The following is a 113,256-nucleotide window of genomic DNA, read 5'->3' as shown; positions in this document are numbered from 1 at the left end:
GATCACGCTGCCACCGTTGGCTTCCCAATCCTGGCGGAACGCCTTGAGCACGCGATCGCCCCACTCGCCCTTGGGGACCAGTACCGCGGCGCGATGCAGGCCATCGGCGCGGGCGCGACGAGAGACTTCACGGGCTTCGTCCTCGGCAGCCAGGCCGAACTGGAACAGTTGCGCCGGGCCTTGTTCGCCTTCGCTGTAGTTCAGTGCGAGGGTGGTAATCGGCAGTTGCGAGCGTGTGGCCAGTTGCTTGACCAATGGTTTTTCCAGGGGGCCGACTACCAGTTGCACGCCTGCGGCCTGGGCTTTGCGGTAGAGGTCGTCCAGGGAGCTCAAGCGCGAGCTGTCGTAAAACTCAATGCTGGGCGGCTTTTGCCCTGCTTGCTGAGCCTGGTAGTGAGCGGCCATGAAGCCTTCACGCAGGGCCTTGGAAACCGAAGCCAAGGGACCATCTTGTGGCAGAAGCAGGGCGATTTTCGAAACGGGTTGGCTAGCCAGCTCTTTGAGCTGGGTCAGCGGTTGTGGCAGTTGAATGGCGGCAGGATGCTTTGGGTTCTGCGCGCGCCAGTTATCAATGGCCGACTGTTGCTGCTCTAGAGTGCCGGCGGTCTTGACTGCCAGGGCCAGGCTCAGCCAGCCGGCCAGGTCATCGTTGCCTGCAGCTTGCAGTTGGTCGGTGGGCAGGGCAGCAATCAGTGCCCAGATGGCCTCATGGTTTTTTGCCGCGGCATCATCTTTCAGTAGGGGGGCGATAAGAATTCGCTGCTTGGCGGCAGAGAGCGTTTGGCCGTCTGCTTCCAGGGCGCGAGCATAAACGTTGCCGGTGCGGATCTGCTGAGTTGCAGGTAGTTCGCTGAGATGTTGCAGGCTCTGATGGCTCAGCGCAGTCAGCGCAGCCTTCGGCTGATTGCGGATCATGGCCAGCTCTGCGGCCAGGGTGCTGGCGAAGATCTGCTGGGCAGGTTTGAGTTGATCCAGCGACACTTGCTGAAGGATTTGTCCGGCGCGTCCTGCGTTGCCCTGGCGATATGCCAGGTCTGCGGCGCTCAAGCGCAGCAGGGCTGCCTTGTCCGGGCTTTTGCTGGTGGCGGCCTGTTCGAGCAATTGCTCGATGCTGGCATCCGGTGTCCGTGGAAGTTCGCCAAGGCTGGAAGAGGGCGAGCTGGCGCAAGCCACCAAAAGGGTAGCCAGGCAGAGGGCAAGAAACAGCCGCAGGCAAGCGATCATGTAAGTGTTCCTGATACTCGATCAAATGAGCGTGGAATTGTACCCAAGCGCTGGCCGGGGCGCGATGTTGCTGGTGATAAACCGTCTATTTAGCTGGTGCAAATGTTGCGGTAGTGCCTAAAAGGCACCAAAGGGCTGGGTTGTTGAGTGATCGTCAGGCGTATTGATAGGGCTTCAACGCGTTACAATGGTGCTTTTTTCGATCTAGAGGTGTGCCCTTTGACTGCTCCAGGTGCTTTGAATACCGCTGCCGGCTCGCTTTATGTGGTGGCAACGCCCATCGGCAACCTGGACGACATCAGTGCCCGGGCCCTTAAGTTGTTGCGCGAAGTGTCTTTGATCGCTGCCGAGGATACTCGGCACTCTCAGCGCCTCATGCAGCACTTTGGTATTTCCACGCCATTGGCGGCTTGCCATGAGCATAACGAGCGTGATGAAGGCTCTCGTTTCATTACTCGTTTATTGGCGGGTGATGATGTCGCCTTGATTTCCGACGCCGGCACGCCGCTGATTTCCGACCCGGGTTATCACTTGGTACGGCAGGCTCGAGCTGCAGGCATCAATGTGGTTCCTGTGCCGGGGGCTTGTGCATTGATCGCGGCACTGTCGGCGGCAGGTTTGCCGTCGGATCGGTTTATCTTCGAGGGGTTTCTGCCGGCCAAGGCCGTTGGGCGGCGTGGGCGCCTGGAGTTGGTCAAGGAAGAACCCCGCACGTTGATTTTTTATGAGGCGCCGCATCGCATTCTTGAGTGTCTGCAAGACATGGAAGCGGTATTCGGTGGTGAGCGGCCGGCACTGTTGGCTCGAGAGCTGACCAAGACCTTTGAGACCCTCAAGGGGCTGCCTCTTTCCGAGTTGCGCCAGTTCGTAGAGGCTGACAGCAACCAGCAGCGTGGTGAGTGCGTAGTGCTGGTGGCGGGATGGACGGCACCGGAAAGTGATGAAGCGATCAGTAGTGAGTCGATGCGCATTCTTGATCTGTTGCTTAAGGAGATGCCTCTCAAAAGGGCGGCGGCGCTGGCAGCCGAGATCACGGGTGAGCGCAAGAATGTCCTGTATCAGGTAGCGCTGAATAAACAGAAAGAACAATAAATTGCGTGGCAGGGTGGCCAAAGGCTTTTAGCGCTTGTTCTTGGGGCGCTCTGCCGTTAACCTGCGCGGCGGAGAGTCGATTGGACAGTCGCTGCCCTCTATGAAAATTAGAGGGGGGAGGAAAGTCCGGGCTCCATAGGGCGGAGTGCCAGGTAATGCCTGGGGGGCGTGAGCCTACGGAAAGTGCCACAGAAAATAACCGCCTAAGCACTTCGGTGCCGGTAAGGGTGAAAAGGTGCGGTAAGAGCGCACCGCACGTCTGGTAACAGTTCGTGGCTAGGTAAACCCCACTCGGAGCAAGACCAAATAGGGTTCCAAGGCGTGGCCCGCGCTGGAACCGGGTAGGTTGCTAAAGATGTCCAGTGATGGCCATCGTAGAGGAATGACTGTCCTCGACAGAACCCGGCTTACAGATCGACTCTCCACCTTTTCCCTCCCTGCTTGAATCAATAGCAGAAGCGTTTCTGTAATACCGAAAAAATCTTACTCTTAATAAATTACTTTAACTTCATGCTGCAGCTTATTGAGCTGTTTGAAGTTGATGCTCTGGAATGCCCTCCGAATTCTCGTTATCTCTCCTCTTAGTCTCCTAAATCTCCGTTCTATAAGGCTTTTCCGTCGCTGCGCGCCTTGACGGTGGTGTGGGCGCATTCCTATAGTGTGCGCAAGTGGCAGAAAGTGGCATGAAGTGGGTTTTTTGAGCGTAAAACGCTAAAATTTGGAGAAACGCTGACGTGTTTCGCGGAGCTAACGCTATCAGTCTCGATGCGAAGGGCCGTCTCGCCATGCCGAGCCGGTATCGTGACGAGCTCGTTTCGCGAAGTTCCGGGCAATTAATCGTCACTATCGACGCTGTTGATCCTTGTTTGTGTGTTTACCCCCTCGATGAGTGGGAGCTGATAGAAACCAAACTGCGCGCATTGCCTTCGCTTCGCGAAGAAAACCGTCGTTTGCAGCGTTTGCTGATTGGTAATGCCGTCGATCTTGAACTCGATGGCAGTGGTCGTTTTCTGGTGCCACCGCGCCTGCGTGAATATGCCAAGTTGGATAAGCGCGCGATGCTGGTGGGCCAACTGAACAAGTTCCAATTGTGGGACGAGGATGCCTGGGATGCTGTTTCTGCGGCTGACCTGGCGGCTATTCAACAACCGGGCGCGATGCCTGATGAACTGCGTGATTTGATCCTGTGACTATTGATAGCGGCTTTAACCACATCACCGTGCTGCTTGACGAAGCCGTCGAGGCTCTCGCCGTGCGCCCTGATGGCTGCTATCTGGATGGCACCTTCGGCCGTGGCGGGCATAGCCGCTTGATTCTCAGCAAGCTCGGAACGGAGGGCCGGCTCCTCGGATTTGATAAGGACCCCCAAGCGATTGCCACCGGGCAAGCGCTAGCGGCCGAAGACGGCCGCTTTGTCGTTGTACAGCGCAGTTTTGCCGAGTTGGGTTCGGAGGTCGCGGAGCGCGGCCTGGCAGGCAAGGTCAGCGGTGTTCTGCTGGATCTTGGCGTGTCTTCTCCACAGCTGGACGATCCTGAGCGCGGCTTCAGCTTTCTCAATGATGGCCCTCTGGACATGCGCATGGACCCGACTCGTGGCATCAGCGCTGCGCAGTTCATTGCCACCGCGCCCGTCGAGGAAATTGCCCGTGTGTTCAAGGAGTACGGCGAAGAGCGCTTCTCCGGGCGCATGGCGCGGGCCGTGGTCGAGCGTCGTGAAATCCAGCCCTTCGAACGCACCGCCGATCTGGCCGAAGTGTTGAAAGTCGCCAATCCTGCCTGGGAGAAGGGCAAGAATCCTGCTACTCGGGCTTTCCAGGGATTGCGCATCCACGTTAACAACGAACTGGGCGATCTCGAGGCTGGCCTTGAAGCGGCGCTGGAGTCGCTGGAAGTGGGTGGTCGCCTGGTGGTGATCAGCTTCCACTCCCTGGAAGATCGCATCGTCAAATTGTTCATGCGACGCCTGGTGAAGGGCGAGTCCGACAATCTGCCGCGCAACCTGCCGGTACGTTTCGAAGCCTTCGTGCCGAAAATCAAGATTCATGGCAAAGCGCAGTTCGCCTCCGAGGCCGAGCTCAAAGCCAATCCCCGTTCCCGTAGTGCGGTCATGCGTGTTGCGGAGAAGCTTCGGTGAGCAAGCTCTTCGCCAAGCCTCTTCCAGGCGGAAGCTTTTTCATGCTTCTGCTATTCGTTGGCGTTTTGGTCTCCGCGATTGCGGTTACCTACAGCGCCCACTGGAATCGTCAATTACTCAATACGCTGTATGGCGAGTTGAGTGTGCGTGACAAGGCCCAGGCCGAATGGGGACGGTTGATTCTCGAGCAAAGCACCTGGACCGCTCATAGCCGGATCGAAGTGCTGGCCACCGAACAGCTGAAAATGCATATCCCTGGCGCGGCTGAAGTCCGCATGGTGGCGCCATGAAACTTGAAGGCGCTCTCTACCCCTGGCGTTTCCGTGTGGTGCTGGGTCTGCTGGCGATCATGGTGTCGGCGATTGGCTGGCGCATTATCGATCTGCAGGTGGTCGACCGTGACTTCCTCAAGGGGCAGGGCGATGCGCGCAGTGTCCGGCACATCCCTATTCCCGCTCACCGTGGCCTGATCACCGACCGCAATGGCGAGCCTCTGGCCGTGAGTACGCCAGTGACCACGCTTTGGGCCAATGCCAAGGAAATGCAGTTGGCCAAGGACCGCTGGCCAGCATTGGCCATGGCTCTTGGTCAGGACCCCAAGGCGCTGACTGAGCGTCTCGAAGCTCAGGCCAATAAAGAATTCATCTATCTGGTCCGGGGCCTGACTCCGGAGCAGGGCCAGGCGGTGCTCGATCTGAAGGTGCCGGGCGTCTATGGCATTGAGGAGTTCCGGCGCTTCTATCCGGCCGGCGAAGTGACCGCGCACATGGTTGGCTTTACCGACATTGACGACCGTGGCCGCGAAGGGGTCGAGCTGGCCTATGACGAATGGCTCGCCGGTGTTCCCGGCAAGCGCCAGGTGATCAAGGACCGGCGCGGCAGATTGATCAAGGATGTCCAAGTCACCAAGAACGCCAAGGCCGGCAAGCCCTTGGCGTTGTCGATTGACCTGCGCCTGCAGTACCTGGCCAACCGTGAGCTGCGCAATGCCATTGTCGAAAATGGCGCCAAGGCCGGCAGCCTGGTGATCATGGACGTGAAGACTGGCGAGATCCTGGCCATGGTCAACCAGCCGACCTACAACCCGAACAACCGCCGCAATTTGCAGCCGGCGATGATGCGTAACCGCGCGATGATCGACGTGTTCGAGCCTGGCTCGACCATGAAGGCGATCTCCATGAGTGCCGCTCTGGAAACCGGGCGCTGGAAGCCCAGCGATACTGTCGAGGTCTATCCGGGCACCCTGCAGTTGGGTAAATACACCATTCGTGACGTGTCGAAGACCGAAGGGCCGGTGCTTGATCTGACCGGCATCCTGATCAACTCCAGTAACGTCGGCATGAGCAAGATCGCCTTCGATATCGGTGGTGAAGCCATTTTTCGTCTGGCACAGAAGATTGGCCTGGGTCAGGACACCGGCCTGGGCTTCCCTGGCGAGCGAGTCGGCAACCTGCCGAACTACCGTGAATGGCGCAAGGCTGAAACCGCGACCCTGTCTTATGGCTACGGCCTCTCGGTGACCGCGATCCAGCTGGTCCACGCGTTTTCCGCGTTGGCCAACAACGGTCGGATCGCTCCACTGACGCTGATCAAATCCGACAAGACCCCGCAAACCGCCCAGGTGATTCCGGAAAACGTCGCCAAGACTATGCAGGGCATGCTGCAGCAGGTGATCGAGGCGCCCCGGGGCGTGTTCCGTGCCCAGGTTCCGGCCTATCACGTGGCTGGCAAGAGCGGTACCGCGCGCAAGACTTCGGTCGGCACCAAAGGCTATGCCGAGAATTCCTATCGTTCGCTGTTTGCCGGTTTCGGCCCGATGAGCGATCCGCGTTATGCCATCGTGGTGGTGATCGACGAGCCGAGCAAGGCCGGTTACTTCGGTGGCCTGGTATCGGCTCCGGTGTTCAGCAAAGTGATGTCCGGCACCCTGCGCCTGATGAACATCACTCCGGATAATCTGCCGGCCACGCAACAGGCCAATGCGGTGCCCGGTACCCCAGTACGAGCTAATGGAGGGCGCGGCTAATGTCTCTTAGCCTGAACAAGATATTCGCCCACGCTGGTCGCGATCTGCTGATCCGCGAGTTGACGCTGGACAGCCGCAATGTACGTGCCGGTGATTTGTTCCTGGCGGTACCCGGCGCCAAGTTTGACGGCCGTGCGCATATTGCCGACGCCTTGCAGCGCGGTGCTGCTGCAGTGGCCTATGAGGTGGAAGGCGCAACTGTATTGCCGCTGACTGATGTGCCGCTGATTCCAGTCAAGGGCCTGGCGGCGCAGCTGTCGGATATTGCCGGACGCTTTTATGGTGATCCAAGCCGCCAGCTGAATCTGCTGGGCGTGACCGGTACCAACGGCAAGACCAGCGTCACCCAGTTGGTGGCTCAGGCACTGGATCTGCTGGGCCAGCGTTGTGGTTTGGTGGGCACGCTGGGTACTGGCTTCTATGGCGCGCTGGAAAGTGGCTTGCACACCACGCCTAACCCTATCGCTGTGCAGGCGACCCTGGCTGACCTGAAAAACGCCGGCGCCAAGGCGGTGGCCATGGAAGTCTCGTCCCATGGTCTGGATCAGGGGCGCGTGGCGGCCCTGGCTTTCGATGTTGCGGTGCTGACCAATTTGTCCCGTGACCATCTGGATTACCACGGAACCATGCAAGCCTATGGCGCAGCCAAGGCGAAGCTCTTCAACTGGACCGACCTGCGTTGCCGGGTGATCAATCTCGATGATGAGTTCGGCCGGCAACTGGCAGCGGACAAGCACGAGTCACGGCTGATTACCTACAGTCTCGAGGATGCCTCTGCTTATCTGTATTGCCGTGAGGCGACCTTCGACGACGACGGCGTTCGCGCAACCCTGGTGACTCCGCAGGGCGAGCACCATCTGCGCAGCGCTCTGCTCGGACGCTTCAATCTGAGCAATGTGCTGGCTGCGGTCGGTGCTTTGTTGGGCCTGGAGTATGCACTGGACGAAATTCTCGCCGTGCTGCCCAAGCTCGAAGGTCCTGCCGGGCGCATGCAACGCCTGGGTGGTGGTACTCAGCCCCTGGTGGTCGTGGATTACGCCCACACTCCGGATGCCCTGGAAAAAGTATTGCTGGCCCTGCGCCCTCACGCCAAGGGGCGTCTGCTCTGCCTGTTCGGCTGCGGCGGTGACCGCGATCGTGGCAAGCGTCCGCTGATGGCCGAGGTGGTAGAGCGCCTGGCAGATGGTGTGCTGGTCACCGATGACAACCCACGCAGCGAAGACCCTGCGCAGATCTTCGACGACATCCGTGCTGGTTTCAGCGCGGTAGATAAGGTCGATTTTGTTGCCGGTCGTGGCCTCGCCATTGCTCGATTGATCGCCGCCGCATCGGCAGACGATGTGGTGGTTCTGGCGGGTAAGGGCCATGAGGATTATCAGGAGATCAATGGCCAGCGCCATGACTTCTCCGACCTTGCTGAAGCCGACAAGGCCTTGACCGCATGGGAGGTGGCACATGCTTAAAGCCTTGCTGCTCAGTGAAGTATCGGCCCCATTGGATGCCCGCTTGATCGCGGGCGACGTGCGTTTCAGTGGTGTCAGTATCGATAGCCGGGCGATTCAGGCGGGCCAGTTGTTCGTTGCCTTGACGGGCCCCCGTTTTGACGGCCATGACTACTTGAACGAAGTGGCAGGCAAAGGTGCCGTAGCCGCGTTGGTTGAACGTGAAGTTCCCGACAGCACCCTGCCTCAGTTGCTGGTCAAGGATACCCGTCTGGCCCTCGGCCAATTGGGCGCTCTGAATCGTGGCGCCTTTACCCAGCCGGTAGCTGCGGTGACGGGTTCCAGCGGCAAGACCACGGTCAAGGAGATGCTGGCCAGCATTCTGCGTACCCGTGGTCCAGTGCTGGCAACCCGGGGCAACCTGAACAATGATCTGGGCGCGCCGCTGACACTGCTGGAACTGGCCCCCGAACACACCGCTGCGGTGATCGAGCTGGGTGCGTCACGCATCGGCGAAATCGCCTACACCGTGGCCATGACTCGCCCCCATGTGGCGATCATCAATAATGCAGGTACCGCTCACGTCGGTGAGTTCGGCGGCCCGGAGAAAATCGTCGAAGCCAAGGGCGAGATTCTCGAGGGGCTCGATAGCGCCGGGATAGCGGTGCTCAATCTGGACGACAAGGCCTTCCCAATCTGGAAGACCCGAGCCGCCGGTCGCCAGGTGCTGAGCTTTGCCCTGGACAACAGCGCAGCAGATTTCCATGCCTCGGATATCGGTCGTGATGCCCGTGGTTGCCCGTCCTTCACATTGCACAGCCCAAAGGGCGTGGATAGGGTGCAACTGAACCTGCTTGGCACCCATAACGTGGCCAACGCCCTGGCTGCTGCTGCCGCAGCCCATGCCATGGGTGTCTCGCTGTTCGGCATCGTCACTGGCCTGAACGCTGTGCAGCCGGTCAAGGGCCGCACCGTTGCCCAACTGTCCAAGAACGGCATGCGGGTGATCGATGACACTTACAACGCAAACCCCACCTCAATGTGTGCCGCCGTTGATATACTCGCCGGCTTTTCCGGCCGCACCGTCCTGGTGCTCGGAGACATTGGCGAGTTGGGCGAGTGGGCGGAGCAGGGGCACCGCGAAGTAGGTGCATATGCCGCTGGCAAGGTTTCGGCCCTCTACGCCGTAGGCCCGATGATGGCTCATGCCGTTGCCGCATTCGGCGAACACGCGCGCCACTTCGCCAGCCAGGCTGATCTGATTGCCGCCCTGGACGTCGAGCAAGACCCAAATACCACCATTTTGATCAAGGGATCGCGCAGCGCGGTGATGGAAAACATCGTCGCGGCTTTGTGCGGCTCGAGCACGGAGAAACATTGATGCTGCTGCTGCTAGCGGAGTACCTGCAACAGTTCTACAAAGGCTTCGCGGTCTTTCAGTACCTGACCCTGCGCGGGATTCTCGGGGTACTGACTGCGCTGTCTTTGGCGCTGTGCCTGGGTCCGTGGATGATCCGTACTCTGCAAAACCGGCAGATCGGCCAGGCCGTGCGTAATGACGGTCCGCAGTCCCACCTGTCCAAGTCCGGTACGCCGACCATGGGCGGCGCGCTGATTCTTTCCGCCATCGGTATCAGCACGCTGCTCTGGGCCGACCTGCGCAACCACTATGTGTGGGTAGTGCTGGTGGTCACCCTGGCGTTTGGCGCCATCGGTTGGGTCGATGACTACCGCAAGGTGATCGAGAAGAACTCCCGTGGCTTGCCCAGCCGCTGGAAGTATTTCTGGCAGTCGGTGTTCGGCCTGGGCGCCGCGATCTTCCTTTACATGACCGCACAGAGTCCGGTGGAAACCACCCTGCTGATTCCGATGCTCAAGGACGTGAGTATTCCTCTGGGCATCGGTTTCGTGGTCCTGACCTACTTCGTCATCGTCGGTTCGAGTAACGCGGTCAACCTGACCGACGGCCTCGATGGCCTGGCGATCATGCCGACCGTGATGGTCGGCGGCGCGCTGGGGATCTTCTGCTACCTGTCGGGTAACGTGAAGTTCGCCGAATACCTGCTGATTCCTTACGTACCGGGGGCGGGCGAGCTGATCGTCTTCTGCGGTGCGCTGATCGGTGCCGGCCTGGGTTTCTTGTGGTTCAACACCTATCCGGCACAAGTCTTCATGGGCGACGTCGGCGCACTGGCGCTGGGCGCGGCCCTGGGCACCATTGCGGTGATCGTCCGTCAGGAAATCGTCCTGTTCATCATGGGCGGCGTGTTCGTGATGGAGACCCTGTCGGTGGTGATCCAGGTCGCTTCCTTCAAATTGACCGGTCGCCGTGTGTTCCGCATGGCACCGATCCACCACCACTTTGAACTCAAGGGCTGGCCCGAGCCTCGCGTGATTGTCCGCTTCTGGATCATCACCGTGATCCTCGTGTTGATCGGCCTTGCCACCCTGAAGCTGAGGTAGAACGAGTGTCTCTGATCGCTTCTGACCACTTCCGCATCGTTGTCGGCCTCGGCAAGAGCGGCATGTCCCTGGTTCGCTTCCTGGCGAACCGGGGCGTGGCTTTTGCGGTGGCCGATACGCGGGAGAGTCCACCTGAGCTGGCCACGTTGCGTCGTGACTACCCGCAGGTGGAGGTGCGTTGTGGCGAGCTGGACGTCGAGTTCCTGTGCCGTGCCGACGAGCTCTACGTGAGCCCCGGCCTGGCCCTGGCGACCCCGGCCCTGCAGGCCGCTGCTGCCCGTGGCGTGAAATTGTCCGGTGACATCGAGCTGTTCGCGCGTAACGCGAAGGCGCCGATTGTCGCCATCAGCGGTTCCAACGCGAAAAGCACCGTGACCACCCTGGTGGGCGAGATGGCCGCTGCGGCGGGCAAGCGGGTCGCCGTGGGCGGCAACCTGGGTACTCCGGCCCTGGATCTGCTCAGCGACGATGTCGAGCTGTACGTGATGGAACTGTCCAGCTTCCAGCTGGAAACCACCGACCAGCTGGGCGCTGAAGTGGCCACTGTGCTCAACATCAGCGAAGACCACATGGACCGTTACAGCGGTCTGCCGGCCTATCACCTGGCCAAGCACCGGATCTTCCGGGGCGCGCGGCAAGTGGTGGTCAATCGCCAGGATGCGCTGTCCCGGCCGTTGTTGAGCGAGAACCTGCCGTGCTGGACCTTTGGCCTGGGCAAGCCCGATTTCAAGGGCTTTGGCCTGCGGGAAGAGAATGGCGAGAAGTACCTGGCCTTCGAGTTCCAGAACCTGATGCCGGTGCGCGAACTGAAGATCCGTGGTGCCCATAACCAGTCCAACGCCCTGGCGGCATTGGCCCTGGGGCATGCAGTCGGCTTGCCGTTCGACGCGATGCTCTCGGCCCTGCGCACCTTCGCCGGCCTCGAGCACCGTTGCCAGTGGGTTCGCGACGTGGATGGCGTGGGCTATTACAACGATTCCAAAGCCACCAACGTCGGCGCCGCACTGGCTGCCATCGAAGGCCTGGGTGCGGACATCGCTGGCAAGATCGTGCTGATCGCCGGTGGCGACGGCAAGGGCGCCGAGTTCAAGGATCTGCGGGACCCGGTGGCGGCCAACTGCCGCGTGGTGGTCTTGATGGGCCGTGACTCCGACAAGATCGGTGAGGCCATCGGCGATGCCGTGCCGCTGATTCGTGCCGATTCGCTGGCCGACGCTGTGGCTCAATGCCGCGCAGCCGCGCAGCCTGGCGACGTGGTGTTGCTATCTCCCGCCTGCGCCAGTTTCGACATGTTCAAGAATTACGAAGACCGGGGTCACCAGTTCGTCCGCGTCGTGGAGGAACTGGCATGAATCTGAGAAACATCATCAAGCCATATCCGTCACCGCTCATCACTGGGCGTGGCATCGATCTTGATTTCCCGATGCTCGCCGGCTGCCTGACGCTGCTCGGCCTGGGGCTGGTCATGATTGCATCGGCCTCTACCGAAGTGGCAGCGGCGCAGTCGGGCAGTGCCCTGTATTACATGATTCGCCACCTTATCTACATCGTGTTGGGCCTGGGGGCCTGCATTGTCACCATGATGATTCCCATCGCCACCTGGCAGCGCCTGGGCTGGATGATGTTGATTGGTGCCTTCGGCTTGCTGGTGATGGTGATCATTCCGGGGATTGGCCGTGAAGTGAACGGTTCGATGCGCTGGATCGGTTTCAGCTTCTTTAACGTTCAGCCCTCCGAGATTGCCAAGGTGTTCGTGGTGATTTACCTCGCCGGCTACCTGGTGCGGCGGCAGAAGGAAGTGCGTGAAAGCTGGATGGGCTTCTTCAAGCCGTTCATCGTTCTGCTGCCAATGGCGGGCCTGCTGCTGATGGAGCCGGACTTCGGTGCCACCGTGGTGATGATGGGCGCCGCGGCGGCGATGCTGTTCCTCGGCGGTGTCGGGCTGTTCCGGTTTTCCCTGATGGTGCTCCTGGCGGTGGCGGCGGTTGTCTTGCTGATTCAGATGCAGCCCTATCGAATGGCCCGTCTGACCAACTTTGCCGACCCCTGGGCGGACCAGTTCGGTGCCGGTTACCAGCTGTCCCAAGCCTTGATCGCCTTCGGTCGTGGCGAGTGGCTGGGCGTGGGCCTGGGCAATAGTGTGCAGAAACAGTTCTATCTGCCGGAGGCTCACACCGACTTCGTGTTCTCGGTGCTGGCCGAAGAGCTGGGTGCCGTGGGCTCCTTGTGCACGGTGGCGCTGTTCGTATTCGTCTGTATACGCGGCATGTACATCGGCCTGTGGGCCGAGAAAGCCAAGCAGTATTTTGCCGCTTATGTGGCTTATGGCTTGTCGTTCCTGTGGATTGGTCAGTTCTTGATCAATATCGGGGTGAACGTCGGTCTGTTGCCGACCAAGGGGCTGACCCTGCCGTTCCTCAGTTATGGCGGTAGTTCGCTGGTGATCTGCTGCGCCTGCCTCGGATTGTTGCTGCGTATCGAATGGGAGAGCAGGACCCACCTGGGCAGTGAAGAGATGGAGTTCAGTGAGAGTGACTTTGCCGAGGAGCCTATCCATGGGCGCTAACGTGCTGATCATGGCGGGCGGCACCGGTGGCCACGTGTTCCCGGCGCTGGCTTGTGCCCGCGAGTTCCAGGCCCGTGGCTACAGCGTGCACTGGCTGGGTACTCCCCGTGGGATCGAGAACGAATTGGTACCGGCGGCTGGCCTGCCGCTGCACTTGATCAACGTCACCGGGCTGCGGGGCAAGGGCAAGCTGTCCCTGCTCAAGGCGCCGTTCGTCCTGATCAAGGCGGTGCTCCAGGCCCGGCGGATCATTCGGCAACTCAAGCCGGTGTGTGTGCTGGGTTTTGGTGGTTATGTGACCGGCCCTGGTGGTGTTGCCGCCAAGTTGTCGGGGGTGCCGGTGATCGTTCACGAGCAGAATGCTGTGGCCGGTACCGCCAATCGGCTGCTGGTGCCGTTGGCCGCCCGAGTCTGCGAAGCTTTCCCGGACACCTTCGGAGCTTCCGGCAGCCGCCGCACCACGGGCAATCCGGTGCGCGCCGAACTGTTCCTCGACACACCGCGCGAGGCCCTGGCCGGACGCAAGGCGCGTTTGCTGATCCTGGGCGGAAGCCTGGGGGCAGAGCCGTTGAACAAGTTATTGCCGGAAGCCCTGGCACAGGTCGCCCCCGAGCTGCGTCCGGAGGTGTTCCATCAGGCTGGTAAAAACCACGATGAAGTCACTGCAGAGCGCTATCGCGCCGCCGGCGTCGAGGCGCAAGTGCAGCCCTTTATCAAAGACATGGCTCAAGCCTACGGCTGGGCCGACCTGGTGGTCTGTCGCGCAGGCGCGTTGACCGTCAGCGAACTGGCTGCTGCCGGTCTGCCTTCGATGCTGGTGCCTTTGCCCCATGCGATCGACGATCACCAGACCCGCAATGCCGAATATTTGGCTCGTGAAGGTGCTGCCTTCCTGATGCCGCAAAGAACGACTGGTGCAGCGGACCTTGCCGCTCGCCTGACAGAGGTTTTGATGCAACCAGAACGACTCGACAAGATGGCCCAGGCTGCGCGCCGCCTGGCCAAACCCGATGCCACCCGCGATGTGGTGAATATCTGCCTGGAGGTGGCCCATGGTTGAGAATCAAAAAGCCATGCCGCAACCGGAAATGCGCCGTATCCGTCGTATCCATTTCGTCGGTATTGGCGGCGTGGGCATGTGCGGGATTGCCGAGGTGCTGCTGAACCTGGGTTACCAGGTCTCCGGTTCCGATCTCAAGGCGTCGCCGGTCACCGAGCGCCTGGAGTCGTTCGGTGCACAGATTTTTATCGGCCACCGCGCCGAGAACGCTGCGAACGCCGATGTACTGGTGGTTTCCAGCGCCGTGAACACCTCCAACCCGGAAGTCGCCACTGCCTTGGAACGGCGTATTCCGGTGGTGCCGCGAGCGGAAATGCTCGCCGAACTGATGCGCTACCGTCACGGCGTTGCCGTGGCTGGTACGCACGGCAAGACCACCACCACCAGCCTGCTGGCTTCGGTGTTCGCCGCGGGCGGTCTGGACCCGACCTTTGTCATCGGTGGTCGGCTCAATGCAGCGGGCACCAATGCCCAGCTGGGCACCAGCCGTTACCTGATTGCCGAAGCCGACGAAAGCGACGCCAGCTTCCTGCATCTGCAACCGCTGGTGGCCGTGGTCACCAACATCGACGCTGACCATATGGCGACCTACGACGGTGACTTCAACAAACTGAAGAAAACCTTCGTCGACTTCCTGCATAACCTGCCGTTCTACGGGCTGGCGGTGATGTGCCTGGACGATCCGGTGGTGCGCGATATCCTGCCGCAGGTCAAGCGTCCGACCGTGACCTACGGCTTCAGCGAAGAAGCCGACGTGCGTGCCATCAATGTACGCCAGCAAGGCATGCAGACCTTCTTCACCGTGCTGCGTCGTGACCGCGAGCCGCTGGACGTGTCGGTGAACATGCCGGGCAACCACAACGTGCTGAACTCCCTGGCGACCATCTGCATCGCCACCGACGAAGGCATCAGCGACGAAGCCATTGTCCAGGGGCTGTCGGGCTTCCAGGGTGTGGGCCGGCGCTTCCAGGTCTACGGCGAACTGCCGGTGGAAGGCGGCAACGTCATGCTGGTGGACGACTACGGGCACCACCCGACCGAGGTCGCGGCAGTGATCAAGGCCGTGCGTGGCGGTTGGCCGGAGCGCCGTCTGGTGATGGTCTACCAGCCGCACCGTTTCAGCCGTACCCGCGATCTGTACGACGACTTCGTGCAGGTGCTGGCCGATGCCAACGTGCTGCTGTTGATGGAGGTCTACCCGGCCGGTGAAGAGCCGATTCCGGGCGCTGACAGCCGCCAGTTGTGCCACAGCATTCGGCAACGGGGCCAGTTGGACCCGATCTACATCGAGCGAGGCGTCGACCTGGCACCGCTGGTCAAGCCACTGCTGCGTGCTGGTGACATCCTGCTGTGCCAAGGCGCCGGTGATATCGGTGGCCTGGCGCCAAAACTGCTCAACAGCCCGCTGTTCGCCGGTGCTGTGGCCGCTGGCAAGGGGGCGAAATGACGGCTGCCTACGCCAACCTGTTCTCCACCGTAAAGCCGAGCGATTTCGGTCGCGTTGCCGTGCTCTATGGCGGCAAGAGCGCCGAGCGCGAAGTGTCGCTGAAGTCCGGCAAGGCCGTGCTTGAAGCCTTGCAGAGTGGCGGCGTGAACGCCTTCGGCATTGATGTCGGTGACGACCTGCTGCAGCGCCTCTTGAGCGAGAAGATCGATCGTGCCTTCATCATTCTCCACGGCCGTGGCGGAGAAGACGGCAGCATGCAAGGCCTGCTGGAATGCCTGGGGATTCCCTACACCGGTAGCGGCATCCTCGCTTCGGCCCTGGCCATGGACAAGCTGCGCACCAAGCAGGTCTGGCACAGCCTGGGTATTCCGACGCCGCGTCACGCGGTCCTGAGTTCGGAAGCCGACTGTATTTCCGCGGTGGCGGAACTGGGCCTGCCTTTGATCGTCAAACCGGCTCATGAAGGCTCCAGTATCGGTATGGCCAAGGTGACTTCCGCGCCCGAATTGATCGAGGCATGGAAGGCGGCCAGTACCTACGATTCGCAAGTGTTGGTCGAGCAATGGATCCAGGGTCCGGAGTTCACCATCGCAACCCTGCGTGGCCAGGTGCTGCCACCGATCGCGTTGGGTACTCCCCACACGTTTTACGACTACGACGCCAAGTACCTGGCTTCCGATACCCAGTACCGGATTCCATGCGGCCTCGATAGCGCCAAGGAACAGGAACTCATGGACCTCACGGCGAAAGCCTGTGAGGCGCTCGGTATCGCCGGTTGGGCGCGTGCCGATGTGATGCAGGATGCCCAGGGGCAGTTCTGGTTCCTGGAAGTGAACACCGCTCCCGGGATGACCGACCACAGCCTGGTGCCGATGGCCGCTCGTGCGGCCGGTCTGGATTTCCAGCAGTTGGTATTGGCCATCCTGGCAGCCAGTCTTGAGGCGAGAGGTTAAGTCCATGCAAGGCGCGTCGCTTCGTCATCAGCAACCCGCACCCGGCCGCAAGCCGGTGCCGCGGGGTGCCAGCCGTATGGTGGCCAAAGAGCCGATGTCGGTGCGCCTGCCGAAAGCCAACTTTGGTTTTCTGAAAAGCCTGTTCTGGCCGGTGCTGCTGGTGGCGTTGGGCTTTGGCACCTATGAAGGTGCCCAGCGCTTGCTGCCATACGCTGACCGTCCAATCACCAAGATCGCGGTGCAGGGGGACTTGAGCTACATCAGCCAGCAGGCGGTGCAGCAGCGGATCGCGCCTTATGTCGCGGCGAGCTTCTTCACCATCGACCTGGCGAGCATGCGCACCGAGCTGGAAAAGATGCCCTGGATCGCCCACGCCGAAGTTCGTCGGGTGTGGCCGGACCAAGTGGTGATTCGCCTGGAAGAACAACTGCCAGTGGCCCGCTGGGGCGACGAGGCACTGTTGAACAACCAGGGCCAGGCCTTCACTCCGCGTGAACTGGCGAACTATGAACACTTGCCGCAGTTGTTCGGGCCGCAGCGGGCCCAGCAGCAAGTGATGCAGCAGTATCAGGTGTTGAGCCAGATGCTGCGGCCGCTGGGCTTTTCGATCGCCCGTCTGGAGCTGCGCGAGCGCGGCAGCTGGTTCCTGACCACCGGTGCCGGCAGTGCCGGTCCCGGTATCGAGTTGCTCCTGGGTCGCGATCATCTGGTGGAGAAGATGCGCCGCTTCATTGCCATTTATGAAAAAACGCTGAAAGAACAGATCACGAACATCGCGCGCATCGATCTGCGCTACGCCAACGGCCTGGCCGTGGGCTGGCGCGATCCGGCGGCACCCACGACGGCGCAACCTGCCGTCGCGAAGAATTAAGAAGAGGCAGGACCATGGCAAATGTGCAAAGCGGCAAAATGATCGTCGGCCTGGATATCGGCACCTCCAAGGTGGTGGCGCTGGTGGGCGAAGTCGCGGCCGATGGCTCGCTGGAAATCGTCGGCATCGGCACCCATCCTTCCCGCGGCCTGAAGAAGGGCGTGGTGGTGAACATCGAGTCCACCGTGCAGTCGATCCAGCGCGCGGTGGAAGAAGCGCAACTGATGGCGGGTTGCCGTATCCACTCGGCCTTCGTCGGTGTGGCGGGCAATCACATCCGCAGCCTGAACTCCCACGGCATCGTGGCGATCCGCGACCGTGAAGTCAGCTCGGCGGACCTGGAGCGGGTATTGGATGCGGCCCAGGCCGTGGCAATCCCGGCTGACCAGCGGGTCCTGCACACCCTGCCACAGGATTACGTGATCGATAACCAGGAAGGCGTGCGTGAGCCTTTGGGCATGTCGGGCGTGCGTCTGGAAGCCAAGGTGCACGTAGTGACCTGTGCGGTGAATGCCGCTCAGAACATCGAGAAGTGCGTGCGTCGCTGCGGCCTGGAAATCGACGACATCATCCTCGAGCAGCTGGCCTCGGCCTATTCGGTACTCACCGACGACGAGAAAGAGCTGGGCGTGTGCCTGGTGGACATCGGCGGCGGCACCACCGACATGGCGATCTTCACCGAAGGCGCGATCCGTCACACCGCGGTGATCCCGATTGCCGGCGACCAGGTGACCAACGACATCGCCATGGCCCTGCGCACGCCGACCCAGTATGCCGAAGAGATCAAGATCCGTTACGCCTGCGCCCTGGCCAAGCTGGCCGGTGCCGGCGAAACCATCAAGGTGCCGAGCGTTGGCGATCGTCCACCGCGCGAGCTGTCGCGCCAGGCCCTGGCCGAAGTGGTCGAGCCGCGTTACGACGAACTGTTCACCCTGATCCAGGCCGAGCTGCGTCGCAGCGGCTACGAAGACTTGATCCCGGCCGGCATCGTGCTCACCGGTGGTACTTCGAAGATGGAAGGCGCGGTGGAACTGGCCGAGGAGATTTTCCACATGCCGGTTCGTCTGGGCGTGCCCCACAGTGTCAAGGGCCTGTCCGACGTGGTGCGCAACCCGATCTATTCCACCGGCGTCGGCCTGCTGCTCTATGGACTGCAGAAACAGTCCGATGGCATCTCGTTCTCCGGCATTGGCAGCCGCGACAGCTACAGCAGCGACGAGCCCAAGGCCGCGTTGCTGGACCGCATCAAGAGCTGGGTCCAGGGCAACTTCTAAAGATTTACCGCAACACCGTTTCAAAGCAGTAGGCAGTAGGCGAAAAACTAGAGAAATGAAAGGAGAGGGAAAATGTTCGAACTCGTAGACAACATCCCGCAGAGTCCGGTAATCAAGGTTATCGGTGTTGGCGGTGGCGGCGGCAACGCGGTCAATCACATGGTCAAGAGCAACATCGAAGGCGTCGAGTTCATCTGCGCCAACACTGATGCTCAAGCGCTGAAAAACATCGGCGCGCGGACCATCCTGCAACTGGGTACCGGCGTGACCAAGGGCCTGGGCGCTGGCGCCAATCCGGAAGTCGGCCGTCAAGCCGCTCTGGAAGACCGCGAGCGTATCGCCGAAGTACTGGCGGGCACCAACATGGTGTTCATCACCACCGGCATGGGCGGCGGTACCGGTACCGGTGCGGCGCCGATCATCGCTGAAGTGGCCAAGGAAATGGGCATCCTCACCGTCGCGGTGGTGACCCGTCCGTTCCCGTTCGAAGGCCGCAAGCGCATGCAGATCGCCGATGAGGGCATCCGCGCGCTGAGCGAAAGCGTCGACTCGTTGATCACCATCCCCAACGAGAAGCTGCTGACCATCCTCGGCAAGGACGCCAGCCTGCTGTCGGCTTTCGCCAAGGCTGACGACGTGCTGGCCGGTGCCGTTCGCGGTATCTCCGACATCATCAAGCGTCCGGGCATGATCAACGTCGACTTTGCCGACGTACGTACCGTGATGAGCGAAATGGGCATGGCGATGATGGGCACTGGCTGCGCCAGCGGTCCGAACCGTGCGCGTGAGGCCACTGAAGCGGCGATCCGCAACCCGTTGTTGGAAGACGTGAACCTGGAAGGTGCGCGCGGCATCCTGGTGAACATCACCGCCGGTCCTGACCTGTCCCTGGGTGAGTACTCCGACGTGGGTAGCATCATCGAAGCCTTCGCTTCCGAACACGCCATGGTCAAGGTCGGTACCGTTATCGATCCGGACATGCGTGACGAGCTGCATGTAACCGTAGTGGCCACCGGTCTGGGCGCGAAAATCGAGAAACCTGTAAAGGTCATCGACAACACCGTTCAGACTTCCATGTCCGCTCAGTCGCAAGCGCCAGCCCCTGCTCGTCAGGAACTGCCGTCGGTGAACTACCGTGACCTGGACCGTCCGACCGTCATGCGCAATCAGGCGCAGTCGAACGCGGCGACCGCGGCGAAGCTGAATCCGCAAGATGATCTGGATTACCTGGACATCCCGGCATTCCTGCGTCGTCAGGCCGATTGATGGAATGTATCAGGGGTATTAGGGTGATTGGTGTTCAGCAAAGGCATGGTCTGCTATTATCGCCAGCCTTTGTTGATACCAGTTCGCAATTTGCGCTGAAGCGGCCCAAGCCATGATTAAACAACGCACCCTGAAGAATATTATCCGTGCCACAGGTGTAGGCCTGCATTCCGGGGAGAAGGTTTACCTGACCCTCAAGCCTGCGCCTGTCGACACCGGCATTGTGTTTTGTCGTGCCGACCTGGACCCTGTGGTGCAGATTCCTGCTCGCGCGGAAAATGTTGGCGAAACCACGATGTCGACCACGTTGGTCAACGGTGACGTCAAAGTGGACACGGTGGAGCACTTGCTCTCGGCCATGGCTGGCCTGGGCATCGATAACGCCTACGTCGAGCTCTCCGCGTCCGAAGTCCCGATCATGGATGGTAGCGCCGGACCCTTCGTATTCCTGATTCAATCTGCTGGCCTCGAAGAACAGGACGCAGCTAAAAAGTTCATCCGCATCCTTCGTGAAGTGACCGTGGAAGACGGCGACAAGCGCGCCACTTTCGTGCCTTTCGATGGTTTTAAAGTGAGCTTCGAGATCGATTTCGATCACCCGGTTTTCCGTGACCGCACCCAGAGTGCAAGCGTGGACTTCTCCAGCACTTCGTTTGTAAAAGAAGTCAGCCGCGCCCGTACCTTTGGTTTCATGAGTGATATCGAGTACCTGCGCAAGCACAACCTCGCACTCGGCGGCAGCGTGGAAAACGCCATTGTGGTCGATTCGGATGGCGTACTGAACGAAGACGGTCTTCGCTACGAAGACGAATTCGTCAAGCACAAGATCCTGGATGCAATTGGTGACCTCTACCTGCTAGGCAACAGCCTGATAGGCGAGTTCAAGGGCTTCAAGTCGGGCCACGCACTGAACAACCAGCTACTGCGCAAGTTGATTGAGCAGAAAGATGCCTGGGAAGTCGTGACCTTCGAAGATGCCAGCACTGCACCGATCTCTTACATGCGTCCGGTCGCGGCCGTGTAATTACTCTCTCTTTCCTTTTGTTTTTGAAGGCCATCCCCCCGGATGGCCTTTTTTTATGCCCGAATGTTCAGTTGCTGCGCCGTGACATGTTGGAAACCACTCGGTTGCGGCCGCTGTACTTGGCTTGATACAGGGCCTTGTCGGCGTCACTCACCCATTGGTCGAGGCTGATATCGGGATTGCCCGACCAGGTGTTGATGCCGATGCTCACCGTCAAGGGTGTGGCCTGTTCGCTGACAGGCGGCAAGGCGGCGATGCTGGCGCGGATTCGCTCGGCGAGTACGGCGGCGCCGGCGCTGTCGGTCTCCGGCAGTACTATCGCGAACTCTTCGCCTCCGTAGCGCGCCGCCAGATCTGCCGGGCGTCCCGCGCAAGTGCCAATGTTCTGCGCCACTGCACGCAATGCCTGGTCCCCCAGTGGATGGCCAAAGCGGTCGTTGAACGACTTGAAGTGGTCGACATCGACCATCAGCAGCGACAGGGGCTGGTTGGTGCGCCGGGCCCGGGCCCACTCATTGTTCATCACCTGATCCAGGGTACGACGGTTGGCCAGGCCGGTGAGGGCATCGACAGCTGCCAGGCGCGCCAGCTCCTGCTCGGCATCCTGTCGGCGCCGCAGTTCGCGACACAGTTGCCAGGTCAGCCAGAACAGGGCGATGCACAGCGCCCCAGTGGCGCCGCTGATCAGCAGCGCCGTGCGTTGCCAGGCAGCGAAGACTTCGTCGATGGACAGCGCCACAACCACGATCAGCGGCAGGTCGCCCACCTGGGAAAAGGTGTACAGCCGGTGCATCCGATCCACGCTGGACACGCTGCCGAAGCTGCCATTGCCTTCGCGCAGGATGCGCACGAAGTTGGGGCGGTTACTGAAACTCTTGCCAATCAGGTCGTCCGCCAGAGGCGGTTGTTGGGCTAGCAGAACCCCGTCATGGCTGATCAGGTTGATCGAGCCGTTGCGCCCGATATCCAGATTCTTGAACAGCTCATTGAAGTAGCTCAGGCGCATGGCCGCTTCGGCGACACCGATGAACTCGCCATTCTCGTTGCTGAGCCGACGACTGAAGCTGATCCGCCAGTCATGCTCGGCGGTGCGGGCACGGAACGGGGGGCTGATCATCATGCCTGGATCTGGATTGTCGATATGCGAGCGGAAGTACTCGCGGTCGGCGTAGTTGCCCGTGCGCGGCACGACCGAAGCCGAGTCGGCAAGTACCTCGCCGTGCTTGTCCAGCAACAGAATATCGCCCTTGTAGGGCGCTGCGGTGGCCCGGTCGAACAGCGCCAGATGGCGGATGGGCGCCGACACGTCCTTCAGGTCGACGCGTTGCGCCGCACTGATCAGCCCCTTGAGGGACAGGTCGTAGAGTTCGACGTTGCGCAACACATCCGCTTCGATCAGTTGCACGATGTTGTTCGCGGCACGGGTGGCAGCCTGTTCGGCAGCAGCGTGTTCACGGATCAACAGGTAGGTGACGATACTGAGAATGGCCACGACGATCAGCGAGCTGGCCAGGACCAACAGACGTTCCGGATTTGACGCGATTTTCCCTGTGCGGGGTGTCGCACGACTCACGCTCATGATTTTGATTTCTGCTACGTCGACATAGTTAAGTCTAGTGTGGACGTGGGCTACAGAAATCGGTCACGCCTTCGCGCCTGTATAAATCCCGAATAAAAAAAAGGCCAGCAAAACATGCTGGCCTTTTGCTCATATCGGCTTAGAACACGTTGATCGGATAGTCGACGATCACCCGGTACTCATCGGTGTCGTTGTCCAGTGCGCCGTAGCCGTTGCCGCCACGGTTGGTGGCCCATTGCAAGCGCACGGCCAGGTCCTTGGCGGTGCCGCCTTGCACCACGTACTTGAGGTCGAGGTCGCGCTCCCAGTGCTTGGCGTGCTTGCCGTCGGCGCTGTACCAGTTGGCATAGCCGCGGCTGGCCGGATCGACCTGGGTCAGGTCCAGCTCGCCCCGGGAGTAAGACAGTGCCGAGGTCAGGCCCGGCAGGCCGACGCCGGCGAAATCGTAGGCGTACTTGAGCTTCCAGGAGCGCTCGTTGGGACCGTTGAAGTCCGAGTACTGCTGGGAGTTGTCCAGGTAGATGCTGTCGCCCTGGGCGATGTAGTCGAATGGCGTGTTGCCGTTGACTCGCTGGTAGGCCGCAGTGACGCTGTGGCTGCCTACGCCCACGGTGAAGTGCAGGCTGTAGGTGTTGTTGTCGATGTTGCCCAGCAGCGCCTGGCCGGTGTCCTGGGTGTGATAGAAGTGCAGGCCCGGATTGAGGCTGACCAGATCGTTGAGCGAGTAGGTGTAGTCCAGGTCGTAGTAGTACTGGTTCCAGATGTCCTTGAGTTCGGAGGCGTAGAGGCTGCTGGTCAGCCCCGGAACACCGCTCCAGGCGACCCCGGCCCAATTCAGGTGCAGGCTTTCGTCACCTTTTTGCAAGGTGCCGTAGGAGGTGCCGATGCGCTTGTGGCCACTCTGGTTGTAAGGCTTGGTGAAACTGGCTTGGCCGCCTTCGATCAACCAGCCGTCGAAACTGTGGTTGGTCAGGCTGACGCCGCGAAAGGTCTGCGGCAGCATGCGGCTCATGCCCCCGGCGATCACCGGGTTGTTGAGAAACAGATCGCCTGCCTTGAGCTCGGTGTCGAAGGCTCGCATCTTCAAGGTGGCGCCAGCGGTGGAGAACGCTGCGGGCGCTTTTCCGTTGCCATCGCTGATGGGCAGGATGCTCGAACTGTCGGTGCCGCCACCGCCATCGAGCTTGAGGCCGAGCATGGCATTGGCATCCAGGCCGAAACCCACGGTGCCCTGGGTGTAGCCGGACTCGAAGACCCCCAGGAAACCCTGGCCCCATTCGATGTTGTCATCGGCTTGCTGATGCCGGTTGCGATTCATGTAGTAGTTGCGGGCGTTGAGCTTGAGGCTCGAGCCGGCGACGAAGCCCTGTTTGTCGCGCTCTTCGGCAGCCTGGCCCAAGGCGGGAATAGTTGCAGCGATTGCAATGAATAGTGGGCTGATTCTCAGCGTGGTCCTGAACAACGTGTAGCTCCTTTGGTGAATGAACATGATTTTTTATTGTGAATTCGGTTGTTTCTTGTTCTGTGCATGACGAATGTGCAGAGGGTTTCTCTACAGCAAAAAAAAGCCGCTGAAGTCAGCGGCTTTAAGACAACTTACTCCAGGGTTGAAAGCAGAGAAGTTGTCGAGGGAAACGAGTGGCTATCGCCGATCAACTGTCTTTGTGAGCGTCGGTCTTGCTGTGCTCAGCGGTGATCTTCTGGGCTTGCTGACTGTGTTGCTGCTGGGCGGCCTGGGCAATCTGTGCTTGTTCGAACGCGGCGGCGCGTGCGGCATTTCTCGCCACGAATCCCTGGGATTCTTCGGCCATGGCCATTGGCACCACGAACAGGGAAGACAAAACAAAGACGCTGGCCAAACCCATACTGTTGGACATTTCTGAAGACCTTCTTGCAGAGCAAGTTCAATTCGGTGCGACAAAAATATAACTATGGGGCTGCTGGAAAAAGAGCCGAACAGGATAAGGACTGTTACCAAAAACACAACAGTAGAGACTGGCCAGCAGGCGCCGGGTTGCCAGCGAAAGTGCCCCATAGTCCGCGCCGGATAGGTTGAGGCGTGCGTCGGCCAGTCGGCGTCTGCAGAATCCGAGAATCCCGAGTCACAGAGGCAGATAAAGGCCGAAGGTGTTGATCCCCCGATCGCTGCGCACAAAGACGTCGCCGCCATGCATCAGGGCGATGGCCTTGACGATGGCCAGCCCCAGGCCGTGGTTGGCGCCGCTGTTGCTGCGCGAGGCATCGACCCGGTAGAAGCGCTCGAACAAACGCGGCAGGTGTTCGCTGGCGATGCCTTGCCCCGGGTTGCTGACGGCGATCGTCACTTGCTGCTCCTGCACTTCAATTCGCACCTGGATCACTTCCCCCACCGCCGTGTGCTGCACGGCATTGTTCAGCAGATTGATCAGGGCCCGGCGCAGGTGGGCAATCTCGATCCGTACCTGGGCATCGCCCTGGACCTCGACCCTGACCTGGGCGTCTTCGAGGATAAAGTCCAGGTAGTCCAGGGTGGCGGCCACTTCCGTCGCCAGGGAGGTGCTGGTGAGCTTGGTGGCCTTGTTGCCCTGGTCGGCACTGGCCAGGAACAGCATGTCGTTGACGATGGAGCGCAGCCGTTCCAGTTCTTCAAGATTGGATTGCAGTACCTCGAAGTAATGCTCCGCCGAGCGGCCCCGAGTCAGGGCCACCTGGGTCTGGCCGATCAGGTTGGTCAGGGGCGAGCGCAGTTCATGGGCGACGTCGGCGTTGAACGACTCCAGGCGCGAATAGGCCTGTTCGACCCGTTCCAGGGTGGAGTTGAAGGAGCTGACGAACTGGCTCAGCTCCGGCGCCAGGGGCGAGAGCTGCAGGCGTCCGGAGAGCCGCGGCGGTGCCAGGCGCTGGGCCTCCTGGGACAGCTTGATCAGCGGCTTGAGGCCGATCCGCGCCACCCAGTAACCCAGGGCCGAGGCCAGCAGTACACCGACGATGGCCAGGCTGATCAGGGCTATCAGCAACTGCTGCTGGGTCTGGTGGAAGGTATCGGTGTCGATGGCAATCAGGAAGCGCAGGGCCGGGCGCTGTTCCTTGGCCGGCAATTGGCTGACCAGTACCTTCAGTGGATAGGGATGAGCGCTCAGGATCAGGTCGCGCATGCCCAGCGGACCTTGGGCGAATGCGCGGATCTGTGGGTCCGGGTTGCCGTACTCATAAGCGGGATCGCCGCTCACTGCCCAGAAACGGATGCGCTTGTCCTCCTCGCTGAGCAGCTTGAGCTTGGCGTTGATCTTGGCCCAGTGTTCAGGCGTGCCGTAACGGTTCAAGGCCGACTCCAGCACGCTGTAACGCGCGTCCAGCTCGGCTTCCGGCAGCAGGCCCAGGCCTTTGTCCACCTGTTGATAGAGGGCGCCACCAATCAGCAGGAAGATCAGCAGTGCCACCAGGGTGAACAGCCCGCTCAGGCGCAGGGCAATGGAGTTACTCGGCACTGCGGCTCTCCAGCACATAACCCATGCCGCGGATGGTGTGCAGCAGCTTGTGTTCGAAAGGACCGTCGAGTTTGGCCCGCAGGCGCTTGATTGCCACTTCGACGACGTTGGCGTCGCTGTCGAAGTTAATGTCCCAGACCATCTCGGCAATCGAGGTCTTGGACAGGATCTCGCCCTGGCGCCGGGCCAGCACGCTGAGCAGGGAGAACTCCTTGGCGGTCAGGTCCAGGCGCGTGCCGGCGCGGCTGGCCTTGCGGCTGATGAGATCGATCCACAGGTCGGCGATGCTGATCTGCACCGGTTCGTGACCACCGCTGCGGCGGGTCAGGGCCTGCAGGCGGGCCACCAGTTCAAGGAAGGAAAAGGGCTTGCCCAGGTAGTCGTCGGCGCCATCGCGCAGGCCGCGAATCCGGTCCTCCACGCGCTCCCGGGCGGTGAGCATGATCACCGGGGTCTGCTTGCGCGCACGCAGGGCTCGCAGCACGCCAAAGCCGTCCAGGCCGGGGAGCATCACATCCAGCACGATCACCGCATAGTCACTTTCCAGAGCCAGGTGCAGACCCTCGACGCCATCCCGGGCCAGGTCGACGGTATAGCCCTGTTCGGTCAACCCGCGATGCAGGTAGTCCGCAGTTTTTTCTTCGTCTTCGATAATCAGAACGCGCATGACCCGCCTCAGGTGTTGGTGGCCGGCGAAAGGGCCGGCTGGGGCCGGTGGAACAGCCGCTCGAGCCACAAGTATATGACCGGCGTAGTGAACAGCGTCAGGGCCTGGCTTACCAGCAAACCGCCGACCACGGCGATGCCCAGGGGCTGGCGCAGTTCGGCACCGGTGCCATAGCCGAGCATCAGCGGCAGGGCGCCGAGCAAGGCGGCAAGGGTGGTCATGATGATCGGCCGGAAGCGGGTGATACAGGCCTGGTAGATCGCTTCTTCAGGAGCCAGGCCACGGTTGCGCTGGGCCTCCAGGGCGAAGTCGATCATCAGGATGCCGTTTTTCTTGACGATGCCGATCAGCAGCACCAGGCCGATCAGCGCCATGATGGAAAAGTCCTGGCCGCAGAGCCAGAGCATCAACAAGGCGCCGAGGCCCGCTGAAGGCAGGGTGGAAATGATGGTCAGCGGATGCACGAAGCTTTCGTACAGCACCCCGAGAATGATGTAGACCGCCACCAGCGCGGCGAGGATCAGGTACGGCTGGCTGGCCAAGGAGCTTTGGAAGGCCTGGGCCGCGCCCTGGAAGTTGCCGCTGATGGCCGCCGGCATACCGATCTCGCTCTTGGCCTGGTCAAGCAGGATCACCGCATCCCCCAGGGCCACGCCGGGGGCCAGGTTGAACGACAGATTGGTCGCCGGAAACATGCCGTCGTGGGCGATCGACAGCGGCCCGATGCTGGGCGCGTCGAAGCGGGCCAGGGCCGACAGCGGGACCATTTCCCCGGTCAGCGGCGAGCGCAGGTAGAAGTAGTTCAGGCTCTCGGCCTTGCCCCGTTGCTGAGTGTCGAGTTCGAGGATCACGTTGTACTGGTTGATCTCGGTCTGGAACTCGTTGATCTGACGCTGGCCGAAGGCGTCGTACAGCGCTTCGTCGACATCGCTGGCGGTGAGGCCGAAGCGCGCGGCGGCGGTGCGATCGATGTTGATGTGGGTGATGCTGCCGCCCAGTTGCAGGTCGTTGGAAACATCGCGGAACGCCGGGGTGCCGCGCAGTTTTTCAGTCAGGCGTTGGGTCCAGGTACTCAGGGTCGGGCCGTCGTTGCTTTTGAGCACGTATTGATACTGGGCGCGGCTGGGGCCGGAACTGAGGTTGATGTCCTGGCCGGCCCGCAAGTAGAGGACGATGCCCGGCACCTGCATCAGTTGTGGGCGGATGCGGTCGATAAAGGCGCTGGCGGAGACATCCCGGTCGCCACGTTTTTTCAGCGAGATCCAGAAGCGGCCATTGGCGATGGTCTGGTTGCTGCCGGAGACGCCCACCGAATGGGAGAAGGCTTGCACTGCTGGGTCGGCAGCGACGATTTCCGCCAGAGCCTGATGTTTTTTCACCATGTCCGGGTAGGAGATGTCCGCCGCCGCCTCGGTAGTACCCAGCACGAAGCCGGTGTCCTGCACCGGGAAGAAGCCCTTGGGAATCAGAATGTAACCGGCGATGGCCATGCTCAAGGTCAGGCCGAAAATCCCCAGCATCAGTTGCTGATGGGCCAGGGCCTTGCGCAGGCCGCGTTCGTAGAAGGCCAGCAGGCGCTCGCCGAAACCCGGCTGGGCATGGGCCGGGTGCACCGGGGCACGCATGAACAGGGCGGCCAGGGTCGGGGCCAGGGTCAGCGAGACCACCACCGAAATCATGATGGTGGAGGTGGCGGTCAGGGCGAACTCCTTGAACAGCCGGCCGACCACGCCGCCCATGAACAGCAGGGGAATGAACGCCGCCACCAGGGAAAAGCTGATGGAGACAACGGTAAAGCCGATCTCTGCGGCGCCCTTGATCGCCGCCTCGCGCATGCCGTCGCCGGCCTCCAGATGGCGGTGGATGTTCTCCACCACCACGATGGCATCGTCCACCACAAAGCCCACGGCGATGACGATGGCCACCAGGGTCAGGTTGTTCAGGCTGAAGCCCATCACGTACATGAGGGCGAAACTGGCGGTCAGCGATACCCCCAGCACTGCGGAGACGATCAGGGTCGCCGACCACTGGCGCAGGAACAGCGCCATCACCGCCACCACCAGCAGCACGGCGATCAGCAGCGTGATCTCCACTTCATGCAGCGAGGCGCGGATGGTCTGGGTGCGATCCACCAGCACCTTGACCTGCACCGACGCCGGCAGCATCGCCTCAAGGCCCGGCAGCGCAGCCTGGATGCGGTCCACGGTGTCGACGATATTGGCCCCCGGTTGGCGCGAGATCACCAGATTGACCCCAGGCTGGTCGCCGGACCAGGCCTGGACGTAGGCGTTCTCCGAGCCGTTGACCACTCGCGCCACGTCCTGCAGGTGCACTGGTGCGCCGTCCTTGTAGGAAACGATCAACTGGCCGTATTCCTCGGGATGGAACAGCTGGTCGTTGGTGGACAGGGTGGAGATGCTCGATTCGCCATACAGCGCGCCCTTGGCCAGGTTGAGGCTGGTTTGCTGGATCGCCAGGCGGATGTCGGCCAGGGTCAGGCCGATGGCCGCCAGCTTGTCTGCTGAAGCCTGGACCCGGATCGCCGGGCGCTGCTGGCCGGTGATGTTGATCTGGCCAACACCGTCGATCTGGCTGATCTGCCGGGCCAGCAGGGTTTCCGCGTAGTCGCTGAGCTCGGTGCCGGGCATCTGCGTCGAGCTGATGCTGAGGATCAGCACCGGGCTGTCGGCGGGGTTGACCTTCCTCCAGGTGGGCAGGGTGGGCATGTCCTTGGGCAGTTTGCCGGCGGCGGTGTTGATGGCCGCCTGTACTTCCTGAGCGGCGGTGTCGATGCTCTTGTTCAAGGTGAATTGCAGGGTCAGCAGGGAGGAGCCCAGGGCGCTGCTGGAGGTCATCTGGGTCACGCCGGGGATGGCGCTGAACTGCACCTCAAGCGGCGTGGCTACCGAGGAGGCCATGGTGTCCGGACTGGCCCCGGGCAGGGTGGCGGAAACCTGGATGGTGGGAAACTCGGCCTCTGGCAGCGGCGCCACCGGCAGGCGCGCAAAGGCGATCAGCCCCAGCAGCACCAGCGCGAACGTCAGCAACACGGTGGCGACCGGATGGTCGATGCACCAGGCGGACATCGAGCCACGGCCCTTCATGGCTTGGGCTCCGAGGCCTGCACCAGGGGCGGCGGGTCGCTCAGTACCTGGACCTGGGAGCCGGGTTTGAGCCGCGACTGGCCGTCACTGACCAGCACGTCCCCGGCCTGGACGCCGGAGATGATGTTCAGCCCGCTGTCCTGATACAGCACCTGCACCGGCACGCTTTCCACGTGCTGGCCTTTGACCCTGAACACGAAGTGCTGATCCAGGCCGCGCTGGACCACGTTAGGCGGTACGGTGAGCGCGGCCTGGTCCAGCGCCGTCTGGATTTTCACCGTCACCAATTGTCCGGGCCAGAGCTTTTGCTGAGCGTTGTCGAACTCGGCCTTGACGCGAATGGTGCCGGTACCGGCATTGATCTGGTTGTCGATCAGCGTCAGGTGGCCGTTGCCCAGCAGGGCATCGGGGCTGTTGCTGTCGGCGCCCAGGTAGGCTTGGACCGCCGCCGGCTCCGGGGCGCGGATCAACTGCTGCAAGGTCGGCAGCAGTTGCTGGGGCAGGGAAAACTCCACGGCGATGGGGTCGATCTGGGTCACCGAAAACAGCCCCTGGGTGTCGGTCACGCGCAGGAAGTTGCCTTCATCCACGGTACGAATACCCACCCGGCCAGTGACGGGAGAGCGGATCTGGGTGTAGGAGAGTTGTACCTGGGTGGCGTCAATGGCGGCCTGGTTGCCCTGGGCCGTGGCATTGAGCTGATTGACCAGGGCCACCTGCTGGTCGTACGTCTGCTTCGAGACGCCGTCATCCACCGACAGCAGCTTGTAGCGCTTGAGATTGATCTGCGCCACCTGCAACTGGGCCTGATTCTGTGCCAGCTGGGCCCGGGCCTGATCCAGGTTGGCGCGGATCGAACGGTCATCGAGAGTGGCCAGCAGGTCACCTGCTTTCACCCACTGCCCTTCCTTGACCCGCAATCGGGTGAGGATGCCGTCCACCTGGGGACGGATGGTCACACTGTGCAGCGACTGCACCGAGCCAATGCCGCTGGTGTAGCGCGCTACGTCCTGCTGGACCACCTGTACCACCCGCACCGGTATCGCCGTGGGCGCGGCCAGCCTGGGGCTTGTGGGTTTGTTGAGGAACCAGATCGCAGCGGCGGCGATGGCCAGGAGAAGCGTTGCGGTCACGACGGTTTTCTTGGCAATGGGCATGGGGGGAGGGCGCCGGGCAGTGATGTCGGAAGGATGGCCATGATCTGTGCACAGTTATAGTCCGCTAACCCGGTCAGCAGGGTGACGGCCAGCTGTCAGCCCTGTCAGAAAAGTACCTGCCAGCCCTTGCGACGCAGGTCAAAGATCGCAGGCACACAGGTATACTGCCGGCCCCTGTAGCCCGTCCCTCGGCCCGGCTTTTCTTTCTCTCCTGGAGCTTCCATGACTTCCCCTGCACAACCTGCTGCGGATGACGCCCTGAGCGTTGATCCTGCGGCTGAGCCGGCCACCCCTGAAACCGAGGGCAAGGCTGCTATTCCGACGTTCAAGTTTCCCTTCAAACCGTCCGAATTCGCCGCGGCCAAAAACGTTCAGCAGCCCTGGTACAAGAACGGCGCCAGCAATGGCCACACCAAGACCCCCGGCGCAGCGCCTCCCGGTACCCGGCGCTCCATGGGCAAGCGTTGATATCGCCGACAATCGAAGATATTGCCTCGATTTGCGCTTTTTAATCGCAATGATGGCTAATTGCTTTAAACCTGAGCTGGATCAGTATTTGTGGCATCAGTGCGCTTAGAGTCAGCAGCCCTGCCGACTCCTCCTAACAATTACGAGCGCGCTTCCCATGAAGATCAACCTGCCGGTTACTGGGCGAAACGTGGACTTTGCCCCTGATGCGAACATCCTTTCGACCACCGATCTGACCAGCGCGATCACCTACGCCAATCCTGATTTCATCGAGATCAGCGGCTACACCCGCGAGGAACTGCTGGGTTCGCCGCACAACCTGCTGCGTCACCCGGACATGCCCTCCGCGGCCTTCGGCCATATGTGGCGCACCCTCAAGAACGGCCGCTCGTGGATGGGCATGGTCAAGAACCGCTGCAAGAACGGTGACCACTACTGGGTCAGCGCCTACGTCACGCCGGTGACCCGCGACGGTCAGGCGGTGGAGTACCAATCGGTGCGCACCAAGCCCAGTCCGCAACAGATTGACGCCGCGGAGCGGGCTTATGCCCGGCTCAGGGAGGGCGGGCGTTCAGGTTGGAGCATGCTGCCTGTCGTCAGCCTGCGCTTGCGCCTGTGGGCCGCTATCAGCGCCGGTTTTATCGGCAGTTTCGGGGTTTCAGCCTGGCTGCTGCCCGAGTCCTGGATGCTCCAGGGCACGGTGATGGCCATGGGCTGGTGCCTGAGTCTGGTGGCGGTCGGTCTGCAAATGCGCCCGCTGGATCGCCTCGCCGAGCGTGCCCGGCAGATCGGCGACAACCCACTGAGCCAGGGCATCTACACCGGTCGTGCCGACGAGTTCGGGCGTATCGAGTTCGCCTTGCAGATGCTCGAGGCCCAAGTGGGGGCGGTGGTGGGGCGGATCGGCGATGCGTCCCAGCGCCTGGCCGGGCACGCCGCAGAGCTGGTGGAACACCTGCACAGCAGCCACAACAGCACCCTGGAGCAGCAGGCGGAAACCGATCAGGTGGCGGCCGCCATTCACCAGATGGCCGCCAGCGTGGCCGAGGTCGCCACCCATGCCCAGCAGGCATCGGTGGCGGCGGATCAGGCGGAAAGCGAAACCCGTGAAGGTCATCAACTGGTGGGCGAAAGCCGCAGCGCGGTGCTACGCCTGGCCAGCGAGCTGGAGCGGGCCACCGAGGTCATCCATCAGTTGGAGGGCCACAGCACGGATATTTCCGGGGTGCTGGAGGTGATTCGCAGCATCGCCGAACAAACCAACCTGCTGGCCCTGAACGCTGCCATCGAGGCGGCGCGGGCCGGGGAGCAGGGGCGCGGCTTTGCCGTGGTGGCCGATGAGGTCCGTGGGCTGGCCCAGCGGACCCAGGATTCCACCAACGAAATCCAGCGCATGATCAGCACCCTGCAAAATGCGGCGCGCCATGCCGTGGAGGCCATGCAGCACAGCAGTGCCCATGTGGAAAGCAGCGTCGACCAGGCCCAGCGCGCCGCAGTGGCCCTGGACGGCATCAGCCAGCGGGTCAATCAGATCACCGAAATGAGCCTGCAGATTGCCGCGGCGGTGGAGGAGCAGAGCGCGGTGAGCGAGGACATCAACCGCAACATCATCGGTATTCGCAATGCCTGTGAAGTGACGGTCAGTGCCGGCCAGCTCAGTCATGTCAATTCAGGCGACGTGGCCGGGCTGGCGGGGGACCTGCGGCAACTGGCCCAGGAGTTCTGGCATAAGCGCGGATAGGCCGGTTCGCCGGCCAGCCTGATCCTGCGGGGTCAGGCGGCGCGCAGCGAGATGAAGGCGTAGTCCAGGGCCGCTTCGCTGACCACCAGGGCGCCGGCAGCCTGGACCTGGCCGGCGATGTCGTTTCCGGACAGGTGAAAGCGCCAGGGCTGGCTGGATGCCACGGGGGGCGCGGCCTGAACTTGATCGATGGCCTTGGCCAGGGCATTCATGTCGGGCAAGTAGGCGGTGAAGCCATCGCCCTTGAGGGCCGTGGTGCGAATGCCGAGCAGGGCGCAAATGGCATCCTTGGTGTGGATATCGTCGCGGTCGGCCTGGCGTGAGCGGCTGATCAGCTCGGCCAGTTCCCTATCCACCAGTGCTCCCCCCAGAATCAGTTGCGGTCCCTGTTCCCAGGATTCCGGCGGGCACTCCTTGGCCTGCGGGTTGAGGGGGATATGGGGATTGATCTCCATGGGGTAGATACGGCACACCAGGGGGCGACGCTCATAGATGCGGCAGAGCTGGTCTTCGTCAAGATTCCGGCAGGGGCCGACGTTGTAGGCGGCAAAGGTGATCGCCACGTAGGCCTCGGTACTGCCACTGGTGACCCGGCAGGAACGGCGCTCGGCGTGCTCGCGCTGTTGCGCCGGCAGCCCCAGGCCATTGCCGAGGAAGGCCTCCACCAGGACGATCACCTGACCGCCGTCGGCGGCCCAGGCCCGGGCTTCGGTGAGGGTCAGGGGCACATGGTGATCGTTGCAGCACTTGCCGCAACCAACGCAGGAAAACTGAGTATTCATGGAGCGAGTAAACCGTTCTGGGTCGACAGGGATAGCGCCATAAATGCTGTTATTGACGCGGCCAGGAGCCGTGTCGAAGCAAGTTGCACGCCAGCTGTCGGGTCTTGATCGCTGTCGCCTAGGGCAGGACTTCGCGACGCACGATATGCATGCCGGTGCTTTCATACAAGCGCCGCGCCCGCAGGTTGTCCTCCAGCACCCTGAGATCGACAAAGCCTTCCCGGCGTTCGGCGAACATCATGAAGGCTTGTAGCAGCAGGGCGCGGCCCAGTCCTTGACCACGGGCCCGAGGGTGCACCACCAGATCCTTGATATAGGCGCTGGTCCAGCACTGGGCCACCGCCACTACGCCCTGCGCATCCCGCACCACCAGGCACAGTTGAGGGTCGTACTCGGCATCGGTTTCGAAGGCCCGGCGCCAGTTTTCCAGGGGCGGCACCTGGCCACCGCCGTCCTGGTAGCCCAGGTGCAGCAGTTGATGCACGGCTTCGGCCAGTTCCGGGCTGTAGTGCTGCAGGGTGATGCCCGCCGGCCACTGTGGCGTGGCCTGGGGGACACTGAGGTCACGACGCAGCAGCAGGCAGTGGACCTCGCTCATGGCTCAGGCTGCCTGGCTGGCGATGGTCTTGGCGGCGTCGATCAGACAGCGGGTCAGTTCCGGCGAGGAGAATTTGGTGAGTACCGCATTGGCTCCGGCCAGGCGGGCTTTTTCACTGTTCATGGCACTGTCCAGCGAGGTGTGCAGCAACACATACAGATGAGCGAAGTCCGGGGTTTCCCGCAGGGTCCGGGTCAGGGCGTAGCCATCCATTTCCGACATCTCGATGTCCGAAACGATCAGGTTGATCTCGTTGGCCGTGCCTTGCAGTTCCAGCAGGCAGTCGATGGCCTCCTTGGCGCTGCGGGCGGTGTGACATTGCAGGCCGAGGTTGCGCAGGGTGTGCACCGATTGCTGCAGCGCTACCTGGCTGTCGTCCACCACCAGGATGCGCGCATTGCCCAGGGCATCGGCGTCTTCCATGCTCAGTTCGGTGGGCGCCATCTCGATCTGCGCCGGGGCGATGCCGTGGATCACTTTCTCGATATCCAGCACTTGCACCAGCGTGCCGTCCACCTGGGTCACGCCGGTGATGTAGGACTTGATACCGCCGGAACCAAAGGGCGGTGGGCGGATATCGGTGGTCAGGCAGTGGACGATCTTGCTCACCGCCTGCACGTGCAGGCCCTGTTTGGAACGGCTGACGTCGGTGACGATCAGGCAACCGCTGTCCGGGTCGGCCAGGGGGCGTTCGCCGATGGCCCGGCTGAGGTCGATCACCGACAGCGAGTTGCCGCGCAAGGTGGCGATGCCTTTCACATGGGGGTGGGACTCCGGCAGCTTGGTCAGCGGCGGGCAGGGAATGATTTCACTGACTTTAAGCAGGTTGATTGCCATCAGCTTGCCGCTGCGCAAGGTAAACAGCAGAAGCGAAAGCGAGTCTGCGCGGGCTTTGTTGGAGGACATAAAAACCTTCTCTGGAAAAAATTGGCTTGTGGCTCGACCCACGGACAACCCTTGATAACGGGTTATCGACGTATTCAGGACGGGCTTTAGCGGCGAGGCTGCTTTCCGTCGGCCGCTGCGCGGGTCCCTGGATTTACGCCGTGCCCTTTGCTGGCACGCCCGCTCCAGCGAGCAGGCCCTTGGCCTCTACCGCAGGCCCAGGCGCTTGGCCAGGCGGCTGAGGTTGGCCCTGTCCAAGCCTAGCTCACGGGCGGCACTGGCCCAGTTGTGCTGGTGCCGTTCAAGGCAGGCGTTGATCAGTTGGCGTTGATAGTGTTCGGTGGCCTGGCGCAAATCGCCGTTGGTGAGGGCCAGAGGCGCGCTTTCAAGGGCTTGCTCGGGCACGGCAGGCGCCTTTTCGCTGACCCGCGGCAGGTCCAGGTCCGTTGCATCCAGGCTGAGGATCTTCGGCCGTTCACGGCAGTTGCCCAAGGCCTTGAGGGCGCTGCGGCCGATCAAGTGCTCCAGTTCGCGGACGTTGCCCGGCCAGTTGTAGGCCAGCAGCGCCTGTTGCGCATCGGCGCTCAGGCGCAGGCTGCCCAGGCCCATGCGCGAGCGGTTCTGTTCCAGGAAGTAGCCGCTGAGCAGTAGCACGTCCCGGCCCCGGTCCCGCAGGGCCGGCACCCGCAGTGGATACACGCTGAGGCGATGGTAGAAGTCGGCGCGATAACGACCGTTGCGCACCTCTTCTGCCAGATCGCGGTTGGTGGCGGCGATCAGGCGTACGTCCACCTGATGTTCCTTGTCCGAGCCCAGGCGTTGCAATTGGCCGCTTTGCAGCACCCGCAGCAGCTTGGCTTGTACCGTCAGCGACAGTTCACCGACTTCATCGAGAAACAGGGTGCCGCCATTGGCCAGCTCGAATTTCCCCCGACGATCCTGGGTGGCCCCGGTAAAGGCGCCGCGCACATGGCCGAACAGCTCGCTCTCCACCAGGGTGTCGGGCAGGGCCGCGCAGTTGAGGCTGATGATCGGTTGCTCCGCCCGGGGCGAGGCCGCGTGAATGGCTTGGGCCACCAACTCCTTGCCAACGCCGGTTTCCCCGGTGATCAGCACGGTCAGGTCGCTGCCGCCCACCAGATTGATCTCTTCCAGCAAGCGCTTGTGGGCCTTGCTCTGGCCAATCATCTCGCGGTTCTGCCCGCTGGCCTGGCGGAAGACTTCGGCCCGTTGATGCTCGTTTTCGGCGCGCAGTGCCAGGCGCTCGATGCGTTCGGCAGCGCTGACCGTGGCGGCAGCCAGGCTGGCGAAGGCTTGCAGGGCGTCCAGCTCGATAGGCTCGAAGCGTTGCGGATCGAGGGCGTCGAGGGTCAGCAGGCCCCAGGGGCGTTCATCGACGAACAGCGGACAGCCCATGCAGTCATGGACTTCCAGGTGATCGTCGAGACCTTCCACCAGGCCGTCATAGGGATCGGGCAGTTCACTGTCGCTGGCAAAACGGGTCGGTCCCGGGCTGCTGAGCAGGGCGGCAAAGCGCGGGTGCTCGCTGACCTTGAAGCGCCGGCCCAGGGTATCGGTACTCAGGCCGTTGACCGCCAGCGGCACCAGCCATTCGCCATCCAGACGCAGCAACGCGGCGGCATCGCAGGGCAGCAGGGCTCGCAGGGCCTCCAGCAGGCGGCGATATCGTTCGCCCTCAGGCAGTTCCCGAGACAGGTCGGTCACCAGTGGCAGTAGGGTCGTGAGTAGGGATTTTGCAGTCATAAGGACTCCGCGTTGTCTTAATGACTATAAAGGTCGGCGTGTCTTTATGACTATTTATATTTTAAGTTATTGATTTATAAAGATTTAAATTCTGGCATGGAAACTGATTAGTTAAGGGCAACCTGCAAGCAGTCAAAAAGTCCAGGAGTTGTCCCTATGCTAAGCGTTCAAGATCGCGCCATCATCAAATCCACTGTGCCCCTGCTGGAAAGCGGTGGCGAAGCCCTGATTACCCATTTCTACCGGATGATGCTGTCCGAGTACCCCCAGGTGCGTCCGCTGTTCAACCAGGCCCACCAGGCCAGCGGTGATCAGCCCCGGGCCCTGGCCAATGGTGTACTGATGTATGCCCGGCATATCGACCAGTTGGACCAACTGGGGGACCTGGTGGCCAAGATCATCAACAAGCATGTGGCCCTGCAGATCCTGCCGGAGCATTACCCCATAGTTGGCGCCTGCCTGTTGCGGGCCATTTCCGAGGTGCTGGGCAGCGAGATCGCCACTCCCGAAGTGATCAATGCCTGGGGTGCGGCCTACAACCAGTTGGCTGATATCCTGATTGGTGCCGAGGCGGCCATCTACGACGAGAAGGCCCAGGCACCCGGCGGCTGGCGGGGCGCGCGGGAATTCACATTGGTGGATAAGGTCCAGGAGAGCGCGGAAATCACCTCCTTCTATTTCGAGCCATTGGACCGGGGGCCGATCCTCGCCGCCGAGCCTGGGCAGTACATTGGCTTGCAGCTCTTCATCGAGGGCGAGGAAGTACGGCGCAATTATTCCCTGTCGGCGCTTACCAGCCAGGGCCAGTACCGCATCAGCGTCAAGCGCGAGGCCGGAGGCGTGGCGTCCAACTACCTGCATGACCAGTGCCCGGTGGGCGCGCGCATCATGCTGTTTCCGCCGGCGGGTGAGTTCACCCTGGAGGCCAGCGACAAGCCCCTGGTGCTGATCAGTGGCGGGGTTGGTATCACCCCGACCCTGCCGATGCTGGAGGCCGCGTTGGCGACCGAGCGCCCGGTGCATTTCATCCACTGTGCACGCAATGGCCAGGTGCATGCGTTTCGCCATTGGGTCGACGAGTTGGCGCAACGTTATCCACAGCTCAAGCGTTTCTACTGCTACGCCGAAGACGACGGCATCAGCCCTGCAGCAGACAAACTAGGGCTGCTGACCCGGGAGCAGTTGGCCGACTGGTTGCCGGAGCAGCGTGATCTGGATGCCTATTTCCTCGGGCCCAAGGGCTTCATGGCGGCCATCAAGCGCCATCTCAAGGCCCTGGGCATTCCCGAGCAACAAAGTCGCTACGAGTTCTTCGGCCCGGCGGCGGCCCTGGAATAACCCTCGCGACTCCTGCACAAGCCAGCCCTGCAATGGGGCTGGCTTGTTAATCCTTGCTTAACCTGCCTGTCGTTAATTCCCCACGATGCTGGGATGGCGCTGCCATGCCGGCCCTTTCATTGTGCGTCCCCCAGGCCCGTAAACCTTGGGTATTGCCTGCGATGCAATGCATTCAAAGGTCATGATCAGCGTGTAGACTTCCGGGCACCCGATGGCAATCAGATCAACTTCGCAATTCAACCGTGGGCTGCCGTGAGCAGCACAGGTGGCCCGGTTGGACAGACAACAGAAAAAAGGAAAAGGGATGAGTGACGACAGACTGCGTTTGGGACGTGAACGGCGCTTCCTGGTGCTGCTGGGGGTTATCTGCCTGGCGTTGATCGGCGGTGCCCTGTACATGCAGGTGGTATTGGGCGAGGCGCCTTGCCCTCTGTGCATCTTGCAGCGCTACGCCTTGCTGCTGATTGCACTGTTCGCCTTCATTGGCGCGGCCCTGAGTTCGCGGCGTGGCATCACCATCATGGAGACGCTGGTGGTGATCAGTGCCATCGCCGGCGCGGGAGTGGCCGGGCACCATGTGTACACCCAGTTCTATCCAGCAGTGAGCTGTGGCATTGACGTGCTGCAGCCGATTGTCGACAGCCTGCCCTTGGCGACGATCTTTCCCCTGGGCTTTCAGGTAGACGGCTTCTGCTCCACGCCGTATCCGCCGATCCTTGGGCTGTCCCTGGCCCAGTGGGCACTGTTGGCGTTCGTGCTGACGGTGATCCTGGTGCCCCTGGGCGTGGTGCGCAATCGCAAGAAAACCTACTGATTCACCCGGAAAAGCCCCGGTCCCTCAACAGGGGCCGGGGCTTTTTCATGTCGTTCATCCAGCAGTTGAAAAGTCCGTGATTTGCGGCAAGTGAGGGTGCGGCAAAAGTGCGACATGTTGTCACACTGTCGCGGCCGCAGGCGGGCGGTCGGGGGCTGCCAACAGACTGCATTCCGGGCAACTGGTTCCATACAAGTCTGTCAGTTTATGTAAGCCGCGTTGTTGGGGAAAACCCATAGCCTGCTATCTATACAATTCTTCACAGACCCCGTTTTACAAGGGGTGAAGCCATATGAAAGGCGGCTTTCAGGGGTGGGTAGAGGTCCGGCGGCGGGGCTTTTTCAAGTCCTTTTTGGGGGTTTTTGTTGATAATGAAAATCGTTATGATTGCGATCCTTTGCAACAATCGTGAGCGATTGTTGCGCCCAGCGATAAAAATTATTTCGGGATAAGACATGGTTTATAAAACGCGACATATCTACAATCGCCCGCACTGAATTTCCGACGCTGCTCATCCCTGAGCACACGAGGACGGTCGAGGGGCGGATTGAGCGCTCCATGCGACTGCGGGTGTCGGCGCCTTCCAAACTTCCGCACCAAATGGAATTGGTCTGTAACAAGGCCTTTGACCACGAGATCGAATAAGAACCACTGCTAGCCCGGGATGTGTCGTTGAGCGTTTAACGCAACGGGCAGGCCCTTATTCCATTGAAGAAAAATGCCAACCCTTGGCAGGGTGAAGTGTTGGCGATCAAAACCCAACTGCATTGCGCAAGCTGCTTTAGAGGTCGTGAGATGAGTAAAAACAGGTACCCCAGATTACTAGGCTTATTGCCGCTGCTCGGCATGTTGATGCTGGGAGGCTGCAAATGGACCTTGCTCGATCCTAAGGGTCAGGTCGGTCTGGATGAACGAAACCTGATCATCACGGCAACCATCCTGATGCTGCTGGTGGTTGTGCCGGTCATCATCATGACCTTCGCCTTCGCCTGGAAATACCGCGCCTCGAACACGGACGCGACCTACGCGCCGAAGTGGTCCCACTCCACCAAGATCGAAATCGCCGTATGGCTGGTTCCGGTGCTGATCATCATTGCCCTGGGTTATGTCACCTACAAGTCGACCCACGCCCTGGACCCGTACCGTCCGCTGGAGTCCGACGTCAAGCCGGTGACCATCGAAGTGGTCGCCATGGACTGGAAGTGGCTGTTCATCTACCCCGAGCAAGGCATCGCCACCGTCAACAAGATCGTGTTCCCGGCCCATACCCCGGTGAACTTCCGCGTGACCTCCGACACCGTGATGAACTCGTTCTTCATCCCGGGCCTGGGCGGCCAGATCTACGCGATGGCGGGCATGACCACCAAGCTGCACCTGATTGCCAATCAGAACACCGAACTTGAAGGTATCTCCGCCAACTACAGCGGCGCGGGCTTTACCGGCATGAAATTCAAAGCGATCGCAACCAGTCAGGAAGATTTCGACGCCTGGGTAAACGAAGTCAAGAAGGCACCTAAACAGCTGGACACCGCTGAATACGAAGCCCTTTCCAAGGCGAGCCAGAACAATCCTGTAGAACTCTACTCCGCGTACGCGCCGAACCTGTTCCAGACCATCATCGACAAGTATGAAGGCATGAAACCGGGCCAGCCGCTCAAGCACGAGAAGAAAGAAAAGGAAGTGGCTGCAACCGAAGGGATGGACGTGAGTTCGCATTCAGCTGCCGGGGCAGAGGAGTAAACGATGTTTGGTAAATTAAGTCTGGAAGCGATTCCGTTCCACGAGCCGATTGTCATGGTGACCATTGCCATGATCGCGCTCGGCGGCGTGGCGCTGTTCGCGGCAATCACCTACTTCAAGAAGTGGACCTACCTGTGGACCGAGTGGCTGACGTCCGTCGACCACAAGAAAATCGGTGTGATGTACATCATCGTCGCCATGGTCATGCTGCTGCGTGGCTTCGCCGACGCCATCATGATGCGTACCCAGCTGGCCATGGCCACCGAGGGTTCGCCTGGCTACCTGCCACCTGAACACTATGACCAGATTTTCACCGCCCACGGTGTGATCATGATCATCTTCATGGCGATGCCATTCTTCACCGGCCTGATGAACCTGGTCGTGCCGCTGCAGATCGGCGCGCGTGACGTGGCCTATCCGTTCCTCAACTCCCTGAGCTTCTGGCTGCTGGTATCGGGTGTGGTGCTGATCAACCTGTCCCTGGGCGTTGGCGAATTCGCCAAGACCGGCTGGGTTGCCTATCCGCCGCTGTCGGGCCTGCAATACAGTCCGGGCGTGGGTGTCGACTACTACATCTGGGCGCTGCAGCTATCGGGTCTGGGGACAACGCTGACGGGGGTCAACTTCCTGGCCACCGTGCTGAAAATGCGTACCCCGGGCATGAAGATGATGGACATGCCGATCTTCACCTGGACCTGCACCTGGGCCAACGTGCTGATCGTGGCTTCGTTCCCGATCCTCACCGCTACCCTGGCACTGCTGACGCTTGACCGTTACATGGATTTCCACATTTTCACCAATGAACTTGGTGGCAATCCAATGATGTACGTGAACCTGTTCTGGGCCTGGGGTCACCCCGAGGTGTACATCCTGATCCTGCCAGCGTTCGGTATCTTCTCCGAAGTCATCTCGACCTTCTCGGGCAAGCGCCTGTTCGGCCACCACTCGATGATCTACGCGTCCGGCGCGATCTCGATCCTGGGCTTCATGGTCTGGCTGCACCACTTCTTCACCATGGGTTCGGGGGCCAGCGTCAACGCCTTCTTCGGCCTGGCAACCATGCTGATCTCGATCCCGACGGGGGTGAAGCTATTCAACTGGCTGTTCACCATCTACCACGGCCGTCTGCGCATCACCAGCCAGGTTCTGTGGACCCTGGGCTTCATGGTGACCTTCGCCATCGGCGGCATGACCGGCGTACTGCTGGCCATCCCGGGTGCGGACTTCGTCCTGCACAACAGCCTGTTCGTGATCGCTCACTTCCACAACGTGATCATCGGCGGCGCGGTATTCGGCTACATCGCCGGCTTCAGCTTCTACTTCCCGAAAGCCTTCGGCTTCAAGCTGCATGAAGGTTGGGGCAAGGCTGCCTTCTGGTTCTGGATCTCGGGCTTCTTCGTCGCCTTCATGCCGCTCTATGCACTGGGCTTCATGGGCATGACCCGTCGTCTGAACGCCACCACCAACCCTGAGTGGGTGCCATACCTGTACGTGGCCATGGTGGGTGCACTGATGATCGCTGTGGGTATCGCCTGCCAGCTGATCCAGCTGTACGTCAGCGTGCGTGACCGCAAGCAGAACATGTGTGTGTCCGGCGACCCATGGAACGCCCACACCCTGGAATGGTCGACCTCGTCGCCACCGCCGTTCTACAACTTCGCGGTACTGCCCAAAGCCGACGGCATCGACCCGTTCACCGAAGCCAAGGAAGACGGTACCGCCTACGCGAAGCCAAGCCGCTACCAGCCGATCCACATGCCCAACAACACCGCTACCGGTGTGGTCATGGGGGCCCTGCTGACCGTGTTCGGTTTCGCCATGATCTGGCACATCTGGTGGCTGGCCATCGCAAGCCTGGCCGGCACCGTGATCTATTTCGCGATCCACGCTGCCCGTGATGATCAAGGCTACATGGTGCCGGTCGAGACGATCGAACGCATCGAAGCCGAGCAGCACAAGCGTCTGGTATCGGAGAACAAGATCCCGGCTACCCGTGTTGAAACCTCGTTGGAACAGGCTTAATCCATGTCGAACTTAGTGACCAATGCTGGACACGCCCATGTCGATGACCATGGGCACGATGACCATCACCACGACTCGGGCGAGATGACCGTATTCGGTTTCTGGCTCTACCTGATGACCGACTGCATTCTGTTTGCGTCGATCTTCGCGGTATACGCGGTACTGGTTAACAACGTAGCGGGTGGCCCGTCGGGCCACGACATCTTCGAACTGCCTTACGTACTGGGCGAAACCGCTCTGCTGCTGTTCAGTTCGATCACCTACGGCTTCGCCATGCTGGCGTTCTTCCGGGGCAACAAGAAGCAGGTACTGGGCTGGCTGGGCATGACCTTCCTGTTCGGCCTGGGCTTCATCGGCATGGAGATCAACGAGTTCCACCTGCTGATCTCCGAAGGCTACGGCCCTAGCCGTTCCGGCTTCCTGTCCGGGTTCTTCACCCTGGTCGGCACCCACGGTCTGCACGTGACCAGCGGTCTGATCTGGATGGCGATCATGATGTACCAGGTGCAGAAAAACGGCCTGACGGCGACCAACAAGACCCGTCTGAGCTGCCTGAGCCTGTTCTGGCACTTCCTGGACGTGGTGTGGATCTGCGTATTCACCGTTGTTTACCTGATGGGGACTATGTAAATGGCCAACACACACTCCCACGACGAAGCCGGTCACGGCAGCGTCAAGTCCTACGCCATCGGCTTCATCCTGTCGGTCATCCTGACACTGATCCCGTTCGGCCTGGTGATGTACCCGTCGCTGCCTAAAGACGTGACCCTGTGGATCGTCCTGGCGTTCGCGGTCATCCAGGTGATCGTTCACCTGGTGTACTTCCTCCATCTGGACCGTTCCGCGGCGCAGCGTAACAACGTCATCGCGTTTATCTTCGCGGCGCTGGTCATTGTTCTGCTGGTTGGTCTGTCGTTGTGGATCATGTTCAGCATCCACACCGTCATGATGGCCAAGTGAGGTAAACCCGATGTCGCTCAAGCACTTTATCCAAATCACCAAACCGGGGATCATTTTCGGTAACGTGCTTTCTGTGGCAGGCGGGTTTTTCCTGGCCTCGAAAGGGCATGTCGATCTGGCCATTTTCCTGGCCGCCATGATCGGCACCTCGCTGGTGGTAGCGTCCGGTTGCGTGTTCAACAACTGCATCGACCGTGACATCGACCTGAAGATGGAGCGCACCAAGAACCGGGTGCTGGTCCAGGGCCTGATTTCCCTGGAAGCGGCCCTGGTCTATGCCTCCCTCCTCGGGGTCGCTGGCGTCGCCCTGCTGTACTACGTGGCCAATCCGTTGGCCGCGTTGTTCGCGGTAATCGGCTTTGTCATCTACGTCGGTCTCTACAGCCTGTACCTCAAGCGCAAGTCGGTTCACGGCACGCTGGTGGGCAGTCTGTCCGGGGCCATGCCGCCGGTGATCGGTTATGTGGCCGTGAGCAACAGCTTCGACATGGCCGCGCTGACCCTGCTGGTGATGTTCAGCCTGTGGCAGATGCCGCATTCCTACGCCATCGCGATCTTCCGCTTCAACGATTACCTGGCCGCATCGATTCCGGTGCTGCCGGTAAAACGTGGGATTCGCGTGGCCAAGAAGCACATCCTGCTCTACATCCTGGCGTTCCTGGTGGCGACCCTGATGCTGACCTTCAGCGGTTACGCCGGCATGAGCTACCTGGCGGTAGCGGCGGCGATGGGCATGTACTGGCTGTACATGGCCTGGACCGGCTACAAGGCGGTGGATGACACCGTGTGGGCGCGCAAGCTGTTCGTGTTCTCGATCTTCACCATCACCGCGCTGAGCGTGATGATGTCGGTGGATTTCAAGGCCCCGACCGAGCTGTTGCTGACCTACGCACACTAAGCTGTCCAGGCCACAGAAAAGCCCCGCCTTCGAGAGAAGCGCGGGGTTTTTTTTGGCCGCGTCGTTACATCATTTAAAGTTTTTCGGCCCAGTACGATCCCCGGGCTGGGTAAAATTACCGGTTCGTTGATTAAGCCTGAGTGGATGTCATGCAAAGCCGTATTGAAATGAACGACTCCAAGGCGCGCTACGGCGCGGTCAGTCGTGGGTTGCACTGGGCCATGGCGCTGGCCTTTGCCTGGATCTATTGCACGACCGCTGCCCATTACCTGCTGGAGGATTCGGCATTGGACAAGTTCCTCTGGCCGACCCACAAGCAAGTGGGGCTGCTATTGATGGGGCTGTTGCTGGTGCGGCTGCTCTGGAGCCTGCTGAACCGCCATCGTCGGCCGCCGAGCCTGAACCTGGCCGCGCGTCTGGGGCATGGGCTGCTGTATGCCGGCATGTTCGCCATCCCGTTTCTCGGCCTGCTGCGCCAGTACGGTTCCGGGCGAGCGTTTTCCGCCTTCGGGCTGCCGGTGATGAGCGGCTTCGAAGGGCCGAAGATCCAGTGGATGACCGACCTGGGCAACAGCTTCCACAGCCTGCTGGGCTGGAGCTTGCTGGTACTGATCGTGGGCCATGTAGCGGCGGTGATCCTGCATTGCGTCAAAGGCCAGGGGCATGTCCTGCGGCGCATGGCGGGTAGAAGCGCTTCGGCTTGATTTGTTGTCCCAGACAAAAAGCCCCGCACTTCCAGAGGAGTGCGGGGCTTTTTATTCAAGGGTCGTTAATGGGTCTTCAGGAGAAGGCCCTTACGCCATATTATTTTTCTTGACCGCAGGTCATGTATTTCTTGAATAGTGACCTTGCACCATAGGCTGGCAAGATATTGAAGAGCGCAAAGAATACTTTGATCGCGATTTGAAAGTAGATCATGTTGAGGATGTCGCTGTTCTTCATTAGTCCATAAAAGGCGATGTAGCAAAATAGAAAGCTATCGATGATCACCGCAAAAAAGGTACTCAAGAAGATTCGCAGGAACAGAAATCTGGAGTTTGTCAGTTCTTTTATCTTGCACAGCAAGTAGGAATTTATATTTTCAGAAATAAGAAATGAGATGGATGAAGCCACGAGTACTGATGAAACCTGAGTGACCACATCATTGTAAGGTGTATCGAGTCTCCAGCCGGGCAGTCCGGGGAGGAAGGTCGAACCATAGAGTAGGATGAAGACCGTGGAGGTGCTTGCGAATGCAAAAAAGATGGCCTTTCTTGCTAGTCGAAGTCCGAAGTTTTCGTTTAATAAATCAACGATTAAAAAGGTTAGGGAGTAAAGAAAGGTCCCGGGAGTGATAATGATATCCAGCGATTCCAAGTAGATAGGTTTTGTCGCAGCAATACTGGTGAAAATATAAAATGTAACGAGCAGCAGATTCAGGATGATATAAATCATCCATGAATTCTCATGGCGATCATTCAGGTCGTATGCTGTTAGCGTGTCTCCCTGTGAGTAGAGCTTTCGATACAGGTTTTTGATTTCCGCTTTGTTCAGGTTGTCCATTATTTCACTATTAAGTACCTCTCTTAACTTGATTTTGATGACCTTGCCTGTGGCGATAATCATGATTACGGCAAGTTTTTTGTTGTTGTCAAAGCCCAGAAGCTTGTATTTGCTATTTTCGATTTCAGCTTCATGGATCGACATTGAACCGCTCCTCAATGATATCGCCCACTAGAATCATGCGATCTGAGTCGGAACAAACATCATTCAAGATAAGCAGCTTTCCTGTCAGTTTGTCGTAAGCCAGTTTCTCTTTGTCGTCACTCGATGAGCCCTTTTGTACGATCAATAGATCGCCGGGTTCATTCATGCCGTTGATCTCGCTCTCCAGCAGCACCGCTATCAAGTTGTGGGAAGTGCCGAAGTAGTAAGTCAATGGATAGAGTATCGCCAACTCTCCAATTCGTTTGTCCATGTTGGCTATCAGCAGGCTCTCCTTGATGATCGGAACGGCCGCTGGGTTCATGTTCCCTTGAGGGGAGATGCTGCTCTCGATGATCTCCTTTTCTTCAAAGTCGACAGTCTCTATTTCTTCGTAGGAGACGCCGAAAAAGTCGGAGATTTTTCGAATGGTGGACTGCTGTACGTTGGTGACCTTGCCTTCCAGAATGTTGTAGATGGTCGTTCTGGTAAGGCCACTGGCATTGCACAAAGACAGTTGTGTCTCACCACGGCTTTTGATCAGGTACTTGATGTTGCTTTTTAAATGCTCGGTTCTTTCTCTCTTGTGCATCTGATACTCACCACTTCCTTTTGGCCGTAACCCATTGAATCTTCAACAGTGACAGAGCCGCATCAGGCATCCAGTCACCCGACGCCGAGGCGAGAACGGCTAGATTGCCGCCTCCATCCCGGGACATTTCGCTGTCGATTTACTGAGTGATCAAGCTCTCCGACAGGTGCTGGATCAGCGTCACTGAGGAAAAATTGTCGCATGCGCCGGCCATGACAATACAGTCCCGTAGGCTTGGCGTCATGGCGCTCGACAGTGAAGGTTCTCGGTAACGCAAGGCCGAGGCTGCCCTTCCTCGATAAGAAAAGCAGCATTTAATTTGGAAGATGTTTAATTCTTTGATTAATTTTGTTGCGCCTTATAGAGTCTGACGTCGAGGCTTGGATAAGCCCGATGCAGGCAAACGAACGTGATATCCAGGAAGCGTGCTGTCGTTCGTGGCGCGCAACATACAAGGAAGGGACACAGAAGAATGGCAGCTGACACTGAACCACTCAGGACCCAGGCCGACCTGCTGCGACGTGGCTTGGCCGATCTGCGCGCTGAAGACGCCGAGCTGGCAAGCATCCTGGACGCGGAAGTCACGCGCCAACACCGCACACTGTCTTTGGTTTCATCTTCCTGCGCGGCCGGCCCCCGGAGCTTGGCGGCATCAGCCTCGGCGCTGGTCAACGTCACGGTCGAGGGCGCTCCCGGCCGGCGTCATTATAGTGGGTGTGAGAACGTTGATCGGGTTGAGGCTCTGGCGATCCGACGCGCTCGGGAGCTGTTCTCTGCCCAATACGCCTGCGTGCAATCACACTCGGCCTCGAATGCCATTTATCAGGTGCTGACGGCGCTGGCCGAGCCGGGGGATACGATCCTGGGCATGGCCCTCGAACAGGGTGGGCACCTTGCACATGGCCGAGTGGAAGCCTTCACGGAGGCCAACTACAAGGCTGTTCGCTACGGCACCACATCCCAGGGGGATATCGATTACGCAGAAGTGCGCCAACTGGCGATGGCCCATCGTCCGCGGATCATCATTTGCGGGGCGACGGCCCATTCTCGGGTCGTGGACTTTCAGCGCTTTCGCGCCATTGCCGATGAGGCCGGTGCCATCGTGCTTGCCGATATTTCCCATATCGCCGGGCTGGTGGCCACAGGGCGCCATCCGAGCCCGATCGATGCCGCGCACGTCACAATCACCTGCACCCACAAGCAGCTCGCCGGCCCGCGTGGAGGTCTGATTCTTTCCGGTCGTGATGCAGACACCAAAGTGCCTGGACTGAGGTCGAGTTTTCGCCGGGTTCTCGAACAAGCGGTTTCCCCCGGTATGCAAGGCGCTCCTGCCGTCAACGTGATTGCCGCTAAGGCGGCCGCGCTGGGTTATGCGATGTCCCCGCCGTTTGATGCCTACATGGGGCGGATTCGCGCCACGGCGGATGAAATGGCCTGCGCGTTCATGGCGCGGGACTACGAGGTTGTGGGAGGAGGGACGGAAAATCACACGATCCTGCTGCGCTTGCGTGGCGGCATCAGCGGCTCCATCGCCGAATCGGCGCTGGAGAAGTGTGGAATCATCGTCAGCAAAAAACGCGGCCCGAGGGAAAACCGATCATCATTTGCCGCCAATGGCTTGTGTATCGGCACCGGCTCCATCGCCCAGCGCTACGTGGACGCCCAAGGGTGTCGCCAGATCGTCGACCTGGTGTGCCGAATACTCGATCAGGTGCAGCCCCACGGCGAGCAGAAATACACCCTGGAGCCCGTATTGCAGGAGCAGTTCCGGCAACAGACCGAAGCGTTGTGCGCGATGTACCCGATCCGTGAGTACGGGGATCGCTGAAAACAAAAAGCCCCGACTTCACACGCAAGTACGGGGCTTTTTCTCGGCGCTCAGGTCGGGCTGATGCCTTCGCGAGCAAGCTCGCTCCTACAGGGCCAGGTTACAGCTGTTGTTGCGCGCTGTAGCCTTCGAATGCGGTCTGTTGCTGGATCGCGGTGATGATGTTCTTGCGGGTCGCTTGCTGCTCGTTGCCGTTCTTGTCGAGGAACATTTCGCTTTCCAGCTCTGCCTCATCGCCTTCGCCGACAAAGCTGAAACCGAGGAATTCGAAGGCTTCACGGTCGACGTTGGCCTTGGAGCGCGGGCGCATCGGCAGGGTGACGCTGATGCCGTCCTTGCTGATGGCGAACACTTCCATTTCCTTCTTCGGCCGCGCCTTGCTCTTGCCACCGCTGGGGTTGCTGATGGCCTGGTGCGTCTGGTTCAGCACTTTCAGGGCCAGGCCGTAGACCAGTTCCTGGAAGTCCGGGTCGTCCTTGTAGCTGGAGAGAATCCGGCTGATGGGGAATTTCTTGCTCAGGTCTTCCAGGGCGGCCAGGTCGGCGGCCTCGGCGTCTTTGAGTTGCTTGAGCTGGCCCATGAGTTCATAGGCGGTGTCGTCGTCAAAGCGGTCGTGGGCCTGGCGAATCGCAGCACGCAGTTCGCGAATCTGGTCACTTTCTTTCGAGCTGTGGAAGGCGTCGAGCACCATCTCGCTGATGGTCTTGGCCTGGGACACGTGCTGGGAAAGATGAATGGCGTTTTCGTATTCGGCCTTGTTGGACAGGGCGATCACGGATTCTTCGGTGTTGGAATCAGGCATTGAACATCCACTACTTGGTTTAACAGGTTTGAGGCGCGAAAGGCCCGGGGGGCATTTTCGGGGGCGCCTAATCTATTGGACCCGGACACTATTGTCACGGACCAAGCGACGGCCCGGCAGCCGCGCCTCATCAGACCGGCCGCCTCGCCACAGATTCCCTGTCGTTCAAAGCACTTGTGTATCGCTGACCCCAGCCTCCAGTTCCTGACGCAGATCGCTGCCCCGGCGGGCGATGAACACCAACTGCGCGGCATGCTCGGTGGGCTGCCCTGTGGCCAGGGTGAACTGACTGCGGTTGCCCACATGCTGCAACCAGTAGGGTTGTTCATTGCCTTCCAGGCGCACCAGGCCCTTGAGGCGCAGCAGATCGGCGGGCAGGCGCGCCAGCCAGTCGCGCAAAGCCTTGGGCTGCAGCGGTCGCGAGCTTTTCCACACCCAGCTTTCGAACAATTCGTCGTGGGCCTGGGGCAGGGCCTTGAACAGCACTTCGGTGGAACGCACCGGCGGCGTCAGCAGCAACTCCGCCGGCAGCTCGGCTTGCACCGTATCGAACACCGGGGCGCGGTGGCCGAGGCTGGCGCGAATGCTCTGCAACTGCTCGGCGCTCACCAGGTCGGCCTTGTTCAGCAGCACCCAGTCGGCGCAGGCCACCTGGGCCCGGGACAGCCGGGCCATTTCCCCTTCCAGGTCCTGGTAGCCGCTGGCGTCCACCAGGGTGATCACCGCGTCCAGGTGCAGGCGGTTGCGCAATTGCGGGTAGCCGATGGTCTGCACGATACGCTGCGGGTCGGAGACGCCGCTGCACTCGATGACGATTCGCTCCAGGGCCGGGCGCAGCTTGGACAGGCTCACCAGTTGCGCCAGCAGGTCCTCTTGCACCGTGCAGCAGATGCAGCCGTTCTGCAGGCTGTACACCGCGTCGGTGACCTCGGCGATGATCGCCGCATCAATGTTCAGCTCGCCGAAATCATTAACGATCACCGCCAGCCGGCCGCTGTCGGCGCGCTGCACCATGCGGTTGAGCAGGGTGGTCTTGCCAGCGCCGAGAAAGCCTGCAACCACGGTGACCGGAATGCTCGGGGTGCTGTTCATTATTCCTTGCCCTCGATCACCGGCGGCAGGCCTTCCCACACTGCCTGCAACGGCGTGTCGCTGAAGATGCCCTGGCGGTCGTAGACCAGTTGTCCTTCGACGAAGGTCAGTTGCACCTGGGTGTGGTGGATGTAGTTGCGCGCGTCCTGGGCGAACAGGTTGCGGTCGAGGACGATCAGGTCCGCCGACTTGCCAGCCTCCAGGCTGCCGGTCAGGTGTTCCAGGCCCATGGCGTGGGCACCGTTGAGGGTCGCCACTTGCAGGGCCTGTTCCAGGCTGATGGGGTCGCCGAAGGTGTCGGGTTCCTGGTTCCATGGGTTCTGCCGGGTGACCATGGTTTCCAGGGCCAGCCACGGATCGATGGACGCCACCGGCCAGTCGGTGCCGAACACCGCGATGCCGCCGGCCGCCAGCACGCCCTTGAAGTCATAGATGCGCTTGAGGCGCTCCTGGCCGTAGCCGGAACGCGCACCGCTGGCGAATGGCGTCGGGTACCAGGCCGCCGGGGAGAACTCGGCAATCACGTCCAGGCTCTGGAAGCGCTTGAGGTTGCCTGGGTGCAGCAGGGTGCTGTGGGCACATTGGTGACGGATGCCGCTGTTGCCGTTGCGCCGCCGGGCTTCGGCCACGGCGTCGAGGAACACGTCGGAGGCACCGTCGCCGGTGCAGTGGGCGATCACTCGCAGGCCGCGTTTGTCCATGTCCACCACCATGTCGGTGATGTGTTCCGGGGTCAGGTTGAGCTTGCCGCGCCAGCTCGACTCTTCCGGCCAGGGGGTCAGCAGGTAGGACGACTTGGGCTCCACGGTGCCGTCGAAATGGAACTTCACCGCGTTGGCATTCAGGCGGGCGCTGCGATAGAAATGCCGCTCGCCGCTGAGCAGCTCCCAGCGCCGACGCACCGGGAAGATATCGTCCTGCCAGCTGATGGCCGCCTCCACCCGCAGGGTCAGCTCACCGGCATCGTCCAGTTCCTTGAGGGCTTGCAGGCGGTTCTCGCAGACGTGCACGTACTTGGTGGCGGTGACCCCGCGAGAGGTCTGGAAGTGCACGCCATCACGGTAGGCGCGGCGCAGTACCGACACCGGAGTCGGCGGCATGGCGGCGTGGATCAGGGCGTAGGCGCCGTCGATCAGCAGGCCATTGGGTTCGCCGGTCAGTTCATCGCGCTCCAGGTAGCCGTTGCGCGGGTCGCTGGTGTGGCGGTCGATACCGGCCAGTTCCAGGGCTTTGGAGTTGACCATCATGGTGCCCCACATGCGGTCCAGCAGGGCCACCGGACGGTCCGGCATGACGCTGTCGAGCCACTCGCGGCCCGGGGTCAGGCCGGCTTCGCGGAAGGTGTAGCGCACCCAGTACTGGCCGTAGATCCAACCGTCGCCTGGGTGACTGTCGGCATAGGCGTGGATCGCCGCGGCCAGTTGCTCGGGAGTCGGGTCTTCGATGCCCACGTCCAGGTCATCGGCGTAGCGCGGCGCCAGGGCCAGGTCCGGGTGGGTGTGCATGTCGTGCAGGCCGGGCATGCAGAAGGCCCCATCCAGATCGTGTTGACGGGTGTTGGGCCCGATCAGCGAAGCCAGGGAGGCGAGGCTGCCCACCGCGATCAGCTTGCCCTGGCGGATCGCTACGGCATCGGCCCAGGGCTGGGCCGGATCGAGGGTGTACATCCGGCCGTTGTGCAGCACCAGTTCGGCGTATTGATCGACGGCGCTATGGGTGGAGTTGAATTGGTCGGAAGCGGTCACGGGGTCAACCTCTCAAGCAGGGGGGCCCTTCAAAGGTGGGCAAAAAAGTGAGGCGTAGCAGTGTTCTTGTCAGCGTTACAAGGGCCGCAGGGGCGGCCCGAGTCATGCGTTCAGCGCGTGGCGTCCAGGGTTTCGACAAAGCCGGCGATGCGCTGGCAGGCGTCCTTGAGCACGTCGTCGGCGACGGTGAAGGAGATCCGCACGAAGCCCTCGGCACTGGCGCCGAAGGCCTGGGCGTCGAGCACCGAGACCCCGGTGGCGCGGAACAGCTGCCAGGCGAAATCCATGCTCGACAGCCCGGTACGACGCACGTCCACCAGCATGAACATCCCGGCCTCGGGCTCGCGGCAATCGAGCAGTTGCACCGGCTTGAGGCCGGCCACCACCAGATCGCGGCGCCGGCGATAGACCTCGCGAGCGCTGCCGATCACTTCTTCATCCAGCTCCAGGGCCTTGAGCGCGGCTTCCTGGATAAACCCGGGCAGGCCGTAGAGCATGCACAGCAGCAGGTTGTCCAGGTGCCCGACCAGGGCGGGCGGGGCGATCACCCAGCCCACGCGCCAGCCGGTCATGGCGTGGGTTTTCGACAGGCTGTTGAGGATCACCGTGCGTTCGGCCATGCCTGGCATTGAGGCGATGCTCAGGTGTTCGCGGTCATAGGTCAGTTGCCCGTAAACCTCGTCGGAGATCACCCACAGGTCATGCTTGCGCGCCACCTCGGCCACGGCTTCCAGCTCCTCGCGGCTGTAGACGTTGCCGGTGGGGTTGCACGGCGTGGCCAGGGCGATGCCCCGGGTCTTGTCGGTCAGCGCGGCTTCCAGCGCGGCGGCGGTCAGGCGGAAGCCGTTGGCCGCCGGCTGCTGGACGCAGGCGATCTGCGCCCCGGAGGCATGCACGCAGGCCTCGTAGGTCAGGTACATGGGCTCGGGCACCAGCACTTCGTCGCCACTGCCGAACAGGCACAGGCAGGTGGCGAACAGACCGTTCTGTGCACCGGCCACCAGGGCCACGTTATCGGCACTGACATCGATGCCCAGCAGGCGCCGCTGCTTGGCGGCAATCGCCTCGCGCAGGGCTGGGCGGCCGAGGACATGGGTGTAATGGGTGTCGCCTTGCTCCAGGGCGGCGCTGGCGGCGGCGCTGATGCGCGCATCGGTGGCGAAGTCCGGATCACCGACGCTGAGGACGATCACATCCTCGCCACGGCCCCGAGCCTCGATGGCTGCGTAGTGAATATCCCAGGCGCTGACGGATTCGCCGCTGATGCGCTGAACGAAAGGTGAGTAACGCATGTTGTTCTCCTCACGGGCTTGGTTGCCCGTGCAATCAATGGGTTCAGGCCTGACGCTGGGGGGCCCGGTTTCGTTCGGGGTTGCCCAGGCGTGCGCACAGATGCTCAATGGCGAAGGCCAGGATGATGTAGATCAGCGCCACCGCCAGCAGTGGCTCGTAGACCTTCAGGGTTTGGGCGCGCACCAGGTTGGCGGCGCCGAGCAAATCAGTGACCGCCACGGTGGACGCCAGCGCAGTGGCCTTGAGCAGCAGCACGCATTCGCCCACCAGGGTCGGGCGCACCAGCTCCAGGGCCCGGGGCAGCCACACCCGGCGCAGGGTCAGCCAGTAACCCATGCCATAGGCGCGGGCCGCTTCCAGTTCGCCCCGGGGCACCGCGCGCAAGCCGCCGCGCAGCACTTCACCGACATAGGCACCGACACTCAGGGTCAGGGCCAGGGCCACGTACCAGAAGCCTTCACGCAGGTAGGGCCAGAGAAAGCTGCCGCGAATCGGCGGGTAGGCGGCGAACAGGCTGCCGACCCCGTAATAGAGGATGTAGATCTGCACCAGCAGCGGCGTACCGCGGAACACGCTGATATAGAACTGCATCGGTGCGCGAATCAGAGGGTTGCGCGACGCCCGGCCCAGGCCCACCACCACCGCCAGGGCAAAGCCGCAGATTCCGCTCAGCAGCAGGAGCTTGAGGGTGATGCCCAGGCCGCGCAGCAGCTCTGTGGAAAAACCGTTGATCCAGGAAAAGTCCATCCGAGTCTCCTAGTGCTGGGGCAGCCAGCGGTTGGTGCGACGTTCGAGCACGCGGAACAGGCTGCCGGACACCAGGGTGATGACGAAGTAGAAAGCCGCGACCGCGAGGTAGAACACCAGGTAGTGCTTGGTGGAACCGGCCGCCTGTTTGCCTACTGAAAGCAGTTCGCTGTAACCGACGATGCTGATCAGCGCGCTGTCCTTGACCAGTACCAGCCACAGGTTCGACAGCCCGGCCATGGCGTAGGGCAGCATGCTCGGCAGCAGGATGCGCCGCACCAGCAGCCAGCGCTCGATGCCGTAGGCCCGCGCCGCTTCGATCTGGCCGTGGGGAATGGCCTGGATCGCGCCGCGGATGATCTCCGCCGAATAGGCGCCCTGGACAATCCCCAGCACCAGTACCGCCGCGATAAAGCCGTTGACCGTGACACTCGGACGGTCCATGGCGGCCATGGCCATGTTCAACAGGTCAGTGCCGGCGTAGTACAGCAACAGAATCAGCAGCAGCTCGGGCATGGCCCGGTACAGGGTGGTGTAGACGTTGGCCAGTTTCACCAGCCAGCGCGGGCCCTTGAGCTTGATCATCGCCACCAGCAGGCCGATGCCCAGGCCGAGGACGAAGGCCCCGGCGGAAATCTGCAGGGACACCAGCGCGCCCTGGGCCAGGGCGCCGAGCCAGCCGTCGGCGACGAACAGTTGGGAAAGGTCGGACAGAGAAATCATGACGTATCCAGTCAACGCCGGCGGCCCGCGCAAACGGGCGCGCCGGACGGCTTAGTTGGCAGAGATGTCGACGCTGAAGTAGCGGCTGCGGATCTTGTCGTAGGTGCCGTCGGCCTTGAGCGAGGCCAGGGCGGTGTTGATCCGCTGTTGCAGGGCGCTGTCACCCTTGCGCAGGCCGACGCCGATGCCGGAACCGAACAGCGGGTCTTTCGGCGCCAGGCCCTTGTCCGCGAGGCCGGCACCGGCCGCGGTCTTGAGGATCGGCTCGATGGTCAGGGCGTCGGCCAGCATCACGTCGATGCGCCCGCTCTGCAGGTCGGCGATCATGTCGTCCTGGGTGGTGTAGTAACGCAGGGTCGAGGTTTTGCCGTAGTAGGTCTTGGCGAAGGTGGCGTTGGAGGTCGAACCCTGCACGCCGATCAGCTTGCCCTTGAGGCCTTCGGGAGTGGTCGCAAGCTCCAGGCTCTGGTCGGCGACCCACATGGCCGGGGTCTGGTAGTAAGGCGCGGAGAAATCGATGACCTTCTCGCGCTCCTCGGTGATGCTCAGGGAATTGAGGATGGCGTCGATCTGGCTCGATTGGAGGGCCGGAATCAGCCCGTCCCAGGCCACTTCCTTGAGCGGGCACTGGGCCTGCATGCGCTCGCACAGGGCCTTGATCAGCTCCGGCTCGAAGCCGCTCCAGTTGCCGTTGCCGCTTTTCATCGAGAACGGCGGGTAGGGTTCCAGGGCGATGCCAAAGACGATCTTGTCGGCGGCCACGGCGTGGCTGGCCAATGCACTGAACAGGCAACCGGTGGCAAGCACCTTGAGCAGGTTTTTCATGGCTTTACCCTTTATCGAAGTTGTTGTTTTCAAGGATTGAAGCGGGACGTCAGACGCGGTTTTCCTGGGCCATGACGAATTGCCGGCAGCGTTCGCTGACCGGGTTGAGGAACACTTGCTGCGGCGGGCCTTCCTCTTCCACCAGCCCCTGGTGGAGGAACATCACCTTGCTCGACACATCCCGGGCAAAGGCCATCTCGTGGGTCACCAGGATCATGGTGCGGCCTTCCTCGGCGATGCCCTGGATGACCTTGAGCACTTCGCCCACCAGTTCCGGGTCCAGGGCCGAGGTCGGTTCGTCCATCAACAGCACCTGGGGGCGCATGGCCAGGGCCCGGGCGATGGCCACACGCTGCTGCTGGCCACCGGACAGAAAGGACGGGAAGGTGTCACGTTTGTTGGCCAGGCCGACTTTTTCCAGCAGGTGCTCGGCGTGGGCGATGGCATCCTTGCGATCTTCACCGAGGACATACACCGGCGCCTCGATAACGTTTTCCAGCACGGTGCGATGGGGCCACAGGTTGAAGCTCTGGAACACCATGCTCAGTTGGGTGCGCAGGCGTGCCACCTGGGCCGGGTCGGCGACCTGGGGGTTGCCGGCGCGATCGGTCTTGATGCGCACCTCTTCGCCATTGATGCGCAAGCTGCCGCTGCAGGGAATTTCCAACAGGTTGATGCAGCGCAGCAGGGTGCTTTTGCCCGAGCCGCTGGAGCCGATCAGCGAGACCACTTCACCTTCATTGGCGCGCAGGGCGATGCCCTTGAGCACGTGGTGATCGGCGTAGCTCTTGTGCAGATCATCGATCGCCACCACGGGATTGACGGAGTTGGGCTGCGATTGCAAGGGTCGACCCTCTTGTTATTGTGCGATGGCCGGGCAGTACCCGGCACAGGGTAGGGCTGGAGAATTAGCCATCGATGGCCTGGGGTCAATCGAGCTTTTTTAGCCGGACCCGGTAATTTTTTTCAGCAATGGACGGTTTTTCCGGCGACGGACAAGACTATTGCCGGACCACGTTTGCAGCTATGGTGCTGCCACTCGTTTTTTTTGCAGTCGAGGCCTGATCGGTATGCGTTATCCCTCCATGACCGCCCTGCGCGCGCTGGACGCGGTGGCCCGCCTGGGCAGTGTCGCCGAAGCCGCCAATGAGCTGAACCTGACCCCCAGTGCCATCAGCCACCAGATCAAGAGCCTGGAGCAGACCCTGGGGTTTGCGCTGACCGAGCGCCAGGGCCGCAGCATTCGCATCACCTATCAGGGCGAGCGCTACGCTCGGGACATTCACCTGCTTTTGGCCAATATCCTTGAGGCCGGACAGCGTTCCGATGGCCAGCAGGTCAGTGGCCGGCTGTGCATCAGCAGCCCGCCGGGGTTCGCCACCTACTGGCTGTGCACCCATATCGCCGAGTTCCAGGCGCTGTATCCCCAGGTGGAACTGCAGTTGGTGTCACCCCGCACTCCGGGCGACACCAGCGACAGCAGCGTCGATCTGTTCGTCGCCTACGGCATGGGTGACTGGCCCAACCAGCATGTACAGAAGATCGTCTCCCTGCGTTACTTCCCGGTGTGCAGCCCGAGCCTGGTGAATGCCATGGGCGGCCTGAAAACCCTCGACGGGCTCGATCACGCCTTGCTCCTGCACATGATCGACTACTCCGACTGGCGGGTCTGGCTGGCAGCGGCCGGGGCGCCGAATGTCGATGTGCGCCGGGGCATCATCTTCGCCGACGCGCACTTCGTGCAGTCGGCCTGCATCGCCGGCCAGGGCATCGCCATGGGCGACAACCTGATCAGCGGCGAGGCCCTGGCCCGGGGGCAACTGGTGCAGCCCTTCGGCACCGAGATCGAATCCAACCGCGGTTACTACCTGGTGGCCGATCTGCTCAAGGCCGAGCGTCCGGTGGTGCTGGCCTTCAGCGAATGGGTCAAATCCCAGTTGCAGGGCATCACTCGCTTGCACCCGGAGCCGCGCCGCAACGGCAAAGCGTGAATTTTATTGAGCAATCGTCGCGATTTTTTTCGATTGTTGCGCCTCGGGTGCAGCGACTAATGTCCCTCGACATCAGCCGGGCGCAGGGTGTCGTCCGGACGCATAAGAACAAGAGGAGTAGTCGATGACCACCTGCGCCCAGTCGCTGGTTCGTTTACTGGAAGGTTATGGCGTGGACACGGTGTTCGGGATTCCCGGCGTGCACACCGTCGAGCTGTATCGCGGCCTGCACGGCAGCCGCCTGCGCCATGTCAGCCCGCGGCATGAACAGGGCGCCGGGTTCATGGCCGACGGTTATGCCCGGGCCAGCGGCAAGCCCGGGGTGTGCTTCATCATCACCGGCCCCGGCATGACCAACATCCTCACCGCCATGGGCCAGGCCTACGCCGATTCGGTGCCGATGCTGGTGATCTCCACGGTCAACCGTCGCGAGCACCTGCGCCTGGGCCACGGCCATCTGCATGAACTGCCGGACCAGCGGGCGATGGTGGCCGGGGTCTGCGCCTTCAGTCACACCCTGCAGTCGCCTGCGGAACTGCCGGAGCTCCTGGCCCGGGCCTTTGCCGTGTTCAAGTGCGCGCGACCACGGCCGGTGCACATCGAGATTCCCCTGGATGTGCTGGACATGCCCGCCACCGACCTCAACCTGATGCCCCGCAGCCTGCCCGGTGCTCCGGCCCCGGCCGGAGCCTCGATCGAAGCGGCCGCGACCTTGCTCAACAGCGCCCACCGGCCGTTGATCCTGGCCGGCGGCGGCGCCCGGGGTTGCGCCGAGACGTTGCGCCAGTTGGCCGAACGCCTGCAAGCGCCGGTGGCCCTGACCACCAACGCCCGGGGCCTGTTGCCCTGCGCGCACCCGCTGTTGCTCGACGGCGTGCAGTCATCGGCCCATGGCCGGGCGCTGATCGACGAAGCCGACGTGGTGCTGGCCGTGGGCACTGAACTGGGGGAAACCGACTACGACTTCTTTGGCCTGGGCCCGCTGCGTTTCAAAGGCTCGTTGATCCGCCTGGACATCGACCCGATGCAGGTCATGGGCGTGCAGCGGGCCCATGTCGGCCTGGTGGGCGATGCCCTGGAAGGCTTGCAAGCCTTGCTTGGCAAAGTGCTGCAACCCAGCTCTCGCGGTCGTTGGGCCGTGGACAGCGTGCAGCGGGTCAACCAGGCCGAACGCACCGGCTGGACGCCCAAGCAACAAGGCCTGCAAGGCTTGCTCGACCTGCTGCGCGACACCCTGGGCAGCCCGATCCTGGTGGGCGACTCGACCCAACCGGTGTACCAGGGCGCCTGCGGCTACCAGGCACCGGCCCCGGCCAGTTGGTTCAACGCCGGCAGCGGTTACGGCACCCTGGGCTACGGCCTGCCGGCAGCCATGGGCGCCAAGCTGGCGCGGCCCGAGCGTCCGGTGGTGGCGCTGGTGGGGGACGGCGGCTTGCAGTTCGCCAGCAGCGAACTGATCGCCGCCAAGGAAGCGCAGATCGGGGTGATCCTGCTGGTGTGGAACAACCAGTGCTACGGCGAGATCCGCGACTACATGCAGGCCCGGGACATTGCGCCGCTGGGGGTGGACATCCTCACTCCGGACTTCCGGGCCATGGCCCAGAGCTTCCATGTGGCGCACCATCGCGCCGACACCCCGGCGCAGTTGCAGGAACTGCTGCAGAGCCTCAGGGATATCCGCCAGCCGGTGATGATCGAAGTCGACGCCGGCGCCTATCTGGCTCTGGACTGATCCGCAGGCCTGTTCTGCGAACGGGCTCTCCAAGAATGAGTCTTCAAGGGACAGGCCTTCAAGGGATAAGGTGGGTTACATTGACGTAGCCCGCCAGGACGCACCTTGTCACTTGAGGATTCATGGATGAACTGCATTTTCTGCCAGATTGTCGCCGGCACCCTGCCAGCGGCCGTGGTTTACCGCGATGAACACTGCATGGCCTTCATGGATGTGCATCCCCTGGGGGCGGGTCATGTCCTGCTGATTCCCCAGCCTCATGTGGAAAAGCTCGATCAATTACCCGGCTTCGTCCGTCAGCATCTGTATCAGGTGTTCGATGGATTGCTGGCCGCGCAGCGGCGTGCCGGCTACGGCGTCGAAGGCACCCACCTGCTGGTCAATGATGGTCGGGCCACCAACCAGCACATCCCCCATGCTCATCTGCACCTGATCCCGCGCAAGCGTGGCGATGCCCTGGGCTTTGCCGGGCGCCTGCTGCTGCATTTCAGCGGGTTGTTTGGGCGTCGCGCCAAACTCGAGGTCCTGCAGCAGCAGGCTGCCAGCATCGCCGAACAAGTGCGCGTGCCCTGGGTCAGCGAAACCCCGATGGGCGGTCGCTGATATGGATCGCCGCCGCGCCCTGGCGCTTGAATACGCGGAGCACCAATACCTGCGGGCCCGGGTTCAGGGCTTGGCGAACTTGGCAGGCAACCCCCATGGGGCCAACCTGCTGGGCGAGCCGGGGTGTGGCGCCTTCGTCGTCGCTGGCAATCCCAGTCCGATGATGAACCGGGTGCATGGCGACTGGGCGCAACAGGCCTGCCGCCTCGTCGAGCTGTTACAGACCTGCGCGGCCTGCGCCCCGGCGATCGCCTTGATCGCTGAGTCAGCCAAGGTGGCGGGCACCCTGGAACTGGAGGGGCAGCCATTGCAGCGCCTCAAGGGTTGGACCCACGGGCAGTTGTTCGCTTCGATCGACGAACTGGCGCCGCCGTCTTCCGCGCTGGATATCGAGCCGGTGACGGCCTTGAACCTTGAAAGGTTCTGCGCGCTGCACAGCGAAGGCTTCAATACCCCTGCGGCGGCGCGGCCGATCAACCAGGCGGCTTTCAGCGGCTTGCTCAACGATGGGCGCGGGCATTTGTACCTGCTGCGGGACCGGGGTGTTGCAGTGGCTGGCGCAGCGCTGTTCATCGCTGACAATGGCGTGGCCTACCTGGGCACTGCCGTTACCACCCGGGCCGCCCGGGGGCAGGGCCATCATCGGGCCCTGATCGGCCATCGCGTGCAACAGGCCGCCGCTCTTGGCGCCCGGAGTGTCGCGGCCACGGCCCTGGTGAACTCGCAAAGCCGGCGCAACTTGGAGCACTACGGCTTGCGCCTGTCCCACCTGCAAACCCTGTATCGGGCCGAGTCACAGGGCTAGTGGGGTGGCGTTGTCGGCGCCGGGTCGAAGCGGATCGAGTACAGAATCGCCCTCAGGGTGGCGAAGTCCTGAAAGAACCCGACGCTGTCAGCCACCACCTGACGCTGGCCGCTGTCGATCAGCGCCATCAGGCAGGTGCCGCCATAGGCGTGAAAGCCGGTGTCCCCATCGCTGATGCCGCAGGTCTGATAGGCCAGCAGGCCTTTCCAGCCGGGGCCTGAAATCTCTTGCACCGGGCTGGGTTCATCCCTTCCGGCGCTGCGCATCCACACGCCGTTTTCCTGATAGAAAAACAAACCTTCGGCGGCCTGTTCCAGGCTGCCCTGCTGCAGGCACAGGTGCAGGGTGTATTCCTCCTGGGGACGTTTTTTCGGGTGGTCCAGGGTGAGGCAGTTCTGCGCCTGGCCAAGCTTCCAGCCTTTGGGGTATTGCAGGCTGAAGCCCTGGGCCTTGAAGCGTGGTGAATCCATGGGCAATACCGGAACTCCGGCTTCCTCGCGCAAGGGTTCGTACAGGCTGGGATCGTCGCGACAGGCGGACAGCGGGCGGGCCTTGGCCTTGTGCAAGTGGTCGAGGCGATGAGTCTGTGGATCAGCGTTGGCGCTGACACAAGCACAGCCGTAGCCGTAATGATTGTTGGTCCGCACCCATTGCTGATCGTTGAAGGTGGGCCACTCGCCCTCCGCCTGATAACCGCCCTGGCTGGCAATTTCCCAGACACCGTCGCGGTCGGTCAGGGTGGCGTTGGCCGGGGTCGGGTTCTCGAACCAGCCGCATCGGCGTTCGACCTTGGCCGGAGCGGCGCTGGCGGGTAAGGCAAGCAGTGTCAGGAGTGTGCAGATCAGGGCACGCTGAAACATGGAGCATCCTTGTTCGGGGTTGAGAACCGCAGATTGTGCGCCGGCATTGGCGTTAGTAGAGACCGAGGTCCTTGTTCTTCAGTAGCGCCACTTGCGCACCAAGTCGTCGCCGTAACGCTGGCTGATCAGCGCTTCGGCACCGTCGTCGTCCTCGTACACCTCGGCCAGGCACAGCAGCATCAGCGCATCCAGGTACTCCTCGGGGGAGTCGAAGAAGCGTGTCAGCGCTACGCCGGTGTCGTGATCGAAGTAGTAGACCGCGCCGCTTTCCCGGTGGAAACAGAACAGGTTGCCGTTGCCCAGGTAGTCGCCAAAGGCAACCAGCTGGTGCGCCAGTGCCAGGTCCAGATCGCTCTCGGGGATATCGACAATGCCAGGGTAGGCCTCCAGCAGAGGCTGGATCGGGGTATGGCCGGGGCCTACGCTGCAAAGGATCTCCGCCAGGGACAGGACCCCCAGCTGCCGATGATAGTCGCGCAGCGAGGGCGGCAAGGCACAGCCCAGACGCTGCTCCAGGGCCACCAGCGCTTCCTCGCTGACGGGGGTTAATTCAGGCTCGTTGACGTGCCCTTCCCATAAAGCGCCATAGGCACCGATCGTGGCCAGGTACCACTTCAGCCGTGCGCCCTGATCGGACAGATCCGGCCAGGCCAGGGGAGGACAGCCGGCAGGGGGCCAGTCGGCCATAGCGTTGTGCTGTTCTGACATGAGGAGTCCTTAGATGAGAAGGAGGCAGGGGGGATTATGTGCTACGGCGCCGGCATTTCAGAATGATGCTTGAGGGGCTGGTTTGCTGAAAAGGTCGGCACGCAGTTTGGCTCGATGTTGCTTTGGCAGAGGTTGAGTGGCAGTGGGAGGCCTAGGACATCTGGCCTGACCCCACCTATCCCTGGAACCTACGCAACGATCTGTTCGCCGAGCATCATAAAGATCAACCAATCCAGATGACGGCGTTTTACCGTCCGGAGAAGAAGCTATAGAAGCGCTCTCTAATGGCATATAGTCGCGCAGAGGAATTTAACAGAAGTTTGACTCTTTCTTTTAAGGGAGCTTCTGGGATGAAACATATTATTTTGGAGAAGCCAAGGTAACGTAAAAGCTGTAAGAGGAAAGCAATAAGAAGTGCTCTCTGTTTTTGTGGTGGAAGCTTTGATTTGTAGTTTTCGTAAAAGTAGAATATGGCGCGCTGCCTGACCCACATTTGCTCATTTATTTGTGAGTAACTGACCCCGCGCTTATAGCTGTTATTTTCATGTATTCGATACAAAATTCCAACTGTTGGGGCGTGAGTTGCTTCTACCGAAGAGTAGCGTGCGTGGAGCATCATCCACACGTCTTCATTTGGCAAGAAACTCGGAATCGGAAAAGCCAGTTGAGCAAACGAGCGATTAAATGCCATGCAGCCACCTGACTCAAGACCGAGTGAAGGGTTCTTTGGTAGTGTCATTGCATTGTATTTTGAGTCGGCGGAGAAAGACTTGAGTTTGCAATATGAAATCTGGGGTTTATCTACTGCTTTTATTGGTTTAATCCGTTCATGAATGCTTTCTGCAATCAGTAGGTCGTCAGCAGCCAACAGGATAAAAACATCTCCAGAGGCATTCTCATAGGCTAGATTGAATGCTTGCGCTTTACCAACGCCCCCACTTTTTATAAGCGTTACAAAACTAAAAGCAAGGTTTTCTACAACATTACAGGTTTCATCATCTGAGCCGTCGTCGACAACAATAACCTCAAAGACAAGGTCGCTTATCTTTTCAATCGAACGAAGCGCTGCCTCAATGTGTAGTGCTTCATTTTTGGCAGGCATCAAAATACTTAGCATGTTGTATCAACCATTTAAGGGTTTTTTTGCGTTGATTGGAGTGAAGTGTTTAATGGCATCGTCATGTGAATATGGGGCCGTAATAAATATTTTTCATTTGATGGATGCCTGTGGAGGTGTTTTAGTGGCTTGATTCAACTTATTTTTAGGTGATAAGTCAGTGCAGGTTGTTTCCTGTCGCAGTTTTTCCATTGGCTTGGAAAAGTATCCAAAGTCAAGGGCTCGTTCTGTCAGGGGGGGTAACCATAATCTCAGGGCTTTGTTTGTAATGAGACTCTCTAAACATACAGGCCAATGTTTCTGGCCGCTATCGCGGTAATAGGGGTTGTTTCTAATGTTGCCTGGCTGGTGTGCCATAAACTTTAACCCCCGCAGGAACGTCGCGATTTACAAAACTCATGGCGCCGATAATCGCGCCGTCACCAATGCTGACACCCATCTGAATAATCGAATTTGGTCCGATGTAGACGCCATCGCCTATTTTCGTAGGCTTTCGGCTGGCTTCAACTTGTCCCAAGGATGTACTCCACTCCACAGTGTGGTGGGTGTATATCTGTACACCGCAGCTGACGGACACGTAGCTTCCGATCTCCAACCCGCCGGAGCCGTCCAGCACCACGTTGGGGCCAATCCAGGTGTTTTTTCCAACCTTTACATCACCCAGAATCAGCACGTTGTTGTAGCAGGATGTTCCTTCTCCAAATCCGTAGAACCTGGCCGTCTCCCAGCGATCCGAGAGGAGGTCGTTTATCGAGACATGTCTCTTGAACTTGGAAAATATATCGGAGCGTAATTGACTGAGCACTCTTTTTACTTGTTGCAAAAGTGCTTCGTCAGCCTTTGATGAAGCTCCCGGGTCTTTAGGCGAATCAGTTTTAATCGTCATCACTGTTCTCACTTTTTCAATCTCAAGACTTGGCTGCCATCCCCGGTTGGTTAACCGGGCGTTGGCCTGGATGCTTCAATCAGCGCAGTTCAAAATTATGTTGATACCACCGGGTGAAGTTGATCCAGCGCCAGACTTGCCAGGAGAAAGGAGCTTTCCCTGAAATGATTTTCTCAAATTCCTCTAGGATTTGTGGCTGGTTCAGGAATGGCAGTCCGAGATCAATCTTCAGCCAGCCCCGTATCTGCTCGGCCAGCTGTACCAGCCACACCTGTTCGGGAGTAGAAAAACCGATCTTGTCCCTTCTGTCCAAGATGGCGTCTGGCACTATTCCACGCATCGCTGCCCGGAAGACGGACTTGGTCTCTCCTGATTGCGAGATCAGATAGTTTTCTGGCAAGGAGAGCAGGAAGTCTGCCATGTCGGAGGTCAGGAAAGGCACCCGACTCTCGATGGAAAAACGCATCGAATTACGATCGCCATGGCGCAACAGTGACTGTAGCCCGCGGTGGGTCAGTGAGAATGCCAGCTCGGAGGCCAGTTTGCGTCCGGGAAGATCGTAGGGTGATCTCTGTTGTGGATAACCGATGTGCACACCGGCGTCACGCAGCATCTGTGTGTCTATCCACGAAGGGCTGGCCTGCATGCCGTTTCCACGTCTGAGCAAGTCGTACAAGGGGCCTTGGGCGCACTCGGCAACGACCGTCTTGAAGCAGTGCTTCAAGCTTCTGTCTGGCCATGTTGACCACTGCCTTGCGAAGTTCATAGCCTGCCGGTAATGACCCTGTTCGAGCATGCTCTTGATGCGTTTTCCTGGGTAGCCGTGATAGCCGGCCAGTAACTCATCGGCTCCCTGACCATCGAGCGTTACCGTGATGGCGTTGTCTTTCGCCAGCTTGAAGACCCGGTACTGGGCGTAGATGCTGGTACTGCCAAAGGGCTCACCTTGAGCGCGAATCATGTCATCCAGGTCATTGGACAGTTCCTGAGGACTGACCAGTACTTTGTGGGCCTTGGCGTTGACCTGGACATTGACCAGGTCGACCCAGGACTCCTCTGATACGGCGCTATCGCGGGCGATATAGCTGAATGTATTGATGGCTGCATCCGGTTCGATCTTGCGCATGGCGCAAACCACTGCCGAAGAGTCCAGTCCACCGGACAATGCCGCTCCCAGGGGAACGTCGCTGCGCAGATGCAGCTTGATGTTGTGCAGGAAACGTTCGCGCAACTCATCGGCTGCAGAAGAGAAGCTCAGGGTTGAAGTTTGTTCTATTTGCGGCCGCCACCATTGTTGCGGTGCACTGAGTTGGCCATTGGATAGATCAAGGTGTAGCAAGTGCCCGGGCATCAACTGAAGCACATCTTCGAAGAAGGTCGCGGCTTGTGAGTCGTAGTCGCCATGCACCAGATAGTCATAGGCGCGTTGCCAGTTGAGCTGAGCCTTGTTCTGCTTCAACGCTTTCAATGCTGGCATTTCTGAGGCGAAAAGGAAGTTATCGCCTTCACGGGTGTAATAGAACGGCTTGATCCCGAAGGGGTCGCGAACACAGGAAAGCTTGTTGGCCTTCCGGTCAAAAACCGCGAACGCAAACATTCCGCGCAAGCGTGCAAGGGAGTCGGCTCCCCATTGAATCCAGGCTGCCAGCAACACCTCGGTATCGGAGTCCGAGTGGAACACGTGCCCTAGGGTTTGCAGCTCATTACGCAATTCGCGGTAGTTGTAGATTTCGCCATTGAATACGATGGAAAAAAGCTGGTCCTTGGAGTGCATCGGCTGATGGCCGGCGAAGGACAAGTCGATAATGGACAGGCGTGTGTGACCAAGCACTAGTTTGTTGGAAGCAACCGACATCTCCTCATAGCCGAAGTCATTCGGTCCACGATGGCGCAAGGTCTGAATGGCCGCATCGATACTCTGGGAGTAAGAGTGGGTTTCGCTGACGGAGAAGAAACCGAGTATTCCACACATAAATTAGCTACTTCTTTGCGAAAAAAGTTTAAGGCGGCTGCGGACTAATTGCCCGGCTTTACGTAGCTCGGAAACTTGAACAAGCCCCAAGGCTAAAAAAATCACTGCCGTGCCGCTGATGAATATCAAGTTGACCAACCAACGCAAGTAGCTGTCCAGTTCTGAACCTAGTCGCAGTGCCAGAAACAGCGCCACGACCGTTGCAGTCATTGAGCCGCAGAGCGGCCACCATTTATGCGGCACGGGATACAGCCTTTGACTACAGAGCATATAGATAGCGAACGTCAGTGAACTTCCCAGGAGCATCGCGATAGCGGCACCGCTGCCTCCCAAACGAGGAATCAACAGCAGTCCCAGGGCGATGTTGGCGATCAGGCCGGCGAGATTGATCCAGATGGTCATGTGGGTTTTCTTGGCGATGCTGATGCCTGGGGTAAAAATGTACATCTGGGCCAGGAGAATTGACGGTACCAGGAAGATGATCAGCTTGGAGGCGGAGTAGTAGTCTGCGGTTGTCATCAGCACCAGAACGTCATGTGCAAACAGCCCAAGTGCTAGGTAGCTCAGTAACGCAAAGCAGCAGAACACCCTAAAGATACGTGCCAACTGCCTGGGAGTATCGGCTTCGCGATAGTAGGTATAGATCAACGGTGTCAAGGCTCCTTGGAAGCCGACCATGACCAGGCTGACTACACTGGCCAACCTGACCGCGACACCATACAGTCCGACTTCTCCGATCGACACAAAGTGGTTGATCAGCAGGCGGTCGATATAAATGCTGGCAAGTACCGTCACACTGGCAGGGACCAAGGGGATGGAGAACGCCAGCATCTCCTTGAGCCGGGCCCAATCAAAGCGAAAGCGAAAGCTCTGCCGCAAGTGATACAGCCCGTAGACAGTGCCAATGATGACTCCGGCGCTCATGCCCCATAACAACCCTTGCAACCCCATTCCTGCACCGTAGGTTAGGAGTACCGCAGCTCCGGCAGTGACTAGGGAGACAATAATGCTGACGAACGCATAGTGTTTGCTGCGTAACTCCCAGCGGAACTGGTTCTGGATGAGGTTGAACAGACCATTGAAGAAAATATAGACAATGCCCACCTTGAAAGCGGCTGTCAGTCCTTTGCGCCCCATGATCCAGTTGGACAGGTCATCGGCGTAGGCCAGGGTGATCACTGCGAACAGCGAGTAGCACCAAGCGGTGAACCAGAAGGCGGACGATGCATAGGCGCAACGGCGTTCAGGGTCTGTTTCTGCTGAGTAGAAGCGCGCTATGCCCTGGGACACTTCCAGGGCAATGGTCAGGGCGATAAGACCTGAGAAAACCAGCAACAAATCCAGAGAGCCATAATCTTCCGGACTCAGCACACGGGTGTACAGCGGCACTAGAAATAGCGCGAGCCCCTTCGAAAGCAGTGCGGGGATTGCGTAAATGACACTGTCTCGAATAAAGAGCTTGAACATATATGGGCAAAATCCTAGCGGTTATCCTGGCGTGAAGGAAAATAAAAGTACCTGATGAACAGGCGTTGAAGTGTGCCTTTTGCGGCAGCCAGGAGTATTGCCTTCTGCTCGGGTAGCGGTGGGAAGGTGTCGTGTTGGTTGTTCCAGATCTTGAAGTAGTTATTGATAAATGCTTCCTCGCTGTACTTTTCCTTCCAGAACCCCCAGCAAGCGGCCATGACGCTTTCCAGATAAGCCCGATCGGCCAGCAGTTTTTCCAGACGAGCCGTCAGCAGGTTCGCATCAACAGGAAACTGAATGATGGGTGAGGCCGGCAAGCCAGTAAAAACATCATAGTTTCCTGAAACGATTGCACAGGATGCGGCAGCGCCCTCAATACCGAACCGACCTGGCCAGGTGGATGGCTGGTCGACAACGATGTCGGCTGCCAGCAACATGCTGACCACTTGATGATTGGGGATGTGCTCCAGCAGGCGAAACTCGAACTGGTAGCCTTTTTTTCGGAGCGTTTCCACCGCTTCCAGCACCAGATCGGTTCGTTTTACTGCCCGGTTCGAAGGGGCGTGAACGATGACCGGAATCTCTCCCGGACGACGTGGGCCGCTCAGTAGCGACGTCTGGCTGAACGTGAAGTGCCCCAGCATTCCTGCCTGAAAGGTCGCCTGGTTCCTTGAGGAAAGGGTCTTGGCAAAGCGTTCGGCCATGAACTGGCGATAGTACTTTCTCAGCATGTCCACAAGGGGGAGTGCGGGATAGGGACCAATCGCGATACCCGGCGTGTATTTTTCAAACAACGCGTCCTGCAAGTGTCGGCAACGCACATCGTCTCCGCAGTGCTGAACAACCAGATCTACGCCAGCGAGGCGATAGAGGATGTAGTCGAGGTTCAGCGCGAGCAGGCTGGTGCACCAGATGAACCAAGCCTGGTCGGCGCGTAAAAGGATCCAGGGTAAATGTCGGGAACGACAGAGTGGTTCGCTGAACAGACGGACTTTCAGGGCCAGAGCAGAGGCGCCTTGTGCGTTCGCTTCTCCATAGAAAAGACCGGCGTGGGAGCGAGCGCTGCGCACAGTGATTTGCTGTCTTGCCAATGCGGTAGACAGTTCGCTGATGTTGTTGGCAATTTCGTGTATGCCGACAAAGACATACTCAGGTTTTGCCGGTCGTTTGCTAAAACTGCGCTTGACTCTCAAGGCCAGGACCGGAAGCAAGAATAAAGCAAAGCAAAAAAACGAGAATAAAAAGAAGCATGCAGATTGGGCTATCTTGAAGATGATTTTCATTTTATGTCCTGTGCATTGCCTCTTTCATGCTGACTCTGCAGCAATAGCAACAGTGCGTCAGCGCTGCTATTGCTGGGTCTTGATCGTGATGGTTGACACGGCCGATTTATATATGACAGATGAAGACTGTTACAACAAGATCATGCAAAACAGCCTTTCATATATTCCTCCATATTCAACAGTGACCAGATCAACAGCCTTCTGTTCTGTTTTCCTGAGAGATGTTCTTCGATAAGCGAAGTCAGTGCGGATTGATCAAATACGTCATAGATATGTGCGTTTTTGTTCAGCAGTGTCCTTCTGACAAACTCCATGCTCTCGCCTTTGAACCAGCTGGAATCTGGCGCGGAAAAGCCTTGCTTCTCAGCCCGTGCGATGTCGTCTGGAATGTATCGTTTCATAACATCCCGGAAGATCTGCTTGCCGTCTCGAGCTTTTTCAAAGTACTTGCTGACTTTGTCGCCCTGATCGTTCTCGTTGATTCTTATAACGTCGGCCAGGTTGTTCAGTTTCAAATGAACCGGACAGCGCATGGCGAAATCAACCAGATCGTTATCCAGGAATGGCACGCGGCTTTCCAGGCCATGGGCCATGCTGAGTTTGTCTTCGACTACCAGCAAACCATGAAGGAAGGTCTTGGCTTCGAAGTACAGCGAGTGGTTGATGTAGTCTTCCGGGGTGTACAGATTATCTGCGTGGTGTTTGAAGACGTCGCGGAAGATGTCTCGGGTCCACACATGCTTTACATCTTTCCAGATTGGCGCAAAGACCTGTTTGATCTCACTGTTAGGAATCAGCCGCTGCCAGAATGCGTAGTACTTGTCGATGTAGTGTTCGAAGTTGTCGTTAACCACGGCACGGTAGTAGCGCCATGGATAGCCACCAAACAACTCATCCCCGCCGGCTCCGGACATGACTACCTTGACGAATTTTGAAGCCAGTTGGGCGGCGTAATAGTTCGGGTAGCTCTGGCCCACTCTGGGCTCTTCCAGGTGCCAGGCCAGTTTGGGCAGGACTCTTTCCATGTCTCCGGCTTTCAGGACCATTTGGTAGTGTTCAGTCTTGAAGTGGTAGGACATGTATTCGGCTTTACTGCGTTCATCGAACCCCATCTCGATACCCGAGGCGGAGTTGAGGTCGAAGCCACAGGTAAAGGTTTTCATGTAGGGGTAGGACTTGGCCGCAATCGCAGTGATCGAGCCGGAGTCCATTCCCCCGCTCAGATAACTGCCCAGTTCTACGTCAGTCACCAGTTGCCGGTTGACGGCCTGTTGGAACAAACGGTCTAGCTCTTCACGGTATTCTTCGTCGCTGGCTTTGACCTTGGGTTCCTGGAAGTTGTAATCCCAGTACTGGGTGAATTGCATAGCCGGAGTTCGCCGCTTCATATCCAGCACGGCATAGTGGCCGGCAGGCAGCAGCTTCACATCATTGAGCAATGTCTTGTCGGTAAAAATGTTCTGGAAAGTGAAGTATTCCAGCAAGGCTTCCTTGTCCAGGCTGCGCTGAAACTCGGGCATAGCCAGGATGGCTTTCTGTTCGGAGCCAAAGGCAATGGTCTGCCCTTGTTGTGCGTAATAAAGCGGTTTGATGCCGTAGCGATCCCGGGCCAACAACAGCGTTTGTTCCTGGCGGTCCCACAAGGCCAGGCCAAACATGCCGTTGAAGCGCTCCAGTGCTTGTGCCCCCCAGGCGATCAAGGCATTGAGCACCACTTCAGTGTCGGTGCGTGAACGGAACTGGTAGCCCAGGGTTTCCAGTTCGGTGCGCAGCTCGCGGAAGTTGTAGACCTCGCCGTTGTAGACCAGTACATAGCGCTGGGAGAGGGAGGCGGCCGGCTGGTGGCCAGCAGGAGACAAGTCGATGATTGCCAGGCGCCGATGACCCAGGCCTACGTTGCCTTCAATCCAATGCCCCTCACCATCGGGTCCACGATGGGCGATGGCATCCGTCATGCGCTGCAGGACTGCAGGCGATACCGGGTTGTTATCGAGATGGATGAGGCCGGTAATGCCGCACATGCGTTTTGATGCTCCTTTGAATCGGGGGGAGTGCAGTGGGAAATGCGCAGGTCTGCGTAGTTCCGTTGCCTGAAAAGGTCATCCCGCTCGAATGAGCGGGATGCAGGTGCTGTTACTCAGCGCAGTTGGCGAATAGCCTCGACTACATAGGCGTAGTCTTCTTCGCTCATCCTGTTGTGCAGTGGAATCGCCATGGTGTGATCGTTGCAGTCGCGGGCACCCGGGAAGTCTTCCGGTTTGAGGCCGAAACGCTCACGGTAGTAAGCAAGCATGTGCACGGCATGGGTGCCAGGGCGGGTAGAGATGCCCTTGGCCTGGAGAATTTCCATCATGTCGTTACGGGGCATCGGAGCTTTTTGCGGATCGATGTAGGTAACGAATGCCTGCCAGCCATGGCGGCTGCCTTGCGGAGTGGTAGGGAGTCGCAGCCAGTCGATATCGGCCAGTTGCTCGCAGTAGTACTGCGCCCAGCGCGCACGTTCGTCGATAAAACCGTCCAGCTTGCCCAGCTGTACCAGGCCGATCGCACCTTGCAGGTCGGTCATCCGGTAGTTGAAGCCCAGCAGGTTGAATTCCGGCAGCAGATAGGGGCGTGGGCCCAGATGGCGCTGTTCTTCGGAGAGCGAGGCACCGTGGCTGCGCAACTGGTTCATGCGTTCAGCCAGCTCTGGGTTGCTGGTTGTTACCATGCCGCCTTCGCCGGTAGTAACCGATTTGCGTGGGTGGAAAGAAAATGCCGCAGCATCTCCCAGGCTGCCGGCGGGGCGCCCTTTCCAGTCGGCACCTGCTGCACAGGCGGCGTCCTCGATAATGGCGACCTGCGCAGGCAGCACCGCTCGCAACGCATCGATATCCAGGCAACGGCCGAACAGATGCACGGCAATGACGGCCCGAGTCTTGTCGGTGACCTTGGCGGCGACCTGGCTGATATCCAGGTTGTAGGTCAGCGGGTCGATGTCGACGAATACCGGAGTCGCGCCGCAGTACAGCACCACGTTGGCGGTGGCGATCCAGGTGAAGGTTGGAACGATGACTTCGTCGCCCGGACCGATATCCAGGCCGGCGAGCGCCAGGTGCAGGCCCGTGGTGCAAGAGGTCACTGCCAAGGCGTGAGGAACCTGATGGCGCTTGGCAAAGGCTTCTTCAAAGGCTGCCACTTTGGGGCCTTGGGTCAACCAGCCGGTCATCAGCGGCTCACGGGCTGCCTGCCATTCTTCTTCGCCGGTGCTGGGTAACGAGATAGCAATGTTGCGCTTTTCCATTGTGTTTACTCCGCCCCGTGCGTGGTGCGCCAATCGATAAGTTTCTGCAGGCCTTCACGCAGCTCGTACTGGTAGGTGAACCCCAGTTCTTCCGCAGCCTTTTTCGGGCAACCGATACGGTTCTGTACCATGCGACGGGCATCGTCAGCGCTGTAGGGACGGTACTGGACGACCAGATCGGACTCTTTCATATCGAGAATGGTGTCGCACAGTTCCTTGATGCTGGTCTGTACGCCAGTACCAACGTTGTAGAACTGGTCGGTGACGTCCGCTTCCAACGCCTTGACGTTGCAGCGAGCAACGTCTTCGACATAGATGAAGTCGTAAGCCTGGCTACCGTCGCCGTTGATCACCGGACCTTCATTGGCATCAATCTTGTTCAACATGATTGGAATCACGCCGGTGTAAGCGGCTGTCTGGTCCTGGTGCGGTCCGTAGACGTTCATATAGCGCAGACCGACGTAGCTCAGGCCGTAGCGGTCGTGGAACGCGTGGCACATGGCTTCACCGGCAATCTTGGTCGAGCCGTAGAAGTTGCGGTTGTTGAACGGATGATCTTCGGTCATCGGTACTTCCACTGCGTCGCCATACACCGAAGCGGACGAGGAGTAGACCAGACGCTTGATGTTGTTTTTCACGCAGGCTTCAAGAACGTTGAAGGTACCTTCGACGTTGACGTGGAAGGCAGTGCGTGGGAAGTCCTTGCAGTGCAGCAGCCACATGGCTGCCAGGTGGATGACGCCGTCCATGCCCTGCATGGCGTCGTTCAGCAAGTCGATTTCGCGAACGTCACCACCATTTGCGTACAGACGGCAGCGTGGATCTTTGAGTTGCTCAGAGATGTTGCTGAGCTTGCCCCGGGCAAAGTTGTCATAAACCACAACTTCGGCAGCCCCGGCCTTGAGCAGCTCCGAAATCACAAAGCTGCCAATGAATCCGGCGCCACCGATGACCAGAACTTTTGAACCTTCGATTTTCATGCGTGTACTCCAATCAAATTTTGCTAGCGGTGACCAGTGCTTCAACAATGTGCGACTGATCTGATGCCGTGAGGTAAGGGTGCATCGGCAGACTCATGACCCGCGTTGCCACAGCGTCACCCACAGGAAGTTGTGCGTGTTCGTCTTTCACCGCTGGTTGGAGATTGAGCGGAATAGGGTAGTGAACAGCAGTAGGTACCCCGGATTGCTTGAGGTGCTGTTGCACAGCATCGCGATTGTCCACCTGCACGGTGAACTGTGCCCAGGCGCTGATATTGTGAGGTTCAATATAAGGTGCGGCGATGCCCGCCTGCGTCAGAAGTCGTGCGTAATTCTGCGCGACTTGCTGGCGTAATTGAATTTCTTCTTCCAGGATTTCCAACTTGGGCAAAAGAATGGCGGCTTGCAGAGTATCCAGGCGGCTGTTCACACCGATGCGGATGTGATGGTAGCGGCGGTCCTGACCGTGCCGGGCTACCTGGCGGATGATCGTCGCCAACTCTTCATCATTAGTGAAGATCGCACCGCCATCGCCATAGCAACCCAGGGGTTTGCTGGGGAAGAAGCTGGCGCAGGCGATGGTGCTCAGGTTGCAGGAGGCTTTGCTCTTGTAGCGGGCTCCGAAGCTCTGTGCGGCATCTTCTATCACTGGCAGAGAGTACTTGCCAGCGATGGTGTTGATTGCATCAAAGTCGGCGCACTGCCCATACAGGGATACTGGAATAATTGCTTTGGTGCGGGAAGTAATTGCTGCCTCCAGCAGGGCCGGGTCCAGATTGTAGGTTTGTGGGTCGATATCCACATAAATCGGCTTGGCACCTAGCAAGGCGACTGTTTCCGCTGTCGCTATATAGGTGAAGCCGGGAGTGATGACTTCATCTCCTGGACCTATGCCCAGGGCCATGAGCGCGATTTGCAGGGCATCGGTGCCGTTGGCGCAACTGATGCAGTACTTTGCTCCTGCGTACGTGGCCAGACGCTCCTCCAATTCAGCTACTTCAGGGCCGAGGATGTATTGGCCGTGGGATAGAACGCGAGCGATACCCGCGTCAATCTTGTCCTTGAGGCGGGCTTGTTGGGTCTTCAGGTCGATGAATTCGATCATTTACTGTGCGTCCATTTTGCTCAGGTTGTTGCCACGCAAGACATAGCGGGCGCCGGTATGTGGGCAGAGGCATTCGGCTTCTCCCTCGACCGGCAGTTCGAGGCGTTCACCAAACTCGCTCATCCAGCCTAGCTGTCGTGCGGGCACCCCAACCATCAGTGCGTAAGCCGGTACATCCTTGTTGATGACCGCACCTGCGCCGACGAAGGCGTATTCGCCGATGGTGACCCCGCAGACGATGGTGCAGTTTGCGCCCAACGTGGCACCCTTTTTCACCAGGGTGTCGCGGTATTGGTCTTTGCGCTCGATCAATGAGCGTGGGTTGTAGACGTTGGTAAAGACCATGCTTGGACCGCAGAACACACCCTCTTCCAGGGTCACGTTGTCATATACCGAGACATTGTTCTGGATCTTGCAATGATCACCGATGACCACTTTGTTGCCGACGAAGACGTTCTGGCCAAGGGAGACTCCTTTGCCGATCTGTGCGCCTGGGCATACATGCACGAAATGCCAGACCCGTGAACCTTCGCCGATCTGTGCGCCATCATCGACGATGGCGCTTGGGTGCTGGTAATGGCTCATATTGTCAGACCAGGCGGGACAGGAAGGGATGTCCTTCGTTGTCCTGAGCTCTGACAGGGTTCATGGTACGGATAGTCTCGACTGTCTCCACACAGTGCCGGGTATCCTCGATACCATAGCCCTTGCCGTCGAGTACGGCTTGGTAGCTGATGGTATGGAGATCGGTGAAACCTTCGGAAAACTCAATTTCCGCGCCGTCGACAGTGATCGAGCGGTAGGTAGGTTTCTTGCCTTTGACCGATTCAGGCAGGTCGTTGGCATCGATGGAAAGGAACCAGCGTACTCGGGCGTTCTCATACTCCAGGTAGCCGCAGGCCTTGTCGGCATTGCTGAAATGCACAACGTTGCGCTGCAGCTTGCCGAAAATGAAGTGCAGCATGTCGTAGAAGTGCACGCCGATGTTGGTCGCGACACCAAAGGACTTACGAGGGTCGCCTTTCCAGCTTTCCATGTACCAGCGACCACGGCTGGTGATGTAAGTCAGTTCTACCTCATGCTTATGGGCACTGGGTTGTGACTGCACACGGTTCTTCAGGTCGATGATCGCCTGATGGTGACGCAGTTGCAGGATGTTCCAGAGGCGCTTGCCGGTTTCGCGTTCAGTCAGGCTCAGGTCTTCCAGCAGTGCTGCACTGGGTACCAGAGGCTTCTCGCAGATCACGTCGCATCCAAGGCGCAGGCCGGCAGTGATATGAGAGTGATGGAGGTAATTGGGCGAGCAGATCGAAACGATATCCAGTGCGGTCGCCGGATCTCGTTTGAGACGCCAGGCGTGATCGTAGAAGCGCTCGAACTCGGTGAAGAATTCGCTTTGAGGCGAAAGGCTGTCGATGATGCCGACGGAGTCGTTGATGTCGTAGGCACAAACCAGCTCATTGCCGGTGTCCTTGATGGCACGCATATGGCGCGGGGCGATGTAGCCAGCGGCGCCGATCAGGGCAAAGCGTTTCATGGAGTTCCTCGGGGAAGAGTTTCAACTGCCTGTGGCAGGAGGCGTGAAACAGAGGCCCTATGGCGATGGCCCCTGTCTCATGTAACTCGCTGCGATGTGTCGTGTTTCGATCAGGCTTTGATGACGTTGCTCGCAACAGCACGGTACTTGCCGCGACTGTCGATGATCAGTCGAGCGTGGTTCTGGATCAGTTCGTAATCGAACTTATCATGATCTGTGGCCAGTACCACCGCGTCGAATGCGGCCAGGTTTTCTGCGGTCAACGGCTCGCTATTGAGTTCGAAGTGATGCTCGCGCATTTTCGGGAACACCGGAACATGCGGATCGCTATAGGCCACGATACCGCCCTTGGCTTCGATCAGTTCCATGATCTCCACGGATGGAGACTCACGCATGTCATCCACGTTCTTTTTGTAGGCAATGCCCAAGACCAGGACCTTGCAACCCTTGAGCGCCTTGCCACTGTTGTTCAGACCGTCCATCAGCTTGCTCAGGACATACTCGGGCATTGCCTTGTTGACTTCGCCGGAGAGCTCGATGAACCGTGTGTGCAAACCGTATTCGCGAGCCTTCCAGGTCAGATAGAAGGGGTCGATGGGAATGCAGTGGCCGCCCAGGCCAGGGCCAGGGTAATAGGCCGTGAAGCCGAAAGGTTTGGTTGCAGCGGCATCGACGACTTCGAAGATGTCGATACCCATGCGATCGGCAACGACTTTCATTTCGTTGACCAGGCCGATGTTGACGGCGCGGTGGATATTTTCCAGCAGCTTGGTCATTTCCGCAGCTTTGGTTGAGCTGACAGGCACTACCTGGTCGATAGCCTGCTCGTACAGCGCGATACCAACTTCCAGGCAGCCGGTGGTGTGACCACCGATGACCTTGGGAATGGTGCGAGTTTCAAAGTTGGCGTTGCCCGGATCTTCCCTTTCTGGCGAATACACCAGGAAGATGTTTTCGCCAACGATCAGGCCGTTTTCTTGTACTCGAGGCAGCAGTTCTTCTTCTGTTGTACCCGGGTAGGTGGTGCTTTCCAGGGAAACCACTTGGCCTGCACGTAGGTAAGGCTTGAGTGCATTGGTGGTGTTGATCACGAAGCTCATGTCAGGTTCGCGATACTTGTTCAGCGGCGTCGGTACGCAAAGGATCAGTGCGTCACACTCGCTGGCGCGGCGGAAGTCGGTGGTTGCTTCAAATCCCGAGTTTCTGGCCTGGCTGATGTGCTCGCTGGCAATGTGTTCTATATAGCTGCTGCCGGCGTTGAGCTTAGCTACCTTGGAATCATCGATATCGATACCCAGTACCCGGAAGCCGATGGCGTTGTAACGCAACATCAGCGGCAAGCCCACATAACCGAGTCCTACGATGCCAATCAGGGCTTCTTTGTTCTTGAACTTGGCGATGCTGGTTTGTTTTTGGTCAGGCATTTTAGCTCCGATGTAATACAGGTTCGATGCATGCAACAGGCATTCCTTTACTTTTCGGCAGGAGCGTGGGAACTAGTTCTGGTTCTTACACACCCGGGGATCTGACCTATCGTAGGATGCGATCAACAGGCGAATGACTCAAAGAGTCCACGCGTCAAGCCGTAAATAAACAGAATGTTCCGTCATCCGACAGCTGTGTGACCGGAAGGCGAATTCATGGTGTATGCGGCCAAATTGGCGGCGATTCTACACTGGCAAGGCGCCTCGGGCGACAGGCCGGGCACATTTACTCCATACCAGCTTCCTCGCCCCCCGCCCAAGCTGGCTGCTGAGCCTTGCCAGTCAGGAAAAGTAAAATCTCCTTGCCGCTATGGAAGGGGCTGTGGTCCCATCGCGTCCATCAAGCGGGCACCCGTTCTCCCGGCAGGTTACTGCCGGCTCACGTCAATGATTGCTGCTTCCGATGAATGGCAATAGGCGTGTATGAGGCGCCGTCCTGAGGTCCCACGAATGAGTAAAGTGGTCGGGCGGAAAGTGTTGTTTTCACCGAATATAAAGTGAACTCTTTGAAGTTATTAATTTTTTCTCAGTACTTTAGTCCTGAAAATTTCATCATCAACGATATAGCCAGGACTCTTGTTGCTCAGGGGCATGAGGTAGTAGTTGCTACGGGAAAACCTAACTATCCCGATGGTCGGATATTTGCGGGTTATCGTGCATGGGGATGTCACTACGAGCGTTATCTGGATTCTATTGATGTACTGCGGGTGCCGTTATGGCCGCGCGGCGAAGGTGGTGCAAAGAACATGGTTCTTAACTACCTGTCATTTGTTTTTGCCGGACTTGTCTTTTTTCCATGGATGCTGCGCAAGCGTGAGTTCGATGCGATTCTGGTATTCGCGCCTTCGCCCATCACCCAGGCCATTCCAGCGATTCCTATCAAGTGGCTGAAGAGGGCGCAGTTGGCCTTGTGGATACAAGACCTGTGGCCAGAGAGTCTTGCTGCCACCGGATTCGTCAAGAGCCCCTATCTATTGAAAATGGTTGGCTGGATGGTGCGCGGGATTTACGCAGGTTGTGATCGGCTGCTGGTCCAGTCTCATGCCTTTGTCGATTCAGTGGCCCGCTACGCACCCAGAAAGAAGATTACCTATTATCCCAACTCCGTGGATGCCCAGACTTTTAATGCAGAAGTAGAAGTTGACGAGCAGCTGTCGCAGGTCTTGAAGGCGCATTTCTGTGTAGTGTTCGCTGGCAATCTTGGAACCGCCCAGGCACTGGAGACATTAGTTGAGGCTGCGAAACAACTGCGTGACGAGCCGGACGTTCGCTTGGTTCTGGTGGGCAGTGGCAGCCGGCTGGAGTGGCTCAGGGAGCAGAAGCAAGTTCATTCACTGGATAATCTGATACTTCCTGGGCGCTTCCCGGCCGTTGCAATGCCTGCAGTTTTTGCACAGTCCAGCGCATTGCTGGTGTCACTTAATAATGAAAGCATCTTTGCCCAGACCATCCCCAGCAAGGTTCAATCCTACCTGGCATCCGGCAAGCCAATCATTGCCAGTCTGAACGGCGAAGGCGCGCGAGTAGTTCAAGAAGCCCGGGCGGGACTCACCAGTCCGGCGGAAGAAGTGGCTCCATTGGTCGCCAACATACGGAAGATGTATAGCCTGGGCGGTGCGCAACGGGAGGAAATGGGGCGTTGTGGACGGAGCTACTTTGCCGCCCATTTCGAAATGGGTCAGCAGGTCCGTAGTCTGGTGGAGTTGCTGAAGACTTGAGGCACATCGCTTGCTTGCCTGGCTCGCGGTGCTTTTCCAAGCAGTGCTATTTTTTTCCTGTTGCTGGACAATACGGCCATTTTTGAGGGGGCTTGTAGCCCCTCGGTCCCAGGTTGTAGTGCATGGGATACATTCAAGGTCTGGATCTGAGTCATATTTATGAAGGTATTGGTATTGGGTATTACCGGCATGCTCGGTAGTACTGTTTTTAAAGTATTCAGCCAGGACCCGCAGCACGAGGCCTGGGGGACGGCGCGCAGTCTGTCCGCCCTGAAGCATTCTTCTCTACCTGATTATGCGCGGGTTCTGTCAGGCGTCGACGTGCTCGATCAGGATGCCCTGACAGCGGCAATGGTTCAGGTCCGTCCGGATGTGGTCATCAACTGTGTAGGCTTGATCAAGCAACTTGCAGATGCCCAGGACCCGCTGACTGCGCTCCCGATCAATGCCATGTTGCCCCATCGTCTGGCACAGCTGTGTGCCTTGAGCGGCGCACGTCTGATTCACATCAGCACCGACTGCGTGTTCTCCGGAGCCAAGGGTGGCTACCTGGAAACGGATACTTCCGATGCCGAAGATTTGTACGGAAAGTCCAAGTACATCGGTGAGCTGCATGATGAGCCTCATGCAATTACCTTGAGGACCTCCATTATCGGGCACGAACTGAATTCCGATCATTCCCTGGTGGACTGGTTCCTCAAGCAGCAGGGCTGTGTGCGAGGGTTCACCCGAGCCATCTTCTCTGGTTTGCCTACCGTGGAGCTGGCTCGAGTAATGAAAGACTTCGTCTTGCCGCATCCGCAACTTAATGGTCTGTATCATGTTGCCGCGGAGCCGATTGCCAAGTCCGACCTGCTGGCGCTGATTGCCCGGCAATATGAAAAGGCAATCGATATACATCCAGATGGCAAACTAGTGATCGATCGCTCGCTCAACAGTGATCGGTTCACTCAGGCTACTGGGTACAAGGCTCCATCCTGGCCTCAGCTCATTGAGCTGATGCATGCCAATCGCTAAAAAATTTGGAAGGTGTACATGTTCGACGACAAGGTATTGATGATCACCGGTGGAACCGGTTCTTTCGGTCATACGGTCCTCAAGCGTTTTCTCAATACCGCTGTGCGTGAAATTCGCATCTTCAGTCGCGATGAGAAGAAGCAAGAAGATATGCGTATCGCTCTGGCCAATGACAAGGTCAAGTTCTACATAGGCGATGTTCGCAACTATGACAGCCTGGCCCAGGCCATGGTCGGCGTCGACTATATCTTCCATGCTGCGGCGCTGAAACAGGTCCCGTCCTGTGAGTTCTATCCGATGGAAGCTGTGCGTACCAACGTATTGGGTACAGAAAATGTGCTCAATGCGGCCATCGCTACCGGAGTTCAGCGGGTCGTCGTGCTCAGCACTGACAAAGCCGTTTATCCGATCAATGCCATGGGAATTTCCAAGGCCATGGCGGAGAAGCTGATGGTTGCCAAATCACGGATGATTCCGGCCAAGGGTCCGATCATCTGTGCAACGCGTTACGGTAACGTCATGGCCTCGCGAGGCTCGGTGATCCCTCTCTTTGTCGACCAACTGCGCTCCGACGAAGCCTTGACGGTGACCGACCCGGAAATGACCCGTTTCCTGATGTCGCTGGAAGACTCGGTGGATCTGGTCCTGCACGCCTTCGAACATGCACAACAGGGTGACCTGTTTATCCAGAAGGCCCCCGCGTCCACCGTTGGCGACCTGGCCGAGGCACTCAAGCAGCTGTTCGGTAAAAGCAATGAAGTCAGAGTCATCGGTACTCGTCATGGTGAAAAGCTTTACGAGTCGCTGGTTTCCCGAGAGGAAATGGCCAAGGCCGAGGACATGGGGCGTTACTATCGGATTCCTGCGGACAATCGTGACCTGAACTACAAAAAGTATTTTGTAGAGGGGGAGCAGCGTATTTCCGAACTCGACGACTACACCTCTCACAACACCTCCCGCCTCGATGTACCAGGTATCAAGGAGCTGTTGCTCAAGCTCGATTACATCAAGGAGCAACTCGATGCTTAAGGTCATGACCCTGGTCGGTACCCGTCCCGAGCTGATCAAGATGAGTCGGGTGATTGCCGAGTTGGACCGTCAGGTCAACCACGTGCTGGTGCACTCGGGGCAGAACTACGATTACGAACTCAATCAGGTCTTTTTCGATGACCTGCAGATCCGCAAACCTGATCATTTCCTCGGTGCTGCCGGCGAGACAGCCGCGCAGACCATTGCCGAAGTCATCGCCAAGTCCGATGCGATTTTCGAGCTCGAGAAGCCCGATGCACTGCTTCTGTATGGCGATACCAACACCTGCCTGGCAGTGATTGCTGCCAAGCGTCGCAAGATCCCGGTGTTTCACATGGAAGCCGGCAACCGCTGTTTCGATCAACGAGTTCCTGAAGAGCTCAACCGCAAAGTGCTCGACCACCTCAGCGATATCAATATGGTATTGACTGAACATGCCCGTCGTTACCTGATCGCCGAAGGCATTCGTCCGGAAACCATCATCAAGACCGGCTCGCACATGCAGGAAGTCCTCGACTACTACATGCCGAGGATTGAAAGCTCGGACGTGCTGGCACGCAGCGGCCTGGAGCAGGACAAGTTCTTCATCGTCAGTGCGCACCGTGAGGAAAACGTCGATACCGCCGATAACCTGCGCGACCTGCTGGATACCCTGCGAGCGCTGGCTGATCATTACGGCTTCCCGTTGATCGTCTCCACCCACCCCCGCACGCGCAAGCGCCTAGAGGCCTTGGGAGAGAGCCTTGACCACCCGCTGATTCGGTTCGTCAAACCTTTCGGACTGTTGGACTACATCAAGCTGCAGATGTCGGCATTCTGTGTACTGTCCGACAGCGGCACCATCACCGAAGAGGCCTCCCTGCTGAACCTGCCGGCGGTGACCTTGCGAAATGCCCATGAGCGCCCCGAAGGGATGGACGAGGGCACGCTGATCATGAGCGGCCTCAAGCGCGAATCGGTCATGGACGCCGTACGAGTAGTGACCAGTCAGCATTCTCGTGATCAGCGAAAGGTGCCTCTGGTGCAAGACTATCAAGGTGGGCCTGTCTCGGTTCAGGTGGTGCGGGTGGTGTTGAGTTACACCGACTACATCAACCGCACCGTATGGCGTAAAGACTGAAACCAATGGATTTGACCGGGGCTCGTGAGGGCTCCGGTCATACGGTTTGGCTGTCCTGAATATCCTTATCTTGATGGAGTTGTTCAACTCCGTCGCAGGCTCGAAATACTCTTGTCATCAACAGCTGAATCCGGGCAAAGGCCTTGATCCTGGGCGCAGGAGTGCCGTCATGACGTCAGCATTTTCAGCCATCGATACCTTCGCTGGTCTGCCGGCCTATTACCCCCCGCAGTTGCTGCACTTCATGCGCACTTATGGCCAGGACAAGGTGTTGTTCGGCAGCAACTTCCCCCAGCTGTCGCTGAAAAAATGCCTGGAACAGGTGCGAGCCCTGGAACTTCCGCCGGCCATTGCGGACAAATTCCTCCAGGGCAATGCCCGTCGGGTATTCGGTTTGTAAGCGCTGGCAAAAGGCGCTCAAGCGGATCTCCTGGGCGCCTGAACGCCGCTGCGGCGGTTTTTCTGGGGGTAGGTTTCTTGCTATCGTGGCCTCCCTCTTTCACGGACGAATATCGAGACAGCCCATGGCTAACTCCACCCCGTCACGCCTCGGCAAGATCCTCCAGGGTCTGCTGTTTGTTCTGATCGGCATTGGCCTGTTGGCCATTGCTGTCAATCTCACCCTCGATCGTCGCGAATTCATCGCCAGTGCCCAGATCGCCGACGGTATCGTCAGCGACCTGAACGCCGGTGGTTCGCACCCCGAGATCGCCTTTACCACCGGCAGCGGTGAGAAAATTTCCTACCCCCAGGGCGGCTTTATCTTCGGCTACCAGAAGGATCAGCCCGTGCGGGTGTACTACCAGCCTGAGCGGCCGGCCAACAGCGCGGTCATCGACGACCCGGCAGCACTCTGGGCCACCCCGGGTGTGCTCGGCCTGATCGGTTTGGTATTTACCCTGGCCGGCCTGGTGGGTGTCATCAGCCAGCGCGGACGAGCCACACAAAGAGCAAAAGGACTTTGACCCCATGAACCTCAGCATTCCGATTCCGGTCAACGAAAGTAAATGGCTGTACCAGACCGCCAGCGGTGGCGGCCTGACCATCGCCCTAGTGGCCGGCGGTGGTGGATCGATCACCCTGCGTTCGCCTCAGGGCAAGGACGTCAGCTATCGCTACGGCGGTCTGGGGGTGGGCGCCGGCTTTGGTGGGCGTCTGCCGCGTTTCGGCAAGGTCAATATCCAGGTCAAGGGCAAGAGCGTCAGTGGTGCCGGTGCGGCGGAGGCTTTTCCCAGCACCGGCAAGGTCTTTGTCAGCGATGCCCTTCGCAGCCGGGACCTGACCGAGGACGACATCACCGGGCCTTGCTTCTATACCGAAGTCGGTGGCGGACTGGTGGTGGGCGGTTCGGCCACGGCCCTGCTGTTCGGCCTGGACCCCAAGCTACTGGCCCTGGCCGTCGTTTTGGGAAGCAACCCGGCGACCATGATGGCTTCGATCAAGGTCAACGAGCAGTTGCTGCGTTCGGCCAAGGGCGCAGTGGTCATGGCTGGCATGAACGTCGGACCACAGGCCGGTGGCGGCATTGCCACCTACATGGGCTACCTGTTCTAGCCTCGCCCTGAGGCGCGCCGGGAGTCACAGGCGCGCCAGGCACTCCTGGAGAATATCCAGGCCCTCCTCAAAGATTTCAGGCTCGGTGGTCAAGGGCGCCAGCAGGCGAATGATGTGCCGCGACTTGCCGCTGGGCATCAGCAGCAGCCCGGCCTCCCGGGCGTTGCCGAGCAGGGCGCTCAACTGTTCCGGCGCCGGTTCGCCGCGGGCATTGACCAACTCGATGCCGCGCATCGCGCCGACGCCGGTCAAGCGTCCCAGATACGTGCTCAGCCGATCGGCTTTCCAGCCCTCATAACGTTGCACGATGGCCTGTTCCTGGCGTTCGCCCCAGGCTTGCAGATGTGCATCGGTCATTTCCTCCAGGGTGGCAAGAGCGGCCGCGCAAGCAATCGGGTTGCCTGAATAGGTGCCGCCCAGGCCGCCCTTGGGCAGCACGTCCAGCAACTCCCTGCGACCTACCACCGCGCCCAGCGGAAGCCCGCCGCCAATACTCTTGCCCAGCAGGATCAGGTCCGGCTCGATGCCCAGGCGAGAGAAGGCAAAGCGCTGCCCGGTGCGGCCGAAGCCGGACTGGATTTCATCGGCGATCAGCAGAATTCCGTGTTCGTCACAGAAGCTGCGTAACGCCCGGGCGAAGGTGGCGTCCAGGGCCAGGAAGCCGCCTTCGCCCTGCACCGGTTCGAGGATGAAACAGGCCACTTCCTCGACATCGATTTCCACACTGAACAGGCGCTGCATGGCCTTCAGCGCTTCGTCGCAGGTGACGCCGTTGTCGGCGCTGGGGTAGGGCAGGTGATACACCGGCCCGGGTAGCACTCCGACCTTCTGCTTGTAGGGCGCTACCTTGCCGTTGAGGTTGAGGGTGGCCAGGGTGCGCCCGTGAAAGGCGCCGTCGAAGGCGATGACCGCACTGCGCCCGGTGGCCCCGCGGACGATCTTCAGGGCATTTTCCGCGGCCTCGGCGCCGCTGTTGGTAAGCATGCCGCTGACCGGGTAACGCACCGGGATAAAGTCCGCCAGGCGCTGCATGAACTCGATGTAGGGCTCGTGGTACGCGGCGTTGAAGGCGTAGTGGGTGAGCCGGGTGGCCTGCAGCTGGATGGCCGCGACGATACGCGGATGGCAATGCCCCAGGTTGAGCACGCCGATACCGCCGACAAAGTCGATGTAGCGCTTGCCGTCGCTGTCCCAGACTTCGGCGTTGCGCCCGTGGCTGAGGCGGATCGGGTGGACGGTGGAAAGCGAACGGCTGATGTTCTCGTGGCTCATGGATGCGGGCTCTGGGTGCCGGAAACGAGCCGTTATCTAAGCCGTTGGCGAGGGCTTGGGACAAACGAAATAAAGTCGTCGGTTCAGTATGAAAATTCCCGATGTGCCCAAAGTGCCGTGTCGACGATCCCGGGTCTTGCGCCGTTTGCGCAGGTGACGGATCAGCGCGGCAACGGCGACCAGTGCTACCACAGCAACGACGTCGAGTCGTGATCTTGGCTGTGAGTGCCTTGTTTCTGAGGGGGGTGAGTGCGTCAGCTCCATCATCTTGATGGAGCTGATACAGGGGGCAGAAAAATCTGCCACTCCGGAAAAGAACCCACTTTGGGGCTGACATTGATCAGTGAAAGCCAGCCGAGGGCACCTGTTCCCGAGTGACGGTTTGAGAACGGAGCCTAGTGGACCCGGGCTGGATGGCCGATCACGCGGTCAGCTCTTGGACCCACGCCCAGAACATCCCCGCGCCATACAGCCCCAGCCCGAACACCGAATGCGCCATCAGGCTGCGCAGCCGGGCCACATTCGGCTTGGGCATCTTGCTCGCCGCGATTCCGGCGCCCATGCCCGGTTGCATCAGCAGGAACGGTGCAGCCACCGTCACCACGCCGATGATCAGGGCCGGTGCCAGGGTCGGTTGTCGCGCCCACTCCAGGCCGCAGATCAGCAGCAACAGGGCGGCAAAGCCGACGCCGATCAGGTAGTGCGCCAGCCAGCCCAGCGCATGCTCCCCGGGTACCGCGGCGGCTTGGGCGATGCTTGGATGCACGAAGCGCCCGCGAGGAAAATGCCCTATCCAGCGGCCGACCATGGCCCAGTTGGCACCAGGAATGTTCAGCCCCCGCGCCAGAAGCAGCGTCCAAAGATCAAGGATCAAGGTAGCGCCTATGCCCAACAGCAGCGCCTGTGAAATCAACGCGACGAACTCATGCATTAAGGACTCCTTGAAGTGCGACGGGCTGTGCTTCAGCCTTGTGCATGGGTGTGATAGGTTTTCATTCAATTAAGTGATTGAATGATCAATAAAACAGCAGGAGCTGTCAATGAGCGATTCGATTTCCCCCCAGCAGCCCCTGGCCGAGATGGCTGAGCTGGCACGTATTCTCGGCCACCACCATCGCCTGATCCTGCTGGAGCACATCGCCCGCGACGAGCAGCCGGTGGAGCGCCTGGTGGAAGCCTCGGGGCTCTCGGTGGCTAACACTTCGCAACACCTGCAGCAGCTGAGGCGAGGCGGGTTCGTACAGACCCGGCGTGATGGCAAACGGGTGCTCTACAGCCTGAGCCCGGGGCCGCTGGTGAGCCTGCTGGACGCCTTGCATCAGTACGTCGATTACAACCATGGGCAGATTCGCCAACTGCTGGCCGACAGCGAGCAACAGCCGATGCGACTGGAGGGCATTTCCCGGGAAGAGTTGCGTCAACGCTTGCAGGAAGGCGGCATGACCCTGCTGGACGTACGTTCGCCGGAGGAGTTCGCTCAAGGGCATTTGCCTGGGGCAATCAACATCCCGATGGCGGACCTGGAACAGCGTCTGGCCGAACTGTCCACCGATCAAGAGCTGGTGGCCTACTGCCGTGGTCCGTACTGCGTGCTGTCACAGAATGCCGCAGCCCTGCTACGGGCCAAGGGCTTCAAGGTGCGACGCCTTGATGAGGGGTTCAGCGATTGGCAAGCGGTCGGATTGGAGGTGGAAACCAGTGAGTAAAAGTGTCACGTAGGCGGGCATACAGGACATTGCCTAGGGCGCCATGATCCATATCAACAGGGCTTTCAGAAAAATCCGATACAAGGGCACCAGGCTCGGACTCACGAGGTATCGAGCCCCTGGCCTGCACCGTGAAGGTCGGGATAACCAATAAAAACCTTTGTGGATATCGGCCGAGGGGACCACCCCAGGCGGATTTTAAAGGAATAACCTGATGGCTTTTTCTCTGTCGCGCCTGTGCCTGCTAGGCGCTGCGTTGCTCTGCGTACCCCCTCTGCAAGCCAGTGAGCCGACCCCGGCAACGGCGGTTACCCCACCCGACTCCGAGCTGATCCAGCGTGGCCTGTACGTGGCCCAGCTGGGTGACTGCATCGCCTGTCACACCGCCAAGGGCGGGGCCACCATGGCCGGTGGCCTGGAGCTGAAGACGCCCATGGGCACCATCTACTCCAGCAACATCACCCCGGATAAAAACACCGGTATCGGCCGCTACAGTTTTGAAGAGTTCGATCGCGCCATGCGCGAAGGCGTCACCCCTGACGGCAGCCATCTTTACCCGGCCATGCCCTATCCGTCCTACGCCAAGATGACCGAAGAGGACATGCGCGCTCTCTACGCCTACCTGATGCACGGCGTGGAACCGGTGGCCCAGGGCAACCTGGAAGCCGACATGGGCTTCCCCTTCAACCAGCGCTGGGGCCTGTGGTTCTGGAACCTGGCCTTCGTCGACAAGCAGCCGTTCAAGCCCGATCCAGCCAAGGACGAGCAGCTCAATCGCGGCGCCTACCTGGTCCAGGGGTTGGGTCACTGCGGTTCCTGCCATACGCCACGGGGCATTGCCTTCCAGGAGAAGGCCATGAGCGACACCGAGTCCGGCGGCCAGCACTACCTGGCCGGCGAGACGGTGGAAGAGTGGCGCGCCCTGAGCCTGCGTAACCTGTGGACCGTGGAAGACACGGTGCAACTGCTCAAGACCGGGCAGAACCGCTTCGCCACGGTGTCCGGCAACATGGCCGACGTGATCCACCACAGCACCCAGCACTTCACCGACGCCGACCTGACCGCCATCGCCGCGTACCTCAAGTCCCTGCCGGCCGGCAAGGATGACCTGCCCATGCCTTCGGTGGCCCTGACCCCGGCGGCCCCGCCGAACAACCTGTTCACCTCCCGTGGCGGCCTGGGTTACGCGCAATTCTGTTCCGACTGCCACCGCCAGGACGGCGCCGGCGTGCCGCAGATGTTCCCGTCCCTGGCGGGCAACCCCAGCGTCGCTTCGGCCAACCCGACCTCCCTGCTGCACATCACCCTGACCGGCTGGCAGACCGCGCAGACCGCGGCTCATCCGCGGGTCTACACCATGCCTGGTTTTGCTCAGCTGGCGGACGGCGAGATCGCCGAGATCCTCAGTTTTATCCGCAGCAGTTGGGGCAACAACGGTTCGGCCATCAGCGCTGAGCAAGTGAAAAAGATGCGTGCGCAACTGAGCCCGCAAGTGGAAAGCACCCTTTTCGAAACCCCGCGCCTGGCCAACCTGCTGGCGGCGCCGAATGCCGAGCAAGTGGTGCGTGGCATGCGCCTGCACCTGGAAACCAAAGCCCTGTTGCCGGACAACGTCGGCAACTCGCTGAACTGCACCAGTTGCCACCTCAACGCCGGCACCGTGGCTGACGGTTCACCTTTTGTCGGTGTCTCGGCGTTCTTCCCCGGCTACGCGCCGCGGGCGGGCAAGACCATCACCCTGGAAGAGCGCATCAACGGCTGCTTCCGCCGTTCCATGCACGGCAAGCCGCTGCCGGTGAACGGCGCCGACATGCAAGCCATGGTGGCCTACTTCGAGTGGATGAAGATGAACACTCGTCCCGAAGACAAGGTGGCCGGGCGCGGCGTGGGCAAGATCGACCCGGCCCTCAAGCCTAACGCCGACAATGGCAAGCAGGTCTATGCCAAGCAATGCGCGGTGTGCCACGGCGCGGATGGCGAAGGCCTGAAACGGGCCGACGGCAGCCTGATCTTCCCGCCGTTGTGGGGCGATCAATCCTTCAACATCGGCGCCGGCATGGCCCGCACCTACACCGCAGCGGCCTTCGTCAAACGCAACATGCCGATTGGCTTCCACGAGAAATTCCCCCTGGGCCAGGGCGGCCTCTCGGATCAGGAAGCCCTGGACGTGGCCGAGTACTTCTCCCACCAACCGCGTCCGGACTTCCCGGACAAGGTCAAGGACTGGCCCAACGGTGGCCGCCCGGTGGACGCTCGTTACTGAGGGCTTGACCCTGTAGCCGCCGCCTTGAGCTGCGGCTACAGGCCCCGCAGAAAAATCTGCCGACGCTCCCTGGTGCCGAGGTAAGATCGCCATCCTTTGTCTCAGCCTTCGCTGGCGGTCCCATCAAGGATGAATCATGCGGCTGCATTCGATCCTGTTGCTGAGCCTGTCACTGGGGCTCGGCGGCTGTACCTTTGTCTCCACCCTCAAAGCCACCACCGTGAGCTACCGGGTGCCGGCCGATGCCGGTGAAACCGCGCTGATCCGCATCGTCGCCCAGGGGCTGGTGCGTGGCGTGCCCTACAGCGATTGCATCGACTGGCGCAAACCGAGCTCCGGGCTGATGGTTCGCCCCCATCGTGGTATTGCCAATCCCAACTTCCGCAACCTGGGCATTCCCATGACAGCCGCCACCGACCGCATGCGCCGTCAGGAAGGCTTTGGCGCCAACGAGCTGAAGATCCCGGCCAATCGTCCGTTCGCCTTCATGTTCTACAACACCGAGCCCGGGATGGATAAGGACTACCGCTTTGTCTGCGAACAAAGCGTGACCTTCGTTCCCGAGGCCGGTGCGACCTATCAGATGGTCTTTCTCCAGGACCAGATGTGCACAGCGATGCTGCGCAAGATCGACGATCAGGGCGAGATGCTGCCGGAACGGGTGGCACTGCGGCCTACCGATTACTGCAGTGCTGATGCGCGTTAGGGCTCGAACCTAGGGCGCATAGTGCTTGCAGATTTCCTCCCAGATATAGGCCCCGCGAAAGCGGATCCAACGGATGAACAAGCGCACGCGAAACGCCTGCCAGCGGTTGCTGCGCCGAAGCGCCAGGCTTGCCTCGATCTCCTCCAGCAAGGGCTCGCGAGCAAAGCCCATCCAGATTTCCGGGATCACTGCCATCAGGTTGATGTAGCACACCGGCGCCACCTCTTCGTAGAGAATGCGCTCCACCTCGGCCCGGTCATAGGCCTGGGTTTCGCGGGCGATGTAGGCGTAGTCCACCTCGTTATCGACAAAGGCGTCCGATAACACGTAGCGAATATCGTCCCGCTGCTTCGGGGTGATGTCTGATGACACGCGGTGCTCCTTCCTTGGGCTTTCGGGGATCTGCCTGGCGCGCTGGCGGATTCTATCTCGGCGCAATCATCCGTGTCGGCGCCGCGCCATTGGCATTGTGCTGGAGGATGGTCACCGGCTGGCCCTGCTGATTGAAAAACACCTGGCCGATCCCCGACGAATTCCACAGCCGCTCCCCGGCTTCGGCATGCTCGGGCACGTGGGGTATCACCTTCATCCGCCGGCGCTTGGTGAACCAGTTCAACGGCGAGCGCGGCGAGTAGAGCCAGCGGTTGAGGCGGTCGAACCATTCCAGCAGGGTGTCGGGGAATTCGTTCTTGATGCCGCTGCTGGTGATCTGCCAGATGCGCGGGCCGCCCTGGCGGTGACGGATCAGCACTTCGTAGACGAAGGAATAATGCACATCGCCGGAGAGAATCACGTAGCTGCCCGGGGTTCGCGAGTGGCGGAAGATGTTCAGGATCACCTGGGCCGAACCGCGATGGGCCATCCAGTTTTCCGCGTCCACCAGCAGCGGGTAACCGCACCAGCTGAAGACTTTCTGCACCGTCTCGATCAGCTTGACGCCGAAGATCGGCGCCGGTGAAACGATGATCGCCGAGGGGTGATCCAGCAGTTCGTGTTGCAGTTCGCACAGGGCCTCCCAGTCCAGCAGGCCCGAGGGCTGGCCCAGGTTGGACTCGCTGCGCCAGCGCCGGGTGCGGGTGTCCAGCACCACCAGGGCCGGGGTGCTGGGCAAGACGTACTGCCACTGCGCAAAGCGCAGCAACTGGTCGATCAAATCGTCCTGGGCCTGACGTTGCAACAGGTGTTTCGGGCCTTGTGGCGTGGCACTCAAGGCGCGGGTGTGGTCCAGCAGTTGGGTGAAGGCGTCCGGGTTGTTGCCCCAGCCCTGGCACAGCATGTAAGCCAGCAGCGCGTTGCCGATGATGCGTTTGGAGAAGGGATGATCGTAGGCGGTTTCTTCCCACTGGGCGCTGAGGTTCCAGTCGTCGGTGATGTCGTGGTCGTCGAAGATCATCAAGCACGACAGGTGGGCGAAGACCCGCGCGGCACCCTTCAGGCCCTGGACAAAATCATCGATGCGCTGCTGTTCCCGGGTGTAGCGCGTTTGCTGTTCCGGCGTCAGTTGCGGTGGCTGTGGCGCGATCAGGGTCCAGGGCACCGGTGACCACACCAGCAGGTACATGGCCAGCACCTCGGCGAAGGTCACCAGGTGGTTGTCGGCATTGCTGCTGGTGAAGATCGGCTTTTTCACCCCGCCGAAAAACCGCTCGCGCAGGGTTTCATTGCTCTTCAGCGCCGGGAGCAACTCGGCTCGTCGGTAGTAGCTGGCGTCATGGCGGTACAGCGCCTGGCTGTCGGCCACCACCGCGCCCTCCAACGCTTCATCGAACAGCCCGAGGCGCTCGATCAGGGCGTGAACCGCCCGCAACATGGGCCCGGCCACATCGTCGGCGTACACCTGATCGCCGCTCATCATCAACAAGGCGGGGCGCTGTGCGGGCTCGGGCTGTTGCGCCAGCAGGCGGTCGACGCAGAGCAGGCCATCAGTGGACGGGTGATGGGGCTTGCGGCAGGAGCCGTGGAGCAGGTTGTCGATGCGGCTGTGGAGCACGAACTCCGGAGTCCTGGCATCGCCATACAGCAGGTGCGGCGCCCAGTCGGCAATGGATCGGGCGCCGTCCTCGGCGTCGTTGATCAAGAGGTCATAGGCAATCGTCACGTCCTGGGGCAGGGCGTCGTCCAGGGGCACATCGATCAGATGGATAAAGGCCTGGCGCCCGACGGGGATGACCTGGCATTGCTGCTGATCGAGGGGCCGTTCCAGGGCCGGGCCGCCCGTGGGTTGCAGGCGCAGGGTCAGCGGCAACGCCCTTGAACCCACCAGCCACAGCACCAGCCGCGTTGGCTCCAGGCGGCGCAGCAGCGGGCCGGCAAGAACGGGGGGCAGGGCAGGGGCGGGCTTAGTCAGTGGCATCTGCAGCGGGGTCTCTAGCGGTAGCAAAGGGGGCGCAATGGTAGCGCAGCCGATGTCGAAGAAACGTCGGCTGCGGGCGCCGGGTCAAGGCTTTTGTATCCGATTATTTATGGGCGCTGGCCAGCATCACACCGAATCCGAGAAAGGTCATCCCCGACAGTTTGCCGACGATCCTGGCCCCTCGGCTACTGGACAGCCAGCCCCTGGCGCCGTTGGCCATCAGCGCGTAACCGCTGTGCAGCGCAATCACCAACAGGCTGTAGGACGCCACCAGCACAAAGAACTGGCTGTAGTAATCGCCTTGCGGCTGGATGAACTGCGGGAACACCGCGAGAAAGAAAAAACCGGCCTTGGGGTTGAGCAGTTGGATCGACAGGGCCTCGACAAAGCGCCGTCCGGGGCGGCTTTTAGTGTCCTGGAGTGGCGGAATGAAACTCTGCGTGCGCCACATCTTCACCCCCAGATACAGCAAGTACAGGGCGCCGATGTACTTGAGCAGGGTAAAGGCGGTGGTTGAGGCCGCCAGGACCAGACCCAGGCTGCTGGCGGAGATCCCCGCCACTACAAAGGCGCCCAGGGCGATACCGAAAATGCCCGGCAGTGCCCCGCTCCAGCCGTGGCGCAGGGCGTTGGACAGGGTCAGCACCACCCCGGGGCCGGGGCTGAGAATGGTCAGGGTGGCCAGCAGTAAAAACAGTCCATAACTTGCCATGGAACACTCCAGAAATGAGCCATTGAAGGGGCGCAGCCTGCTCCGCGGTTGGCGGCCTGACAAACGCTTTAATTGCACGGCTGATGTGCCTAAATCAGATCCATGCACAGGCTCTACAAAGCGTCTCAGGCGCCGCTGGCCCGGGCGGGCACCTGGGTCCGATTAGTCACCGCGTCCTGTTGAATCTGCGCCAGCATCCACTCGATAAACACCTGGGCTTCGGGGGCGGCATCGGCGGCGAGCGCGTAGTAATAGCGGGTCAGCGGCTGGTGCAGTTCCGGCAACGGGCAGACCAGCCGGCCGCTGCTCAGATCCTTGGCCAGCAACGAGGCCGGGCACAGCGCCAGCCCCAGTCCGTCGACACAGGCCTGGAGCACGAAGTGCAGATGGTCGAAATGCAAGGTCGGTGGCTGGCGCAGTGGCTTCAGACCGCAGTGTTCCAGCCATTTTTGCCAGTCGTTGGCGCGGGTACGACTGACCAGCAGGGTATGGCGTCCCAGATCCTTGGGGCTGTTCAGCGCTGCGCTTTGCAACAGCGAGGGCGCGGCCACCACCAGGATTTCATCCTCCAGCAAGCGCTGAGGCTGCAGCGATGGCGCCCAGCCCGAACGCCCGCGACGAATCACCAGATCGAAGGTTTCCTTGGCCGGGTCGGGGAGCAGGGTGCTGGTCACCACTTCCGGCTGGATCTGCGGGTACAGCGCCATGAACTGCGGCAAGCGCGGAATCAGCCAGCGCACCGCGAAGGACGGCCGCACATTGACAGTCACCTTGCGCAGGGCAGCGCCGCGGCGCAGTGAGACCGCGGCCGCGGCGATCTGGGTCAGGGCCACGCTGACCTGTTCATAGAAGGCTTGCCCGGCGGGGGTCAGCACCGACTGGCGAATGCGCCGTTCGAACAGCAACACACCCAGGTGCTCTTCCAGCAGTTTGATATGGCGGCTTACCGCGCTGTGGCTCACGTGCAGTTCTTCAGCAGCGCGGCTGAAACTCTCGTGGCGAGCGGCGGCGGCAAAGGCGCGGACGGCGTTCAAGGGGGGAAGGTCAGTGATCATGTGTCTAATTTAGTCACCTATGCGGCGCAATAAAAGCGTTTGTCAGTGCCACATCGTTAACGTCCATCGCGAGCAAGCTCGCTCCTACATCCAGACGTGCCGCTGCGCGAAGCCCTGGAGCAGGTGTCGCAATTGCTGTTCCACGCCAAGCATCTGGCTCGGGACGCGGCGCTGGAGCGGGACGACCGCTATGCCTGGGCCGCTCATTACTTCAGCGAGATGGGCAAGGCGATTGTCGATGATTTGTGCCTGGGGAGCTGGCCGGCTGCCGGGGAAGGGCAGCGCGCGGGTTGAGGTGAAGCTTTAAAGGTCTGTGCAGGCGTAGGGGAGCCCGGAGGTGAGTTGCTCCCCGCCTGCGATTCTCTCAGGCCGAGGCCTTATGCTCTTCGCCGCGTTCAATGCTCTGCGGCTGGCCTTGTTCGATCACCCAGCGCAACAGCTCGGTCACCGACACCCGGTGCTTGCGTTCCACCCATTCCATGCCTTCGGGGCTGTAGTGCTCGCTGTAGCGGGTCAGCACCAGGTAGTGCTGGTCGTCGGACAGGCGCAGGCTGACTTCGCGGCAATGCAGGCTGGCGTCGGCGAGTTTGGTCACCCGTTGCAGCAGCATCAGGGCGTGTTGATCGGAGGTCGGCAGGGGCAGATCCTGCGCGACGAGAGGGGCCGGGGCGGGGTTGATCAGGCGCATGGTCAGGGTTCTCCAGCAAGGGGAAGCCGATGCTGGCAGGCAAACCTTGCGCAAAGATGTCTGCTTTATTGCGCCGCTGAAGGTTTGTTACTGCGTTGAAATATATGACGCCGGGCGGCGAATGGTTTTAGATAACCGCTTATTCCGACTTGAAGTGATGTCCGCTGGTGAGCCGTCTCTTGATCGTGGACGACGACATTGAAGTCCTCGCGCTGCTGAAGAAATTCTTTGTCCAACAGGGCTATCAGGTGGCCGTGGCCACCGATGGTGCGTCGCTGTGGGCGGCGCTGGAGCGCGAGGTGCCGGACCTGATCATCCTCGATCTGATGCTCCCCGGCGACAACGGCCTGACCCTGTGCCAGCGTCTGCGCCAGCAGCACGCCACGCCGGTGATCATGCTCACCGCCATGGGCGAGTTGAGCGACCGGGTGGTGGGGCTGGAGATGGGCGCCGACGATTACCTGAGCAAGCCTTTCGATGCCCGTGAGCTGCTGGCCCGGGTGCGGGCGGTGCTGCGCCGGGCTGGGGAGAGCCGGCCGGTGAGCGGCGAGGTGCCACGGCCCTTGATCAAGTTCGCCGACTGGCAACTGGACCTGACCCGCCGCGAGCTGCGCTCGCCGGACCAGGTGATGATTCCGTTGTCGGCGGGGGAGTTCGACCTGCTGCTGGTGTTTGTCGAGCACCCGCAGCGCATCCTCACCCGCGAGCAGTTGCTGGACCTGGCCCGGGGCCAGGCCCATGACGCCTTCGATCGCAGCATCGATGTGCAGGTCAGCCGTCTGCGGCGCAAGCTGGAGTTCGACACCAAGCGCCCGGCGATGATTCGCACCGTGCGCAACGGCGGTTACCTGTTCACCCCCAGCGTGACCCGCCAGTGAAGCTGATCAAGCCCCTGTGGCGCTATCGACTGCGCGACACCGTGGCGCGCTGGATTGCCCTGACCATCATCATGGCCATGCTCACCGCCCTGGCGTTCAATGCGCTCTTCGTGCAGTTGGCCGGGGTCTGGGCCTATCCACCGCTGGCGGAAACCGGGTTGCTGGAAAAGTCCGCGGCCATCGTGCGCATGATCGAAGCCTCGGAGCCGGGCCAGCGCCCGCAACTGGCGGCGGCGGTCAGCAGTGATCACCTGAGTATCCGCTGGCAGCCGACTCGCCAGGGCTTTGCCCTGCCTGAGCTGGACGACCCTGAGTATCGGGTCGGCTCGGAAGGTATCCGCGCCATGCTGCAACCGCCCCAGCGACATATCGAGGCCTACCAGCCCAGTGACTGGCCGGGCCCGGATGGGCGTTACGCGTTGCTGGTGCAACTGACTGATCAGAGCTGGGTGATGTTTTCCTCGGCGTCGCGCAGTTGGGGCCTGGAGGAGGGCACGCGCAACCTGATCGTGATCGCTCTGGTGCTGATCTCCACTGGCCTTGTGGCCTTGATCGCCACGCGCCGGCTGGCCAAGCCGCTGCAGCAGTTCGCCCAGGGTGCGCGGCGCTTTGCCGTGGACTTTCGCGCGCCGCCCATCGATCCGGTGGGCCCCCACGAAATCCGCCAGGCCATCCTCGCCTTCAACGCCATGCAGGCGCAGTTGCAGCACTTCATCAAGGACCGCACGCAGATGCTCGCGGCCATCTCCCATGACCTGCGCACGCCGCTGACCCGCATGCGCCTGCGCGGCGAGTTCATCGAAGATGCCGATCAGCAGCAGCGCCTGTTTCGTGATGTGGACGAAATGCAGGCCATGATCAATTCGGCCCTGGAGTTCTTTCGCGACGATGCACGGCTGGAACAGGCCACCCATTTCGATCTGGCCGAGCTGCTGCAGACCCTGGTGGACGACTATCGCGACCAGTCCATGGAGATCCTTTTCAGCGGGCCGCCGCGCCTGGTGTATTGCGGCCGGCCCCTGGGGCTCAAGCGGGTGATGACCAACCTGCTGGATAACGCGATCAAGTACGGGGGCGAGCCGGCCATCGTGCTGGAGCAGGGCGCTGATCAATTGCGGGTGCGGGTGCTGGACCGTGGCCCGGGAATTGCGCCCGAGGCGCTGGAGCAGGTATTTGCGCCGTTCTACCGGCTGGAGAGTTCGCGCAACAAGAGCACCGGTGGCGTGGGCCTGGGGCTGTCGGCGGCGCGTGCCATCGTTCGCGAGCATGGCGGCGAGTTGCGTCTGTTCAATCGTGAAGGCGGTGGGTTGGAAGCGCGGGTGGAATTGCCGCTGTAGCCGCTGCCGCAGGCTGCGACAAGGCCCGAAGGGCCTTGCGAAGTCCTTCGAGCGCCCAGGCCGGCCGATCCCGGCCTGGGCTCACTGAATCCGTTGCGGCTCAGGACCAGTCGAAGCAGAACAGCACCAGGCCTTCCACCGGCTCATAGAACATCACGATCAGGTCGGCGCCGCTGATGCCGTAGTGGTAGGCCGGAACCCCGAGCACGTGTTGAAAGCGCCGGCCCGCGGGGCTCAAAGGCCAGACGTCGATGTCGCCGCTGTCATCGGTGGCCTCGACGATATCCATGGGGAACTCCACGGTTTCCACCCAATTGCCGTAACCCTCGGCGACACCGCCGATCTCATCGATAAAGGTCAGGCGCTGCTCGTCATCTTCCGGCCAGGTCAGGTAGCCCAATTGCTGGTAGCGCTGGCGCGCGGTCTGGTAGGCGGCATGCTGCTCGGCGTAATGGCGTTGCAGCTCGCTGCGCAAGTTACGCTGTGGTTCGGGCAACTGGGCGTTGTCCGGGTGCAGAAAGAAGTAGCGCGGGTCACCGCACAGGCGGTAGCGACCGTGCTCGATCTTGAAGCCGATCCAGTTGGTTTTCAGCAGCTCGCTGCCAAAGCCGCAGTGTTCCGTCAACTCGCCCACCAACCCCTCGTGAGGTTCGATGGGGCTTAACAGGTGCAGGCGCCCGGACCATTCGGGGTTGATCAGGCTGGCGTCTATGGACAGCAGCGGCAGCAGGTGCTCGGCCAGCTCTTGCTGGTCGGCGACGAACACGTCCTTGGCGTCGGGAAAGGCCATGGCGCCGGGAGGCAGTTGGGTGTAGTGCGCGGTGGCAACGGTGGGCATTGATCGAGTCCTTGATGATTGGGCATGTATGGCGCGCAAGCGCGGTCGCGATTTTGCGGGGTTGCTGACGAATGAACAATCCGTTGGCGGCGCGCAAGGACAGCGTTTGTCTGCACGGTTCGGTCATGGGGGCCGCGGTGTGTAGGCGGTTTCAGTGGAGGTGGGGTGATCAAACCGTTTGAAGGAGGGGAGGTGGCGAGAGGTTGCGGTGGCGAACGGGGCGTAAACCTCAAGGTTGGCGCCCCGTAGCGTGTTGCAGTGATGCTCAGGCCGACAGGGCCAGTTTTGTAGCGCCGGCATCTGCCGTCGCCTGGGCCTGGGTGCGCTCATCTTCTTCCAGCCCCCGGGAGGCGCGGCCCACCAGCAGTGGGTCCGGGGCGTGGGCGACTTTCAGGTCCTTGCCCGGGTAGTCCAGCTCATGCAGGAAATGGCGAATGCAGTTGATCCGCGCGCGCTTCTTGTCGTCGGACTTGATCACCGTCCACGGTGCATCGGCGGTGTCGGTGTGGAAGAACATCGCCTGCTTGGCGGCGGTGTATTCGTCCCACTTGTCCAGGGACTTGATGTCGATGGGGGAGAGCTTCCAGTGCTTGAGCGGGTCGTCCCGGCGTGAGATGAAACGTCGCAACTGTTCTTCCCGGTTCACCGAGAACCAGAACTTGAACATCAGGATGCCGCTGTTGCACAGCATGCGTTCCAGCTCCGGGGTCTGGCGCATGAACTCCAGGTATTGCAGGGGCGAGCAGAACTCCATCACGCGTTCGACCCCGGCGCGGTTGTACCAGGAGCGGTCGAAGAAGACCATTTCCCCGGCGGTGGGCAAATGCTGGATGTAGCGCTGGAAGTACCACTGGCCCTTTTCCTGTTCCGAGGGCTTTTCCAGGGCCACGATCCGCGCGCCACGGGGGTTGAGGTGTTCCATGAAGCGCTTGATGGTGCCGCCTTTACCGGCCGCATCACGGCCTTCGAACAGCACCACGATGCGCTGCCCGGTTTCCTTGACCCAGCTCTGCACCTTGAGCAGCTCGATCTGCAGCTCGTTCTTGGCCTTTTCGTACTCGGCGCGGCGCATGCGGTTGCGATAGGGGTAGTTGCCCGGCAGCGCAGCGGACACGCTGTCTTCATTGGAACCGCGAGGCGCGCTGGCCACTTGCAGGGCCATGGGCTTCTGGCTGATGGCGTTGATTTCGGCTTCGGCGGCTTTCACCGGGGCGGTCTTGGTTGTGCGTGGGCGGCGAGGGCGCGGCGTAGCCGCTTTGCGTGGAGCAGCCTTGGTGCTGGCAGGGCTGGTTGTGGCCGGAGCGTTTTGCGCTGGGGCGGGAGGCACGGGCAGGGCGGTGGATTCTTCACTCATGGGAGGGGGGCCTGTAGTTGCGTTCAATGTCCTCCGGTCATTTTTAGGGCTGGGCAGTTGGCGGCCGTTGATCTCGATCAAGTTTGTAATAAGGAAAAGTCGGTAATCAGTTGAGATTTTTTCGGCGGCTCATTCGGGAGCTATCTGACCTGGGGCGCTGGCCATACGGCTGACGATGGCGCCGCAGGATCTTGGTGCGCGCAGCGGTGAAAGGACGGCGGATATCAATCCGCCTCCTGTCGTTTTCAGTGAGCCAGAGCCGGTCGCCGGTCCGCAGGATCGCGCTGGCCGGGCTTGGAGGCTGCCGAGGTGGCGGCACTGTGTCGGGTTTGCAGGGAGCCGAACGAGGTGATGTAACCGGCAATGGCGCTGGCGACCACGGTCGGCGGGCTGGCCAGCCAGACCTGACCTGGACCGGAGCGCCCCGGAAAATTCCGGTTGATGGCGCTGACGGTGACCTGCTCCTGGTGGGTCGATGAACCAGGGCCGCAGTTGGCGCAGGCGCCGCAGGCCGGCTGCAGCAGTTGCGCGCCAAAGGTTTCGAAGGCCGGCAGGTAACCCTGCTCCTCGCAGTAGTCGCGAACATCCACGGTGCCGAATTGCAAATAGAGTTTGACCTCGGGATGCAGCCGCAGGTCGTTTTCCAGCGCCCAGTTGATCACCTCGAAATAATGATCGAAGTCATCGCGCTTGCCGGCGGTGCAGGAACCGCCATAGGCGATATCGACCCTGACCCGCTCGGTCAGGTCGGTGAGGCGCTGTCCATTGCCGGGGTCGCCCGGAGCGGCAATCATCGGCAGGATCTGATCGCAGTCGAGGACGATCGTGTCGGCGTACTTCGCCTCGGGGTCGCTGGTCATCCAGGGTTCGAGCACGAAGTCGAGCTGGCGTCGCTCCTTGAGAAAACGAACGGTCTCCTGATCGGGCACGACGATCCCGCTGAAACCACCCAGCTCCGCTGTCATGTTGGTGAGGGTGGTGCGTTCGTCGGTGGACAGGAACGCCAGGGCCGGGCCACCGAATTCGAAGATCTTGCCGACGCCGTGGCCGGCTTTGATCCGGCTATCGGCCAGCAGGGCCAGCACCAGGTCCTTGGCGGTCACGCCGGCGGACAAGCGGCCGACCAGGGAAATGCGCAGCACCTGTGGATACACGGTCCTGACCGAGCCGGTCATGAAGGCGTTGGCCATGTCGGTGGTGCCCACGCCAAACGCCAGGCAGCCGAGTGCGCCGCTGTGGGGGGTATGGGAGTCGGTGCCGACCACGACTTGTCCGGGCAGGGCATAGTGCTCGGCCATCATCGCGTGGGAGATGCCCTCGCTGCCTTCGGCCGGCAGATAGCCGTGGGCGCTGAGTCGATGCTTGGCGACGAAGTCCCGATGGGCTTGAGACAAGCCATCGAGTTCGCCCACCAGGCTCTGTTGCAGGTGCGCCGGGCTGCGGTGTTTGTAGGACAAGTGGTCCTCAAACGCCAGGATCGATTCCGGCTGGTACACAGAGAAGCGTTCGCCGAAGGCATCGTGGAGCAAATGGGCGCAAAGCCCGGTGTAGTACTCGTGGATAAAGCGCCAGTCGGCCTTCAGCAGAATGCCGGCGCCCTGCTCGACACGTTCGGCGCCGGGGGCCTTGAGCAAATGCCGATGAATGATCTTCTCGGCAAAAGTCAGGGGCCCGGTGGGCTGCTGCGGCGATGCTTCTGCGGGCTGGTCCGGCTGCTGACGCAAATGCTCGCGCCCGTAGTTGAGCAGCCCGCCGCTGCGCAGAATGGCCGTGGACAGCGCATCCCTGTTGCCGATCAGTTCCTCCAGCGCCAGCTCCTCGCCAGCCTGCAAGCGCGGCACCAAGGACAAGTCGGTGGAGGTCAGCAGCCCGATGTTGTCGGCGTTCTGTCGGTAGATGCGCTCGAAGCTTTCGGCAATGACCAGGCGGATGCCGGCTTTTTTCTCCGCCAGCGGGCTGTGCTCGCGGGAAGAACCTTTGCCGTAGCGGGTGCCCGCCACGCTCACTGTAAAGCCTCCGGAGGCGACATCGTCCTTGCCGATAGGCAGCACCGGGCCCGTCTTGAGGCCGACATAAGGGTATGAACCCAGCCGCTGGTCAAAGAAAGCCAGCACCGGAATCGGCGTTATTTCATCCGTTGAAATGTCATCGCGCAGGGGCTGTGCCTCCTCGAGGGTCAGTGTTTGCCCCCCCAACTGCCGTGACACTTTCAAAGGATCGCTGCTTAGAAAAAGCAGCTTTGCGTCAAGCTTGAAACCCATGATTTACCCCAAAAGAAATGGCCGACGGTTTCAGATCAAGTGCCGACCGTCATAGACGCTGTTGTCGTAGGCGGCATGCTTGGCGGCCTCGGCGGCTGGCGCTGGTTTCGCGGTCACGGCGCCTCCCCAGGTGGCATAGATCAACGCGCCCTTGGAGGACTTCCAGGCGTGGGTGCTGCCTGGCGGGTAAATCACCAGGTCGCCCTTGAGGTAAATCCCGTTTTCATCCTCAAAGTCACCGTCGAGGATCAGAAAGGTTTCATGGCCGTGGTGGTGGTGAGATTGGGCGCTGGCGCCGGCTTCGCAACGGATCAGGGCAATGCGCTGGGCACTCTCCTGGCACTCGAACAGCGTGTGAATGCTGGCGCCGCTGCGACCCAGTTGTTGATGAGTCGACCATTGGATCGAATCCGGCTCGCTGGATACATTCAGCAGATTGAAAACTGTCGGGTTCATGGATGTGCGCCTGTTATAGAGAGGAGGTGATGAAGCTGAAGGTCGAGCTGATGTTCGCTGTGCGGGAGATTCTTTCTATCGCCGCCAGGTGACGCTCCTGGGTCACCGCCGCGCAGGCATCTTCGAGCACGGTGATCTTGAAGTCCCTGTCATGCCCGTCGAGGGTGGTGGCGAGGATGACGTGTTCGGTCGACACCCCTGTCAGAACCAACTCTTCAATGCCTTGGGTGCGGAGTATCAATTCCAGGTTGGTTTGATAGAACGGGCTGACCCGGCTCTTGGCGATCACGATTTCGTCCTCGCGGGGGCGCAGGTCTTCGTGCACCTGGGTCGACCAGGTCTGCAACTTCAAGACGCCATGCTCCTTGGCGGGAGCGAAGACTCGGGAGTGCGGGGGGAAGCCTTCATAGTGAGCGTTGAAACCGACGACGATAAAGATGATCGGCAGGTGATTGCTGCGGGCGTAGTTCAGGGCCGACGCGGCCTTTTCCAGCACCCGACGTTCCTGGGTCTGTTGGTAATAGCCTTCACGGGCATAAACCCCTTCGGGATGGACAATTTCATTGATGAAGTCCATGACCAGCAGTGCTTTGTTTGCAGACATCATTCATTCCTTTAAATGAGGGGGGCGATCAGGCCACTTCAGTGATTGCCACAGGCGCTTGTGCGTAGGCCAACTGCAGTGCATCGGACGCCACGTAGTGGGCATCCTGGGCAAAGTCGGTCCAGAAGCCCGGGCGGCTACTGCCGGCCTGCATGAACCAGCGAGTGTGCTCGGAAGGCAGGCCCAGGACGTAGAGCCCCTTGATGGGCTGGCCCGCGCGGTCGATCGGGTGATAAGGGCCGGGGGTGACGGCAACGCCGCCGGTGACGAAGGCCTCGTCGATCCCCTGGTTGATGTAGTTGGTCCAGTACCCGCGCCGCACCAGGTTTCTGGTCAGCGGTGACGGGTCTCTAAGCAAGTCCGGCGAAGGGATTCGCCCGTCGATGACCACATCGATCAATTGCCTGGAGTGACGGACCCGAGGGGATTCGATGCTGAACTTGCGGTGCTGGGTATCGATGCCATAGACCGTTTCAGGTCCCACCAGCGTCAGTACCCCCGCAGCGATCAGGGCGCGGATTTGCTCGGTGCGGTAAAGGGGCGGCCCCGCGGTGAGAAACAGGCTGGTAGGGGCGTAGTACTGTAGGAAATCTTCTTGATGCGAGCGGGGAGTCAGCCGGCCGAAATCCACCACGCTCCTGATCAGGGCGCGGGTATCGCGAATGGTATCCAGGGCGGCTTTCATCGGGTTGTCGACGTTGCCCTCGCGGGCGCTGCACAAGTCGTCTTCCAGCACCCGATCAAGGGCTAGGGCAAAGTCTGCCGGGCTGTGGAACTCTTGGGCGCGGAACGGCCTGGCCAGTCGGTCCAGTTCCAGGACCGGAAGGTCGCTCACGCCGAAATCGGCAGCCGCGGCGACCAGGGCTGGTAACGAGAACAGTTGCTGTTGCGCCACGCGATGCTTGAACTGCTGTTCGGCTGCCTGCCCCGCCTGGGCCCGTATGGCGGTGGCGAAGTAGACGATGTTGATTTCCACCAGCAACAGCGGGAGCACTTCGGTAGCGAACTCGATGTGACCGCGTTTTTGCAGCGCGTCGATCTTGTCGCGGGTGATGCACAGCGGTTGGTACTGAAAGTTCGGGCCTTTCTGGTTGCGGCCCCTGGCGGGGATCAGCATGCCGCTGCGGGAGCCGGCGAACAGCTTGGGTTCACGGTGCGACGGGATGTAGGTGGTGACACCGTCGACAACGCTGAAGCGGCCTCCACGACCGACCGTCAGGGCGGCGACGATGTCGTGGAACGCCAGGCCCAGGCCGACGATTCCCACCTGCTGCTCAGACTGGATTCGCGACAGCGGCATGTCGGCTGCGGAGTCGCCGCGAAAGAACTCCAGCCCGGTCGTCTGCTGGGCGAACTGTTGCAGCTCCCTTTCCCAGCCGATCAACTCGGGGGTTGGGTGCCCGGTGGCGATGACCACCTTGTCGACCTGGAGAAAAGCCCCGTTATCCAGCTCCAGGGTTTGGACGTTTTCCTCGTTGAGCAGATCGACGACCACCGCCGGTACGCGCTGCAGCGAAATGTTCGGCGTGAAGCTGGCCTCGATGGTCGACAGGACGAATTGCATGTACTCGCCATGTACCGCGCGCGGCGCATAGGCATTGGGCCCCGGGTAGGCTGGGTCCACGGAGCTCCACCACTGTGCCAGCGACGGCCCGGCGCCCGGCCTGATCGGGCCGTCGTCCAAGGGCCCGGAGAAGGACGAAACCTCCTCGGCGACGGTATTCATCACGTAGTGGCGTGGTTGATCGGTGCGCCAAACCCGGCCGGAGCCCATTTGCGCGCTGTCGATCAGATAGACCATGACTTGTTTGAGCGGGGCGTCCATGAGCATGAGCGCGGCCAGGCGCTCCAGCACAGACAGACCACGGGGGCCGCTGCCGATGATAGCGATACGGTGTGCAGGCGACGAAGGCGTGATGTGTCGCAGAGACATACTGACTCCTGTTTGTATGTGATGACGGTTCAAAGGGGCGGGCAATTATTTGAAGGCTTGATGAAAGCGCCTGATGGCTTCGTCTATGGCTTCATCGCTACCGGCAAAGGACAGTCGGATATAGCCTTCGCCCCCCTCACCAAAGGCCGTGCCTGGGGTGACGGCGACTTTCGCGGTGCTGAGCAGCCAGCGGGTAAACGCCAGGGAGTTTTCAAAGCCCAGGTCGGCGATGGAGGCAAACAGATACAGTGCGCCCTCGGGGGCTACGCACTGGATGCCGGCAATGCTCTGAAGGCCTTCAATCAGCCGGTCGCGGCGCTTTTGATAGGAGGTCACCATGTCGGCTATCCGGTGTTGGCAACCTTTGAGGGCCGCAACGCCGCCGCGTTGAATGAAGGAGCCCGCGCAGCCGACGGTGTGCTGATGGACTTTGAGCAGCTCATTGGAAATGCGCTCGCAGCTGACGACGTACCCCAGGCGCCATCCGGTCATCGCGTAGGCTTTGGAAAAGCCGCTGATGGTAACGGTGATGTCCTGGGCGCCTTCGATGCTGGCGATGCTTATATGGCGGGCCTGGCCGTAGATGACCTTTTCGTAGATCTCATCGGAAATGATGTACAGCCCGTGTTTCAACGCTACCTGGACCACCCCGCTGACCTCTTCGCGGGTCAGCACGCGGCCGGTGGGGTTGTTGGGGTTGTTGATCAGAATGGCTTTGGTGCGTGGCGTGATCGCCTGTTCCAGGGCGTCGGCTTCGAGCATGAAGCCGTTTTTGCCGTCCAGCGGCACGGCCTTGACGGTGGCGCCGGCCATGGCCGCCATGGCCTTGTAGCTCACCCAGCTGGGGGTTGGGATGATGATTTCATCGCCCTGGTCCAGCAAGGTCATCAATGTGATGAACAGCGCGTGCTTTGCCGATGGCGTGACAATGATGTTCTTGTCGGCGGCCAGATCGAGCCCATGTTCGGTCTTGTATTTATGGGCTACGGCGTCCAGCAGTGCCTTGGTGCCACGGCTGGGTGTGTAATGAGTGTCACCGTCTGACAGTGCTTCAACGGCAGCATCTACGACATGATTGGGCGTCCTGAAGTCAGGTTCACCACCGCCGAGATCGACGATATCTTCCCCCTGCTCACGCAGGCTGCGCACCATATCCAAAATGGCGTAAGTTTCCGAAAGCTCAAGGTTTTCAACCCGTTTGGAGAATGCGTGTAGGCGCATTTAAATCACCCTGACTGGTCATGCTGATAATGAAGTTATTGTTTTAGCGGTGAACTTAGTCGATGACGCAGCCGGCCCGGTTATTGGCCCAGTACGCTTCGTAACTTTCGGCAGTGCGGGAGTCCTTGAAGGCATAGGTCTTCAACAGCCAGCGCGCAGCGGCACTCTCAGGATTGAGGATGTCGATCTTTTCCCGGTTATGCAGGCCATCCTGATTGGCGAACGTCAGCAGGTCGCCGGTGAGAATGCGGTGGCGCTTGCATTGAGAGCGGGTCATTGCACTTTTGAAAGCAATGAAGGCATCCCGCGCTTCGAGCGGTGCTTCTTCAGCCACGCAGGTCATGGTGTCGAGGAAGCGAATGGAGTGAAGGTTACTCAGGATCGGGTGTTTCTCGGAGGTGCTCAGTTGTTTGTTCATGTCCCGTGAGAAGACATCGAAAACCGTATAGAAGTGTGGTTCACGCAAGTAGGCGATGTGCTTGGGTTCCAGGTTGTTCACGATGTCCGCGCCGTCGATGTAGCCGGTGTAGATCAGGTCATCATCGGGGCAGCGCATGCCCAGCAGGGTGATGTAGTCGGCCCGGACTTTATGGGCGGTGCGGTCATTGTGAAACACCAGTTCGCTGTCGCTGAAGCCGGTGAGTTGTCCGCTGTATTTCTTGATCGCGATGACATCGGTAAAGAAGTCACCCTGGTTTCTGGTTTCGTAGGACAGCAGCGGAGTGCCTGTCAGTTGGGCGAACAGTTCGAGAAAGGCTTCGCTGATGAACTTGTTCTTTTTCAGGTGTTTGTCACTGACTGGATCGTCCGGGTCCAACTCGGGGATGACTTGGTCCATGGGGCAGTTGCGGATCACGTGGATCTTCTGCTGATGGCGAGCGCGTTCATCGCTGATGAGTTGGCAGGCCTTTACAAAACGCTGTGGAACCTGGGAGTGCAGCTCTTTTATTGCTTCTGAGAAGTCGCTGTAGTTCTTGTAGGGCGATAGCTGGACTTGTTCAAGAAGACTCAGTAGTTGCGACTTTTCACCGGCTTCAAAAATAAATAGCGGGATCATTGGTTTCCTCCATGGAATAAGATCGGACTAGTTAATCGAATGGTTAGGCAGTTGGCGTATATAAGTCAGTGCGCGACGCGTGCCGTTCTTAAAGTTGTATGGCACGCGTTATAGTTGTGAAACTTTTATGAACAGCAACTTCAAGCCGAGCCAAGTTCCAGCGCGTAGTTTTTTTCAACACGAGGAAACAGCGGTACGGTCAACAGGGCGCAGAAGGCGGCTGCCAACCACACCAGGCTCCAGGAAAAATGAGTCATCAGGGCGGACGCCGCGATGGGGGTTGCGAACAGCACCACAAACACGCAGGTATTGCCCATGGCCAGGGCGGTACCGGCGCGACTGGCGCCGGCCAGTGTGGCCAGTTCGGTGTAGGCAACACCGTGCCAGGCGGACACGCTGATCCCGGCGACGACCATCACACCGATGATCACGGCGCTGGCCAGCGGGGTTTGGCTGATGCCATAGAAGCTGGCGGCCGATACCGTCCCGCTCAAGGCCAGGAAGGTCAGGGTGCTCAACCAGGCGCAGGCCTTGAGGTAGCTGCGGCGGTTCTTGTTTTTGTCGGTCCAGCGTCCGCTCCAGATCCTGCTGACGATCGCGCCAATCTGGATGACTGCCAGAGTCGCGGAAACCAGGGTGATGTTGATGTTGCCGAAGTCATGAAAGAACACCGCCGCATAAGTGAGAATGGCAAATTGCGGGGCGCAGAGCAGGCCGATGGCCAGGACGATTCGCCAGATTCTCGGGTCTTTCAAGGGGCTGTTGCTGCTCTCCAGGCTCTGTTTTTTTGCCGCGCTGCTGGAGAAGTCCGGCTCATACAGCCATAACCAGGCAAACAGGGCGGCCACCAGGCAGAACAGCGCCGATGCCGTGAATACTTCGATAAAACCGTAGGTATGAGCCAGGTAGGGCAACACCACCGCGCCCAAGGCATAACCCCCGGGTACAGCGGTTTGCCGGATGCTCATGGCCAGCCCGCGCTCGCCTTCCTTGAACCAGGCCATGATGGCCCGGCCGCTGGCGCCGTTGACGCTGCTGCCCAGCAGGCCCACGGTGAACAGCCCCGCCGCCAGCAGGACCACCGTGGGGGCATAAAAGGCCAGCATGGCCAGGATCAGCAAGGCGATGCCGGAGGTCAAAAGCCCGGTCAGCAGAACCGGACGATCCCCCCAGCGATCGGTGAGCAGCCCCCAGGGAATTTCGCTGATGGCGATGCCCAGTCCGAGCACCCCCAGGACCAGCCCCAGCTCAGCGTTGTCCAGCTGATAGGTGGCGCGCATATAGACCGCTGTAGCGGGCAGTCCACCCACCACACTGGAAAAGCTGGCGTTGGCCGCAACGCCGACGCCGAGCACTTTCCAACGGTGACCGTTATCTACAGGCATAAGAATCCCACTAGTTAAATAGTTGTGGGTCAAAAGACTCTCATGGGAGTATCGTCTCGAATATCAAATAATTTTGCGTGTTAGTCCCAAAAAACAGGATTGTCATGAGACCAGTAAATTTCGATTTGGATGTCATGCGCAGTTTCGTCACAGGGGTCGAATTGGGCAGTTTTGCCAAGGCGGCGCAAAAGCTCGCTCGTTCGACATCGGCCATCAGCGCCCAGTTGAAGAAACTCGAAGCCCAGGCGGGTTCGCCCTTGTTCAAGAAGGCCGGTCGCAGGCTGGCACTCACGGACACCGGGGAAGTGCTACTGAATTACTCCCGGCGGCTTTTAAGCCTCAACGATGAAACCATCACCGCGGTGTCCGAGCTCAAGCTCAAAGGCTGGGTGCGTCTGGGGCTTCAGGAAGACCTGGGCAGCTTCCTGCCCACGGTGCTGGGCCGCTTCGCCAGGGCCCATCCCGATGTTCGGGTCGAAGCCCGCATCGCGCGCAATGGCGATCTGCTCAGCCGCATCGAAAACGGCTCCCTGGATCTCGCCGTGGCCTGGGGGGCAGAGCGGACCACCGGGTATCAGGAAGTGGTGGCGGACCTGCCCATGCAGTGGATCGGCTCATCGCACCAGTACCTCGACTGGCGCGCCGAGTCCGGCACACCGTTGCCGATCATCGCGTTTGACGCGCCTTGTCCCTTTCATTCGATGGCCACCGAAGCGCTCAACCGCGAAGGGATTCCCTGGTTACTGTCGTTCACCAGCTCCAGCCTCAATGGCCTATCCGCGGCGACGGAAGCCGGCCTGGGCTACACCATTCGCACGGCCCTGGGCTTGCAGCCAGGCACCGAGCTGCTGCAGGCCGGCGACCGCGGCTTGCCAGCCTTGCCCTCAATCGCCTTGACGCTGCATCGCCGAGAGGCAACCCCGGACCCGCTGACCGAACGGCTGTCGAACATCGTGATACAGGCCATTCGCAGTGAGATTGTTTACTGACGAGGGACGGCTTGAGTACAAGCCTTGCCAGACCGATTTTGCCTAACAGGTGTTTGCAGCCGGACTATTGTTAAGCACAGAGATTTGATCAGAAGAGAGCACACAATGAACAAGTTCGTTTGGCCGGCACTGATGGCTTTGCTGTTTGTCCAGTCCCCGGCCCATGCCATCAATGAAAAGTATCGCCAGCAGCTTGAGCAGTCGGGCTGTACCCAAATGACCGAGCTTCAGGGATGCGACATCCACAAGAGCAAGGCGGAAAACGCCAAGGCCGGATTTGCCGACCCTTACACCCCCGCCGCTGCTGCTGACAGCGCCAAGGAACAAACCCCCTACGCCGGACAGTGGACGGCCAAAAGCGATACTGGCGCGACAGTCGCCACCATTCGTATTGATGCCAAAGAGCATGTGTGGGTGAACGGCAAAGAGGTCAAAGCCAAACGCACGGATGGCGCCCTGCAATTTCGTCAGGGCACGCTGCTGTTCACCATTCAAGGTGATCGACGCCTGAAGAATGAAGATGTGTGGATGGATACCGATGCTGGAACCAAGGGGCCGATTCAGAGCGAATAGGTATTCGGACAGGCACAAAAAAACCGGCTCAGGTGGCCGGTTTTTTTGAGTTCAAGATGCATTGAGCGGCATCTTTAGATATGTACTTGGTGCCCCGAGGGGGACTGGTGAGTCCCATATAATTCATGGCCTACAGCCTGATAACTTAGTTAGGAATACAAGCTGGGGTACAGCTTAATTGGGTTTAGGCATAAACCCCGCATGCATTACCAGTAACCTAGCTTGTGTGGCAAGGGTTGCAGCAAAAGTAGCAACCATTAATCCTTCGCTGAGGGTTTGCTGCTCGAGCTTCGCTAACAGCACTGATGCATGTTAGGTGATTTCCGAGTGGTACCTGATTCTCCAGCTGCGGCATGTAATGGCAGCCAGTCGTTGTGTTGTGCACTTCGTAGTCACCGTTCGCTTGAGCGTTTCTGTTTACGATAAACGATTGCATTTGTTAGTCCTCGCTTCCGTGTGTCGGATCCGTAATGACTCAAGTTCTAGGCATGTCTGCTGTGTTGAATGAGTTGCTTGATCATTAGCACGGAGGAGGTTAGCTGGAGAATGGCAGAAAGCAATCAGTCGAGAATGGCGCTGGGGACCCAGAGCAAATCTGAAAGACACGGTGTCGGAAACCTGCGAGATCTTGGTAGAGACAGTTCCCCGAGCTTACTGAAATTTCGACGTTGAAATTGAAAAGATATTAAAGAGAAAAGGGCATCGTTACCACAACGGTAAAGGTGGGCCATTGTGTGGTTAACAGCGAACGATTGAGCCCGGTCAACCTTGGGGGATGGTGCCAACTACGTTAACCCGTCAACCAACGTAGAAAACTCAGTCGCTAACCAGATGCGGCGGGTTATCTGCCCTGTGTCTTTCAGATTTGCTCAGGGGCCCCGGTAGAGTTTGAAAAGCGTTACGCAATGTGGACTGCCCCCGCCCTCATAGACATTTTCCAGCCTCAAAGTGAGGCACTTTCGAAGGCCTCAGGACTGACGCCGCCCAGGTAACTGTGACGACGCGTTCGGTTGTAAAACGCTTCAATGTAATCGAATACGTCGGCACGGGCCATGTCACGGGTTTTGTAGATCCTCTTGCGAATGCGTTCTTTTTTCAGGCTGCTGAAAAAAGACTCCGCCACGGCATTGTCCCAGCAGTTTCCTCGGCGGCTCATACTCGGCTCTAGGTGGTTGGCCAAACAAAAACGTTTCCAGTCATCGCTGCCATATTGGCTACCCTGATCCGAATGCACGATGACTCTGGTTTTGGGTTTACGGCGCCATACCGCCATGAGCAGTGCATCCAATGCCAGCTCCTTGCCCAGCGTTGGCTTCATTGACCAGCCGACCACTTTGCGAGCATACAGATCCAGTACGACGGCCAGATATAACCAGCCCTGCCACGTCCGGATGTAAGTGATATCGGTAACCCAAGCCTTATTAGGGGCATCGACAGTGAACGCCCGGTTGAGTCGATTGGGGGCAATGATCGATGGCCGCCCTTTGATTGCGCGCGGGGCTTTATAGCCTCTGAGCGCCTTGATTTTATTGGTGCGCATCAGCGCCGCGACACGGTGCTTGCCGCAACTTTCTCCAGCCTCGCGCAAGTCAGCAAACACCCTCCGTGCACCATACACACCTCGACTGGCCGCATAGGAGTCGCGGATCAGCCCTAACAGCCGACCATTCTCTTTTTCTCGATCAGAAACAGGCTTGTGTAGCCATTGATAGAACCCGGCACGAGCAACTTGCAAAACCCGACACAGCGTAGTGATCGCGTATTGATGTCGGTGCTCGTTCATAAAGCGGTATTTCACTCGGGTTCCCTGGCGAAGTACCGCGCTGCCTTTTTTAAGATGTCGCGCTCTTCTTCCAAGCGTCGCATTTGGGCTCGCAGCCGTAAAATCTCGCTTTTGGCTTCGAGCAGTTCGCTGGCCTGTTTCTCGGTTTTGTCAGGCGTCACGGCTTTGACCCATTTGTAGAGGCTGTGGGTCGAAACGCCGAGGCGCTCGGCTGTTTCCGCAACGGAGTATCCGCGCTCAATGACTTGCCTGACGGCTTCTGCCTTGAATTCCGGCGTGAATCGTTGGGTGCTCATAAACTTCCTCCTATGCTCAAAGCATAGGCTGGAGATGTCTACGATGCCGGGGGCGGTCCAAATGAGCTTGCAAAGTGTCTAGAGAATCCGGGGCGATTCAGGCGGCGTGTTGGGCCTGACCGCTGGATGAGGTTGGCAGGTTTTGGGTAATGAATTGTCCCAGGGGGCGGCGAACGATCACTGACCACCTGAGCATTTCTCCTAGCACGCACAGCGCTTCCAGAAAGGCGATGAGGGGCGTGCCGTAGTGCTTGGTGATCCTGGCTGTAAGTGCGTCGGAGAGGTTGGCTGCGTATTCCTGGCCGTTCAGCACGTCGAACATGCCGATTTCGTCCAGGTCGCGGTGTTCCTGGTTGCAGGCTCCAGCCTTGCAAGCTGGGAAGCAGGAGTACAGAAGAGGATGGGATAGAAAGGCCAATAGCCAGGCACAAAAAAACCGGCTCAGGTGGCCGGTTTTTTTGAGTTCAAGATGCATTGAGCGGCATCTTGAGATATGTGCTTGGTGCCCCGAGGGAGACTCGAACTCCCACTTCTTGCGAAAACGGATTTTGAATCCGCCGCGTCTACCAATTCCGCCATCAGGGCTCAATGGCGGCGAAGTATAGAGAGGCAGTTACCGTTGGTCAATCGGCTTTCGTGGTCAATTTTTAGTTATTCCGCTAAACTTTCCGGCCCTGCTAGACGAACCCCATCATGCGCGTTGCTGACTTTACCTTCGAGCTTCCTGATTCGCTGATCGCCCGCCATCCTTTGGCCGAGCGTCGCGGCAGCCGTCTGTTGACCCTGGATGGGCCAACCGGCGCCTTGGCCCACCGTCAATTCACCGATCTGCTGGAGCATTTGCGTCCGGGCGATCTGATGGTGTTCAACAATACCCGGGTGATTCCGGCCCGTCTGTTTGGCCAGAAGGCCTCCGGCGGCAAGCTGGAGATCCTCATCGAGCGGGTGCTGGACAGCCATCGTGTGCTGGCCCATGTGCGCTCCAGCAAGTCGCCCAAGCCTGGGTCGAAGATCCTGATCGACGGCGGTGGCGAGGCCGAGATGCTGGCGCGCCACGACACGCTGTTCGAGCTGGGTTTTGCCGAGGAGGTGCTGCCGCTGCTGGATCGGGTCGGGCACATGCCGTTGC

101 protein-coding genes, 1 tRNA gene, 1 other RNA gene and 2 pseudogenes (2 of these 105 running past the window's edge) are annotated in these 113,256 nt (G+C 60.1%); 50 read left to right on the top strand and 55 right to left on the bottom strand.

Annotation, left to right across the window (positions count from 1 at the left end; genetic code table 11):
- Positions 1-1,224, bottom strand: partial view of a penicillin-binding protein activator gene (locus WIN67_RS25200; protein WP_339070177.1) — the 5' portion only. Its footprint begins 588 nt before the window's first position; the window shows 1,224 of its 1,812 coding nt (coding positions 1-1,224); it begins with the start codon at positions 1,222-1,224; its stop codon lies off the left edge, out of view.
- Positions 1,225-1,443: 219 nt separating this feature from the next.
- On the opposite strand from WIN67_RS25200, the gene rsmI reads away from it, so the two are divergent.
- The 18 genes from rsmI to lpxC all read left to right on the top strand — a co-directional run bounded on the left by rsmI (position 1,444) and on the right by lpxC (position 20,842).
- On the top strand, positions 1,444-2,316 hold the full coding sequence (gene rsmI / locus WIN67_RS25195) for a 16S rRNA (cytidine(1402)-2'-O)-methyltransferase (protein WP_102860316.1): 873 nt from the start codon (positions 1,444-1,446) through the stop codon (positions 2,314-2,316).
- A gap of 72 nt (positions 2,317-2,388) precedes the next feature.
- Positions 2,389-2,742, top strand: an RNA gene (gene rnpB, locus WIN67_RS25190) — RNase P RNA component class A.
- A gap of 308 nt (positions 2,743-3,050) precedes the next feature.
- A complete protein-coding gene (mraZ, locus tag WIN67_RS25185; RefSeq protein ID WP_019693566.1) occupies positions 3,051-3,506 on the top strand; it encodes a division/cell wall cluster transcriptional repressor MraZ in 456 nt (151 codons plus the stop codon).
- Positions 3,503-4,450, top strand: coding sequence for a 16S rRNA (cytosine(1402)-N(4))-methyltransferase RsmH (gene rsmH, locus WIN67_RS25180; protein ID WP_162884089.1), 948 nt, complete (start codon positions 3,503-3,505; stop codon positions 4,448-4,450). Before mraZ ends, rsmH begins: the two co-directional genes overlap by 4 nt.
- Entirely contained in the window at positions 4,447-4,740 is a 294-nt protein-coding gene (gene ftsL / locus WIN67_RS25175; RefSeq protein WP_102860317.1) for a cell division protein FtsL, read from the top strand. The genes rsmH and ftsL overlap by 4 nt, the downstream gene beginning before the upstream one ends.
- Complete coding sequence (locus WIN67_RS25170; protein ID WP_102880874.1) at positions 4,737-6,476, top strand: peptidoglycan D,D-transpeptidase FtsI family protein; 1,740 nt, start codon at positions 4,737-4,739, stop codon at positions 6,474-6,476. Before ftsL ends, WIN67_RS25170 begins: the two co-directional genes overlap by 4 nt.
- A complete protein-coding gene (locus WIN67_RS25165) occupies positions 6,476-7,939 on the top strand; it encodes a UDP-N-acetylmuramoyl-L-alanyl-D-glutamate--2,6-diaminopimelate ligase (RefSeq protein ID WP_110596350.1) in 1,464 nt (487 codons plus the stop codon). The genes WIN67_RS25170 and WIN67_RS25165 overlap by 1 nt, the downstream gene beginning before the upstream one ends.
- Positions 7,932-9,299 carry a UDP-N-acetylmuramoyl-tripeptide--D-alanyl-D-alanine ligase gene (locus WIN67_RS25160; RefSeq protein WP_102880872.1) on the top strand — a complete coding sequence of 456 codons (1,368 nt, stop codon included), beginning with the start codon at positions 7,932-7,934 and terminating at the stop codon, positions 9,297-9,299. Before WIN67_RS25165 ends, WIN67_RS25160 begins: the two co-directional genes overlap by 8 nt.
- Positions 9,299-10,381, top strand: coding sequence for a phospho-N-acetylmuramoyl-pentapeptide-transferase (mraY, locus tag WIN67_RS25155; protein WP_102860321.1), 1,083 nt, complete (start codon positions 9,299-9,301; stop codon positions 10,379-10,381). The genes WIN67_RS25160 and mraY overlap by 1 nt, the downstream gene beginning before the upstream one ends.
- A gap of 5 nt (positions 10,382-10,386) precedes the next feature.
- Positions 10,387-11,733 carry a UDP-N-acetylmuramoyl-L-alanine--D-glutamate ligase gene (gene murD, locus WIN67_RS25150; protein WP_339070176.1) on the top strand — a complete coding sequence of 449 codons (1,347 nt, stop codon included), beginning with the start codon at positions 10,387-10,389 and terminating at the stop codon, positions 11,731-11,733.
- Positions 11,730-12,947 carry a putative lipid II flippase FtsW gene (gene ftsW, locus WIN67_RS25145; protein WP_102860323.1) on the top strand — a complete coding sequence of 406 codons (1,218 nt, stop codon included), beginning with the start codon at positions 11,730-11,732 and terminating at the stop codon, positions 12,945-12,947. The genes murD and ftsW overlap by 4 nt, the downstream gene beginning before the upstream one ends.
- On the top strand, positions 12,937-14,007 hold the full coding sequence (murG, locus tag WIN67_RS25140; protein WP_339070175.1) for an undecaprenyldiphospho-muramoylpentapeptide beta-N-acetylglucosaminyltransferase: 1,071 nt from the start codon (positions 12,937-12,939) through the stop codon (positions 14,005-14,007). Before ftsW ends, murG begins: the two co-directional genes overlap by 11 nt.
- Entirely contained in the window at positions 14,000-15,454 is a 1,455-nt protein-coding gene (gene murC, locus WIN67_RS25135; RefSeq protein WP_102860325.1) for a UDP-N-acetylmuramate--L-alanine ligase, read from the top strand. The genes murG and murC overlap by 8 nt, the downstream gene beginning before the upstream one ends.
- Positions 15,451-16,407, top strand: coding sequence for a D-alanine--D-alanine ligase (locus tag WIN67_RS25130; protein WP_102860326.1), 957 nt, complete (start codon positions 15,451-15,453; stop codon positions 16,405-16,407). Before murC ends, WIN67_RS25130 begins: the two co-directional genes overlap by 4 nt.
- Before the next feature lie 4 nt (positions 16,408-16,411).
- Positions 16,412-17,278 (top strand): cell division protein FtsQ/DivIB, encoded by an 867-nt coding sequence (locus WIN67_RS25125; protein WP_102860327.1) that lies wholly within the window; start codon positions 16,412-16,414, stop codon positions 17,276-17,278.
- 14 nt (positions 17,279-17,292) lie between these two features.
- Positions 17,293-18,552 carry a cell division protein FtsA gene (ftsA, locus tag WIN67_RS25120; protein ID WP_011063306.1) on the top strand — a complete coding sequence of 420 codons (1,260 nt, stop codon included), beginning with the start codon at positions 17,293-17,295 and terminating at the stop codon, positions 18,550-18,552.
- A 72-nt stretch (positions 18,553-18,624) separates the two neighbouring features.
- Complete coding sequence (ftsZ, locus tag WIN67_RS25115; protein ID WP_011063305.1) at positions 18,625-19,818, top strand: cell division protein FtsZ; 1,194 nt, start codon at positions 18,625-18,627, stop codon at positions 19,816-19,818.
- A 112-nt stretch (positions 19,819-19,930) separates the two neighbouring features.
- The gene (lpxC, locus tag WIN67_RS25110) at positions 19,931-20,842 is read left to right on the top strand and encodes a UDP-3-O-acyl-N-acetylglucosamine deacetylase (protein WP_011063304.1); all 912 of its coding nucleotides are present in this window, start codon (positions 19,931-19,933) and stop codon (positions 20,840-20,842) included.
- Positions 20,843-20,909: 67 nt separating this feature from the next.
- On the opposite strand, the gene WIN67_RS25105 is transcribed toward lpxC, so the two are convergent.
- The 7 genes from WIN67_RS25105 to WIN67_RS25075 all read right to left on the bottom strand — a co-directional run bounded on the left by WIN67_RS25105 (position 20,910) and on the right by WIN67_RS25075 (position 30,816).
- Complete coding sequence (locus tag WIN67_RS25105; RefSeq protein WP_339070173.1) at positions 20,910-22,421, bottom strand: diguanylate cyclase; 1,512 nt, start codon at positions 22,419-22,421, stop codon at positions 20,910-20,912.
- 139 nt (positions 22,422-22,560) lie between these two features.
- Positions 22,561-23,910 carry an OprD family porin gene (locus WIN67_RS25100; protein ID WP_339070172.1) on the bottom strand — a complete coding sequence of 450 codons (1,350 nt, stop codon included), beginning with the start codon at positions 23,908-23,910 and terminating at the stop codon, positions 22,561-22,563.
- Positions 23,911-24,073: 163 nt separating this feature from the next.
- Entirely contained in the window at positions 24,074-24,298 is a 225-nt protein-coding gene (locus WIN67_RS25095; protein WP_102860330.1) for a hypothetical protein, read from the bottom strand.
- 225 nt (positions 24,299-24,523) lie between these two features.
- Complete coding sequence (locus WIN67_RS25090; protein WP_339070171.1) at positions 24,524-25,888, bottom strand: heavy metal sensor histidine kinase; 1,365 nt, start codon at positions 25,886-25,888, stop codon at positions 24,524-24,526.
- A complete protein-coding gene (locus WIN67_RS25085; protein WP_102860332.1) occupies positions 25,878-26,555 on the bottom strand; it encodes a heavy metal response regulator transcription factor in 678 nt (225 codons plus the stop codon). Before WIN67_RS25085 ends, WIN67_RS25090 begins: the two co-directional genes overlap by 11 nt.
- Positions 26,556-26,563: 8 nt before the next feature.
- Positions 26,564-29,659 carry a multidrug efflux RND transporter permease subunit gene (locus WIN67_RS25080; protein WP_339070169.1) on the bottom strand — a complete coding sequence of 1,032 codons (3,096 nt, stop codon included), beginning with the start codon at positions 29,657-29,659 and terminating at the stop codon, positions 26,564-26,566.
- Entirely contained in the window at positions 29,656-30,816 is a 1,161-nt protein-coding gene (locus tag WIN67_RS25075) for an efflux RND transporter periplasmic adaptor subunit (protein ID WP_339070168.1), read from the bottom strand. The genes WIN67_RS25080 and WIN67_RS25075 overlap by 4 nt, the downstream gene beginning before the upstream one ends.
- A 222-nt stretch (positions 30,817-31,038) precedes the next feature.
- On the opposite strand from WIN67_RS25075, the gene WIN67_RS25070 reads away from it, so the two are divergent.
- From WIN67_RS25070 to WIN67_RS25065, 3 genes and pseudogenes are all read left to right on the top strand, one after another.
- The gene (locus WIN67_RS25070; RefSeq protein ID WP_339070167.1) at positions 31,039-31,284 is read left to right on the top strand and encodes a hypothetical protein; all 246 of its coding nucleotides are present in this window, start codon (positions 31,039-31,041) and stop codon (positions 31,282-31,284) included.
- Positions 31,285-31,441: 157 nt separating this feature from the next.
- Positions 31,442-31,723: pseudogene (locus WIN67_RS31215) on the top strand (PAS domain-containing protein); the annotation flags it as partial.
- A 246-nt stretch (positions 31,724-31,969) separates the two neighbouring features.
- On the top strand, positions 31,970-33,025 hold the full coding sequence (locus WIN67_RS25065; RefSeq protein WP_372342534.1) for a methyl-accepting chemotaxis protein: 1,056 nt from the start codon (positions 31,970-31,972) through the stop codon (positions 33,023-33,025).
- Positions 33,026-33,057: 32 nt separating this feature from the next.
- Here the strand turns inward: WIN67_RS25065 and WIN67_RS25060 are convergent, their stop codons facing one another.
- The 4 genes from WIN67_RS25060 to norR all read right to left on the bottom strand — a co-directional run bounded on the left by WIN67_RS25060 (position 33,058) and on the right by norR (position 37,054).
- Positions 33,058-33,807, bottom strand: a complete 750-nt coding sequence (locus tag WIN67_RS25060; protein WP_339070166.1) for a YkgJ family cysteine cluster protein — start codon at positions 33,805-33,807, stop codon at positions 33,058-33,060.
- Positions 33,808-33,925: 118 nt separating this feature from the next.
- The gene (locus WIN67_RS25055) at positions 33,926-34,405 is read right to left on the bottom strand and encodes a GNAT family N-acetyltransferase (protein WP_102880860.1); all 480 of its coding nucleotides are present in this window, start codon (positions 34,403-34,405) and stop codon (positions 33,926-33,928) included.
- A 3-nt stretch (positions 34,406-34,408) separates the two neighbouring features.
- Positions 34,409-35,311, bottom strand: a complete 903-nt coding sequence (locus WIN67_RS25050) for a chemotaxis protein CheV (protein WP_102880859.1) — start codon at positions 35,309-35,311, stop codon at positions 34,409-34,411.
- Between the two features lie 186 nt (positions 35,312-35,497).
- Complete coding sequence (gene norR, locus WIN67_RS25045; protein ID WP_110652249.1) at positions 35,498-37,054, bottom strand: nitric oxide reductase transcriptional regulator NorR; 1,557 nt, start codon at positions 37,052-37,054, stop codon at positions 35,498-35,500.
- 156 nt (positions 37,055-37,210) lie between these two features.
- On the opposite strand from norR, the gene hmpA reads away from it, so the two are divergent.
- The 8 genes from hmpA (at position 37,211) to WIN67_RS25000 (ending at position 45,530) form a co-directional block, all read left to right on the top strand.
- Complete coding sequence (hmpA, locus tag WIN67_RS25040; RefSeq protein WP_110652250.1) at positions 37,211-38,392, top strand: NO-inducible flavohemoprotein; 1,182 nt, start codon at positions 37,211-37,213, stop codon at positions 38,390-38,392.
- A 304-nt stretch (positions 38,393-38,696) separates the two neighbouring features.
- Positions 38,697-39,206, top strand: coding sequence for a disulfide bond formation protein B (locus tag WIN67_RS25035; protein ID WP_102880856.1), 510 nt, complete (start codon positions 38,697-38,699; stop codon positions 39,204-39,206).
- A gap of 795 nt (positions 39,207-40,001) precedes the next feature.
- A complete protein-coding gene (cyoA, locus tag WIN67_RS25025; protein ID WP_102860343.1) occupies positions 40,002-40,946 on the top strand; it encodes a ubiquinol oxidase subunit II in 945 nt (314 codons plus the stop codon).
- Between the two features lie 3 nt (positions 40,947-40,949).
- Positions 40,950-42,968 carry a cytochrome o ubiquinol oxidase subunit I gene (cyoB, locus tag WIN67_RS25020; protein ID WP_102860344.1) on the top strand — a complete coding sequence of 673 codons (2,019 nt, stop codon included), beginning with the start codon at positions 40,950-40,952 and terminating at the stop codon, positions 42,966-42,968.
- 3 nt (positions 42,969-42,971) lie between these two features.
- Positions 42,972-43,598, top strand: coding sequence for a cytochrome o ubiquinol oxidase subunit III (locus WIN67_RS25015; protein WP_025129487.1), 627 nt, complete (start codon positions 42,972-42,974; stop codon positions 43,596-43,598).
- Complete coding sequence (gene cyoD / locus WIN67_RS25010) at positions 43,599-43,928, top strand: cytochrome o ubiquinol oxidase subunit IV (protein WP_016964601.1); 330 nt, start codon at positions 43,599-43,601, stop codon at positions 43,926-43,928.
- A gap of 10 nt (positions 43,929-43,938) precedes the next feature.
- Entirely contained in the window at positions 43,939-44,826 is an 888-nt protein-coding gene (gene cyoE / locus WIN67_RS25005; RefSeq protein ID WP_102880855.1) for a heme o synthase, read from the top strand.
- A 149-nt stretch (positions 44,827-44,975) separates the two neighbouring features.
- Positions 44,976-45,530: a cytochrome b gene (locus tag WIN67_RS25000; RefSeq protein WP_213665917.1), complete on the top strand. Its 555-nt coding sequence runs from the start codon at positions 44,976-44,978 to the stop codon at positions 45,528-45,530.
- A gap of 100 nt (positions 45,531-45,630) precedes the next feature.
- Here WIN67_RS25000 and WIN67_RS24995 read toward each other — a convergent pair whose 3' ends face one another.
- A complete protein-coding gene (locus WIN67_RS24995; RefSeq protein ID WP_123394009.1) occupies positions 45,631-46,512 on the bottom strand; it encodes a queuosine precursor transporter in 882 nt (293 codons plus the stop codon).
- Positions 46,499-47,101, bottom strand: coding sequence for a helix-turn-helix transcriptional regulator (locus WIN67_RS24990; RefSeq protein WP_102880852.1), 603 nt, complete (start codon positions 47,099-47,101; stop codon positions 46,499-46,501). Before WIN67_RS24990 ends, WIN67_RS24995 begins: the two co-directional genes overlap by 14 nt.
- Before the next feature lie 472 nt (positions 47,102-47,573).
- Between WIN67_RS24990 and glyA the strand changes: the two genes are divergently transcribed.
- Positions 47,574-48,929, top strand: coding sequence for a serine hydroxymethyltransferase (gene glyA, locus WIN67_RS24985; RefSeq protein WP_339070165.1), 1,356 nt, complete (start codon positions 47,574-47,576; stop codon positions 48,927-48,929).
- Positions 48,930-49,029: 100 nt separating this feature from the next.
- Here the strand turns inward: glyA and WIN67_RS24980 are convergent, their stop codons facing one another.
- From WIN67_RS24980 to WIN67_RS24945, 8 genes are all read right to left on the bottom strand, one after another.
- Complete coding sequence (locus WIN67_RS24980; RefSeq protein ID WP_047305989.1) at positions 49,030-49,731, bottom strand: hypothetical protein; 702 nt, start codon at positions 49,729-49,731, stop codon at positions 49,030-49,032.
- Positions 49,732-49,896: 165 nt separating this feature from the next.
- Positions 49,897-50,823, bottom strand: coding sequence for a CobW family GTP-binding protein (locus WIN67_RS24975; protein ID WP_123394011.1), 927 nt, complete (start codon positions 50,821-50,823; stop codon positions 49,897-49,899).
- Entirely contained in the window at positions 50,823-52,568 is a 1,746-nt protein-coding gene (locus WIN67_RS24970; RefSeq protein WP_103740483.1) for an amidohydrolase, read from the bottom strand. Before WIN67_RS24970 ends, WIN67_RS24975 begins: the two co-directional genes overlap by 1 nt.
- Positions 52,569-52,678: 110 nt before the next feature.
- Positions 52,679-53,860, bottom strand: coding sequence for a pyridoxal phosphate-dependent aminotransferase (locus WIN67_RS24965; protein ID WP_317069863.1), 1,182 nt, complete (start codon positions 53,858-53,860; stop codon positions 52,679-52,681).
- 43 nt (positions 53,861-53,903) lie between these two features.
- Complete coding sequence (locus WIN67_RS24960; RefSeq protein ID WP_102860356.1) at positions 53,904-54,608, bottom strand: ABC transporter permease; 705 nt, start codon at positions 54,606-54,608, stop codon at positions 53,904-53,906.
- A gap of 9 nt (positions 54,609-54,617) precedes the next feature.
- A complete protein-coding gene (locus tag WIN67_RS24955; protein ID WP_047305985.1) occupies positions 54,618-55,331 on the bottom strand; it encodes an ABC transporter permease in 714 nt (237 codons plus the stop codon).
- Between the two features lie 51 nt (positions 55,332-55,382).
- A complete protein-coding gene (locus WIN67_RS24950; RefSeq protein ID WP_102860357.1) occupies positions 55,383-56,156 on the bottom strand; it encodes a transporter substrate-binding domain-containing protein in 774 nt (257 codons plus the stop codon).
- Positions 56,157-56,205: 49 nt separating this feature from the next.
- Entirely contained in the window at positions 56,206-57,000 is a 795-nt protein-coding gene (locus WIN67_RS24945) for an ABC transporter ATP-binding protein (protein WP_102860358.1), read from the bottom strand.
- Positions 57,001-57,226: 226 nt separating this feature from the next.
- On the opposite strand from WIN67_RS24945, the gene WIN67_RS24940 reads away from it, so the two are divergent.
- The 4 genes from WIN67_RS24940 (at position 57,227) to WIN67_RS24925 (ending at position 61,287) form a co-directional block, all read left to right on the top strand.
- Positions 57,227-58,147 carry a LysR substrate-binding domain-containing protein gene (locus tag WIN67_RS24940; protein WP_170001477.1) on the top strand — a complete coding sequence of 307 codons (921 nt, stop codon included), beginning with the start codon at positions 57,227-57,229 and terminating at the stop codon, positions 58,145-58,147.
- Positions 58,148-58,271: 124 nt separating this feature from the next.
- A complete protein-coding gene (locus WIN67_RS24935; RefSeq protein ID WP_110596372.1) occupies positions 58,272-59,879 on the top strand; it encodes a 5-guanidino-2-oxopentanoate decarboxylase in 1,608 nt (535 codons plus the stop codon).
- 126 nt (positions 59,880-60,005) lie between these two features.
- Positions 60,006-60,482 carry an HIT family protein gene (locus WIN67_RS24930; RefSeq protein WP_110652257.1) on the top strand — a complete coding sequence of 159 codons (477 nt, stop codon included), beginning with the start codon at positions 60,006-60,008 and terminating at the stop codon, positions 60,480-60,482.
- A gap of 1 nt (position 60,483) precedes the next feature.
- On the top strand, positions 60,484-61,287 hold the full coding sequence (locus WIN67_RS24925; protein ID WP_339070164.1) for a GNAT family N-acetyltransferase: 804 nt from the start codon (positions 60,484-60,486) through the stop codon (positions 61,285-61,287).
- On the opposite strand, the gene WIN67_RS24920 is transcribed toward WIN67_RS24925, so the two are convergent.
- From WIN67_RS24920 to wbpA, 14 genes are all read right to left on the bottom strand, one after another.
- Positions 61,284-62,147 carry a DUF4087 domain-containing protein gene (locus WIN67_RS24920; RefSeq protein WP_339070163.1) on the bottom strand — a complete coding sequence of 288 codons (864 nt, stop codon included), beginning with the start codon at positions 62,145-62,147 and terminating at the stop codon, positions 61,284-61,286. The genes WIN67_RS24925 and WIN67_RS24920 overlap by 4 nt on opposite strands.
- Positions 62,148-62,225: 78 nt before the next feature.
- Positions 62,226-62,855, bottom strand: a complete 630-nt coding sequence (locus WIN67_RS24915; RefSeq protein WP_339070162.1) for an SMI1/KNR4 family protein — start codon at positions 62,853-62,855, stop codon at positions 62,226-62,228.
- 247 nt (positions 62,856-63,102) lie between these two features.
- Entirely contained in the window at positions 63,103-63,972 is an 870-nt protein-coding gene (locus WIN67_RS24910; protein ID WP_273923075.1) for a glycosyltransferase family 2 protein, read from the bottom strand.
- A gap of 331 nt (positions 63,973-64,303) precedes the next feature.
- Positions 64,304-64,858, bottom strand: coding sequence for an acyltransferase (locus WIN67_RS24905; protein WP_273923074.1), 555 nt, complete (start codon positions 64,856-64,858; stop codon positions 64,304-64,306).
- A 79-nt stretch (positions 64,859-64,937) separates the two neighbouring features.
- On the bottom strand, positions 64,938-66,830 hold the full coding sequence (gene asnB, locus WIN67_RS24900) for an asparagine synthase (glutamine-hydrolyzing) (protein ID WP_339070161.1): 1,893 nt from the start codon (positions 66,828-66,830) through the stop codon (positions 64,938-64,940).
- A gap of 3 nt (positions 66,831-66,833) precedes the next feature.
- Positions 66,834-68,297, bottom strand: a complete 1,464-nt coding sequence (locus WIN67_RS24895; RefSeq protein ID WP_273923072.1) for an oligosaccharide flippase family protein — start codon at positions 68,295-68,297, stop codon at positions 66,834-66,836.
- 14 nt (positions 68,298-68,311) lie between these two features.
- Positions 68,312-69,580, bottom strand: coding sequence for a hypothetical protein (locus tag WIN67_RS24890; RefSeq protein WP_339070160.1), 1,269 nt, complete (start codon positions 69,578-69,580; stop codon positions 68,312-68,314).
- Positions 69,581-69,720: 140 nt separating this feature from the next.
- Complete coding sequence (gene asnB / locus WIN67_RS24885; RefSeq protein ID WP_339070159.1) at positions 69,721-71,601, bottom strand: asparagine synthase (glutamine-hydrolyzing); 1,881 nt, start codon at positions 71,599-71,601, stop codon at positions 69,721-69,723.
- Positions 71,602-71,717: 116 nt separating this feature from the next.
- A complete protein-coding gene (locus tag WIN67_RS24880) occupies positions 71,718-72,863 on the bottom strand; it encodes a DegT/DnrJ/EryC1/StrS family aminotransferase (protein ID WP_273923069.1) in 1,146 nt (381 codons plus the stop codon).
- Between the two features lie 5 nt (positions 72,864-72,868).
- Positions 72,869-73,843, bottom strand: coding sequence for an NAD-dependent epimerase/dehydratase family protein (locus WIN67_RS24875; protein ID WP_072450899.1), 975 nt, complete (start codon positions 73,841-73,843; stop codon positions 72,869-72,871).
- A gap of 13 nt (positions 73,844-73,856) precedes the next feature.
- The gene (locus tag WIN67_RS24870) at positions 73,857-74,948 is read right to left on the bottom strand and encodes a DegT/DnrJ/EryC1/StrS family aminotransferase (protein WP_273923068.1); all 1,092 of its coding nucleotides are present in this window, start codon (positions 74,946-74,948) and stop codon (positions 73,857-73,859) included.
- Positions 74,949-75,533 (bottom strand): UDP-2-acetamido-3-amino-2,3-dideoxy-D-glucuronate N-acetyltransferase, encoded by a 585-nt coding sequence (gene wbpD / locus WIN67_RS24865; protein ID WP_110652272.1) that lies wholly within the window; start codon positions 75,531-75,533, stop codon positions 74,949-74,951.
- A gap of 4 nt (positions 75,534-75,537) precedes the next feature.
- On the bottom strand, positions 75,538-76,485 hold the full coding sequence (locus WIN67_RS24860; RefSeq protein WP_339070158.1) for a Gfo/Idh/MocA family oxidoreductase: 948 nt from the start codon (positions 76,483-76,485) through the stop codon (positions 75,538-75,540).
- 110 nt (positions 76,486-76,595) lie between these two features.
- A complete protein-coding gene (wbpA, locus tag WIN67_RS24855) occupies positions 76,596-77,909 on the bottom strand; it encodes a UDP-N-acetyl-D-glucosamine 6-dehydrogenase (RefSeq protein WP_273923066.1) in 1,314 nt (437 codons plus the stop codon).
- A gap of 566 nt (positions 77,910-78,475) precedes the next feature.
- Here wbpA and WIN67_RS24850 point away from each other — a divergent pair.
- The 7 genes from WIN67_RS24850 (at position 78,476) to WIN67_RS24820 (ending at position 84,407) form a co-directional block, all read left to right on the top strand.
- Complete coding sequence (locus WIN67_RS24850; protein WP_273923064.1) at positions 78,476-79,687, top strand: glycosyltransferase family 4 protein; 1,212 nt, start codon at positions 78,476-78,478, stop codon at positions 79,685-79,687.
- A 159-nt stretch (positions 79,688-79,846) separates the two neighbouring features.
- Positions 79,847-80,704 carry a dTDP-4-dehydrorhamnose reductase family protein gene (locus WIN67_RS24845; protein ID WP_253084931.1) on the top strand — a complete coding sequence of 286 codons (858 nt, stop codon included), beginning with the start codon at positions 79,847-79,849 and terminating at the stop codon, positions 80,702-80,704.
- A gap of 18 nt (positions 80,705-80,722) precedes the next feature.
- Positions 80,723-81,733, top strand: a complete 1,011-nt coding sequence (locus WIN67_RS24840; RefSeq protein WP_072450892.1) for a polysaccharide biosynthesis protein — start codon at positions 80,723-80,725, stop codon at positions 81,731-81,733.
- Positions 81,726-82,853: a non-hydrolyzing UDP-N-acetylglucosamine 2-epimerase gene (wecB, locus tag WIN67_RS24835; protein ID WP_110652277.1), complete on the top strand. Its 1,128-nt coding sequence runs from the start codon at positions 81,726-81,728 to the stop codon at positions 82,851-82,853. Before WIN67_RS24840 ends, wecB begins: the two co-directional genes overlap by 8 nt.
- Positions 82,854-83,022: 169 nt before the next feature.
- Positions 83,023-83,253 (top strand): amidohydrolase family protein, encoded by a 231-nt coding sequence (locus WIN67_RS24830; RefSeq protein WP_253084930.1) that lies wholly within the window; start codon positions 83,023-83,025, stop codon positions 83,251-83,253.
- Positions 83,254-83,377: 124 nt separating this feature from the next.
- Positions 83,378-83,818: a DUF3592 domain-containing protein gene (locus WIN67_RS24825; RefSeq protein WP_170001471.1), complete on the top strand. Its 441-nt coding sequence runs from the start codon at positions 83,378-83,380 to the stop codon at positions 83,816-83,818.
- Between the two features lie 4 nt (positions 83,819-83,822).
- Positions 83,823-84,407, top strand: coding sequence for a hypothetical protein (locus WIN67_RS24820; protein ID WP_102860366.1), 585 nt, complete (start codon positions 83,823-83,825; stop codon positions 84,405-84,407).
- 24 nt (positions 84,408-84,431) lie between these two features.
- Here the strand turns inward: WIN67_RS24820 and WIN67_RS24815 are convergent, their stop codons facing one another.
- Together WIN67_RS24815 and WIN67_RS24810 are read right to left on the bottom strand one after the other, a co-directional pair.
- The gene (locus tag WIN67_RS24815) at positions 84,432-85,679 is read right to left on the bottom strand and encodes a 2-aminoadipate transaminase (RefSeq protein ID WP_339070157.1); all 1,248 of its coding nucleotides are present in this window, start codon (positions 85,677-85,679) and stop codon (positions 84,432-84,434) included.
- A gap of 421 nt (positions 85,680-86,100) precedes the next feature.
- Positions 86,101-86,610, bottom strand: coding sequence for a DUF2938 domain-containing protein (locus WIN67_RS24810; RefSeq protein ID WP_102880839.1), 510 nt, complete (start codon positions 86,608-86,610; stop codon positions 86,101-86,103).
- Between the two features lie 109 nt (positions 86,611-86,719).
- Here WIN67_RS24810 and WIN67_RS24805 point away from each other — a divergent pair, with 109 nt between their 5' ends.
- The 3 genes from WIN67_RS24805 to WIN67_RS24795 all read left to right on the top strand — a co-directional run bounded on the left by WIN67_RS24805 (position 86,720) and on the right by WIN67_RS24795 (position 90,354).
- A complete protein-coding gene (locus WIN67_RS24805; protein WP_339070156.1) occupies positions 86,720-87,385 on the top strand; it encodes a metalloregulator ArsR/SmtB family transcription factor in 666 nt (221 codons plus the stop codon).
- A gap of 214 nt (positions 87,386-87,599) precedes the next feature.
- Entirely contained in the window at positions 87,600-89,648 is a 2,049-nt protein-coding gene (locus WIN67_RS24800) for a c-type cytochrome (RefSeq protein ID WP_110596396.1), read from the top strand.
- A 136-nt stretch (positions 89,649-89,784) separates the two neighbouring features.
- A complete protein-coding gene (locus tag WIN67_RS24795; protein ID WP_102880836.1) occupies positions 89,785-90,354 on the top strand; it encodes a hypothetical protein in 570 nt (189 codons plus the stop codon).
- A gap of 9 nt (positions 90,355-90,363) precedes the next feature.
- Here the strand turns inward: WIN67_RS24795 and WIN67_RS24790 are convergent, their stop codons facing one another.
- From WIN67_RS24790 to gcvA, 4 genes are all read right to left on the bottom strand, one after another.
- Positions 90,364-90,726, bottom strand: coding sequence for a DUF7079 family protein (locus WIN67_RS24790; RefSeq protein WP_170001467.1), 363 nt, complete (start codon positions 90,724-90,726; stop codon positions 90,364-90,366).
- A 52-nt stretch (positions 90,727-90,778) separates the two neighbouring features.
- On the bottom strand, positions 90,779-92,707 hold the full coding sequence (locus WIN67_RS24785; RefSeq protein WP_339070155.1) for an alkaline phosphatase D family protein: 1,929 nt from the start codon (positions 92,705-92,707) through the stop codon (positions 90,779-90,781).
- Between the two features lie 103 nt (positions 92,708-92,810).
- Positions 92,811-93,419 (bottom strand): LysE family translocator, encoded by a 609-nt coding sequence (locus WIN67_RS24780; RefSeq protein WP_102880834.1) that lies wholly within the window; start codon positions 93,417-93,419, stop codon positions 92,811-92,813.
- Between the two features lie 125 nt (positions 93,420-93,544).
- On the bottom strand, positions 93,545-94,474 hold the full coding sequence (gene gcvA, locus WIN67_RS24775; protein WP_110596400.1) for a transcriptional regulator GcvA: 930 nt from the start codon (positions 94,472-94,474) through the stop codon (positions 93,545-93,547).
- 96 nt (positions 94,475-94,570) lie between these two features.
- Between gcvA and WIN67_RS24770 the strand changes: the two genes are divergently transcribed.
- Positions 94,571-94,768 (top strand): DUF3077 domain-containing protein, encoded by a 198-nt coding sequence (locus WIN67_RS24770; protein ID WP_170001464.1) that lies wholly within the window; start codon positions 94,571-94,573, stop codon positions 94,766-94,768.
- A 70-nt stretch (positions 94,769-94,838) separates the two neighbouring features.
- Here WIN67_RS24770 and WIN67_RS24765 read toward each other — a convergent pair whose 3' ends face one another.
- Positions 94,839-95,162 carry a hypothetical protein gene (locus WIN67_RS24765; RefSeq protein ID WP_016968355.1) on the bottom strand — a complete coding sequence of 108 codons (324 nt, stop codon included), beginning with the start codon at positions 95,160-95,162 and terminating at the stop codon, positions 94,839-94,841.
- A 167-nt stretch (positions 95,163-95,329) separates the two neighbouring features.
- On the opposite strand from WIN67_RS24765, the gene WIN67_RS24760 reads away from it, so the two are divergent.
- Together WIN67_RS24760 and WIN67_RS24755 are read left to right on the top strand one after the other, a co-directional pair.
- On the top strand, positions 95,330-96,040 hold the full coding sequence (locus tag WIN67_RS24760) for a response regulator (protein WP_047305971.1): 711 nt from the start codon (positions 95,330-95,332) through the stop codon (positions 96,038-96,040).
- Positions 96,037-97,377 carry a sensor histidine kinase gene (locus WIN67_RS24755; protein ID WP_300242051.1) on the top strand — a complete coding sequence of 447 codons (1,341 nt, stop codon included), beginning with the start codon at positions 96,037-96,039 and terminating at the stop codon, positions 97,375-97,377. The genes WIN67_RS24760 and WIN67_RS24755 overlap by 4 nt, the downstream gene beginning before the upstream one ends.
- A 100-nt stretch (positions 97,378-97,477) precedes the next feature.
- Here the strand turns inward: WIN67_RS24755 and WIN67_RS24750 are convergent, their stop codons facing one another.
- The 9 genes from WIN67_RS24750 to WIN67_RS24710 form a co-directional block, all read right to left on the bottom strand.
- Complete coding sequence (locus WIN67_RS24750) at positions 97,478-98,215, bottom strand: hypothetical protein (RefSeq protein WP_339070154.1); 738 nt, start codon at positions 98,213-98,215, stop codon at positions 97,478-97,480.
- A 265-nt stretch (positions 98,216-98,480) separates the two neighbouring features.
- Positions 98,481-99,377, bottom strand: coding sequence for a polyphosphate kinase 2 (gene ppk2 / locus WIN67_RS24745; protein WP_170001532.1), 897 nt, complete (start codon positions 99,375-99,377; stop codon positions 98,481-98,483).
- 437 nt (positions 99,378-99,814) lie between these two features.
- The gene (locus WIN67_RS24740) at positions 99,815-101,776 is read right to left on the bottom strand and encodes an aconitase family protein (RefSeq protein WP_339071742.1); all 1,962 of its coding nucleotides are present in this window, start codon (positions 101,774-101,776) and stop codon (positions 99,815-99,817) included.
- Between the two features lie 84 nt (positions 101,777-101,860).
- A complete protein-coding gene (locus tag WIN67_RS24735; RefSeq protein ID WP_102860381.1) occupies positions 101,861-102,286 on the bottom strand; it encodes a cupin domain-containing protein in 426 nt (141 codons plus the stop codon).
- Between the two features lie 13 nt (positions 102,287-102,299).
- A complete protein-coding gene (locus tag WIN67_RS24730; protein ID WP_339070153.1) occupies positions 102,300-102,890 on the bottom strand; it encodes a cysteine hydrolase in 591 nt (196 codons plus the stop codon).
- A gap of 28 nt (positions 102,891-102,918) precedes the next feature.
- Positions 102,919-104,823 (bottom strand): FAD/NAD(P)-binding protein, encoded by a 1,905-nt coding sequence (locus WIN67_RS24725; protein ID WP_102880826.1) that lies wholly within the window; start codon positions 104,821-104,823, stop codon positions 102,919-102,921.
- 45 nt (positions 104,824-104,868) lie between these two features.
- Complete coding sequence (locus WIN67_RS24720) at positions 104,869-106,044, bottom strand: pyridoxal phosphate-dependent aminotransferase (protein ID WP_306396572.1); 1,176 nt, start codon at positions 106,042-106,044, stop codon at positions 104,869-104,871.
- Between the two features lie 55 nt (positions 106,045-106,099).
- Positions 106,100-107,101 carry a taurine catabolism dioxygenase TauD gene (locus WIN67_RS24715; RefSeq protein WP_249735712.1) on the bottom strand — a complete coding sequence of 334 codons (1,002 nt, stop codon included), beginning with the start codon at positions 107,099-107,101 and terminating at the stop codon, positions 106,100-106,102.
- 140 nt (positions 107,102-107,241) lie between these two features.
- Positions 107,242-108,486 (bottom strand): MFS transporter, encoded by a 1,245-nt coding sequence (locus tag WIN67_RS24710; RefSeq protein WP_102880824.1) that lies wholly within the window; start codon positions 108,484-108,486, stop codon positions 107,242-107,244.
- Positions 108,487-108,590: 104 nt separating this feature from the next.
- On the opposite strand from WIN67_RS24710, the gene WIN67_RS24705 reads away from it, so the two are divergent.
- On the top strand, positions 108,591-109,475 hold the full coding sequence (locus tag WIN67_RS24705; RefSeq protein WP_102860386.1) for a LysR substrate-binding domain-containing protein: 885 nt from the start codon (positions 108,591-108,593) through the stop codon (positions 109,473-109,475).
- A 105-nt stretch (positions 109,476-109,580) separates the two neighbouring features.
- Complete coding sequence (locus WIN67_RS24700) at positions 109,581-110,048, top strand: hypothetical protein (protein ID WP_102880822.1); 468 nt, start codon at positions 109,581-109,583, stop codon at positions 110,046-110,048.
- A gap of 943 nt (positions 110,049-110,991) precedes the next feature.
- Here the strand turns inward: WIN67_RS24700 and WIN67_RS24695 are convergent.
- The 3 genes and pseudogenes from WIN67_RS24695 to WIN67_RS24685 form a co-directional block, all read right to left on the bottom strand.
- Positions 110,992-112,127, bottom strand: a protein-coding gene (locus tag WIN67_RS24695; protein WP_339070152.1) for an IS3 family transposase whose coding sequence is annotated in 2 segments (ribosomal slippage) — positions 110,992-111,887 and positions 111,887-112,127 — 1,137 coding nt in all. Because the reading frame shifts where the segments join, the coding sequence is not laid out codon by codon here.
- 100 nt (positions 112,128-112,227) lie between these two features.
- Positions 112,228-112,455 (bottom strand): annotated as a pseudogene (locus WIN67_RS24690) (hypothetical protein); the annotation flags it as partial.
- A gap of 172 nt (positions 112,456-112,627) precedes the next feature.
- Positions 112,628-112,712, bottom strand: a tRNA-Leu gene (locus WIN67_RS24685).
- Positions 112,713-112,820: 108 nt separating this feature from the next.
- On the opposite strand from WIN67_RS24685, the gene queA reads away from it, so the two are divergent.
- Positions 112,821-113,256: the 5' end (the start) of a tRNA preQ1(34) S-adenosylmethionine ribosyltransferase-isomerase QueA gene (gene queA / locus WIN67_RS24680; protein ID WP_102860388.1), read on the top strand. The gene runs 629 nt beyond the window's last position; 436 of the gene's 1,065 nt are visible here — the first part of the coding sequence; its start codon is at positions 112,821-112,823; its stop codon lies off the right edge, out of view.

Origin of the sequence: Pseudomonas idahonensis, assembly GCF_037903935.1 — a bacterium.
GTDB lineage: Bacteria > Pseudomonadota > Gammaproteobacteria > Pseudomonadales > Pseudomonadaceae > Aquipseudomonas > Aquipseudomonas danubii.
This window is presented reverse-complemented; position numbering and strand designations above follow the sequence as displayed.

What these genes read in the sequence shown, in the direction of transcription:
- wbpA (WP_273923066.1), bottom strand. Translation starts at nt 77,909, where the DNA reads ATGCCTGACCAAAAACAAACCAGCATCGCCAAGTTCAAGAACAAAGAA.
- asnB (WP_339070161.1), bottom strand. Translation starts at nt 66,830, where the DNA reads ATGTGTGGAATACTCGGTTTCTTCTCCGTCAGCGAAACCCACTCTTAC.
- WIN67_RS24720 (WP_306396572.1), bottom strand. Translation starts at nt 106,044, where the DNA reads ATGCGCCTACACGCATTCTCCAAACGGGTTGAAAACCTTGAGCTTTCG.
- WIN67_RS24730 (WP_339070153.1), bottom strand. Translation starts at nt 102,890, where the DNA reads ATGTCTGCAAACAAAGCACTGCTGGTCATGGACTTCATCAATGAAATT.
- WIN67_RS25060 (WP_339070166.1), bottom strand. Translation starts at nt 33,807, where the DNA reads ATGAATACTCAGTTTTCCTGCGTTGGTTGCGGCAAGTGCTGCAACGAT.
- asnB (WP_339070159.1), bottom strand. Translation starts at nt 71,601, where the DNA reads ATGTGCGGCATTACCGGCCTCATCCATCTCGATAACAACCCGGTATCG.
- WIN67_RS24845 (WP_253084931.1), top strand. Translation starts at nt 79,847, where the DNA reads ATGAAGGTATTGGTATTGGGTATTACCGGCATGCTCGGTAGTACTGTT.
- cyoA (WP_102860343.1), top strand. Translation starts at nt 40,002, where the DNA reads ATGAGTAAAAACAGGTACCCCAGATTACTAGGCTTATTGCCGCTGCTC.
- WIN67_RS24700 (WP_102880822.1), top strand. Translation starts at nt 109,581, where the DNA reads ATGAACAAGTTCGTTTGGCCGGCACTGATGGCTTTGCTGTTTGTCCAG.
- WIN67_RS25000 (WP_213665917.1), top strand. Translation starts at nt 44,976, where the DNA reads ATGCAAAGCCGTATTGAAATGAACGACTCCAAGGCGCGCTACGGCGCG.
- WIN67_RS24825 (WP_170001471.1), top strand. Translation starts at nt 83,378, where the DNA reads ATGGCTAACTCCACCCCGTCACGCCTCGGCAAGATCCTCCAGGGTCTG.
- WIN67_RS24940 (WP_170001477.1), top strand. Translation starts at nt 57,227, where the DNA reads ATGCGTTATCCCTCCATGACCGCCCTGCGCGCGCTGGACGCGGTGGCC.
- WIN67_RS25095 (WP_102860330.1), bottom strand. Translation starts at nt 24,298, where the DNA reads ATGTCCAACAGTATGGGTTTGGCCAGCGTCTTTGTTTTGTCTTCCCTG.
- ftsZ (WP_011063305.1), top strand. Translation starts at nt 18,625, where the DNA reads ATGTTCGAACTCGTAGACAACATCCCGCAGAGTCCGGTAATCAAGGTT.
- WIN67_RS24910 (WP_273923075.1), bottom strand. Translation starts at nt 63,972, where the DNA reads ATGCTAAGTATTTTGATGCCTGCCAAAAATGAAGCACTACACATTGAG.
- WIN67_RS25080 (WP_339070169.1), bottom strand. Translation starts at nt 29,659, where the DNA reads ATGAAGGGCCGTGGCTCGATGTCCGCCTGGTGCATCGACCATCCGGTC.
- WIN67_RS24805 (WP_339070156.1), top strand. Translation starts at nt 86,720, where the DNA reads ATGAGCGATTCGATTTCCCCCCAGCAGCCCCTGGCCGAGATGGCTGAG.
- WIN67_RS24870 (WP_273923068.1), bottom strand. Translation starts at nt 74,948, where the DNA reads ATGATCGAATTCATCGACCTGAAGACCCAACAAGCCCGCCTCAAGGAC.
- WIN67_RS24905 (WP_273923074.1), bottom strand. Translation starts at nt 64,858, where the DNA reads ATGACGATTAAAACTGATTCGCCTAAAGACCCGGGAGCTTCATCAAAG.
- WIN67_RS25170 (WP_102880874.1), top strand. Translation starts at nt 4,737, where the DNA reads ATGAAACTTGAAGGCGCTCTCTACCCCTGGCGTTTCCGTGTGGTGCTG.
- WIN67_RS24800 (WP_110596396.1), top strand. Translation starts at nt 87,600, where the DNA reads ATGGCTTTTTCTCTGTCGCGCCTGTGCCTGCTAGGCGCTGCGTTGCTC.
- WIN67_RS24920 (WP_339070163.1), bottom strand. Translation starts at nt 62,147, where the DNA reads ATGTTTCAGCGTGCCCTGATCTGCACACTCCTGACACTGCTTGCCTTA.
- WIN67_RS24795 (WP_102880836.1), top strand. Translation starts at nt 89,785, where the DNA reads ATGCGGCTGCATTCGATCCTGTTGCTGAGCCTGTCACTGGGGCTCGGC.
- WIN67_RS25015 (WP_025129487.1), top strand. Translation starts at nt 42,972, where the DNA reads ATGTCGAACTTAGTGACCAATGCTGGACACGCCCATGTCGATGACCAT.
- WIN67_RS25105 (WP_339070173.1), bottom strand. Translation starts at nt 22,421, where the DNA reads ATGAGCGTGAGTCGTGCGACACCCCGCACAGGGAAAATCGCGTCAAAT.
- cyoD (WP_016964601.1), top strand. Translation starts at nt 43,599, where the DNA reads ATGGCCAACACACACTCCCACGACGAAGCCGGTCACGGCAGCGTCAAG.
- norR (WP_110652249.1), bottom strand. Translation starts at nt 37,054, where the DNA reads ATGACTGCAAAATCCCTACTCACGACCCTACTGCCACTGGTGACCGAC.
- WIN67_RS24815 (WP_339070157.1), bottom strand. Translation starts at nt 85,679, where the DNA reads ATGAGCCACGAGAACATCAGCCGTTCGCTTTCCACCGTCCACCCGATC.
- WIN67_RS24950 (WP_102860357.1), bottom strand. Translation starts at nt 56,156, where the DNA reads ATGAAAAACCTGCTCAAGGTGCTTGCCACCGGTTGCCTGTTCAGTGCA.
- gcvA (WP_110596400.1), bottom strand. Translation starts at nt 94,474, where the DNA reads ATGATCACTGACCTTCCCCCCTTGAACGCCGTCCGCGCCTTTGCCGCC.
- mraY (WP_102860321.1), top strand. Translation starts at nt 9,299, where the DNA reads ATGCTGCTGCTGCTAGCGGAGTACCTGCAACAGTTCTACAAAGGCTTC.
- WIN67_RS24860 (WP_339070158.1), bottom strand. Translation starts at nt 76,485, where the DNA reads ATGAAACGCTTTGCCCTGATCGGCGCCGCTGGCTACATCGCCCCGCGC.
- wecB (WP_110652277.1), top strand. Translation starts at nt 81,726, where the DNA reads ATGCTTAAGGTCATGACCCTGGTCGGTACCCGTCCCGAGCTGATCAAG.
- WIN67_RS24965 (WP_317069863.1), bottom strand. Translation starts at nt 53,860, where the DNA reads ATGCGTTACTCACCTTTCGTTCAGCGCATCAGCGGCGAATCCGTCAGC.
- WIN67_RS24750 (WP_339070154.1), bottom strand. Translation starts at nt 98,215, where the DNA reads ATGCCCACCGTTGCCACCGCGCACTACACCCAACTGCCTCCCGGCGCC.
- WIN67_RS24820 (WP_102860366.1), top strand. Translation starts at nt 83,823, where the DNA reads ATGAACCTCAGCATTCCGATTCCGGTCAACGAAAGTAAATGGCTGTAC.
- WIN67_RS24935 (WP_110596372.1), top strand. Translation starts at nt 58,272, where the DNA reads ATGACCACCTGCGCCCAGTCGCTGGTTCGTTTACTGGAAGGTTATGGC.
- WIN67_RS24890 (WP_339070160.1), bottom strand. Translation starts at nt 69,580, where the DNA reads ATGAAAATCATCTTCAAGATAGCCCAATCTGCATGCTTCTTTTTATTC.
- WIN67_RS24830 (WP_253084930.1), top strand. Translation starts at nt 83,023, where the DNA reads ATGACGTCAGCATTTTCAGCCATCGATACCTTCGCTGGTCTGCCGGCC.
- WIN67_RS25035 (WP_102880856.1), top strand. Translation starts at nt 38,697, where the DNA reads ATGAGTGACGACAGACTGCGTTTGGGACGTGAACGGCGCTTCCTGGTG.
- WIN67_RS24710 (WP_102880824.1), bottom strand. Translation starts at nt 108,486, where the DNA reads ATGCCTGTAGATAACGGTCACCGTTGGAAAGTGCTCGGCGTCGGCGTT.
- hmpA (WP_110652250.1), top strand. Translation starts at nt 37,211, where the DNA reads ATGCTAAGCGTTCAAGATCGCGCCATCATCAAATCCACTGTGCCCCTG.
- WIN67_RS25130 (WP_102860326.1), top strand. Translation starts at nt 15,451, where the DNA reads ATGACGGCTGCCTACGCCAACCTGTTCTCCACCGTAAAGCCGAGCGAT.
- ftsA (WP_011063306.1), top strand. Translation starts at nt 17,293, where the DNA reads ATGGCAAATGTGCAAAGCGGCAAAATGATCGTCGGCCTGGATATCGGC.
- WIN67_RS25160 (WP_102880872.1), top strand. Translation starts at nt 7,932, where the DNA reads ATGCTTAAAGCCTTGCTGCTCAGTGAAGTATCGGCCCCATTGGATGCC.
- WIN67_RS25165 (WP_110596350.1), top strand. Translation starts at nt 6,476, where the DNA reads ATGTCTCTTAGCCTGAACAAGATATTCGCCCACGCTGGTCGCGATCTG.
- WIN67_RS25065 (WP_372342534.1), top strand. Translation starts at nt 31,970, where the DNA reads ATGCTCCAGGGCACGGTGATGGCCATGGGCTGGTGCCTGAGTCTGGTG.
- WIN67_RS24925 (WP_339070164.1), top strand. Translation starts at nt 60,484, where the DNA reads ATGGATCGCCGCCGCGCCCTGGCGCTTGAATACGCGGAGCACCAATAC.
- WIN67_RS24875 (WP_072450899.1), bottom strand. Translation starts at nt 73,843, where the DNA reads ATGAAAATCGAAGGTTCAAAAGTTCTGGTCATCGGTGGCGCCGGATTC.
- WIN67_RS24930 (WP_110652257.1), top strand. Translation starts at nt 60,006, where the DNA reads ATGAACTGCATTTTCTGCCAGATTGTCGCCGGCACCCTGCCAGCGGCC.
- WIN67_RS24895 (WP_273923072.1), bottom strand. Translation starts at nt 68,297, where the DNA reads ATGTTCAAGCTCTTTATTCGAGACAGTGTCATTTACGCAATCCCCGCA.
- cyoE (WP_102880855.1), top strand. Translation starts at nt 43,939, where the DNA reads ATGTCGCTCAAGCACTTTATCCAAATCACCAAACCGGGGATCATTTTC.
- WIN67_RS24880 (WP_273923069.1), bottom strand. Translation starts at nt 72,863, where the DNA reads ATGGAAAAGCGCAACATTGCTATCTCGTTACCCAGCACCGGCGAAGAA.
- WIN67_RS24840 (WP_072450892.1), top strand. Translation starts at nt 80,723, where the DNA reads ATGTTCGACGACAAGGTATTGATGATCACCGGTGGAACCGGTTCTTTC.
- WIN67_RS24990 (WP_102880852.1), bottom strand. Translation starts at nt 47,101, where the DNA reads ATGCACAAGAGAGAAAGAACCGAGCATTTAAAAAGCAACATCAAGTAC.
- ftsW (WP_102860323.1), top strand. Translation starts at nt 11,730, where the DNA reads ATGAATCTGAGAAACATCATCAAGCCATATCCGTCACCGCTCATCACT.
- WIN67_RS24725 (WP_102880826.1), bottom strand. Translation starts at nt 104,823, where the DNA reads ATGTCTCTGCGACACATCACGCCTTCGTCGCCTGCACACCGTATCGCT.
- WIN67_RS24705 (WP_102860386.1), top strand. Translation starts at nt 108,591, where the DNA reads ATGAGACCAGTAAATTTCGATTTGGATGTCATGCGCAGTTTCGTCACA.
- WIN67_RS24780 (WP_102880834.1), bottom strand. Translation starts at nt 93,419, where the DNA reads ATGGCAAGTTATGGACTGTTTTTACTGCTGGCCACCCTGACCATTCTC.
- WIN67_RS25070 (WP_339070167.1), top strand. Translation starts at nt 31,039, where the DNA reads ATGACTTCCCCTGCACAACCTGCTGCGGATGACGCCCTGAGCGTTGAT.
- WIN67_RS24785 (WP_339070155.1), bottom strand. Translation starts at nt 92,707, where the DNA reads ATGCCACTGACTAAGCCCGCCCCTGCCCTGCCCCCCGTTCTTGCCGGC.
- WIN67_RS24810 (WP_102880839.1), bottom strand. Translation starts at nt 86,610, where the DNA reads ATGCATGAGTTCGTCGCGTTGATTTCACAGGCGCTGCTGTTGGGCATA.
- glyA (WP_339070165.1), top strand. Translation starts at nt 47,574, where the DNA reads ATGGCAGCTGACACTGAACCACTCAGGACCCAGGCCGACCTGCTGCGA.
- lpxC (WP_011063304.1), top strand. Translation starts at nt 19,931, where the DNA reads ATGATTAAACAACGCACCCTGAAGAATATTATCCGTGCCACAGGTGTA.
- murC (WP_102860325.1), top strand. Translation starts at nt 14,000, where the DNA reads ATGGTTGAGAATCAAAAAGCCATGCCGCAACCGGAAATGCGCCGTATC.
- WIN67_RS24975 (WP_123394011.1), bottom strand. Translation starts at nt 50,823, where the DNA reads ATGAACAGCACCCCGAGCATTCCGGTCACCGTGGTTGCAGGCTTTCTC.
- WIN67_RS25125 (WP_102860327.1), top strand. Translation starts at nt 16,412, where the DNA reads ATGCAAGGCGCGTCGCTTCGTCATCAGCAACCCGCACCCGGCCGCAAG.
- WIN67_RS24715 (WP_249735712.1), bottom strand. Translation starts at nt 107,101, where the DNA reads ATGATCCCGCTATTTATTTTTGAAGCCGGTGAAAAGTCGCAACTACTG.
- WIN67_RS25055 (WP_102880860.1), bottom strand. Translation starts at nt 34,405, where the DNA reads ATGAGCGAGGTCCACTGCCTGCTGCTGCGTCGTGACCTCAGTGTCCCC.
- WIN67_RS24960 (WP_102860356.1), bottom strand. Translation starts at nt 54,608, where the DNA reads ATGGACTTTTCCTGGATCAACGGTTTTTCCACAGAGCTGCTGCGCGGC.
- WIN67_RS24915 (WP_339070162.1), bottom strand. Translation starts at nt 62,855, where the DNA reads ATGTCAGAACAGCACAACGCTATGGCCGACTGGCCCCCTGCCGGCTGT.
- WIN67_RS24735 (WP_102860381.1), bottom strand. Translation starts at nt 102,286, where the DNA reads ATGAACCCGACAGTTTTCAATCTGCTGAATGTATCCAGCGAGCCGGAT.
- cyoB (WP_102860344.1), top strand. Translation starts at nt 40,950, where the DNA reads ATGTTTGGTAAATTAAGTCTGGAAGCGATTCCGTTCCACGAGCCGATT.
- WIN67_RS25085 (WP_102860332.1), bottom strand. Translation starts at nt 26,555, where the DNA reads ATGCGCGTTCTGATTATCGAAGACGAAGAAAAAACTGCGGACTACCTG.
- ppk2 (WP_170001532.1), bottom strand. Translation starts at nt 99,377, where the DNA reads ATGGCCCTGCAAGTGGCCAGCGCGCCTCGCGGTTCCAATGAAGACAGC.
- WIN67_RS24955 (WP_047305985.1), bottom strand. Translation starts at nt 55,331, where the DNA reads ATGATTTCTCTGTCCGACCTTTCCCAACTGTTCGTCGCCGACGGCTGG.
- wbpD (WP_110652272.1), bottom strand. Translation starts at nt 75,533, where the DNA reads ATGAGCCATTACCAGCACCCAAGCGCCATCGTCGATGATGGCGCACAG.
- WIN67_RS24980 (WP_047305989.1), bottom strand. Translation starts at nt 49,731, where the DNA reads ATGCCTGATTCCAACACCGAAGAATCCGTGATCGCCCTGTCCAACAAG.
- WIN67_RS25100 (WP_339070172.1), bottom strand. Translation starts at nt 23,910, where the DNA reads ATGTTCATTCACCAAAGGAGCTACACGTTGTTCAGGACCACGCTGAGA.
- WIN67_RS24765 (WP_016968355.1), bottom strand. Translation starts at nt 95,162, where the DNA reads ATGCGCCTGATCAACCCCGCCCCGGCCCCTCTCGTCGCGCAGGATCTG.
- WIN67_RS25075 (WP_339070168.1), bottom strand. Translation starts at nt 30,816, where the DNA reads ATGCCCATTGCCAAGAAAACCGTCGTGACCGCAACGCTTCTCCTGGCC.
- WIN67_RS24995 (WP_123394009.1), bottom strand. Translation starts at nt 46,512, where the DNA reads ATGTCGATCCATGAAGCTGAAATCGAAAATAGCAAATACAAGCTTCTG.
- WIN67_RS25050 (WP_102880859.1), bottom strand. Translation starts at nt 35,311, where the DNA reads ATGTCCTCCAACAAAGCCCGCGCAGACTCGCTTTCGCTTCTGCTGTTT.
- murG (WP_339070175.1), top strand. Translation starts at nt 12,937, where the DNA reads ATGGGCGCTAACGTGCTGATCATGGCGGGCGGCACCGGTGGCCACGTG.